Origin of the sequence: Lacticaseibacillus parahuelsenbergensis (assembly GCF_030770265.1) — a bacterium.
Lineage (GTDB): Bacteria > Bacillota > Bacilli > Lactobacillales > Lactobacillaceae > Lacticaseibacillus > Lacticaseibacillus casei.
The window spans coordinates 748,672-864,014 of the sequence record NZ_CP132482.1 but is presented as its reverse complement, the minus strand read 5'-3'; the positions used below and the strand labels follow the sequence as shown (position 1 = coordinate 864,014).

At 48.3% G+C, this 115,343-nt stretch carries 97 protein-coding genes, 28 tRNA genes, 6 rRNA genes, 1 riboswitch and 1 other annotated feature (2 of these 133 only partly in view); of the genes, 32 read left to right on the top strand and 99 right to left on the bottom strand.

The genetic code is table 11. The features are described from left to right. From LACPH_RS04195 to rpsN, 3 genes are all read left to right on the top strand, one after another. A protein-coding gene (locus LACPH_RS04195) for a magnesium transporter CorA family protein (protein ID WP_010489474.1) crosses the window boundary here: on the top strand, positions 1–864 show its 3' portion. The gene continues 84 nt to the left of window position 1, outside the view; the window shows 864 of its 948 coding nt (coding positions 85–948); its start codon lies off the left edge, out of view; its stop codon occupies positions 862–864. 194 nt (positions 865–1,058) lie between these two features. After that, on the top strand, positions 1,059–2,036 hold the full coding sequence (locus LACPH_RS04190) for a GMP reductase (RefSeq protein WP_032958395.1): 978 nt from the start codon (positions 1,059–1,061) through the stop codon (positions 2,034–2,036). Positions 2,037–2,152: 116 nt separating this feature from the next. Next, positions 2,153–2,422 carry a 30S ribosomal protein S14 gene (gene rpsN, locus LACPH_RS04185; RefSeq protein WP_003564153.1) on the top strand — a complete coding sequence of 90 codons (270 nt, stop codon included), beginning with the start codon at positions 2,153–2,155 and terminating at the stop codon, positions 2,420–2,422. A gap of 95 nt (positions 2,423–2,517) precedes the next feature. Here the strand turns inward: rpsN and LACPH_RS04180 are convergent, their stop codons facing one another. Continuing rightward, positions 2,518–2,892: a PTS glucitol/sorbitol transporter subunit IIA gene (locus LACPH_RS04180; protein WP_274784583.1), complete on the bottom strand. Its 375-nt coding sequence runs from the start codon at positions 2,890–2,892 to the stop codon at positions 2,518–2,520. A gap of 267 nt (positions 2,893–3,159) precedes the next feature. Between LACPH_RS04180 and LACPH_RS04175 the strand changes: the two genes are divergently transcribed. Continuing rightward, positions 3,160–4,200: a lactonase family protein gene (locus LACPH_RS04175; protein ID WP_306387268.1), complete on the top strand. Its 1,041-nt coding sequence runs from the start codon at positions 3,160–3,162 to the stop codon at positions 4,198–4,200. A gap of 28 nt (positions 4,201–4,228) precedes the next feature. Here the strand turns inward: LACPH_RS04175 and LACPH_RS04170 are convergent, their stop codons facing one another. Beyond that, on the bottom strand, positions 4,229–4,363 hold the full coding sequence (locus LACPH_RS04170) for a hypothetical protein (RefSeq protein WP_306387267.1): 135 nt from the start codon (positions 4,361–4,363) through the stop codon (positions 4,229–4,231). A 57-nt stretch (positions 4,364–4,420) separates the two neighbouring features. Between LACPH_RS04170 and LACPH_RS04165 the strand changes: the two genes are divergently transcribed. The 3 genes from LACPH_RS04165 (at position 4,421) to LACPH_RS04155 (ending at position 7,171) form a co-directional block, all read left to right on the top strand. Then, a complete protein-coding gene (locus LACPH_RS04165) occupies positions 4,421–5,239 on the top strand; it encodes an undecaprenyl-diphosphate phosphatase (RefSeq protein ID WP_025012504.1) in 819 nt (272 codons plus the stop codon). Between the two features lie 20 nt (positions 5,240–5,259). Beyond that, a complete protein-coding gene (locus tag LACPH_RS04160) occupies positions 5,260–5,895 on the top strand; it encodes a copper homeostasis protein CutC (protein WP_274784581.1) in 636 nt (211 codons plus the stop codon). Positions 5,896–6,112: 217 nt separating this feature from the next. After that, positions 6,113–7,171 (top strand): FAD:protein FMN transferase, encoded by a 1,059-nt coding sequence (locus LACPH_RS04155; protein WP_274784588.1) that lies wholly within the window; start codon positions 6,113–6,115, stop codon positions 7,169–7,171. Positions 7,172–7,275: 104 nt separating this feature from the next. Here LACPH_RS04155 and LACPH_RS04150 read toward each other — a convergent pair whose 3' ends face one another. The 3 genes from LACPH_RS04150 to yjbM are packed head-to-tail and all read right to left on the bottom strand — an operon-like array spanning position 7,276 to position 9,654. Beyond that, the gene (locus LACPH_RS04150; RefSeq protein WP_274784580.1) at positions 7,276–8,178 is read right to left on the bottom strand and encodes an RluA family pseudouridine synthase; all 903 of its coding nucleotides are present in this window, start codon (positions 8,176–8,178) and stop codon (positions 7,276–7,278) included. Next, positions 8,178–8,975 (bottom strand): NAD kinase, encoded by a 798-nt coding sequence (locus LACPH_RS04145; RefSeq protein WP_010489527.1) that lies wholly within the window; start codon positions 8,973–8,975, stop codon positions 8,178–8,180. The genes LACPH_RS04150 and LACPH_RS04145 overlap by 1 nt, the downstream gene beginning before the upstream one ends. A gap of 1 nt (position 8,976) precedes the next feature. Beyond that, positions 8,977–9,654, bottom strand: coding sequence for a GTP diphosphokinase (yjbM, locus tag LACPH_RS04140; protein ID WP_010489529.1), 678 nt, complete (start codon positions 9,652–9,654; stop codon positions 8,977–8,979). 166 nt (positions 9,655–9,820) lie between these two features. On the opposite strand from yjbM, the gene LACPH_RS04135 reads away from it, so the two are divergent. Continuing rightward, complete coding sequence (locus LACPH_RS04135; RefSeq protein ID WP_274784579.1) at positions 9,821–10,414, top strand: CYTH domain-containing protein; 594 nt, start codon at positions 9,821–9,823, stop codon at positions 10,412–10,414. 69 nt (positions 10,415–10,483) lie between these two features. Beyond that, complete coding sequence (locus LACPH_RS04130; protein WP_274784578.1) at positions 10,484–11,119, top strand: DsbA family protein; 636 nt, start codon at positions 10,484–10,486, stop codon at positions 11,117–11,119. A 245-nt stretch (positions 11,120–11,364) separates the two neighbouring features. On the opposite strand, the gene LACPH_RS04125 is transcribed toward LACPH_RS04130, so the two are convergent. The 3 genes from LACPH_RS04125 to LACPH_RS04115 form a co-directional block, all read right to left on the bottom strand. Further along, complete coding sequence (locus LACPH_RS04125; protein ID WP_306387681.1) at positions 11,365–12,432, bottom strand: competence protein CoiA; 1,068 nt, start codon at positions 12,430–12,432, stop codon at positions 11,365–11,367. Positions 12,433–12,568: 136 nt separating this feature from the next. After that, positions 12,569–13,912, bottom strand: a complete 1,344-nt coding sequence (locus LACPH_RS04120) for a PFL family protein (protein ID WP_274784577.1) — start codon at positions 13,910–13,912, stop codon at positions 12,569–12,571. A gap of 32 nt (positions 13,913–13,944) precedes the next feature. Next, positions 13,945–14,211, bottom strand: a complete 267-nt coding sequence (locus tag LACPH_RS04115; protein ID WP_010489536.1) for an ACT domain-containing protein — start codon at positions 14,209–14,211, stop codon at positions 13,945–13,947. A gap of 223 nt (positions 14,212–14,434) precedes the next feature. On the opposite strand from LACPH_RS04115, the gene LACPH_RS04110 reads away from it, so the two are divergent. Beyond that, positions 14,435–15,763 carry a metallophosphoesterase gene (locus LACPH_RS04110; RefSeq protein WP_274784576.1) on the top strand — a complete coding sequence of 443 codons (1,329 nt, stop codon included), beginning with the start codon at positions 14,435–14,437 and terminating at the stop codon, positions 15,761–15,763. Between the two features lie 120 nt (positions 15,764–15,883). On the opposite strand, the gene LACPH_RS04105 is transcribed toward LACPH_RS04110, so the two are convergent. After that, entirely contained in the window at positions 15,884–17,089 is a 1,206-nt protein-coding gene (locus LACPH_RS04105) for a MalY/PatB family protein (RefSeq protein ID WP_306387680.1), read from the bottom strand. A gap of 105 nt (positions 17,090–17,194) precedes the next feature. After that, complete coding sequence (locus tag LACPH_RS04100; protein WP_025012497.1) at positions 17,195–17,668, bottom strand: glutathione peroxidase; 474 nt, start codon at positions 17,666–17,668, stop codon at positions 17,195–17,197. A 133-nt stretch (positions 17,669–17,801) separates the two neighbouring features. Here LACPH_RS04100 and LACPH_RS04095 point away from each other — a divergent pair. From LACPH_RS04095 to LACPH_RS04085, 3 genes are all read left to right on the top strand, one after another. Then, positions 17,802–17,886: transfer RNA gene (locus tag LACPH_RS04095), tRNA-Leu, on the top strand. A gap of 146 nt (positions 17,887–18,032) precedes the next feature. Further along, on the top strand, positions 18,033–18,533 hold the full coding sequence (locus tag LACPH_RS04090) for an NUDIX hydrolase (protein WP_274784574.1): 501 nt from the start codon (positions 18,033–18,035) through the stop codon (positions 18,531–18,533). Beyond that, on the top strand, positions 18,530–19,354 hold the full coding sequence (locus LACPH_RS04085) for an NAD(P)H-hydrate dehydratase (protein ID WP_274784573.1): 825 nt from the start codon (positions 18,530–18,532) through the stop codon (positions 19,352–19,354). The genes LACPH_RS04090 and LACPH_RS04085 overlap by 4 nt, the downstream gene beginning before the upstream one ends. 152 nt (positions 19,355–19,506) lie before the next feature. Here LACPH_RS04085 and LACPH_RS04080 read toward each other — a convergent pair whose 3' ends face one another. The 3 genes from LACPH_RS04080 to leuS all read right to left on the bottom strand — a co-directional run bounded on the left by LACPH_RS04080 (position 19,507) and on the right by leuS (position 24,781). Continuing rightward, a complete protein-coding gene (locus LACPH_RS04080; protein WP_274784572.1) occupies positions 19,507–20,217 on the bottom strand; it encodes a pseudouridine synthase in 711 nt (236 codons plus the stop codon). 4 nt (positions 20,218–20,221) lie between these two features. Next, positions 20,222–21,865: a putative polysaccharide biosynthesis protein gene (locus LACPH_RS04075; RefSeq protein ID WP_025012494.1), complete on the bottom strand. Its 1,644-nt coding sequence runs from the start codon at positions 21,863–21,865 to the stop codon at positions 20,222–20,224. 504 nt (positions 21,866–22,369) lie between these two features. Then, positions 22,370–24,781 carry a leucine--tRNA ligase gene (gene leuS / locus LACPH_RS04070; RefSeq protein WP_274784571.1) on the bottom strand — a complete coding sequence of 804 codons (2,412 nt, stop codon included), beginning with the start codon at positions 24,779–24,781 and terminating at the stop codon, positions 22,370–22,372. 337 nt (positions 24,782–25,118) lie between these two features. Then, positions 25,119–25,312: a binding site (T-box leader), on the bottom strand. A gap of 126 nt (positions 25,313–25,438) precedes the next feature. On the opposite strand from leuS, the gene LACPH_RS04065 reads away from it, so the two are divergent. After that, positions 25,439–26,113, top strand: a complete 675-nt coding sequence (locus LACPH_RS04065; protein WP_274784570.1) for a phosphatase PAP2 family protein — start codon at positions 25,439–25,441, stop codon at positions 26,111–26,113. 81 nt (positions 26,114–26,194) lie between these two features. Here LACPH_RS04065 and LACPH_RS04060 read toward each other — a convergent pair whose 3' ends face one another. Further along, positions 26,195–26,920, bottom strand: coding sequence for a DUF4811 domain-containing protein (locus LACPH_RS04060; protein ID WP_274784569.1), 726 nt, complete (start codon positions 26,918–26,920; stop codon positions 26,195–26,197). Next, positions 26,917–28,395 (bottom strand): MDR family MFS transporter, encoded by a 1,479-nt coding sequence (locus tag LACPH_RS04055; RefSeq protein WP_087911809.1) that lies wholly within the window; start codon positions 28,393–28,395, stop codon positions 26,917–26,919. The genes LACPH_RS04060 and LACPH_RS04055 overlap by 4 nt, the downstream gene beginning before the upstream one ends. Before the next feature lie 120 nt (positions 28,396–28,515). Between LACPH_RS04055 and LACPH_RS04050 the strand changes: the two genes are divergently transcribed. Then, positions 28,516–28,995, top strand: a complete 480-nt coding sequence (locus tag LACPH_RS04050; protein WP_274784567.1) for a MerR family transcriptional regulator — start codon at positions 28,516–28,518, stop codon at positions 28,993–28,995. Between the two features lie 166 nt (positions 28,996–29,161). Here LACPH_RS04050 and LACPH_RS04045 read toward each other — a convergent pair whose 3' ends face one another. Both LACPH_RS04045 and metK read right to left on the bottom strand, forming a co-directional pair. Next, entirely contained in the window at positions 29,162–30,655 is a 1,494-nt protein-coding gene (locus LACPH_RS04045; protein ID WP_274784566.1) for an MDR family MFS transporter, read from the bottom strand. 296 nt (positions 30,656–30,951) lie between these two features. Continuing rightward, positions 30,952–32,136 carry a methionine adenosyltransferase gene (metK, locus tag LACPH_RS04040; protein ID WP_010489553.1) on the bottom strand — a complete coding sequence of 395 codons (1,185 nt, stop codon included), beginning with the start codon at positions 32,134–32,136 and terminating at the stop codon, positions 30,952–30,954. After that, positions 32,134–32,221: riboswitch (SMK box riboswitch) on the bottom strand. It overlaps the preceding gene by 3 nt. A gap of 94 nt (positions 32,222–32,315) precedes the next feature. Here metK and LACPH_RS04035 point away from each other — a divergent pair. After that, a complete protein-coding gene (locus LACPH_RS04035) occupies positions 32,316–32,963 on the top strand; it encodes a hypothetical protein (RefSeq protein ID WP_274784565.1) in 648 nt (215 codons plus the stop codon). Between the two features lie 283 nt (positions 32,964–33,246). On the opposite strand, the gene LACPH_RS04030 is transcribed toward LACPH_RS04035, so the two are convergent. The 5 genes from LACPH_RS04030 to LACPH_RS04010 form a co-directional block, all read right to left on the bottom strand. Then, on the bottom strand, positions 33,247–34,149 hold the full coding sequence (locus LACPH_RS04030; RefSeq protein ID WP_025012484.1) for a WxL domain-containing protein: 903 nt from the start codon (positions 34,147–34,149) through the stop codon (positions 33,247–33,249). A 106-nt stretch (positions 34,150–34,255) separates the two neighbouring features. Then, positions 34,256–34,411: a hypothetical protein gene (locus LACPH_RS04025; RefSeq protein WP_306387266.1), complete on the bottom strand. Its 156-nt coding sequence runs from the start codon at positions 34,409–34,411 to the stop codon at positions 34,256–34,258. Between the two features lie 30 nt (positions 34,412–34,441). After that, a complete protein-coding gene (locus tag LACPH_RS04020) occupies positions 34,442–35,488 on the bottom strand; it encodes a DUF916 domain-containing protein (RefSeq protein ID WP_306387265.1) in 1,047 nt (348 codons plus the stop codon). Next, positions 35,485–36,495 (bottom strand): WxLIP family cell surface protein, encoded by a 1,011-nt coding sequence (locus tag LACPH_RS04015; RefSeq protein WP_274784585.1) that lies wholly within the window; start codon positions 36,493–36,495, stop codon positions 35,485–35,487. The genes LACPH_RS04020 and LACPH_RS04015 overlap by 4 nt, the downstream gene beginning before the upstream one ends. A gap of 86 nt (positions 36,496–36,581) precedes the next feature. Then, the gene (locus LACPH_RS04010) at positions 36,582–39,092 is read right to left on the bottom strand and encodes a lectin-like domain-containing protein (RefSeq protein WP_306387264.1); all 2,511 of its coding nucleotides are present in this window, start codon (positions 39,090–39,092) and stop codon (positions 36,582–36,584) included. A gap of 507 nt (positions 39,093–39,599) precedes the next feature. On the opposite strand from LACPH_RS04010, the gene LACPH_RS04005 reads away from it, so the two are divergent. Beyond that, positions 39,600–41,432, top strand: coding sequence for a SpaA isopeptide-forming pilin-related protein (locus LACPH_RS04005; RefSeq protein ID WP_274784562.1), 1,833 nt, complete (start codon positions 39,600–39,602; stop codon positions 41,430–41,432). A 269-nt stretch (positions 41,433–41,701) separates the two neighbouring features. Here LACPH_RS04005 and LACPH_RS04000 read toward each other — a convergent pair. The 8 genes from LACPH_RS04000 to LACPH_RS03965 form a co-directional block, all read right to left on the bottom strand. Next, positions 41,702–41,791, bottom strand: a tRNA-Ser gene (locus LACPH_RS04000). An 8-nt stretch (positions 41,792–41,799) separates the two neighbouring features. Further along, positions 41,800–41,872: transfer RNA gene (locus LACPH_RS03995), tRNA-Asn, on the bottom strand. 7 nt (positions 41,873–41,879) lie between these two features. Continuing rightward, positions 41,880–41,996, bottom strand: a 5S ribosomal RNA gene (gene rrf, locus LACPH_RS03990). A 199-nt stretch (positions 41,997–42,195) separates the two neighbouring features. Then, positions 42,196–45,113, bottom strand: a 23S ribosomal RNA gene (locus LACPH_RS03985). Between the two features lie 219 nt (positions 45,114–45,332). Then, positions 45,333–46,902 (bottom strand): 16S ribosomal RNA (locus LACPH_RS03980). The 16S, 23S and 5S rRNA genes sit together here with 2 tRNA genes alongside, the layout of an rRNA operon. A gap of 473 nt (positions 46,903–47,375) precedes the next feature. Beyond that, complete coding sequence (locus LACPH_RS03975) at positions 47,376–47,837, bottom strand: Fur family transcriptional regulator (protein ID WP_025013988.1); 462 nt, start codon at positions 47,835–47,837, stop codon at positions 47,376–47,378. A 302-nt stretch (positions 47,838–48,139) separates the two neighbouring features. Further along, complete coding sequence (locus LACPH_RS03970; protein ID WP_010493838.1) at positions 48,140–50,236, bottom strand: LTA synthase family protein; 2,097 nt, start codon at positions 50,234–50,236, stop codon at positions 48,140–48,142. 492 nt (positions 50,237–50,728) lie between these two features. Continuing rightward, positions 50,729–51,004, bottom strand: coding sequence for a YkuJ family protein (locus LACPH_RS03965; protein ID WP_010493839.1), 276 nt, complete (start codon positions 51,002–51,004; stop codon positions 50,729–50,731). 166 nt (positions 51,005–51,170) lie between these two features. On the opposite strand from LACPH_RS03965, the gene LACPH_RS03960 reads away from it, so the two are divergent. Further along, positions 51,171–52,343, top strand: a complete 1,173-nt coding sequence (locus LACPH_RS03960) for a pyridoxal phosphate-dependent aminotransferase (protein WP_274784558.1) — start codon at positions 51,171–51,173, stop codon at positions 52,341–52,343. A 134-nt stretch (positions 52,344–52,477) separates the two neighbouring features. Here the strand turns inward: LACPH_RS03960 and LACPH_RS03955 are convergent, their stop codons facing one another. The 4 genes from LACPH_RS03955 to LACPH_RS03940 form a co-directional block, all read right to left on the bottom strand. Beyond that, on the bottom strand, positions 52,478–53,497 hold the full coding sequence (locus LACPH_RS03955) for a lysylphosphatidylglycerol synthase transmembrane domain-containing protein (RefSeq protein WP_274784557.1): 1,020 nt from the start codon (positions 53,495–53,497) through the stop codon (positions 52,478–52,480). Between the two features lie 12 nt (positions 53,498–53,509). Beyond that, the gene (locus LACPH_RS03950) at positions 53,510–54,538 is read right to left on the bottom strand and encodes a glycosyltransferase family 4 protein (protein ID WP_274784556.1); all 1,029 of its coding nucleotides are present in this window, start codon (positions 54,536–54,538) and stop codon (positions 53,510–53,512) included. Between the two features lie 2 nt (positions 54,539–54,540). Beyond that, positions 54,541–55,749, bottom strand: a complete 1,209-nt coding sequence (locus LACPH_RS03945) for a glycosyltransferase family 4 protein (protein ID WP_087911754.1) — start codon at positions 55,747–55,749, stop codon at positions 54,541–54,543. A gap of 234 nt (positions 55,750–55,983) precedes the next feature. After that, entirely contained in the window at positions 55,984–57,684 is a 1,701-nt protein-coding gene (locus tag LACPH_RS03940) for an APC family permease (RefSeq protein ID WP_370531193.1), read from the bottom strand. A 450-nt stretch (positions 57,685–58,134) separates the two neighbouring features. Here LACPH_RS03940 and LACPH_RS03935 point away from each other — a divergent pair, with 450 nt between their 5' ends. Both LACPH_RS03935 and LACPH_RS03930 read left to right on the top strand, forming a co-directional pair. Further along, positions 58,135–58,677 carry a sigma-70 family RNA polymerase sigma factor gene (locus tag LACPH_RS03935; RefSeq protein WP_010493845.1) on the top strand — a complete coding sequence of 181 codons (543 nt, stop codon included), beginning with the start codon at positions 58,135–58,137 and terminating at the stop codon, positions 58,675–58,677. Positions 58,678–59,462: 785 nt separating this feature from the next. Further along, positions 59,463–59,657 carry a hypothetical protein gene (locus LACPH_RS03930; protein WP_025013782.1) on the top strand — a complete coding sequence of 65 codons (195 nt, stop codon included), beginning with the start codon at positions 59,463–59,465 and terminating at the stop codon, positions 59,655–59,657. A 271-nt stretch (positions 59,658–59,928) separates the two neighbouring features. Here LACPH_RS03930 and LACPH_RS03925 read toward each other — a convergent pair. From LACPH_RS03925 to LACPH_RS03780, 30 genes are all read right to left on the bottom strand, one after another. Beyond that, a tRNA-Leu gene (locus tag LACPH_RS03925) sits at positions 59,929–60,012 on the bottom strand. Between the two features lie 45 nt (positions 60,013–60,057). Continuing rightward, positions 60,058–60,128 (bottom strand) — tRNA-Cys (locus LACPH_RS03920). 46 nt (positions 60,129–60,174) lie between these two features. Beyond that, positions 60,175–60,246 (bottom strand) — tRNA-Gln (locus LACPH_RS03915). A 7-nt stretch (positions 60,247–60,253) separates the two neighbouring features. Continuing rightward, a tRNA-His gene (locus LACPH_RS03910) sits at positions 60,254–60,326 on the bottom strand. Positions 60,327–60,335: 9 nt separating this feature from the next. Beyond that, positions 60,336–60,406 (bottom strand) — tRNA-Trp (locus LACPH_RS03905). 5 nt (positions 60,407–60,411) lie between these two features. Next, a tRNA-Tyr gene (locus tag LACPH_RS03900) sits at positions 60,412–60,492 on the bottom strand. A gap of 4 nt (positions 60,493–60,496) precedes the next feature. Beyond that, a tRNA-Phe gene (locus tag LACPH_RS03895) sits at positions 60,497–60,569 on the bottom strand. A 48-nt stretch (positions 60,570–60,617) separates the two neighbouring features. After that, positions 60,618–60,691: transfer RNA gene (locus LACPH_RS03890), tRNA-Asp, on the bottom strand. A gap of 6 nt (positions 60,692–60,697) precedes the next feature. Beyond that, positions 60,698–60,771: transfer RNA gene (locus LACPH_RS03885), tRNA-Met, on the bottom strand. Positions 60,772–60,781: 10 nt separating this feature from the next. After that, positions 60,782–60,873 (bottom strand) — tRNA-Ser (locus tag LACPH_RS03880). Positions 60,874–60,882: 9 nt separating this feature from the next. Further along, positions 60,883–60,954, bottom strand: a tRNA-Glu gene (locus LACPH_RS03875). Between the two features lie 4 nt (positions 60,955–60,958). Beyond that, positions 60,959–61,046 (bottom strand) — tRNA-Ser (locus LACPH_RS03870). Between the two features lie 27 nt (positions 61,047–61,073). After that, a tRNA-Ile gene (locus LACPH_RS03865) sits at positions 61,074–61,147 on the bottom strand. Between the two features lie 13 nt (positions 61,148–61,160). Next, positions 61,161–61,231 (bottom strand) — tRNA-Gly (locus LACPH_RS03860). Positions 61,232–61,250: 19 nt separating this feature from the next. After that, a tRNA-Phe gene (locus tag LACPH_RS03855) sits at positions 61,251–61,323 on the bottom strand. A gap of 5 nt (positions 61,324–61,328) precedes the next feature. Beyond that, positions 61,329–61,402 (bottom strand) — tRNA-Asp (locus LACPH_RS03850). Positions 61,403–61,408: 6 nt separating this feature from the next. Continuing rightward, positions 61,409–61,482, bottom strand: a tRNA-Met gene (locus LACPH_RS03845). Positions 61,483–61,530: 48 nt separating this feature from the next. Further along, positions 61,531–61,604: transfer RNA gene (locus LACPH_RS03840), tRNA-Ile, on the bottom strand. A gap of 8 nt (positions 61,605–61,612) precedes the next feature. Then, a tRNA-Met gene (locus tag LACPH_RS03835) sits at positions 61,613–61,686 on the bottom strand. Positions 61,687–61,712: 26 nt separating this feature from the next. Continuing rightward, positions 61,713–61,786: transfer RNA gene (locus LACPH_RS03830), tRNA-Pro, on the bottom strand. Between the two features lie 5 nt (positions 61,787–61,791). Next, a tRNA-Arg gene (locus tag LACPH_RS03825) sits at positions 61,792–61,865 on the bottom strand. 60 nt (positions 61,866–61,925) lie between these two features. Next, a tRNA-Gly gene (locus tag LACPH_RS03820) sits at positions 61,926–61,997 on the bottom strand. A gap of 34 nt (positions 61,998–62,031) precedes the next feature. Then, a tRNA-Thr gene (locus LACPH_RS03815) sits at positions 62,032–62,104 on the bottom strand. 42 nt (positions 62,105–62,146) lie between these two features. Continuing rightward, positions 62,147–62,219, bottom strand: a tRNA-Lys gene (locus LACPH_RS03810). A 2-nt stretch (positions 62,220–62,221) separates the two neighbouring features. After that, positions 62,222–62,294: transfer RNA gene (locus LACPH_RS03805), tRNA-Val, on the bottom strand. A gap of 8 nt (positions 62,295–62,302) precedes the next feature. After that, a 5S ribosomal RNA gene (gene rrf, locus LACPH_RS03800) occupies positions 62,303–62,419 on the bottom strand. Positions 62,420–62,618: 199 nt separating this feature from the next. Beyond that, positions 62,619–65,536: ribosomal RNA gene (locus LACPH_RS03795) — 23S ribosomal RNA — on the bottom strand. Positions 65,537–65,755: 219 nt separating this feature from the next. Beyond that, positions 65,756–67,325: ribosomal RNA gene (locus tag LACPH_RS03790) — 16S ribosomal RNA — on the bottom strand. An 828-nt stretch (positions 67,326–68,153) separates the two neighbouring features. Beyond that, positions 68,154–68,537 (bottom strand): CvfD/Ygs/GSP13 family RNA-binding post-transcriptional regulator, encoded by a 384-nt coding sequence (locus LACPH_RS03785; RefSeq protein WP_049171072.1) that lies wholly within the window; start codon positions 68,535–68,537, stop codon positions 68,154–68,156. Positions 68,538–68,600: 63 nt separating this feature from the next. Further along, positions 68,601–69,185, bottom strand: a complete 585-nt coding sequence (locus tag LACPH_RS03780; RefSeq protein WP_274784555.1) for a peptidylprolyl isomerase — start codon at positions 69,183–69,185, stop codon at positions 68,601–68,603. A 293-nt stretch (positions 69,186–69,478) separates the two neighbouring features. Here LACPH_RS03780 and LACPH_RS03775 point away from each other — a divergent pair, with 293 nt between their 5' ends. The 3 genes from LACPH_RS03775 (at position 69,479) to LACPH_RS03765 (ending at position 71,751) form a co-directional block, all read left to right on the top strand. Then, the gene (locus LACPH_RS03775; RefSeq protein ID WP_274784554.1) at positions 69,479–70,465 is read left to right on the top strand and encodes an NAD(P)/FAD-dependent oxidoreductase; all 987 of its coding nucleotides are present in this window, start codon (positions 69,479–69,481) and stop codon (positions 70,463–70,465) included. A gap of 42 nt (positions 70,466–70,507) precedes the next feature. Next, positions 70,508–71,011, top strand: coding sequence for a phosphatidylglycerophosphatase A family protein (locus LACPH_RS03770; protein WP_049171081.1), 504 nt, complete (start codon positions 70,508–70,510; stop codon positions 71,009–71,011). A gap of 86 nt (positions 71,012–71,097) precedes the next feature. After that, positions 71,098–71,751, top strand: a complete 654-nt coding sequence (locus LACPH_RS03765) for a VTT domain-containing protein (protein ID WP_010493822.1) — start codon at positions 71,098–71,100, stop codon at positions 71,749–71,751. Between the two features lie 80 nt (positions 71,752–71,831). Here the strand turns inward: LACPH_RS03765 and LACPH_RS03760 are convergent, their stop codons facing one another. The 8 genes from LACPH_RS03760 to LACPH_RS03725 all read right to left on the bottom strand — a co-directional run bounded on the left by LACPH_RS03760 (position 71,832) and on the right by LACPH_RS03725 (position 78,337). Next, entirely contained in the window at positions 71,832–72,464 is a 633-nt protein-coding gene (locus LACPH_RS03760) for a TIGR01906 family membrane protein (RefSeq protein ID WP_306387263.1), read from the bottom strand. Further along, a complete protein-coding gene (locus LACPH_RS03755; protein WP_049171086.1) occupies positions 72,465–73,241 on the bottom strand; it encodes a TIGR01457 family HAD-type hydrolase in 777 nt (258 codons plus the stop codon). A gap of 8 nt (positions 73,242–73,249) precedes the next feature. Then, positions 73,250–73,876, bottom strand: coding sequence for a YutD family protein (locus LACPH_RS03750; RefSeq protein WP_274784552.1), 627 nt, complete (start codon positions 73,874–73,876; stop codon positions 73,250–73,252). A gap of 59 nt (positions 73,877–73,935) precedes the next feature. Beyond that, positions 73,936–75,312 carry a bifunctional metallophosphatase/5'-nucleotidase gene (locus LACPH_RS03745; RefSeq protein ID WP_274784551.1) on the bottom strand — a complete coding sequence of 459 codons (1,377 nt, stop codon included), beginning with the start codon at positions 75,310–75,312 and terminating at the stop codon, positions 73,936–73,938. Between the two features lie 100 nt (positions 75,313–75,412). Then, the gene (locus tag LACPH_RS03740; protein WP_010493813.1) at positions 75,413–76,015 is read right to left on the bottom strand and encodes a metallophosphoesterase; all 603 of its coding nucleotides are present in this window, start codon (positions 76,013–76,015) and stop codon (positions 75,413–75,415) included. 1 nt (position 76,016) lies between these two features. Continuing rightward, on the bottom strand, positions 76,017–76,757 hold the full coding sequence (locus tag LACPH_RS03735; protein ID WP_049171098.1) for a YibE/F family protein: 741 nt from the start codon (positions 76,755–76,757) through the stop codon (positions 76,017–76,019). Continuing rightward, positions 76,754–77,821: a YibE/F family protein gene (locus LACPH_RS03730; RefSeq protein ID WP_274784550.1), complete on the bottom strand. Its 1,068-nt coding sequence runs from the start codon at positions 77,819–77,821 to the stop codon at positions 76,754–76,756. The genes LACPH_RS03735 and LACPH_RS03730 overlap by 4 nt, the downstream gene beginning before the upstream one ends. A 201-nt stretch (positions 77,822–78,022) precedes the next feature. Continuing rightward, a complete protein-coding gene (locus LACPH_RS03725) occupies positions 78,023–78,337 on the bottom strand; it encodes a hypothetical protein (RefSeq protein ID WP_010493806.1) in 315 nt (104 codons plus the stop codon). Between the two features lie 181 nt (positions 78,338–78,518). On the opposite strand from LACPH_RS03725, the gene LACPH_RS03720 reads away from it, so the two are divergent. The 3 genes from LACPH_RS03720 (at position 78,519) to LACPH_RS03710 (ending at position 82,319) form a co-directional block, all read left to right on the top strand. Next, the gene (locus tag LACPH_RS03720; RefSeq protein WP_047107417.1) at positions 78,519–79,859 is read left to right on the top strand and encodes a glycerophosphodiester phosphodiesterase; all 1,341 of its coding nucleotides are present in this window, start codon (positions 78,519–78,521) and stop codon (positions 79,857–79,859) included. Positions 79,860–80,014: 155 nt separating this feature from the next. Further along, entirely contained in the window at positions 80,015–81,418 is a 1,404-nt protein-coding gene (gene pepV / locus LACPH_RS03715) for a dipeptidase PepV (protein ID WP_274784549.1), read from the top strand. A gap of 154 nt (positions 81,419–81,572) precedes the next feature. After that, positions 81,573–82,319, top strand: coding sequence for a biotin--[acetyl-CoA-carboxylase] ligase (locus LACPH_RS03710; protein ID WP_274784548.1), 747 nt, complete (start codon positions 81,573–81,575; stop codon positions 82,317–82,319). A gap of 12 nt (positions 82,320–82,331) precedes the next feature. Here the strand turns inward: LACPH_RS03710 and LACPH_RS03705 are convergent, their stop codons facing one another. Continuing rightward, positions 82,332–83,015, bottom strand: a complete 684-nt coding sequence (locus LACPH_RS03705; protein ID WP_274784547.1) for a YjjG family noncanonical pyrimidine nucleotidase — start codon at positions 83,013–83,015, stop codon at positions 82,332–82,334. 442 nt (positions 83,016–83,457) lie between these two features. Between LACPH_RS03705 and LACPH_RS03700 the strand changes: the two genes are divergently transcribed. Next, the gene (locus LACPH_RS03700; RefSeq protein WP_306387262.1) at positions 83,458–86,208 is read left to right on the top strand and encodes a transglycosylase domain-containing protein; all 2,751 of its coding nucleotides are present in this window, start codon (positions 83,458–83,460) and stop codon (positions 86,206–86,208) included. A 130-nt stretch (positions 86,209–86,338) separates the two neighbouring features. On the opposite strand, the gene ccpA is transcribed toward LACPH_RS03700, so the two are convergent. Next, positions 86,339–87,340, bottom strand: a complete 1,002-nt coding sequence (gene ccpA, locus LACPH_RS03695; protein ID WP_010493797.1) for a catabolite control protein A — start codon at positions 87,338–87,340, stop codon at positions 86,339–86,341. Between the two features lie 323 nt (positions 87,341–87,663). Between ccpA and LACPH_RS03690 the strand changes: the two genes are divergently transcribed. Beyond that, positions 87,664–88,767 (top strand): M24 family metallopeptidase, encoded by a 1,104-nt coding sequence (locus LACPH_RS03690; protein WP_274784545.1) that lies wholly within the window; start codon positions 87,664–87,666, stop codon positions 88,765–88,767. Positions 88,768–88,905: 138 nt separating this feature from the next. Here the strand turns inward: LACPH_RS03690 and LACPH_RS03685 are convergent, their stop codons facing one another. The 3 genes from LACPH_RS03685 to LACPH_RS03675 form a co-directional block, all read right to left on the bottom strand. Continuing rightward, the gene (locus LACPH_RS03685) at positions 88,906–89,427 is read right to left on the bottom strand and encodes a transcription repressor NadR (RefSeq protein ID WP_087911734.1); all 522 of its coding nucleotides are present in this window, start codon (positions 89,425–89,427) and stop codon (positions 88,906–88,908) included. Between the two features lie 144 nt (positions 89,428–89,571). Then, positions 89,572–90,078, bottom strand: coding sequence for a YtxH domain-containing protein (locus tag LACPH_RS03680; RefSeq protein ID WP_010493791.1), 507 nt, complete (start codon positions 90,076–90,078; stop codon positions 89,572–89,574). Between the two features lie 14 nt (positions 90,079–90,092). Then, complete coding sequence (locus tag LACPH_RS03675) at positions 90,093–90,521, bottom strand: DUF948 domain-containing protein (protein ID WP_087911733.1); 429 nt, start codon at positions 90,519–90,521, stop codon at positions 90,093–90,095. A gap of 677 nt (positions 90,522–91,198) precedes the next feature. Here LACPH_RS03675 and LACPH_RS03670 point away from each other — a divergent pair. Together LACPH_RS03670 and LACPH_RS03665 are read left to right on the top strand one after the other, a co-directional pair. After that, the gene (locus LACPH_RS03670; protein ID WP_032958328.1) at positions 91,199–92,074 is read left to right on the top strand and encodes a mechanosensitive ion channel family protein; all 876 of its coding nucleotides are present in this window, start codon (positions 91,199–91,201) and stop codon (positions 92,072–92,074) included. 54 nt (positions 92,075–92,128) lie between these two features. Then, positions 92,129–93,034 (top strand): DUF368 domain-containing protein, encoded by a 906-nt coding sequence (locus tag LACPH_RS03665; protein WP_274784544.1) that lies wholly within the window; start codon positions 92,129–92,131, stop codon positions 93,032–93,034. Positions 93,035–93,089: 55 nt separating this feature from the next. Here the strand turns inward: LACPH_RS03665 and cbpB are convergent, their stop codons facing one another. Continuing rightward, on the bottom strand, positions 93,090–93,575 hold the full coding sequence (gene cbpB, locus LACPH_RS03660) for a cyclic-di-AMP-binding protein CbpB (protein WP_010493780.1): 486 nt from the start codon (positions 93,573–93,575) through the stop codon (positions 93,090–93,092). Positions 93,576–94,012: 437 nt separating this feature from the next. Here cbpB and LACPH_RS03655 point away from each other — a divergent pair, with 437 nt between their 5' ends. Further along, positions 94,013–94,744: an MIP/aquaporin family protein gene (locus LACPH_RS03655; protein WP_274784543.1), complete on the top strand. Its 732-nt coding sequence runs from the start codon at positions 94,013–94,015 to the stop codon at positions 94,742–94,744. A gap of 78 nt (positions 94,745–94,822) precedes the next feature. Here the strand turns inward: LACPH_RS03655 and LACPH_RS03650 are convergent, their stop codons facing one another. Next, a complete protein-coding gene (locus LACPH_RS03650; protein ID WP_274784542.1) occupies positions 94,823–95,341 on the bottom strand; it encodes a metallophosphoesterase in 519 nt (172 codons plus the stop codon). Beyond that, entirely contained in the window at positions 95,338–96,795 is a 1,458-nt protein-coding gene (racE, locus tag LACPH_RS03645; RefSeq protein ID WP_274784541.1) for a glutamate racemase, read from the bottom strand. The genes LACPH_RS03650 and racE overlap by 4 nt, the downstream gene beginning before the upstream one ends. 259 nt (positions 96,796–97,054) lie before the next feature. Between racE and LACPH_RS03640 the strand changes: the two genes are divergently transcribed. Beyond that, positions 97,055–97,537, top strand: a complete 483-nt coding sequence (locus LACPH_RS03640; protein WP_010493769.1) for a DUF2507 domain-containing protein — start codon at positions 97,055–97,057, stop codon at positions 97,535–97,537. Between the two features lie 147 nt (positions 97,538–97,684). On the opposite strand, the gene dltD is transcribed toward LACPH_RS03640, so the two are convergent. The 19 genes from dltD to LACPH_RS03545 form a co-directional block, all read right to left on the bottom strand. Next, positions 97,685–98,956, bottom strand: coding sequence for a D-alanyl-lipoteichoic acid biosynthesis protein DltD (gene dltD, locus LACPH_RS03635; protein WP_274784540.1), 1,272 nt, complete (start codon positions 98,954–98,956; stop codon positions 97,685–97,687). Beyond that, a complete protein-coding gene (dltC, locus tag LACPH_RS03630; RefSeq protein ID WP_010493765.1) occupies positions 98,953–99,198 on the bottom strand; it encodes a D-alanine--poly(phosphoribitol) ligase subunit 2 in 246 nt (81 codons plus the stop codon). The genes dltD and dltC overlap by 4 nt, the downstream gene beginning before the upstream one ends. Positions 99,199–99,265: 67 nt before the next feature. After that, positions 99,266–100,483, bottom strand: coding sequence for a D-alanyl-lipoteichoic acid biosynthesis protein DltB (gene dltB / locus LACPH_RS03625; protein ID WP_070650573.1), 1,218 nt, complete (start codon positions 100,481–100,483; stop codon positions 99,266–99,268). Then, positions 100,483–102,003, bottom strand: coding sequence for a D-alanine--poly(phosphoribitol) ligase subunit DltA (dltA, locus tag LACPH_RS03620; RefSeq protein WP_274784539.1), 1,521 nt, complete (start codon positions 102,001–102,003; stop codon positions 100,483–100,485). The genes dltB and dltA overlap by 1 nt, the downstream gene beginning before the upstream one ends. A gap of 17 nt (positions 102,004–102,020) precedes the next feature. Further along, positions 102,021–102,170 (bottom strand): teichoic acid D-Ala incorporation-associated protein DltX, encoded by a 150-nt coding sequence (locus LACPH_RS03615; protein ID WP_005714493.1) that lies wholly within the window; start codon positions 102,168–102,170, stop codon positions 102,021–102,023. Positions 102,171–102,351: 181 nt separating this feature from the next. After that, positions 102,352–102,540, bottom strand: coding sequence for a hypothetical protein (locus LACPH_RS03610; protein ID WP_306387261.1), 189 nt, complete (start codon positions 102,538–102,540; stop codon positions 102,352–102,354). Positions 102,541–102,689: 149 nt separating this feature from the next. Then, the gene (gene trxA / locus LACPH_RS03605) at positions 102,690–103,001 is read right to left on the bottom strand and encodes a thioredoxin (protein WP_010493758.1); all 312 of its coding nucleotides are present in this window, start codon (positions 102,999–103,001) and stop codon (positions 102,690–102,692) included. A gap of 66 nt (positions 103,002–103,067) precedes the next feature. After that, positions 103,068–105,428: an endonuclease MutS2 gene (locus LACPH_RS03600; protein ID WP_274784538.1), complete on the bottom strand. Its 2,361-nt coding sequence runs from the start codon at positions 105,426–105,428 to the stop codon at positions 103,068–103,070. A 65-nt stretch (positions 105,429–105,493) separates the two neighbouring features. Further along, positions 105,494–106,027, bottom strand: a complete 534-nt coding sequence (locus LACPH_RS03595; protein WP_274784537.1) for a CvpA family protein — start codon at positions 106,025–106,027, stop codon at positions 105,494–105,496. A 12-nt stretch (positions 106,028–106,039) separates the two neighbouring features. Beyond that, positions 106,040–106,285, bottom strand: coding sequence for a cell division protein ZapA (locus LACPH_RS03590; protein ID WP_049171146.1), 246 nt, complete (start codon positions 106,283–106,285; stop codon positions 106,040–106,042). Between the two features lie 377 nt (positions 106,286–106,662). Continuing rightward, positions 106,663–106,983, bottom strand: a complete 321-nt coding sequence (locus LACPH_RS03585; RefSeq protein WP_010493750.1) for a DUF1292 domain-containing protein — start codon at positions 106,981–106,983, stop codon at positions 106,663–106,665. Positions 106,984–107,032: 49 nt separating this feature from the next. Then, the gene (ruvX, locus tag LACPH_RS03580) at positions 107,033–107,467 is read right to left on the bottom strand and encodes a Holliday junction resolvase RuvX (RefSeq protein ID WP_010493748.1); all 435 of its coding nucleotides are present in this window, start codon (positions 107,465–107,467) and stop codon (positions 107,033–107,035) included. After that, a complete protein-coding gene (locus tag LACPH_RS03575; protein WP_003564007.1) occupies positions 107,467–107,727 on the bottom strand; it encodes an IreB family regulatory phosphoprotein in 261 nt (86 codons plus the stop codon). The genes ruvX and LACPH_RS03575 overlap by 1 nt, the downstream gene beginning before the upstream one ends. Before the next feature lie 104 nt (positions 107,728–107,831). After that, positions 107,832–108,923 (bottom strand): hypothetical protein, encoded by a 1,092-nt coding sequence (locus tag LACPH_RS03570; protein ID WP_274784536.1) that lies wholly within the window; start codon positions 108,921–108,923, stop codon positions 107,832–107,834. A 206-nt stretch (positions 108,924–109,129) separates the two neighbouring features. Then, the gene (gene alaS / locus LACPH_RS03565) at positions 109,130–111,775 is read right to left on the bottom strand and encodes an alanine--tRNA ligase (protein ID WP_274784535.1); all 2,646 of its coding nucleotides are present in this window, start codon (positions 111,773–111,775) and stop codon (positions 109,130–109,132) included. A 294-nt stretch (positions 111,776–112,069) separates the two neighbouring features. After that, positions 112,070–113,005 carry a hypothetical protein gene (locus tag LACPH_RS03560; protein ID WP_274784534.1) on the bottom strand — a complete coding sequence of 312 codons (936 nt, stop codon included), beginning with the start codon at positions 113,003–113,005 and terminating at the stop codon, positions 112,070–112,072. Between the two features lie 4 nt (positions 113,006–113,009). Then, entirely contained in the window at positions 113,010–114,356 is a 1,347-nt protein-coding gene (locus LACPH_RS03555) for a DEAD/DEAH box helicase (RefSeq protein WP_274784533.1), read from the bottom strand. A 5-nt stretch (positions 114,357–114,361) separates the two neighbouring features. Next, a complete protein-coding gene (locus LACPH_RS03550) occupies positions 114,362–115,318 on the bottom strand; it encodes a DHH family phosphoesterase (RefSeq protein ID WP_274784532.1) in 957 nt (318 codons plus the stop codon). Positions 115,319–115,324: 6 nt separating this feature from the next. Next, on the bottom strand, positions 115,325–115,343 hold the end of the coding sequence (locus tag LACPH_RS03545; RefSeq protein WP_274784531.1) for a DRTGG domain-containing protein. Its footprint extends 1,295 nt past the window's final position; 19 of the gene's 1,314 nt are visible here — the last part of the coding sequence; its start codon lies off the right edge, out of view; it ends in the stop codon at positions 115,325–115,327.

The following is a 115,343-nucleotide window of genomic DNA, read 5'->3' as shown; positions in this document are numbered from 1 at the left end:
GTCAATCCCACACCGGAAGAGCGTCAGCAACTTCAGGATAAAGCCAACCTTTCAGAGGCTTTCCTACTGTACGGACTTGATCCCGATGAAGGTGCCCGTTACGAATTTGATGAGGACAATGACAGCCACCTATTTATTTTTGATATGCCCACCGTCACGCGGGATGCACGCAAAAAAGTCGTTTACAAAACGGGCCCGCTAGCCATCATTATCACCAATATCGCGGTGATCACGATCAATGAAGAACCTATTCCGCTGCTAAGCCTTTTTTCTGAAGGCAAGATCAGTAACTTTAACCCTGAACACCAAAGCCGTTCCGTGATTCAAATTCTTTATCAAATTTCCATTAGTTACCTAACTTATCTGCGCGACTTGAACAAAGCTCGCGAAGCCATTGAAAGTAAACTTCAGCACAACCTGCGTAACGAAGAACTTTATGGGTTAATGGGCATCCAGCGTTCCCTAGTTTACTTCATGATGAGTCTTCGGACGGATCGTAATGTTTTGGAACAACTCAAACGAACCAATCCGTTAAATCTCAACGAAGACGATCAGGATTCTTTAGAAGATACCCTTATCGAAAATCAGCAGGCAGTTGAGATGGCGCAAATCAGCAATTCCATCATCAATGAAACCGCTGATACCTACTCGTCAATTATCAACAATAACATGAATGGCGTCATGAAGTTTTTAACTTCCTACTCGATTCTGCTGACAATCCCGACGCTGGTCTTCTCTTTTTACGGCATGAACGTCCATTTACCGCTGGCAGATATGAAAGTCAGTTGGATCATCACCATCGCCATCTCCATCGCGCTCGCCGTTGTTCTGGCCTTTCAATTTTGGCGCAACAAGTACTTTTGAGCGCGTCCTCCCAAGCCGGGATCACCGGCTTTTCTTTTTCTCTAAGTAAAAACCGAACATTAAAAAGAAAATAATCTATTTTGATTGACTTTTACATTTGATTCGCGTATCTTAGCACTTGGTGTTTTGAATAACACCAAAAATGCTTAACAATGTTCGGCTTTTGCGAAAGGATGAATCCGATGAACAACGGCATGCAGATTTTTGATTATGAAGACATTCAAATGATTCCCAACAAATGTGTGGTGCGCTCACGCAAAGAGGTTGATACCAGTGTGAAATTCGGCCCACACACCTTTAAGATTCCGGTTGTTCCTGCCAATATGCAGACCATCATTGATGAACCTTTGGCGATCTGGCTGGCCGAACACGATTACTTCTATATTATGCACCGGTTTCAACCGGAACGGCGCATGGATTTTGTCCGCGACATGAAGAAGCGCGGCCTGATTGCCTCAATCAGTGTCGGCGTCAAAGATGAAGAATTCGATTTTATCGAAGCACTGGCAGCCAATGAATTGAGCCCGGACTATATCACCATCGATATTGCCCATGGTCATGCGCAAATTGTGATTGACATGATTCAACATATCAAACACTACCTGCCAAATGCTTTTGTGATTGCCGGCAACGTGGGTACGCCCGAAGCTGTCCGCGAACTCGAAAACGCCGGTGCCGATGCAACTAAAGTCGGGATTGGCCCCGGTAAAGTCTGCATCACCAAATTAAAAACCGGTTTCGGGACCGGCGGCTGGCAGCTCGCTGCCGTTCGCTGGTGCGCAAAGGCTGCCCGCAAACCGATTATCGCTGACGGCGGCATCCGCAACAATGGCGATATTGCCAAGTCCATTCGGTTTGGTGCGACCATGTGCATGATCGGCTCTCTGTTTGCCGGCCATGAGGAAACACCGGGCAAACACGTCACGATTGATGGCAAAGAATACCAGGAATATTACGGTTCCGCATCGGAATATCAAAAAGGTACCCACCATAACGTTGAAGGTAAGAAGATTCTTTTGCCGGTGAAGGGTAAGATCGGTGACACGTTAAAAGAAATGCAGGAAGATCTGCAGTCTGCTGTTTCCTATGCTGGTGGTCGCGACCTTGAAGCCTTAACCAAAGTTGATTACGTGATCGTTAAAAACTCAATTTTTAATGGTGACCAATACTAAAAAGCTTACCTTTTGTAAGTATTGCGAGTCGACTGCGGCTGTGCTATGCTAAGTGGGTTGAACTGTTCGAATATAACCGTTAAAAAACAAACCACAAACAAGGAGTGATAGCATACATGGCTAAAAAGTCAAAGATTGCCAAAGAAAAAAAGATTGAAGCGACGATTGCCAAATACGCACCGCTGCGTGCCAAGTATAAGGCTGAGCACAATTATGCCGCATTGCAGGCGTTACCGCGAAATGCGTCCCCTGTTCGTGCCCATAGTCGTGATGAGCTTGATGGTCGCCCACATGCTTACATGCGTAAATTCAAGATGTCGCGTTTGAACTTCCGCGATTTGGCCCATAAAGGTCAGATCCCCGGCGTTCGCAAGGCATCATGGTAAAAAAAGACACCTAGCTGGCTTGTCTCCCAAATCTTGGCGGAGCAAGCCGTGCTAGGTGTTTTTTTATGGGTGCGTTATGGCGACCACTGCTTCGGCTAGTCTTGTGTTTCGTACAGCAAGGTCGTGCCAACTTTAAAGGTCGGCCGGTGCGTAGGCTTGAGATAAATCGCGTTTTGCATCGGCTTATCTGCAGGAACATCCCGGAACAATAAGGTCACGTGCCCGATTGCTTTCAGATTGCTAATCGCCAGTTGCCCGACGTAGGTCATCGTAAAGGTTGTCTCGTCAATCGTTATCCGATCACCTGCTTGAATCGAAAACTGCGCGAGTGACGCGGGATCAGCAAATTGCTGAATCACCGCTACATCACGTAATGCGTCTGTTGCTTGCGGTCCAAACAAAATAATCATGGGATCCTTAGAGCTCAATGCATCCTTGCCAATTGCCGTTACTGTTGCCTTAAATTGCATGTTAAAGCCTCCGATTGTTGTTGAGCGCGAACCGGCTCGTTAAGCCAGTCACGGTAAATAACCATAAAATTTTATACGTTCTTGAAGTGTAAAATAATTACTTTGGCATCCTGGAAAAAGCAACGCTTACCAACCAAGTGCGCTAACTAGATCTTGCTGCCACGCCCGGTCGTCCGCTATTTCCATTCAGGTCACGCTTTATATCATAGCATAAGCAAAGTCAAAACATGCTATACTCAACATAAATTCGAAAGGAGCAATCGGTTCATGAAGCAAAGACTCTTATTAGGCGGTTACACGCGCCATGGCGGTGCCGGTATTTACGCAGGTACTTTTGACGATACTCAGGGACAATTGGCTGCGCCTACCCCACTGATTTCCGATTTAGGCTCACCGACCTACTTAGCGGTATCCGATGACAATATTTTATATGCCGTCGATGCAGAAGGTGATGAAGGCGGGGTTGCCAGCTATGATCTGAATACTAATCCTCCCCGCTTGATTAACCGGGTTTTGGCACCCGGCTCATCACCCGCCCATGTTTCCATCGATGAAAATCGCCAGCTCGTTTATGCCAGCAACTACCATGAAGGCCGTATAAATGTTTATAAAATCAACCACGACCACAGTTTAACGGCCACGGATGAGGTCGTTCATTCAGGCAATGGTCCTCGTCCGGAACAGGATAGCGCCCACGTCCACTTTGCGGCAGTCACGCCAGATTTTCAGCGACTCGCAGTTGTGGATCTTGGTAACGACACCTTGACGACCTATGCCGTTAGCGATGCCGGTAAACTCAGCGATCCGGTCGTCTTCCATACCGAACCGGGATTTGGCCCGCGGCATATTGCCTTTAATCACAATCAGCCAATCGCCTATCTGCTTGGTGAGTTATCCAGCAAAGTCAGTGTTTTAAGCTACGACGCCGCTACCGGCAGCTTTGAGCTTATTACAACATTGCCAACCATCCCGGCCGACTATACCGACCACAATGGTGCCGCCGCGATCCGCCTCAGCAGTGACCAACGTTTTCTTTACGTCTCTAACCGCGGTTTCAACAGCTTAACGGTCTTTGCTGTCAGCCCCGACGGCCGCAATTTGACGCAGTTGCAGCAAATCAGCACGGCTGGCGACTTTCCACGCGACTTCAATTTTGATTTGACTGAACATTACATTTTGGCCGTCAATCAAAATACCAGCAACGGAACCTTATACAGCCGCGATCCGAAAACCGGTACACTCACGGAACAGCAACGCGACATCCCGACACCAGAAGCCGTCAATGTCTTGTTCTTGGCGGATAAGTAGCGGATTTTTTAACTCGCGTGGGATTTGCTTAATTACCATATATGATGAAATCGGTCAGCAAATGCTGGCCGATTTTTTGACGAGATCCCCCGTCCCCGTCTTCGACCAGCACAACCACCACTGCTACCGGATTCTGTAAGATCCCAATAAATTGCGGCTTCAATGTGGCAAGCGAGCTAAAACCTTGTATACTGTTAACATTGAGAATTGGAGGGTTATTATGTTTGATATTATTAAAGCCGTGATTATCGGGATCGTCGAAGGGCTGACGGAATTTCTCCCGATAAGTTCCACCGGCCACATTGACCTGGTTGATCAGGTCGTTAAGTTGTCCCAAGGACGCGAATTCATGAACATGTTTGAATACGTCATTCAGTTCGGTGCAATTTTAGCCGTCATTTTATTATATTTCAATAAGCTGAATCCATTTTCCAAGCCAACCGTTAAGGAACAAAACGCAACCTGGCAGTTATGGGCAAAAGTCATCATTGCGGTTTTGCCTTCCGTCGTCGTTGGCCTGCCGCTCAACGATTGGATGGATAAACATTTACATACACCACTTGTCGTTGCCACTACTTTAATCGTCTACGGGGTTTTGTTCATCATCGTTGAAAACTACCTCAAAAATAAACCGTCACACATCACGACATTGGCTGACATCACTTACCAAACAGCGCTGTTGATCGGTCTTTTCCAGGTTCTGTCAATTGTCCCTGGCACTTCCCGCTCCGGTGCAACGATCCTGGGGGCCTTATTAATCGGTACATCCCGTTATGTTGCGACCGAGTTCTCTTTCTTCTTGGCGATTCCGACCATGGTTGGGGTGTCGATTCTAAAAATCGGCAAGTACTTGCTGCAAGGTAACGGCTTCACCGGTGAGCAGTGGATGGTCTTGTTAACCGGCTCCGTCGTTTCATTCCTGGTTGCCATCGTCGCCATCAAGTGGCTGCTTAAATTCGTCCAGACGCATGACTTTAAACCCTTTGGCTGGTACCGAATCGCGCTCGGTGCTATCGTGTTGCTTGTGATGTTCCTTTAAAAATGCCATAGGAGGCTAATATGTTACGAGAAGTTGCTGTTGAAAATTATACGCATATTCCCCAAGCCTTAGCTGCCGGCGCCGATCGTATTGAGCTTAATGATAATCTGGCGGTAGGCGGCACAACGGTTTCGAAAGGCGTTATGGCGGAAAGTGCAAAATATGTCCATGAACACGATCGCAGTCTTGTGACCATGATTCGGCCACGGAGCGGGAACTTTGTTTACAATGACACCGAATTAAAAATAATGGAAGCCGACTTGTTTGAAGCCCAGGCACTCGGTGTTGACGGTGTGGCTTTTGGCGCCTTGACCGCAGATGGCCTGATCGACGAAGACGCGATGACCAGCCTGATTGCAGCGAGTGCCGGCATGAGTGTGGTTTTCCACATGGCCTTTGATGCCATCCCCGAAGACCAGCAACCGGCCGCTATTGACTGGCTGGCGGCTCATCATGTTGACCGCATCTTAACGCATGGCGGACCGCTCACAATCCCGATCGAGTCCACTCTTTCCCATTTACAAACGCTGATCACTCACGCCGCGGATCAAATCACGATTCTTCCCGGCGGCGGGATCACCAGCCAAAACGCCGCGGCGATTGCTGACAAGTTAGGCGTCAAAGAATTGCACGGTACTAAGTTGATTCAATTTTAAACCAAACCCGATCGCTTCTCACCTGTGCTAGACGCGATTGAATAAGGCTACACCAAAATCGGTTCTCGGAACAAAAGGCACACCAACACGCCTTTCGTCTCGGAACCGATTTTTTGATACATTGATAAACTGCTTCGAACTAGCTTAAACCGGTTTTTCTTTTTAGATAACGCGCGGTATGATACTAGAGGGAAAAATGAAACGAGGGTTACGCATGATGCGAAAAATTTTTATCGGTGTACTAGCATTCTTCGGACTTTTGACCTTAGCCGGCTGCCAGAAAAAGGCCCAGCCGACTTACCTCAAAACGCCGTATACACAAAATGAATTCGTGATGGGCACGACTTGTACCTTGACGATTTATGATAAAGGCAAAAAATCGGCGCTCAAAGATGGTTTTGACATGATCCACCATGTTGACGATGAAGCGACGCTGACCCGCGGTGGTTCGGTGCTTGATAAAATCAATGACAATGCCGGCATTAAACCGGTCAAAGTGCCAAAAGACTTCATGCCGCTATTGGAGAAAGCTTATTATTTTTCCAAAAACTCAAATGGCAGTTTTGATATGGCGATCGGTGCAGTGACGAATCTGTGGCAAATCGGCTTACCAGGGGCGCGGGTACCAGCGCAAAGCGAGATCGACCAAGCATTACCGCTGGTTAACTGGCGCGATGTCAAGCTTGATTCAAAGAACAACACCGCCTATCTCACCAAAAAAGGTATGCGTCTTGATTTCGGCGGCATTGCTAAAGGCTGGGTGGCTGATAAAGTCCGCGACGTGTTACGCAAAGACGGCGTCACCGCGGCGATTATCGATCTTGGCGGTAACGTGGTGGTCATGGGCCACTCGCCACTTGGGGCCAAACGCGACTGGCATGTGGGCATCCAAGATCCGACTGCTGCGCGCGGCACTGCTGTCGGCACCATTCCGGAAAGTGACGAGTCGATTGTCACTGCCGGCACTTACGAGCAATATCTGATTTCCCACGGCCATAAATACATTTACCTTTTTGATCCCAAAACCGGCTATCCTTATGACAACAATCTAGCTTCAGTCACCATTGTTTCCAAAAAAAGCGTGGATGGCGATGCGCTGTCAAATGCCGCTTTTGATAAGGGATTGAAAGATGGCTTGCAGTATATGAATGCTAAAAATAGTCAGCACATCCAAGCCATTTTCATCACCAATGACAAAAAAATCTACTTAACCAACGGACTCAAGAAACAATTTAAATTTGACTCTGACTCAGGTTACCACAAAGGCAATTTCTAAAGGTTCGCGTTAAATACAAACACGCCCAAAGTCAGTCACCGCTTGAAACTGACTTTGGGCGTGTTTGTATGCGAAAAAATGAATTTATTAAACGGGATCTCCACTCATCCCCGTAATGGTAAATGCAACCGCTCAGCCAACCCTGCCATATCACTGGGCAATGGCGCCCGCAAATCCAGCCATTGCTTTTTCAGCGGCTGCCAAAAATGCAGATGGGCACAATGCAACGCCTGCCGTTCAAAGCTGACGCGTTGCCGGCTGTACAAATCGTCCCCGAACAACACGTGCCCGATCGCCGCAAAATGCACCCGAATCTGGTGTGTCCGACCGGTGTGCAACGTCACCAACACAGCCGCGGCCTGCGAAGTCTGCGCCAGCGTTCGATATTCGGTCACGGATGGCTTGCCAGTCGTGCTCACGATTCGCCGCATATAAAAGCCTTGGCTCACCCCAATCGGCAACACGATCCACCCATGGGCAGGCAACGGCGACTTAGCAGTGACAATTGCCACATATTGCTTCAGGAACGCCTCACTATGCAGTTGTCGATCCAGCAGACTATGCGCCAGACTGTGCTTGGCAAATACCATTAAACCACTGGTATCCCGATCTAGCCTAGTGACAACGTGGACCGCCTGACTTTCCGCATGGGTTTTAATCAAATACGCCTTGACCATATTGGCCATACTGTCATTCTTGCGACCAATCGCTGGAATCGACGCCACGCCGGCTGGTTTGTTGACGACTAGATAATCATCATCCTCATAACAAATCGTAAGATCATGCGGGTACGGAACAACACTGTCTGCCGCTTGCTCGGGAGCGGTTTGAACCAGGATTCGGTCGCCCGTGCGAATCCCATACGCGGTATTGCGTTGCCGCTTATTGACAAAAATAAAACCGCCTTGATAGTGGAGCTTTTTGAGTTGGGCACGGGAAAAGCCCTGTTGTCTTAAAAAAGCCCCCAACTTAAGCGGCGGCCCTTCGTAATGCCATTCAAAACGCATTAATGTTTCGCTCCAATAAAAGCATCTTCGACCCGATCCCAAAAATGCATGTGCCGATAACGGGCAAAATGAATCCGTTCTTTGGCAATCTTATAACGAATCTGTTTGATCGTTGGCGGATTGATGACGAACTGATCGACTGTCATCACATAATCATCCCGACCAGTCGGCTCCAGCGTCACCCATTCATCAGGCGCCGTAATGATCGGTGAGCTGAGCGTTCGAAACACCCGATTATTAATCGACGCAATTTCGGTCACCTGAAGTGCGTCCAACCGCGGATGCATGACGGCACCGCCGTTTGACTTGCTGTAAGCTGTCGAACCGGTCGGCGTGGAAACACACAGGCCATCGCCTCGAAAACTCTCGAAGAAATCGCCTTTAATATAAACTTCTGTCCGCATCGTACCATTCAACCGCTTCAAAGTTGATTCATTAAGCGCCAGATAATGGGCACTCGTAGCATCCGCATACATGGCACGAACATCCAAAAGCGGATAGCTCACACTCTGTCCGGAATCTTCTTTTAAGGCAATGACAAGGTCTTCAATTTCAAAATCACGCCAATCCGTGTAAAATCCCAGATGACCGGTATGCACGCCAATAAAGCGAATGGTATCCAGTTGGTCAGCGTATCGATGAAAGGCCGACAACAACGTGCCATCACCGCCGATTGTGATGACAACATCGGGGTGCCGCTCATCCAGTTCAAAATGGCCGTTTTTTAACAGTTTAATTAACTTTTGGGCTGCCGTGATGGAGGCAGGTATGCTATTATGAAAAACCGTTACGCGCATCTTATTCATCCTTTTTACTGTCAGGCTTTTTTTCGTCAGTTGTATCGGGATACGGCTGTTGTCCCTTGCCATAAACAAATAAATGTTGGGCTTCCTGAATTTCTTCGCGAATATCGGACATTTCCTTGTCAAGCATGAAGGAAGCTTCCGCCGCTCGCTTAAGCCGGGCTTTTAACGTGTCCGGAAATTCACCATTGTATTTGTAATTCAGGCTGTGCTCGATCGTTGCCCAAAAATTCATCGACATGGTGCGAATCTGGACCTCGGCTAGAATCTTTTTTTCGCCGTGAATCAGCTGCACCGGATACTCAATCACAACATGATAGCTGCGATAGCCGGAAGGTTTCACATTGGTCACGTAATCCCGTTCTTCGACGATCTTCATATCCGTCCGCTGACGAAGCAGATCGACCACCTGATAAATATCTTCCACAAATTGGCACATAATTCGCAGACCAGCAATGTCTTGCATATCCTGTTCCAAAAGCTCATCGCTAATGAACCGACGACTCTGCTTCTCAATAATCGAACTGACCGGTTTAACCCGTCCCGTCACGAATTCAATGGGCGTATGCTCATTGGCCTGTTGAAATTGTTTGCGCATGCCACGAAATTTAATCTTTAATTCCCCGACCGCTTGTTCATACGGCATTAAGAAACTGTCCCAGTCTCTTTGCATTACTGGCCCTCCCATACTAAACTACTAATAATGTGGTATGTGTTTTGTCAGTCAACAAGTCCAAGTTCAATCGGTTGACTTGCCAACAGCTAACGACAGCACTCACGACCACCATTCTATCATATTTTTGGCATGTAACCGGTGCCGTTGTGTTTGGAGGCAACCTATGTCCATTTCCCGCGAACAGGAATTTAAAACTTGTTTAACCAAAACCGCATTTCTGGCGATTTTGAATCATTTTGAGTTTGACCCGGCTTTTTCCCAAATGAACACCTATTATGACACAGCTGACGGCGCTGTCAAAGCGGCACGTCTTGGCTTGCGGATTCGCCAGTTTGCCGACCACGCCGAGCAAACGCTGAAGGTTCCCAACAACAGTCAACATCGCGATCTTCAGGAAATTACCGATCCGCTCACATCGATGGAAGCGCAAAATTTAATTGAGCGGGGTGAGCTTAAGCCCGGCCAGGTCACCCAAGCATTGGCAGCCCGCCACATTGACCCGGCAAGCGTCCATCCGCAAACACAAGCCAAAACAACCAGACGACTCGCACATCTGCCGGCTGGCTTGTTAACACTCGATCAGACCTTTTATATCGACCAAACTTCCGATTTTGAATTGGAAATGGAGTATCAAAACCTAGATGAAGCCAAAAAATTCTACGATAACTTGCTACAGAATTTTCACATAAAAAAACAACCTGTCATCAATAAAGTACAACGTGCATATGAGCATGTGCATGATTCACAAGCTAAATAATTGTTACTTGCGCGATTTCTGATAAAGTAAGTGTAGAAATTTGTTGCCAGCACATTGGAGGCCAAGACCGTGTTAGAAATTTTTCTTTTTTTCAATCCGATTGGCAGTATCTGTCTGAGTACAGAACAAAAGCTGCTACACCAACTGGATAAATTCCAACAAGAGGTAAAAGTTCATTTTGTTCCGGTTCTCAATCTGGACATTATTGAACAATTCATGCAGTACGAACAATTAAACGTTCACAGCCTTGCCAAACGAAATCAATTGTTGCGTGCCGCTTATAACCTTGCATTGGATTATAAAGCGGCCCAGTACCAAGGCAATAAGAAGGCGCGCATGTTGCTGTTGCGATTACAACAACACGCGCCGCTGGTTCAGTATCAATACGATGCCGCCTTCGTTGCCAAAATGCTGACGAAATGTCGTTTAGATCATGAAATGTTTTACGAGGATCGGCAGCGCACCGAAGTCAAAATGGGGTTTGATTCCGATCAGCGTACTGCCAATCAGATGGGTATTACGCAGACCCCTTCCCTTGTCATTGTGGACACGGATCGCGCCGTTGATGACGGTCATGCTGTCTTAATCGAGCAAATCAGTGATGCCGATCTCATTCCGCAACTCTGTGACCTCATCAGAACAGATCCGGCGCGATTCTTCACTGAACAACCGGAAAATATGGGCGGTCATTTTCGATTCTTTTAAACGCCTCTAACATCGTCACCCACCTTCTCGATTAAACGACCTAGCTTGATAACTGGCAGGTTTCTTAGCTGATCGGTTTCATCTGGCAGCAAACAGTTTAGCTGAATAGTTCTATGGTGTACTTGGGGCCTTGCGATCATGCAAGGTCCTTTTTATATGAGCGTGAGCCAGCCCGGTTAGAAGCCGGAGTGTAAGTGTCCTTGAGTGTGATGGCCCGGGTTTAGGCCATTTAAGCGCTAACCCCCTCATCCGCAATCTTTTCCTGATAAGCGCGTTATGTTGGCCAGCTTCCGATCAATATCTGCAAACCATTGTGGCAATTGGCGCCACCGATAACGCGAACCATCAAAACCGATGAGGCCAGCATCTTTGATTAACGCCAACCAATGGTCAGCAAGTATCATGGCAAGCGTTCCGGCTGGCAGTATGGGCGTCCAAATATCTGGTAACGCGCTTACCCAGAAACGCTGGCTTTGCGCTGCTGTGAAGCTCTTGCCTTCAAATGTCAGTAGCCATTGAATCCGCAACCGTAATTCTGGAACGCCAAAATGCCGCAGCGGATGCGGTTGATCATGAACCACCCAGGGGGCACCTTGCAAATTATGCCGCCTTTCATACGCCTGTGCTTGGAGACTCATCCATGGACGTGCGCGCTTCTGCAAGCTTAAAGCGATTTGTCTGGCCTGTCGATAGCCATCAACTGGTTCGGACTGCCACTGTTGGCTTGGCGAGTGGTCATGCGCATAGTGCGTCCAAAGCCGACCTGTTTCTTTTAGCTGTAACCGCGACAAAGTTCCGATCTGTACGTTTAAATACCACAACGTTAACCGTTCATTTTCCAGCGTCAAGAATTTGCGGGCTTGTCTTTTTCCTTGTGAATCGTGGTACCGACGTCCTAAGATCCAACTCACTTGCCAGCCACGGCGATGATACATCGTCGTCCGTTTCTTTAAGTCAGGAATACTCAACGGACTCGCCTGAAATTCCAACACTTTAGGTGGTTGTTGGTGAACCAGAATATCGGCACGCTGGCGGATCGCGGCATCATAATATTCCAGTGTTGCCGATCGCTCATGCTGACGCAGCCAAGTTGCCAACCAGCTTTTCCCGGCCAGATGTTCGGCACTTTCCGGCTCGCCTTCACCAACTGGTCGCTGTCGATGAGCAAAGTGTGCCGGCAGTACGACGCCATTTTTGATGAACACCCGCTGTTGGCAAAGTGGGCAATGAAAACGACCGCCAGCCAATTGACGGGCCTGCTGATGACTGGTTAATGTGATGCGGCGATTATTCTCGTCTAACGCTACAAACATCATTTTCACCTCGTCTACAGATTACGCCAACAATCAAAAATGCCTTGTCCCTCCGCTAATCATCGGTTGGACAAGGCATTTCGGTTACGAGCTATTGAATTAGACACTTTTTGCAAAGTTAAAATGGACACCCAAATTAATTTTTAAAACTGTGAATTGGCGCCGGGATCCGCCCGCCGCGGTTGATGAACTGAGTGGCATCGCCGTCATTGACTGCCATGATCGGAGCGGTACCAAAAAGTCCGCCGAATTCTACCTGCTCACCCACGTGTTTGCCTGGCACGGGAATCACGCGAACGGCCGTGGTTTTATTATTGATCATGCCAATCGCTGCCTCATCGGCAATCATGCCGCTAATCGTGGTATCCGGTGTATCACCCGGAACTGCCACCATATCCAGTCCGACCGAGCAAACAGCCGTCATTGCTTCTAACTTTTCCAAACTGATCTGGCCGTTAGCTGCGGCCGTAATCATGTTTGCGTCCTCGGATACCGGAATAAAGGCGCCTGACAAACCGCCGACCCGTTCTGCTGCCATAATGCCGCCTTTTTTCACGGCATCATTAAGCAAAGCAAGCGCCGCCGTTGTTCCCGGTGTGCCAACATGGCTGAGGCCCATCGTCTCTAAAATCTGAGCCACCGAATCGCCTTTGGCTGGGGTTGGCGCGAGACTTAGATCAACAATATTAAACGGTACATTCAACCGTTCAGCTGCCACCTTACCCACAAATTGTCCCATTCGTGACACTTTAAACGCGGTCTGTTTAATGGTTTCACAGACGCCTTCAAAGCTGGCGTCCGGTTCGGCGGCCAACGCCCGTTGCACGACTCCGGGACCGGAAACACCAGTATTAATCGCCACGTCACCCTCAGAAACACCCCAGAAGGCACCGGCCATAAACGGATTATCTTCAACGGCATTGCAGAAGATCACCAGTTTCATCGCATTCTGTGGCTTACGAGCGGCGACCTGCTTGACCACCGTACCCATTAGCTTCACGGCATCCATGTTCAAGCCACTGCGAGTGCTGCCAATATTAACCGAGGCACAAACCCGCTCGGTCGTTGCCAATACTTCAGGCAAACTTTTCATCAAGGCAATTTCCGCATCCGTGCTGCCATTTTGAACCAAAGCCGAATAGCCGCCGATTAAGTCAACGCCCAGGTCTTTCGCTGCCCGATCCATTGCCTTGGCAACCGGACGAAAATCCAACGTTGGGTCAGCACCTGCCAATAGACTGACCGGTGTCACACTGATACGTTTATTGACAATCGGAATGCCGTACTCATCGCTAATGGCCTCCGCAACCGGAACAAGGTTGGCGGCTTTGCGCATGATTTTGACATAAACGTGATCGGCCGTTGTCTGTAAATCGCCGGTCACACAATCCAGCAAGGAAATTCCCATCGTGATGGTGCGGATATCCAGGTTTTCCTCGCTGATCATTTCAATTGTTTCTTTAATCTGTTGCGTTTCCATGACTACTCCCTCATTGAGCTGATTGATGGTGATTAAAGCCGATGCATGGCATCAAAAATTTCTTGGCGGGAAACTTTAATCTCCACACCGATCTTGTCGCCTAAAGCCGTCAGATGCTGCTTAACGGACTTGAAGCTGGCATCATCCGGGATCTTGGCAAGCAGCATCATGGTAAAAGCCCCTCGCATGATGGTTTGCGATACATCCAAAATATTGACGTTCAAGTCGGCCAATGCCGTTGTCACTTGGGCAATGATCCCGACTTTATCAGTTCCAATAACGGTTACGATGACTTGCATGATTTGTCCTCTCTCTAAAAGCTTCATTTTGATTGGTGCTTAAAACGATGTCTCATTTTACCATAATCTGCTTCGCAACTTTGGGAGATCTTCAAGTACTTAGGCCTTGGCATCGACAAATTATTTTTTCAATCAAACTATCTTAAGATTCAAGGCAGCACTGAACAAATGCCGTGATAAACTAAATCGTGTGCCGTGATAAACTAAATCGTGGAGGCAGAAAATGAAAGTCGTTAAATATTTTGCGGCACTGCTTGGCATGGTGCTGTTCGCATTCGTGTTAAGTCAGGTGCATCCCGATCACAACGCGCCTTTAACCAATGATACTCGCGCCAACATTTGGGTGCTGAGCGATACCCACTTCATCGCGCCTGGCCTGCACGATGAGCGCACCGCTTACACTGAAATCAAGAAATCCGCTGCCGGTAAGGACATGGATTATCAACCGGTAGCCATTCATGCCTTGGTACAAAGTGCGCTTAAGGCGCGGCCAACAGCTTTGATCATCACCGGTGATGTGACATTTAATGGCGAAAAAGCCAGCGCGGAAAGCTTGATGCGGCGCCTGCAACCGCTTGTCGACAATGGCACCAAGGTTTTGATCATTCCGGGTAACCATGACATTTACGACGGCTGGGCACGTGCTTACAAAGGCAAGCAGCAACTGATGACAGAGCAAATCAGTCCCAGCGACTGGCGACAGATTTTTCATGCTAGTTACGTACAGGCGGCGGCTCAGGATCCGAACAGCCTGAGCTATCGTGTGAATCTGAACCATCAATACCAGCTACTGCTTCTCGACAGCAATATTTACACGATAGAGCCATCCAATCGCCCGCCTAACACAGGTGGCAAACTCTCGCCGCAAACATTGAGTTGGGTCCGTCAGCAGCTTGCCATTGGCGCTCATGCCCATCGCAAGTCAATCGTTTTCATGCACCACAACCTTTATAACCACAATGAGGCTGTGAATGAGGGCTATGTTTTAGACAATAGTGATGCGTTAAAGAAGTTACTGACCAAATATCATGTTCCGCTGCTGTTTTCCGGTCATATCCACGCCCAGGACATCAGTCGTGATCCGACTGGTCAGTGCCCAACGATTGAAGTCGTCAGCGGGGCTTTTTCAATCAGTCCGGCAAGTTATGGCATTGTTAGTTTCAGTCCGAATAAAATTACTTATCAGAAAAAAGCTACGGATCTAACGCCTTACCTGACGTCTGCGCAACGAAAAAATCCTGATTTATTGCATTATCAACGATACTTAAAACGTCTCTTCCTTCAAGATGGTGAAGGTTTGGCATATGGTGATTTGATGGACAACGGTGTGACCAATGAACACGATTTAGATGCGGCGGCCAGACTGATGGGGATCCTTAACTGGCGCTTTTTCACAGGTGATGATCACCCAAGCAAAGCTGAACTCAATCGCCTCCATGCCGACCCGGGCTGGGCTGTCCTCGAACGCTCGCCGATGTTGCGTCGCTATCTTAAAACCATTGTGCAGGACCACAATCTGAATGATCAACATCTTGTCATCAAGCATCCCTAATACTGTTCATCGGCAATGTTTTATTTTCTAAAAAGCAGGCCTTAGCGTCAACGCCAAAAGCGTTACTCTAAGGCCTGCTTTTATCAGTATTGATGAACGAATGGCTTCTTGAGACTAGGATCACAACTGCGGCTGGCTTAAATGCTCCGTTAATCGAGTGATCGCTTTGGTAACAAGTTTCGGATCAGTAGCTAAGTTCAAGCGAACATACGTCGCCGTTTTGGGCGAGAACCATGCACCGTAGTCAACTGCCAAACCACAGATGCCCTCAACAAAGGCTTTGATGTGGTCAGGTGCCACGTATGCGCCAATATCAACATAGGCTAAATAAGTCCCTTGAAGATCGGCAACGGTCGCTTTGGGGGCCGCCTGCGCTAAGCCATCCAACAATTGCCGGTAGTTAAACCGAACCACCTGAAGGACCTGATCCAGCCACGCAGCGCCATGCCGATAAGCAGCCTCGCCTGCGACCTGCCCCATCAAGCTGGTATCAACCGGATGCAGCTGCTTGATAAAATCGGCATACTTGGCGCGCAGTTCTTCATCCGGAATGATGATATGGGAATTCAGCAACGCAGCAAGATTGAACGTTTTCGAAGGGGCATTCAACACCACGAGATTTTGGCGGGCTTTGCCTTCCGCCACCTGCAAGGCTGACGTAAATTTAGGGCCGCTGACTTCAAGGTCGCCATGGATTTCATCGGAAACCACCGTGATATCATGCTGACTGGTAATCGCAAACAGCCGAGTTAATTCGTCCCGGGTCCAAATCCGGCCGACCGGATTATGCGGCGAACACAGAATCATCGCTTTAATGTGGGTTGTTGCCAGCGTCTTTTCCAGTTGATCGAAATCCATTCGCCAGCCATCGGCAGTTAATTGCAGATCAACCGAAACCACGCGGCGTCCGAGGTCTTTGATCGCATTCATGAATGGATAATAAACCGGCTGCATGATTAAAACTGGATCGCCGGGGTCGGTCAGCCAGTTGACCATGGCATATAACGACTTCACCACGCCGACGCCAAACCGCATCCATTCCGGTTCGACTATCACGCCATGTCGCTCTTTTTGCCAATTAATGAACGCATCATAATACGATTGTGGGCGGATAGAGTAGCCAAACGTCCCTTCCTGCACGCGGGCGGTGAGCGCATCGAGGACCGCTTGCGGCGCCTTGAACTCTGTATCGGCAATCCACATTGGCAACAAATCATCCCGGCCAAATTCTTCTTTTAATCCATCCCACTTGACGGCGTTACTATTTCGCCGATCAACCAAGTGCGCATCAACAAAGGCTGCAACGTCAGCTGGCAATTCTTCCATCAACGATCCCTGCTTTCTTGCTTTTGTTGTCATTGTACGCATCCTGTCAGGGTGTGTCCACCACGGTCAGACCGAATTCTTGCTATCGTCTTACAGCTAATGCACTTAAGCAAGAACCTGTTTCAACGCCGGCTCAATCGCTTCAGGCGTTGTTTTCGGTGCAAAACGTTTTACAACTCGGCCATCGCGATCCACAAGAAACTTCGTGAAGTTCCATTTGATCGACTTCCCCAATTCACCAGGCGCTTCGGTTTTAAGATATTTGAAAAGTGGGGCCGTGTGCGCACCGTTAACTTTGATAAGCTGATGCATCGGGAAACTAACCCCATACTTCATTCGGCACGCCTCCGCCGCTGCATGACCGTCCGCCAACTCCTGTTTGAATTGATCAGAAGGGAAACCCAAGATGACTAATCCTTGATCTTTGTATTTTTTATACAGTTTTTCCAAACCGTCAAATTGTGGCGCAAACCCGCATTTAGTCGCCGTATTCACGATCAGCAACGGTTGCCCCTTATATTTGCTTAATGAGTACGCTGCGCCATCTTCCAAAGTTGCATCGAAATCATAAATTGACATAGTTGGTCCGCCTTTCTTAATCAAAGTTGATGCCTTATACTAACACTTTTGGCGAAACAAACGGTACCGAAAAAATTCTTAAAACTTTTGCTTGCGTGGCCTACGCGCTTCCGCTATAATCATTTATGTTGTTGCCGCGATGGCGGAACTGGCAGACGCGCAGTGTTCAGGTCGCTGTGGGATTTATTCCCGTGCAGGTTCGATTCCTGTTCGCGGCATTATAAATACTCACTTTCTTGAGTATTCAATGTCCGGGCAACATACAATTGGTCTTCCCAAGATGATTGGGAGGGCTTTTTTTATTTTAACACCGCATTGCCCCTGCACAACCCCCGTGCTAACCTTAAAAGATGGAGGCGAACCAATGACACATAAGACGCACCGCGCATTTGGCTGCTACGGGATTGCAACCATTGATCAACGCTTGATCGTCATTCGTAAAAATGGCGGCCCTTACATCCACCGCTTTGACCTTCCCGGCGGCAGCTTAGACGGACCCGAGCCGCTCGAGCATGATGTCCTGCGGGAGTTCAACGAAGAAACGGGGCTCACCACCACAATTGATCGTCAGTTGGGCGCTACCAGTTTTGTTTATCCTTGGCAGTATGAGCACTGGACCATTAATCAACATATCTGTGTTTTCTACACACTCACGATCACCGGTGGTCAATTAGCTAAAACCGTACCGCAATTCATCGGTCAGGATTCACTTGGCGCACAGGCCGTCCCACTGGAAAAATTAACTTGGGATAATGCTTCGCCACTGGTCATGTTTGCAAAAAGCTTTTTACAAACCGGTCAGGCGGATTTAACCACTAAAACATTTAGTGAATGGACTGTCTTGAAGGAGGGCTCTGATTCATGAAGCAATTAACGGAACAGTTAGCGCAGGCAATCGTGCGGCCGCGGCAACGCAATACTTACAAAGGTAGTTTTGGCAAAATCCTTATTGTCGGTGGCAACGCTCAATTCGGGGGTGCCGCAATCATGAGTGCCAGTGCGGCGGTTTATGCCGGCGCCGGATTAGTCAGTGTAGCGACCGATCCGGTCAACCGCAGCGCCTTGCACGCCCGCTTGCCTGAAGCCATGATTCTCAATGCTGCCTCATCTGCCCTAGAAACGGCTATTCGTCAAGCCACGGTAATTGTCGTCGGTCCGGGATTGGGAACCGATAACGCTGCCTTGGCGATTTTAAAGCGAGTCTTTGCGGCAGTTGAACAGACGCAGGTTCTAATCATTGATGGTTCTGCCATTACCCTTGTGGCTGCGCATCATCTCGACTACCCGAACGCGCAGCTCATTTGGACGCCTCACCAGGTTGAATGGCAGCGATTGTCTGGCCTCGCACTCCCCGACCAAACTGTCACCGCCAGTCAACAGGCAGCCAGACGCATTCCTGGCATCGTTGTGGCCAAAAGTTCCCAGACGCATGTTTTTGTTGGCGATGACGTTTACGAAAATATGGCCGGTGGTCCGGCAATGGCCACAGGCGGCTCTGGCGACACGCTAACCGGCATCATTGCTGCGTTTGCGGGTCAATTTCAGCCACTGAAGCAAGCGGTGTTGGCAGCCGTATTCGTCCACTCACACGTCGCTGATATTGTCGCTATGAATAGCTACGTGGCATTACCCACGATGGTGATTCGGGAGCTGCCTGCCTATCTGAAACAATTGTCTGAATCTTAAAAAGGTTGCCAACCAGTTCAGAGCATTTCCTTCATATAAGTGGGCAAGTCAGATTAAAAGCGGCGGCAAGAGCAGATTTTTCCACTCTTGCCGCCGCTTTTTATTAACGCAAGCCTATTTGGTACGCAGAACGCACCAAAACAATCTAGCCGCTATTGGGATATCTGTGCCAACTGTGCCCGTTCTTCATCCGTCAACGCGCGATAGTCGCCAGCTGCCATATTTTCCGGTAAACGCAGCGGTCCCATCGCGATGCGGGTCAAAGCCAGCACCTCATTATCGACCGCCAGCAGCATCCGCTTGATTTGATGATACTTACCTTCTGTGATCGTCATTTGGATCACTTTATTATCAGTTGCCGGCACCACCGTTACTTCTGCCGGGGCTGTCGTAAAATCCTCTAAAACAATGCCTTGTTCTAGCTGGCGCTTCATGTCATCAGTGAGCGCTTTTGCCAGTGTAGCCGTATAGGTTTTGGCAACGTGATGATTCGGCGCCAAGAGTCGATGCCCTAAATTGCCGTCGGTGGTCAGTAATAATAGTCCCGTCGTGTCTTTATCCAACCGGCCAACCGGGTATAAACCAGGCCGGTAATCATGCGGCCGAATCAAATCAAGAACAGTCGGTTGTACCGGATCCTCGGTTGCTGTAATGACCCCTGCCGGCTTATTCATCAAATAATCGACTTCAAGTGGCCCATCGGCTTGAGCATCGTTCACTTCCACTGCAACGCCCGGTAAAATATTGTAGCCCGGATCCGTTACGAGTTCCCCGGCAACCCGAACGCGTTTATCACGAATGAGCGCCTTGACTTCTTTTCGACTGCCAAATTGCAAATGACTTAAATACTTATCTAATCGCATAACATCACCGAATGTGTAAAATTTCGCGTAACCGACTGACTCGTTCGCCAATAATCATATCTGCCAAGCGCGTTTTTAAAATTAAATAACCATAAATCAGTACCCCGACACCAACCGCTACCAACAAAACCAAAGCAGCGCCAAACTGACTTTGCGGGTTGATGATCATGCCGGAAAGGTTCACGATCAGGTAGCAAACGGCGCACATGATCAATGAAAACGCCAGAATACCGATACCGCGACGAATCGTTTGACGCACGTGAATATTGTACATCCGATTCGTCGAATACAGCATCAACAGGCTTGATACCGTCATGCCAAGCATCGTTGCGATAATCGGCCCATAGACATCGAAAAAGAAAATCATCGGCCACTGCGCGATGACTTTGACCGCCATCCCCACTAACATTTCCTGAATTGCCAGACGATTGTTGAATAGGCCCTGAAGAATCGCAGCTAACACCGTAAATAGGCCCAGTAAAATTGCTAAAATTGATGACCACTGTAATAGCCTGATGCCCAACCAATCCATATCACGATAAAACAAAACATATAAGGGACGCGCAACCGCCACCATCCCAAAGGCTGAAGGAATCATCACAATAAAGAACAGCTGTAAGGTGTTCGTGATTTGCCGCGCCAACCCCGCAACATCACCACGCGTTTTGGCACCGGCCAGCAAGGGCACAACGGTAATGGCCATGGCAACCGCCAAGCTAACAATAATCATAATCAACTTATTCGCATTACCGGCAAATAAGGCATAGAACCGATCCAGCTGATCCTCACTTACGCGATAAAAAGCCTTCATCATCGGGTTAAACGTATATTGATCGATGATGTAGTAAATGTTAATCGTCGAATCCATGATGATGAATGGAATTGCCTGACGCACCACATCCAACAAAATCTCGTTGACGCTGATGTTCAGAGCCTGTTTACTTTGCGCCTCTAACGCATCTAAGCGCGGCTTTTGCTGAACGAAATACACAACCAATAGACCGAGTCCAAAAACTGCGCCAATAAACGCCGCAAATGTTGAATGAACCACCGCATCTAAGTAATGATGATTGCCGGCAACCATAATCGCATACGTCATCACCAGCATGTACAAAATTCGGGCGACCTGTTCAACAAACTGGCTGATCGCGCTTGGTGCCATTTCATTGTACCCTTGGAAAAAGCCGCGAATCAGACTCAATGATGGGATTAGCAACAACGGCCACGCCAACGACCGGAAAACCGGGATCATCCGCGCATCCCCTGCCGCTAATAACGGTGCCAAAAGCCACATCGCACCGCAAGACAAAACACCCATAAGCAGCATGGCGATTGTTCCATGATAAAAGAGCCGCATGCCCGTTTTATACTCGCCCATCGCGTTGTACCGGGCAACTTGCTTGGAAACCGCCCCTGGAACACCCGCGGTTGAAATAATCAAAAACAGACTATAAATCTGATAGCCCTTGGTAAATAAGGCATTTGCCGTTAGAAAAGCTGCACCGAGCCAAATACGCCACGGAATGACATAGATGGCTCCTAAAATCCGTGAAAAAACACTGCCGGCAGTCATCCACGCCGAACCGCGGATCATTTTTTCCTTGTCTGAACGTGGCGGCTGATTGCCGCTGCCCAGCAAATTTTCCATGATAAGCTCCTGTCGTGTTGCGTAATCCTTTATATTTTAGGCAATCCACGCCTCACTTGCAATCTTTCCCGGATTTCTTTGGTGAATCAAAAGAAAACTTTGATAATTCTGGATAAGGCAATTATTAATATGATACCACGCCAAAGGAGGTTTAAAGACCGACTTGGCGTAATAGTATGGGATAGTCTGGAATGACGGGCTTTGCTTGGGGGGTTAACTTGTGTTTATAGTTGTTAGGGGGCTGGTTGATGCTCGCCATAACACGCTCGCCAGCGCAGAAGCCTTGCGTGTAAGGGCCTTGGACGTAATGGCCTAAGCCCGGGCCATCACGCCCAAGGCCACTTACACTCCGGCTTCTAACCGCGCTGACTCGCGCTCAAAAAAATCAGTACCATCGACCCTCTCAGTCTTTGGCACCGATTTTGTTTCGCTGGAACCTAACGTTGAATGGTTGTCGTAAGATCTTGACGTCACGGATCTTCAATAACTCGCAATATCATCTCATTACTTGGCCACGATGTTGATGATTTTTCTTGGAACCACGATGATCTTTTTAATATCCTTACCGGCCGTGAACTTCTGAACGTTTTCATTGGCCAGTGCAGCTTGCTTGATATCGTCGTCGGATTCGTCGACATTGGCAGTAATGGAGCCGCGGAGCTTGCCGTTGACTTGGACCATCATGTCGTACGTATCGGTCTTGAGCTTGCTTTCATCGTAAGTCGGCCATGGCGCGTATGTCAGGCTGTGATCGTGACCGAGCCGCGACCAGATTTCTTCCATCAAGTGCGGGGCAATCGGCGCGAGCATTTTGACAAAACCTTCGACATATTCAAGCGGCAAATCATCGTCTTTACGTGCCGAATTGATGAAGACCATCATTTGAGAAATCGCGGTGTTAAAATGCAAGGCTTCGTAGTCTTCGGTTACCTTTTTAACGGTTTCGTTGTAAACCTTGTCCAAACGGCCGTCATTGATGGTTGTGATGCGATCACGCAGTTTGCCTTCGTCATCGATAAAGGCACTCCAGACACGATCCAGGAACTTGCGCGCACCGGCCAAGCCCTTTGTGGACCACGCGATGCCTGCATCCAGCGGGCCCATGAACATCTCATAGAGGCGCAGCGTGTCGGCACCATATTCGTCGACCACATCGTCAGGGTTGACGACATTGCCTTTGGATTTACTCATTTTTTCATGATTGTCGCCCAGAATCATGCCTTGGTTATACAGGCGCTGGAATGGCTCTTTATTCGGAATCGCGCCAATATCATAAAGGAACAGGTTCCAGAAGCGCGCGTACAAAAGATGCAGGACGGCGTGTTCAGCGCCGCCAATATAAAGATCAACCGGCATCCACTGCTTGAGCTTGTCGTAATCGGCAAGTGCTTCTTTATTGTGCGGATCGACAAAGCGCAGGAAATACCATGAAGAACCAGCCCATTGCGGCATCGTGTTGGTTTCCCGCTTGCCTTTGCGCCCGTTTTTGTCGACAACATTGACCCAATCTGTCAAATTGGCCAATGGACTTTCACCAGTCCCGCTTGGCTTGATATCGACTTCTTCAGGCAATACCAGTGGCAGTTCATCTTCCGGTACCAGTGTGGTTTCGCCGTCTTCCCAATGAATCACCGGAATCGGCTCGCCCCAATACCGCTGACGGGAAAAGACCCAATCGCGCAACTTATAATTAACTTTGGCGTGACCAATACCCTTGTCTTCCAACCAGCTAATCATTCGATCAATGGCATCCTGTTCGTTTAAGCCATCCAAAAATTCGGAATTGATGTGGACCCCATCGCCAGTGTAGGCTGCCTCATCAATATTGCCACCTTCGATAACCGGCTTGATTTCGATCCCAAACTTTTTGGCGAAGGCATAGTCACGATCATCATGCGCCGGTACCGCCATGATTGCCCCAGTACCATACGTCGCCAGGACATAATCCGAGATCCAAATTGGCAGTTTCTCGCCATTAACCGGATTCGTAGCATAAGCGCCGGTCCAGACACCGGTTTTCTCTTTATCCAGCGCGGTCCGATCCAGATCGGATTTACGTGCGGCTTCTTCAACATAGGCATCGACAACTGCCTGCTGCTCCGGTGTTGTAATTTTTTCAACCAATTCGTGTTCAGGTGCCATCACCACATAGGTAGCGCCAAAAAGGGTGTCCGGACGCGTTGTGAACACGTCGAATTTTTCCTGACTGTCGGTGACTGCAAAGGTAATCTGCGCACCGGTAGATTTGCCGATCCAGTTGCGTTGCATCTGTTTGATCGATTCCGGCCAGTCTAGGTCATCGAGATCAGCAAGCAGCTTATCCGCATACGCCGTAATCTTCAGCATCCACTGCCGCATTGGTTTGCGAATGACTGGAAATCCGCCGCGTTCGGTTTTGCCATCGATAACTTCCTCATTGGCCACAACGGTTCCTAAGTCCGGACTCCAGTTAACCGGCACTTCGGCTTCATAGGCCAACCCATGTTTATACAGTTGTTCAAAAATCCATTGCGTCCACTTATAATAATTTGGATCCGTCGTATTAATTTCGCGATTCCAGTCGTATGAAAAGCCAAGACTATTAATTTGACGCTTGAACGTTTCAATGTTTTGCTTGGTGAAGGTACGCGGATTGTGTCCGGTATTCAAGGCATATTGCTCAGCCGGCAAACCGAATGCGTCCCAGCCCATTGGATGCAACACGTTGAACCCCTGCATCCGTTTCATTCGCGCAACAATATCGGTTGCCGTATACCCTTCCGGATGCCCAACATGCAGGCCTTGGCCTGACGGATATGGAAACATGTCCAATGCATAAAAATTCGGTTTTTTCGGATCAGTCGTGGTATTAAACTCGTTATGCTCTGCCCAATAACGTTGCCACTTCTTATCGATCTCATGATGATCGTATGCCATTTTTTTACCTCCCAATTTTTTGTGAGCGTGAACCGGCGCGCTTAGGAGCTGAAGTATAAGTGGCCTTGGGCGTGATGGCCCGGGTTTAGGCCATTGCGACCAAGGTCCTTATACGCAAGCTCCTGCGCCGGTGAACGCGTTAATGTGAGCGTGAACCGGCGCGTTTAGGGGTCGGAGTGTAAGCGGCCTTGGGCGTGATGGCCCGAACTTAGGCCATTGCGACCAAGGTCCTTACACGCAGACCCTGCGCCGGTGAACGCGTTAATGTGAGCGTGAACCGGCGCGCTATAACGTGAACTAGTTCACTAATCTTTCAAACAAAAAACCGCCCTATTTTCATTAGGACGGCTCAGCCGCGGTACCACCTAAGTTCTGTTTGCACAGCGCTCAAAGGAGATAACGGTCCGACCGGCTGCGATTACTGGCTTCACCGCAGCAACTTCAAAGGCCAGTTCAGTCTTAGCATCGTCAGGCTCGCACCACCGCCTGCTCTCTGATCCCCGCATCGACTTACTACTCCTTTGTTCGTTTGATTATTGCATCAATCATAGCAAAAACCTTAGATGTGTTCAATGGTCATTATGCTATTCTATTTATATTAGGCATTTTCTTAGCGCATTCGTTACAGTCGATTGTGCTTATTTTGGGAGGTTTGTTTTGGCACAACGTCGTTCACTACCACTTTATCTATCAGGATCTGCATTAATCATTTTCATTACCTTACTAGTCGGCATTGTTAACAACGCAAACTGGATTCATACGGTCGATCAGCGCGTTATCGCCTTTGTGACCCACTTTCACGCAGCAACGCTTAAACCGCTGCTTCTCGTCATTACCGAATTAGGAAACCCCAGCATTTTAATTGTTTTAACCATGGTCTTGGCGGCAGGGCTTTTACTTTGCCGTTATCGGAGTGCAGCCGTGTTTGCAGCCAGCGTTGGCGCCATCATGGGGGTGCTCAATGTCAGCATCAAATATCTGATCCAACGGCCGCGGCCGTTCATCGCCGATCCGCAAATTCGCGCCTTAGTCAAAGCCAGCGGATTCAGTTTCCCCAGCGGGCATTCCAGTGGCACCATGATGTTTTATGGCACGATTATTCTTTTGGCATGGACATTGCTCAAACATCCGACTGGCAAATGGCTGATCACGATCCTGGCAGTCTTGATGATCGGCTTGACCGGCTATTCACGCATCTTTGTCCGTGTCCACTATCCGACCGATGTCTTTGCCGGCTTTTCGTTGGGATTCGCCTTGTTAATGCTGAGTTGGTGGTTTTTCAATCCCTACTTATCTCGCCAGCATCAACGTAAGCAAAAAGCAGATCGCTGAGAGAAAACTCGCCATCTGCTTTTTTAATGCCTTGAGTTGACTATTGTGCGTGCGTCACTGCACCACATACATTGTCATTAACTATTTATGTGCCTGCACATCCTGCACGGCTTGCTGGATCAGCTCTTGTTGCACGGCTTTTTGAGCCTGCTTCATTAGCGTGGTCTGATCCGTCGCCAACTTCGGATCGGCTTTGACCAATTCTGCTGCTTTGGCTTTCACCTTTGTCGCCAAGGCGGCTTTTTGCTGCGCAGTTGGGTGCTGCAACGCTTTTAACTTGGTGCTCAGCTGCTTGGCCTGCGTCGTGGTCAAAACGAACCAGCTTTTGGGAATGGCGAGCTGGTTATGCTGAGAGACGAACTGGTCGGCACCTTCATGATTGAATAGTGCACCATAAAAGCCATTTTGATATTCCCACTGTGTCGTCTTACTCGTTAATGAAGCGGTCGTATCAGACGTTCTGGAAACTTTATTATGCACGGCTAGGTCGGCTTTGGTATGCACGGCCTTTTTCTTAGGATCCGTTTTGTAAATATAAACGGCGTGTTTGCCGGCAGTTCCCACGGTTTGCTTCAAAAGCATCGGCATTTGCGCATTAGGCGATGCGGTATAAATGGTCTGCTCGTCGGTCGTTGTCCGCTTAACCATCCCAAAATGGGCATTATCATTCAGCGTGATGAGCAACAAACTGCCCACGACGCCGATACCAAACACAATGATCAATGCGGTGCGTTTAAGCGAACGGTGCATCATGATGAAACTAAGATAAAGGCCAACGACCATCAACCCTAAAAACCAAAGAATCATGCCTTCACCTTCTTTTCATCTTTAATCGTCACTTCTTGCGACATGGCGTGACTATTCAGGAAGAATGTCAGAATCCAGCCGACAAGACTAAACCCGACTGCCAGTAAAAAGGCCGCGTGATAACCGTTGAGTGTAGCATTGAAAAAGTCTTGCTTATACTGCAGCGGATTACTTTTTACCAGGCTGGCTGCCGGTTTAGTGAGATTGGTGACGTTTGACAGGACTGAGATCAAAACCGCCGTCGTCATCGAAGTCGCAACCTGTCGTACCGTGTTGTTCACCGCCGTGCCATGGCGAATCATGTCAGGCGTCAACGCATTCATCCCATTGGTCGTCAATGGCATCATGACCATTGAAATCCCAAACATCCGTACCGCATAAATCACTGTAATGAAGATTGACGGGGTGTTTGTCGTCAAGAAGAAATATGGCAGTGTCGCAATCGTGAGGAGAAAAAGCCCCAATTGCGCCAACCGTTTGGCACCGATACGGTCGAACACTTGGCCAGTAACAGGGCTCATGACCGCAATCAAAAGTGCCCCCGGCAGCAGTGTCAAGCCAGATTCTAGCGCACTTTTACCGTGAATAATCTGTAAATATAGTGGAAGAATCATTTCAACACCGACCATCGCCATGTTGGCAATCGTCCCCAAAACAGTTGACAGCGCAAAGATTTTACTCTTAAACACCCGCAGCTCGACAAAGGGCTCTTTTAAATGCAGCTGCCGATAGCCAAAAATCACGATGAAAATCAGCCCCACGGCAATTGAACCAAGCACCATCGGATCACCCCAGCCATCGTTCCCGACTTCGGAGAATCCGTATAGCAAGGCACCAAAGCCAATGGACGATTCAATCAGTGACGGCACGTCCAATTTGGGATTCGACAGCGGCAAAACGTTTTTGAAGAAGAACAACGCCGCGATGATGACCAAACCGGCAATCGGGAGAATCATCCCGAACAAGACCCGCCAGCCGAAATTATCAATGATATATCCGGAAAGGGTCGGTCCAATCGCTGGCGCAACCCCGATCGCGATGCCGGCCATCCCCATGGCGGCGCCACGTCGGTTTGGCGGAAAAATCGACATCATAATATTTTGTAATAATGGCATCGTGATCCCAACACCGACAGCCTGAATCAACCGGCCGGCCAATAAAATCGCAAAACTATTGGCAACAAAAGCGACCAGTGTGCCAACAAAGAAAGTTCCCATGGCACTCATATATAACCATTTGGAAGGCACCTTCGCGCTCAAGTATGCCGAAACCGGGATCATAATCCCATTGACCAACATAAAGCCAGTCGACAACCACTGCACCGTTGCGGTCGAAATATCGAAGGCTTTCATCAACGTCGGAAACGCAGTGGAAAGGATCGTCTGGTTCAGTACTGTAATAAACGTCCCGACAATGAGCGTGATGACCATCATAGGGACGTTAACCTGCTTCCCGTTGATATCTTTAACGTCCATAACTTCGCCTGATTTCTTTATAATGTTTCGTGCTTTCTATATTACATAATGTAATATTGACAAGATAAAATATTACAATTAAACTGATTAGATGTCAAGGCAAAGGAGGCAGACTAGGCCATGGGACTCTTCAATGAACGATTACGCTCACTCGATATTTCGCTAGGTATCGGCGAAACCAGCCGGGTTACCGGGGCCACCCCGACTCAAATCCGCTACTGGGAAAAAAAGCACCTGATCCACTCACTGCGACACGAAGCAAACGGTAACAAGCGTTATTCGCTGTCTAATATTGCGCTGATCGTTATGATCAAAACCATGCTGGATGAAGGCTACACATTAGCCAAGGCCAGTGAAGAAATCGAAAAGTCACACCAAAAAGCCGATATGCTGCACGTCCTCATGAGCACCCGTTTGCAAGGCATTCAGTATGACGACCAGAAAACTTTTTTAAATTTCGGTCCGCTGGAAAATGACCCTGGTTTTGATGTCGTTGCCGTGGTTCAGGAAAACACTGCCAAGCTTTATAAGAAAGCCATCCAGCCACCGCATCACGACCCGCTTTCCAAAAATAAAGATAATACGAGTAAGCCAACTTGATAAGTCCGCGGTGGCAGAACTGGCACTAGTAACCACTTTCAGGCAAAAACGATCCTCGATAGCAACGCAAAATTTGCTTGCTCTCGAGGATCGTTTTTCTGTCCAGTCATAAAGCGCATTGGCCGGCCTTTACCGTCTCGCAAACTCAGATCCTTTTACCAAGGATTCAAGCTTCCTCGTCAGTTTCCTGAGTTGCTTCTTTTGACAGAACCTTTTTTGCTTCGAAGTGGTTCGCTATCAGCGCCAGCGCAACGATCACAATGGAAAAGAAATAGATGTTGTGCAATCCTTCGTAGAGAATCTGACGAAGTGTCGGCAAAACAGCCGCTGGTAAATTCCGAGCCGTGTGCGGATTGATGAGTTCATTAAGCATGTTGCTATTTAAGCGGCCATCAGCAGCAACGCCTTGTGTCAGCCGCAAGTTGAGAACAATGCCATAAATCGAGACCATCAGCGTTTGCCCCAACGTCCGCGACAACGTATTGAAGCTTGTTGCCACCCCGACCTGATCAGGCGCAACAATGGCCTGGGCAGTCACGGTCGTAATCGTAATCACCAAACCAAAACCCAAGCCTAAACTGCCGGCCACCAGCAAGAAGACAAAATAAGGCGTTGACTGCGGTACAAGCGCCAAGACAAGACTACCGCCAAGTAACCAAATCATGGCACCGGTCAGAATCGGCTTAGGCTGGAAGCGACCGAGCAGCTTGCCGGCAACAAAGGAACCGACGACCCACATTAACGAACTTGGGGTAACGGCAAATCCACCGAGCGAGGCGTCCATCCCGAGAATACCCTGAATCCACATCGGCATATAGACTTCAAAACCAATCACGAATCCTGAAATCAGCGCTGCAATCAAATTGTGAACGACAAACGTCTGGTTCTCGAATAACTTAAGATCAATGATTGGATCAATCGCATGCTTTTCCGCTTGCCAGAACCGCCAAAATCCAAAAGCTGCCACAATGGCCATGCCAGCAATTTGCCAAAGTGCGTTTGGTTCTGCAAGGGCTTGAAATCCGTACATCAACGCCAGCAACGCAATTAGTAACCAGGCAGTTCCGCGAACATCCAGCGGCTGACGCACCTGCCGTCGATCTTCTTGCAAAAAGAACCAAACAATGCCGAACGTCAGCAAGCCCAGTGGCACATTGATGAAGAAAATCCAATGCCAACTCAATTGGTCAACAATAAACCCGCCAAGCAACGGGGCAATCACCGAGGCAATCCCCCACATCGACCCGTTAAAGCCCAGCATTTTGGCCCGCTTTTCAAATGGATAAATGTCCGCAATGATCGTGAAGGTCACCGGCATAATGGCCCCGGCACCAATGCCCTGGATCGCCCGGAAGATGATCAACATGATCATTGACTGCGATAAGCCGGATAATAACGAGCCAATGACAAAAATAGTCAGACCAATTAAGAAGACCGGTTTACGGCCGATTTTGTCACTTAATTTGCCATAAATCGGCGTCGCCATGGCGTTGGTCAACAGGAAAATCGAAAAGACCCAGTTCATGAGATGCACACCATGCAGGCTGCCGATAATCGTTGGCATTGCGGTCGAGACGATCGTGCCTTCAATGGCGGTCATAAAAGTGCCAATAAAGATGGCGGTGGTGACAAGTGCAACATTTGTTTTTCTTTGCTTCATAACTACCTCTCTAAAGTGGTGATGCGATGTTGATGGTCGAGCAGCAGCGGTGAAGTGTGGGGAGCGTTTGCTAGCGGGAAGCCTGTAGGTTAAAGAATCACCCCCTTACTTTCGCTCGCCATAACGCGTTCGCCGGCGCAGAAGCTGGAGTGTAAGGACCTTGGTCGCGATGGCCTAAACCCGGGCCATCACGACCAAGGCCACTTACACTCCAGCTTCTAAACGCGCCGGCTCACGCTCACACACAAAAAGACGACCCAACCGGTTTTTCCCGGCTGTGGCCGCCTCTTTTCTCGCTAATCTCGGTACTTGAGAAGTGCTTGCACCTTGTCGAGGTGTTCCCAAGGAAGATCAACATCTGTACGTCCAAAATGACCATAAGCTGCCGTTTGTTCGTAAATCGGCCGCTTGAGGTCTAACATTTTAATAATTCCGGCGGGCCGTAAGTCAAAGTTCTCACGGATCGCCTGTTCAATCAGTTGTTCGGAAATAGCATTGGTGCCAAAGGTATTGACTGACACGGAAACCGGTTTGGCAACGCCGATCGCGTAAGCAAGTTGGACTTCAACGCGCTTGGCTAAACCAGCTGCTACAATGTTCTTAGCAATATAGCGGGCGGCATAACTGGCGGAGCGATCAACCTTAGTCGCATCTTTACCGGAAAAGGCGCCGCCACCATGTCGGGCAAAGCCGCCATAGGTATCGACAATAATCTTGCGCCCAGTCAAACCGGAGTCGGCCTGGGGACCACCTAAGACAAACCGGCCAGTCGGATTGACATAGATTTTCGTATCATCATCCATCATGTCAGCCGGAATGATTTTGCGAATAATTTTGGCTTCCACATCACGCCGAATTTCTTCAAGGGTGACGTCAGGGTCATGTTGAACGGACACGACCACCGAATCAACGCGAATCGGTTGTTCGTTGTCATCATATTCGACCGTGACTTGCGCCTTCGCGTCCGGGCGTAAATAACTGATTTCACCATTATGCCGCAACTTATCGGTCCGCCGCATTAACGCATGGGCTAACGAAATTGGCAAAGGCATATAAGTATCGGTTTCATCAATCGCAAATCCGAACATCATCCCTTGATCACCGGCACCGATCTTGTCTAAAGGATCGGTATCCGATTCACGCGCTTCAAGACTTTCATCCACGCCTTGGGCAATGTCAGGGCTTTGCTCGTCCAATGCCACTAAAACACCGACACTGTCAGGATCAAAACCGGATTCTTTCGTATACCCGATTTTCTTGATTGTGCCACGGACAACGGATTGAATGTCGACATAGGCATTCGTCGAAATCTCGCCAACAACCAAAACTAAGCCAGTCGTCACGGTTGTTTCACACGCGACTCGGGAATCGGGATCTTTTTCTAGCATCGCATCCAGGATGGCATCGCTAATCTGGTCAGCAATTTTATCCGGATGCCCTTCTGAAACAGATTCAGAAGTAAATAAATGGCGTTCTTGCATCGTTTGTTTCCCCCTCATGATTTTCGGTTACAAGGCATGTTCGCTAACGGATAACGAACCCCATCGGGAATGTTTTGCAACTCTAGTAGCATAACATAATTTTTGTAAAATTTCCGAAAATCTTTGTCTATGTCACGAGGGTTCTGTAAAATGAAATTGTTACGGAAAGGACATTCATATTGAAAAAGTTCAATCAAAATGCCTATGCAGCAGCTTTTATTGGCCAGGTACTTGCTTACCCGTTCTTAATTGCCACCGGATTGCAAATCAGTTGGAACTTCCAGCTGATCGCACTTTTACTTATGACACTCTGTCTCGCCGGCACGGGGTTTGTGAAACGCTACGACCTGATGCTGCTGTTAGCTGCCATCATGGGGATTCTCGGTGCCATCAACCAATGGCTGTTACTACCGCTAATTGCGGTGCAACTCGTGATCGCGTTACTTTTACGAACGCAGAAAATGCCCTCCCAATGGATGAATACCGTGATCTTCGGCCAAGCACTTTTAGCGCAGGTCATCATCATATATGCCTGCCTACACTTCTTCAATCGGACGATGTTATTGGATTTAGCGCTTCTTTATTTACCTGCGCTCATTGGATTGTGGGCCGACCACCTGCCAAAATGGGCTGACTTAATCCTGCTACTGGTCGTCGGAGCTATCGGTTATTTCCAACAGCGCATGAACCTAATTGCGATTGCTGGTATGTTGGGTGTAGCGCTCGCCATCAGCAGTCGTCGATCCTTTAAGTTACCGGCTTACAGCTATCAATTCAGTCCTCTTGTATTGGCGTTACTGCTTTACTTAACGCGGTTGCATGGGTAGTAGCACTTCGGTTGTCCATCTCTAAATATGTCAACTTATTCAAGCCCGCGACGGTGGTTGTTGCGGGCTTTTGTGTCGAAATTCAGCCAAAATTTACGCTTTCCCCAGTTAAAATACTGGGCATCATCTCGTTTTTCTATAGTACGCTCCCAATCGCAGAAAAAGCGTCAGCTCCGTTTTGTCGGACTGACGCTTCACTTAATTGAATGTTGCAGGCATTTTTTAGATTAACAACTGATATTGATTCAGCAAATCCTTGTTGGCATTAGCCCATAGCTTTTGATTAGTTCAGGCCGTATGCCAGCGTCCATGTCAGACTTGCTTCATAGATACCGTTTTGAACAACCGCGGTCTTAGGTAGCACCAGCTTGATATTTTTCTTGTCCCAAGCAAAGACGTTCGCGCCTTCACCTTGTTCAGGTGCGGCATAGGCAACTTGATGACTTGTATCGTTGGTACCCAGATTCAACGTTGTGGTCTTGGCAATGTCAGCCACCGGTGTCAGCGGGCCTACAGGGGTGAAGCCGTCATCCTGCACTTCGTTGGTCAAGGCATAGACGCTGCCGGTTTGGCCATAAGCCGTGTTGGTGAAGGTCAAAGTTGCATCATCAATGGTTTTACCGGTGTCCCCACCGTTATCGTTTTTCAGTGTCAACGGAGAATCAGCTTTGACATTAAGCGTCCAGGAACCGGCCTTGCTGTCAGTTTTACCACTTGCATCCAGCTTATTTTCTGCATCGGTCCGCGTGGTTTGCTTGTCAACAACGGTGGTCCAAACTTTTCCTTTAACGGCAGACAGAGCCTTATCATCGGTGTTTAAAATCGCGGTGAGGTTTGTGTCGCCACTCTTGTAGTTAGGATACCGGTTGTTCGTTGCATTTCCGGCGTTGATCCCGTCGGCAGTGAAGACCGGATATTCAGAAACAAATGATTCGTGATTCCCGAAGTCAAGAATCTTTGGCACCATCTGTAGTCGCAGATAACCCGTGTTCCCAGATGGTGCCGTTTGCCCAAAGGAAATCCCTGCAGTTGTTTTACCTTCCTGCGGTAACGCCTGGCCACCGTTAACATTCGCGTTACCGTCAACCGTTGCTGCTTGAACCGCAGCCGGTGTTGCAATCGCCAGTCCCGAAAGAAGCAACGCCCCAGTAGCAAGTGCACTGGTCATTTTTGTCACTTTAAACATGAAAACCCTCCTTAGTTATTCAATCCCATCATCGTTGCGAACGCCTTAGTGAATGCGTGATGATGAGATAAAATCATCCAAAACCTGTGTCCCCCAGCTAAATCAGCTAAAATAGATTAACTGTTTTCCACGTATTGAAATCGTTGTAAGTCTTAATCGTTAAACTCAGACAAATCACAAAAGCAATCAATAAGACGATCGTCAAGCAGATTAAGAACCATTTGACACGACGATACGAAAAACGCGTGATCAATGCCTGCACCTGCATCACCTCCTTTGTTGCATATTACGATCAGATCTCAGCCGATTTTTTGGCTTTCCGGTGTTGACGCCAGCGGAAAAAGACAAAACTGATGATGCCCAACACCACGATGACGATCGCAACCTTCAGCAAATTCCATTTTTGTTGCGCTAGGCGAAATGCGGTGCGTGAGCCGGCGATTAGTTTGCCATCACCGGTAATGCGCACATACTGGGTGATGGTCTTTAAATGGCGTCCCTGTTTAATTTCCGCAACCAATCGATATTGACCGGAGACAGGTTTTTGCCCTTGAATATCGTGCGTCATCACAAACTGAGTCTGAGGCGCGATCCGTGACAACGGCTGCTGCATTTTAAGCGAGAAAAAGCGACTGGAGGCATTGGTCAGTTGCACGGATGCCGTTGCATCTTTTAAAAAATGGCGCTCTGGATTCAGAAACTGGTAACGCAACTGAAATCCGGATGACCTTTTGACTAAACTCGTCTGCTTTAGGCGCAGCGCCTTTAGACTTTGGGAATCACGTCCTTGATGCAAAACCAGCCCGATGGTGTACGCAATGCGCTGACGAACGTTGGCCGTGTCGGTAGGTGTCAATGCGATTAGATGAATTGCAGACAGGTAAGTGCCTTTTGGTCGGGCCTTACTCGCTTTTAGGACAACCGGTACATCCTTTGTCTCGCCAGGTGCAAGTGTGATCTGCGCTGGCGTTTTGACTAGGTCACTGCCGGCAATGGTTAAATACTGCCGATTCACTTGTTTGGGTTTGACATACTGCACAACCCCGTTAGTTCCGGTTTGGGCGTCGAGAATCGATACCCCGACAGTTAAAGCTTTTGCACTGGCGTTATAGGCTTGTACGGTAATCGTTCGATCTTCGATTTTCGGCAATTGAAGCTCATAGTATCCTGCCGCTTTTTTAACCTGATTATCGTTGGGAATAACAGGCGCCACCATAAGCGTCTGTTGAGGGTTATTGACAGCTGCAACCGCTGTTTTTATCTGATAACCGCTAAATAACAAACACGCAAGTAACATCGCAATGAATGCCAATTGCTGGCAGCGTAATCGCCTTTTCATGACTTTGGCCTCAGTTTAAGCACCCATAACAGCGCCCCTGAACTCGCTAGCAACAGCACGCCGCTGCCGATGGTGGCATAGAGCCAGTGATTAACCGGCTTTTTTATTGCCCGTTCATTAACGGTTTTGGCCTGCGAAGTCGTCACCTTCATGGTTTTCTTAAATGTCCAATTCACTGGAAAACGATTGTAAGTACTCAGGCCCTTTATCGTTGCTTTAATGTGATAAGTCCCCGGCTTCATCTCGTCGTAACTCCAAGAGACAGGGAAAACCATTTTTGAATTTGGCGCAATCATGACGTTGCTGGCCTGGTAAGTGCGAACCTCGCCTTGATCGGCACCGATACTAACGTTGACTTTTGCCTGTGAGATCGCCATCGGTTCAACATTGCGCAGGGTCACCCCTAACGCCGGATGCTTTTGAAACAAGATCGGTTTGGTTTCGTCGTATTTAACATCCGGGAAAACTTCATAGTTCTGTCCGCGCAAGACGACACCGACTGAATAAGCATAGTTCGAGCCGATCGCCGTACTGCCTGATTTGCCTTTATCCACCCGCTCAATGAAATGCCAATCACCGTAAATCATCCCGTCATAATTGGTCTTAGGCATGGTAATCGTGGCAGTGATAACCTTCATCTGCTTAGGCGCCAGTTTAATCGTGGCACTGCCGCGGTCTAACGTTGCTACTGTTGTGAATGGATGTTTCAGGCTCGGATCCAAGTCATTGGTCTTAGGCGTAAATTCAATCCCGCCACCATCTTGCGTATAGGCATTGCGCAAGTCGCTGGCAACCGTAATATTTTTATCTGAAAAATTCTGAACCCGCATTTGAATGGTATGGGTGGAATCTTTTGGATAAACCAAGTCAAAATAATTTAACTGGGTATTGGTTTGGGCATCCGGCAAAACCGGTTGCACTTCAAAATCAGTCTTTTCACTTTCGTTTTCTGCTAACACGCGTTGTGGTACGGTTCCAAAAAACACAAGCCCCAAAATAAGCAGCATGCCGCACCACGACTTTTTCCATTTCAAACCTCATTCCCCCTCGCTTGCCGCTTTAACCAAATGCGGCAGGTTGGCCAACTTGACCCTCACGGCAACATCGACAGATTCCAGGTCAACGTTGTTTTGTAGTGTGCCTGGTAACGCTTGGTGCTTGCTGGTACATGCAGGCCGACACTTGTTGGGGCACTGTCAGCATCCCCGAAATTCAATCGCCACGTGCTTGCTCCGCTATTGTCATACTGGGTGCCGGTTGCTTCGGCTTGTTCAGCATCGTCCTTGAGATAATGACCTCGCTTATCAATTGCAGCCAAGACAGTGGATTTTGTAGCTGTTGGATCCAAAGCAAAGTCATCAGGTGCTTTATAAATCAAATTGTCTTGTTGCGCCCAGGCCGGTCCGGAAACCATCGTGTGTTGCAGCCGCGGATTCAGAAAATGCAATGTGGCATTATCTAATGTATGCGACACGTGCAAATCAGGATTTTGGCTGTCAGGTTTTACCTCCGAAGTGAATTGTCCATTTTGCTGAACACTAAGTTGCCATTGGGAAACCCCGTAATAATCTTCAATCGTGACCCCAAACGGCAATTTCTGTTTGGTTTTTGCCTGATTCTCGCCAATGTAATAGGTCCGATCAACACTGTTGGTGTCAAAATCACCAAAATCCAACGACGGGTCAACCGTCAATTTCAGCATCGGTTTCTCATACCGATAAGTGATCACAGTTTCCTCCTTATTGAAAACCGGATCGACAACTGCAGCTTGATCAAACGTTGCCTGGGTAAGGTCGGAGCTGCTGGCCTGATCAATGACGGTCCAGTCCTTAATCGCTTTAGGCCGAATTGCGCTAGCATCAACGTCTGAAACTTTCTGCCCGATTTTGCCCGTGACTGTCACTTCAGGTGCGATCACTTCCGGCTTAGCCATATCGCTAGCCCGATTCACATAGCGGAAAGTAACTTTACCGGTTGTGGCCGGTAAATGAATCGTGGTCTGATTTGAGGTGATTTGATCACTCCCGGAACCGCCAACCGACGCTTGATTAAGAATCGTTTCAGCAGTATCTTGGCGGGCAATTTTGGCAGTAAACCGAATCTTAAAACTGTCGCCGTCTTTAATGGTGTAAGGGAACGGAATCGTATGATTGGTTTTAAAATTTTCTTCAGCCGCAGTGTATGGTTTAAACGCGCCGCCTGTGTCAGCGTTGGCCATCTGTAAGGAGCCATTTTGGTAAGTGTGGTTGGCGTCAAGTTGGTCTTTAATGCTACCGGTGGTGCCGCCAAGCAAATTGGTGTAAGTCAGCTCATAAGTGACCAGATCACCGTCTTTTGCGTTAGTTGATGTTTTGAAATCCGTTTCCCCAGCCGTATCGTTACGAACCGCCTTTTTCAAGACATAACTCAATGGTGGTCGCCGTGCTTCATACTGATAGGTCACGGTATACGGAACAGTTGGCGAAAACGTTCCGGCATCCTTTTGGTCTGGCGTATTCGCCGTATATTTGCCTGTGTACTGATACCAGTCATCGCCTTTGTGAATCCACTCCGGCCGCCGCTTAGCCGCATCCCACTGATTCCCCGGATCGCCGGGAATCGTGAGCGGATCTTGGATTGCATTGCCTGCCGTGTCCACGAAATTAACCGTCACTGGCTGGGCATTTTGTGGCATCTTAAGCAACGCTACTGCTTGGAAAGTCGGGTGCGTGCCGCTGGAACCGGTATAGCCAAAAAGCACCTTGTCTGACTTGAAGTAATCCAATACGTTGTTAATTCTAAAAATGCTTCCTTCTGCCGGATTGCCATCCATATAGTATTGAAGATCGCCACCCAGAATTCGCACCCCATCTTTGTAAGTTACCGATGGGGTCCATTTAACTGTAAACGGGCGAAACTTACCATTCGACAGTTTGGTTGCGTCCGTTAAAGGAATGTATTGAAGATGCCCGATATCTTTAGATACTTTGGTGGTCAACGGGGTTTCGCCCGGCCGAACCACCCCTAGATGACCGGTCATTTTGGTATTGGGATAATTAATGTCATATTGATCGTCAAACTGTTTAGGATCGCCGCTCCAGTAACTATCCATCTCAATAGACAATGCATTTTGAATATAGTGGCTGATCAACTCCTGCTTCGGCGGACCACTTCTAGACCATGGATACGCGCCTAAGCCCCCGCCCGGCGCACCATAAGCGGCAATACCTTCAGGATCATTTTGCAAAGTAAACGTCATCCCGTCTGCATCATAACCAGGCCGCGAACCAAAGTAATGAGCAGTCTCGTAGGTAAAGGCGCTGTTAAGATCAATCCGCTGTTTACTCCACATACCACCAATTTGCCAATTTTGATAATTCGCTGACCCAGTCACAATCAATGCTTGCGGATAAGTTGTACTAAAAGACGAACGGTTCTGGTTATATTCCGGCTTTGCCGTGCTCTTGAAAAAGTAATCCGGCGCCTTTAATGCAGAATCTGGAATACCCGAATCAGGTGGAATATCATCATCCGCCGCTACGGCCTTTTGAATCGGAAACAATAACATAAAAAGCATCGCAACGAAAATCCCAGCAATCGTCAGTACACGTTTCACCCACTTCACCCCCAACTTTCCAACAATTCCTAAAAGCGTTTTCTTTTATCGAATCTTACCGTACGATAACTATAACAAGACAGTTAAACATCGACAACATAATATTATGTATATTTCATAACTTATAAGTTAATATAATACCCGTTTTTATATTCTGGTTTCCTAAATAAACTATTAAGGCCATAAACTTTTATGAAAATACCGTGTTTTTAATTTTTATGTGAATATTGCAAGCTCCAAATTGCTTTTTTATTGGTTTTGATTCGTTATGTTCATTTTTTGAGTTTTAGACAAATAGTAACGGTCACCGTACTCGCCTAAATTTCGGTTATTCATAATTACCGGCTGTCAGTTAAGCTTCTTGTGAGTAGTTGATTGCTAAATAAACAAATTTATAAAACTGATCCGTTTGACGCCTTTATCTGGAGGTTAGCGATACATTGTGCGAATGCAATCAATCAAACAGATGTCATCATGTTATAATTTATTTAATAGAAATTGACTGGAGGTATTCCCGTGCAAAGTCAAAGTCGTGAAGGTAACCGCGTTTCACGTCGGTTCTTTGTTATCTTGTTTGTTTTTTCGTTGTTGGTTTCGGCTTTGGCATTCACGTCAAGCAAAGCTGCAACCACGAGTGCTGACAAAAGTATTCCGATGATTGGATTGAATAGCAACGATGCGACGATTACCGATATGAATGGCCATGATGTCACCAGTGAGCCTAAACTTTCCAAAGACTTCATCTACACCCTTAATTACCATTGGCGCGTGCCCGACCAAACTGTCATTGCGGCTGGCGATATGGCAAAAGTTAACTTACCGGCCACGGTCGTCATTCAAACCGATCTTAGTTTTCCAGTGAAAGATCCCAAAACAGGCGCCGTTATCGGCAAGTTTTCCGCTAAAGCAGGCAGCCAAACAGCTCTTTTGACGTTCACCGACTTCTTCAGTCATTCCACTGTAGGGCGAACTGGTACTTTAACCTTTACTGCCCAAGGTACATATGATGACCATGAGCATCATCAAGTCGGCTGGTATATTGCTAAATCAGGATGGGCAGTCCTGCCACCCGCTAATGCTTCAGCAGCTGAAAAAGCTCAGTATGTCGATAGCCTTGGCCGACCTAAAATTCTCCAGTGGGAAATCACCGTCAATCCCCAAATGGTCCAAGTTAACCAACTAGTTCTCAATGACATCCTTGGCAGTGGCCAAACTTTTGACGCCACTCGAAAAATCCAAGTTGAAACTGGCAGCTATTCCCAAGGAGTGTTCCACCAAAGCGGCACTATGAATCCGAATTATCAAATTAACGGAAACCAAATTAAAATTGAACTAGGTAATATCGATCAAGCCATTAAGATTGATTTATGGACAAATCCAAACCCAGCCAGTTTTGCTCAAACGACAACGTGGACAAACCAAGTATCTGCAGAAGCTCAGAATCAAGGCAGTGGCTTGCCGACAGATGCAAAAGGCAAAATCGTGTGGACAGATAATGGCAGCGGTAACGGTAAAGTTGGCCAAGTCACACTAACCAAACGTGATCAAGACCAACCCAACAAGGTATTAACGGGCGCGGTTTTTGCTCTTTACCGCGCCAACCACACCTTGGTTCGCGCAAACCTAACAACCGATGCCCAAGGTCAGCTAACGGTTCGTCAATTATTGGCTGGTAGCTATTACTTTGTTGAGACAAAAGCACCTAATGGCTACGAACGCAACCAAACGCCGTTACCCTTTACAATTAATATCCAACACCCGCAAGTCACCATTCAAGCAAACGACCAAGCTTCCGTGACCCCGCCACCGGTCAAACCTTCGACATCATCGATGCCTTCTGCGTCTGCAAGCAAGCCGTCTGAATCAGGTTCCAGCCTCCCATCCCCATCATCAAAACCTTCCACATCGGTAAGTATCCCCTCTGCCTCAACACCTAAGCGCCCTTCAACATCGTCAGAGCCTTCTACATCAGTAAGTAGTTCCTCTGCTTCAAGACCCAAGGGCCCATCCACTTCGTCAGAACCTTCCACATCTGTAAGTGATTCTTCTAATTCAAGTTCCAAGCTGCCCGCTACCTCGTCAGAGTCCTCTACATCGGTAAGCAGTTCTTCTACCTTAAGACCGAAGCACCCGTCAAAATCCTCAGAGCCTCCTACATCCATAAGTGATTCTTCCAATTCAAGCGCCGAACTGCTATCCAAATCTAACAACCAGCCCGGAGGCATGAATCATTCTCAAAATCAGCGTCATCTGCCGGACACTGGCGAACGCCTGGAAATCGCCGCCGCCATGTTAGGTAGCTTTCTAACATTAATTGGCGTTGTCCTGTTCGTTAAAGTTCGCAAGTAGATTGAACTAATCAGTAAATTGCCATGATGACATAATGAGGCTGTTATCATTGATCTTGGACTAAAGTAACGTTTAAAACGTAGCCACTTTACACAAAATTGATATAATAATCAGTAAACTAGCTGTTGCAAATACCTGAAGGATCTCGATTTGTGCACAGCTTGTGCACCGAAAGTTTAAAACAATCAAAATAGGGCAAAAAAAAGAACCCGAAATGCTATCGAATCAGCATTTCGGGTTCTTTTGGAAAGTATGTAGAGACAACAAAACGGAGAGTAAGGGATTCGAACCCTTGATACAGGTAAAACCCGTATACATGGTTTCCAACCATGCTCCTTCAGCCTCTCGGACAACTCTCCATAAAAAACTCCGGTTGTCAGGCTCGAACTGACGACAACCTGATTAACAGTCAGGTGCTCTACCAACTGAGCTAAACCGGAATAAACAGCGTGGCAGCTTCCTACCCTCGCAGGCAGTTTCCCACCAACTACTCTCGGCGTGAAGAAGCTTAACTTCTGTGTTCGGCATGGGAACAGGTGTATCCTTCTTGCTATCGCCACCACACTTATGAGAACTTTGCGCTCTCAAAACTGGCTATCATTGTTGGTTGTTTGCTTTGCTGAGAATCGGCGTATTTCATCGAAACGCGTTCGCAGTCGCAGAAACCTCCACATAAGGACCCTGAGTCCATTGGCCAAAACCCGGCCAACGAACTCAGGCCCGCTTATGCTCCGGTTTCTAAGCGCTCCTGCTCACGCTCTACTTGGTTAAGTCCTCGACCGATTAGTACTGGTCCGCTCCATGCATCGCTGCACTTCCACTTCCAGCCTATCTACCTGATCATCTCTCAGGGGTCTTACTTCCATATAGGAATGGGAAATCTCATCTCGAGGGGGGCTTCACACTTAGATGCTTTCAGCGTTTATCCCTTCCGTTCATAGCTACCCAGCGATGCGCCTGGCGGCACAACTGGTACACCAGCGGAACGTCCATCCCGGTCCTCTCGTACTAAGGACAGCTCCTCTCAAATTTCCTGCGCCCGCGACGGATAGGGACCGAACTGTCTCACGACGTTCTGAACCCAGCTCGCGTACCGCTTTAATGGGCGAACAGCCCAACCCTTGGGACCGACTACAGCCCCAGGATGCGATGAGCCGACATCGAGGTGCCAAACCTCCCCGTCGATGTGGACTCTTGGGGGAGATAAGCCTGTTATCCCCAGGGTAGCTTTTATCCGTTGAGCGATGGCCCTTCCATACGGAACCACCGGATCACTAAGCCCGACTTTCGTCCCTGCTCGACTTGTCAGTCTCGCAGTCAAGCTCCCTTCTACCTTTACACTCTGCGAATGATTTCCAACCATTCTGAGGGAACCTTTGGGCGCCTCCGTTACATTTTAGGAGGCGACCGCCCCAGTCAAACTGCCTACCTGACACTGTCTCCCGCCACGATTAGTGGCGCGGGTTAGAGTGTTCATACAGCTAGGGTAGTATCCCACCAACGCCTCCATCGAAACTAGCGTTCCGATCTCTACGGCTCCTACCTATCCTGTACAAGCGGTACCAACACTCAATATCAAGCTACAGTAAAGCTCCATGGGGTCTTTCCGTCCTGTCGCGGGTAACCCGCATCTTCACGGGTACTATAATTTCACCGAGTCTCTCGTTGAGACAGTGCCCAAATCATTACGCCTTTCGTGCGGGTCGGAACTTACCCGACAAGGAATTTCGCTACCTTAGGACCGTTATAGTTACGGCCGCCGTTTACTGGGGCTTCAATTCTGGGCTTCGCTTGCGCTAACTCATCCTCTTAACCTTCCAGCACCGGGCAGGCGTCAGCCCCTATACATCATCTTTCGATTTAGCAGAGACCTGTGTTTTTGATAAACAGTTGTTTGGGCCTATTCACTGCGGCTGACCTTGCGGTCAGCACCCCTTCTTCCGAAGTTACGGGGTCATTTTGCCGAGTTCCTTAACGAGAGTTCGCTCGCTCACCTGAGGATACTCTCCTCGACTACCTGTGTCGGTTTGCGGTACGGGTAGTTTATTTCTCACTAGAAGCTTTTCTTGGCAGTGTGACATCAGGAACTTCGCTACTTTAATTTCGCTCCCCATCACCGCTTGTCCTTATGGTCGCAAGCATTTCACTCGCCACCAGACTTGCGGCTTGGACGCACTTTTCCAGCCGTGCGCTTTCCTTAGCCTCCTGCGTCCCTCCATCGCTTAAACAAAATAAACTAGTGCAGGAATCTCAACCTGCTTGTCATCGACTACGCCTTGCGGCCTCGCCTTAGATCCCGACTAACCCTGGGAGGACGAGCCTTCCCCAGGAAACCTTAGTCATACGGTGGATCAGATTCTCACTGATCTTTCGCTACTCATGCCGGCATTCTCACTTCTAAGCGCTCCAGCCGTCCTCACGATCGACCTTCAACGCCCTTAGAACGCTCTCCTACCGCGCACCCTGACGGGTGCACCCACAGTTTCGGTATTATGCTTAGCCCCGGTATATTTTCGGCGCAGTGTCACTCGACTAGTGAGCTATTACGCACTCTTTAAATGGTGGCTGCTTCTGAGCCAACATCCTAGTTGTCTGTGCAACGCCACATCCTTTTCCACTTAGCATAAATTTAGGGACCTTAACTGGTGATCTGGGCTGTTCCCCTTTCGACAATGGACCTTATCGCTCACTGTCTGACTCCCGGAGTAAGATCGATGGTATTCGGAGTTTATCTGAATTCAGTAACCCTTGATGGGCCCCTAGTTCAAACAGTGCTCTACCTCCATGATCCATCCTCCGAGGCTAACCCTAAAGCTATTTCGGAGAGAACCAGCTATCTCCAAGTTCGTTTGGAATTTCACCGCTACCCACAACTCATCCCAGCATTTTTCAACATACATGGGTTCGGTCCTCCAGTGTGTTTCACCACACCTTCAACCTGGTCATGGGTAGGTCACTTGGTTTCGGGTCTACATCTGCCTACTCATTCGCCCTGTTCAGACTCGCTTTCGCTCCGGCTCCGACTTTTCATCTTAACCTCGCAGGCAAACGTAACTCGCCGGTTCATTCTACAAAAGGCACGCCATTACCCCTTAACGGGCTTTGACTAATTGTAGGCACACGGTTTCAGGAACTGTTTCACTCCCCTTCCGGGGTGCTTTTCACCTTTCCCTCACGGTACTGGTTCACTATCGGTCACTAGGGAGTATTTAGCCTTGGGAGATGGTCCTCCCGGATTCCGACGGAATTTCACGTGTTCCGCCGTACTCAGGATCCTGGACGGAGGATCCGCCGTTTCGTTTACAGGGCTTTCACCTTCTATGGCGTAGCTTTCCAGCTGACTTCGACTACGTCGAACTTTGGTAACTCCAATGTCCAGTCCTACAACCCCGAGAAGCAAGCTTCTCGGTTTGGGCTCTTCCCACTTCGCTCGCCGCTACTATGGGAATCGAGTTTTCTTTCTCTTCCTGCGGGTACTGAGATGTTTCAGTTCCCCGCGTCTGCCGCCGACAAGCTATGAATTCACTTGCAGGCAATACACTGCTGTGTACTGGGTTCCCCCATTCGGAAATCTCCGGATCAAAGCTTACTTATAGCTCCCCGAAGCATATCGGTATTAGTTCCGTCCTTCATCGGCTCCTAGTGCCAAGGCATCCACCGTGCGCCCTTTGTAACTTAACCTGTACTGACTTGCGTCAGCGGTTATGCGATGCGAATTTCTATATTAGAAACTCATACAAATACGCTGTGTTCTCGGCAATTTAAAACATTTACAACAATGATATCCAGTTTTCAAAGAACAAAGTCGCACCCGCTAGGGTGCTTGAGGGTCGTCCCCTCAAAACTAAACAAAGTTTCGTGTGTGCAGGTTTCCGTCAGACTTAATGTCTGTTTCCTTAGAAAGGAGGTGATCCAGCCGCAGGTTCTCCTACGGCTACCTTGTTACGACTTCACCCTAATCATTTGTCCCACCTTAGACGGCTCGCTCCCTAAAAGGGTTACGCCACCGGCTTCGGGTGTTACAAACTCTCATGGTGTGACGGGCGGTGTGTACAAGGCCCGGGAACGTATTCACCGCGGCGTGCTGATCCGCGATTACTAGCGATTCCGACTTCGTGTAGGCGAGTTGCAGCCTACAGTCCGAACTGAGAATGGCTTTAAGAGATTAGCTTGACCTCGCGGTCTCGCAACTCGTTGTACCATCCATTGTAGCACGTGTGTAGCCCAGGTCATAAGGGGCATGATGATTTGACGTCATCCCCACCTTCCTCCGGTTTGTCACCGGCAGTCTTACTAGAGTGCCCAACTGAATGCTGGCAACTAGTCATAAGGGTTGCGCTCGTTGCGGGACTTAACCCAACATCTCACGACACGAGCTGACGACAACCATGCACCACCTGTCATTTTGCCCCCGAAGGGGAAACCTGATCTCTCAGGTGATCAAAAGATGTCAAGACCTGGTAAGGTTCTTCGCGTTGCTTCGAATTAAACCACATGCTCCACCGCTTGTGCGGGCCCCCGTCAATTCCTTTGAGTTTCAACCTTGCGGTCGTACTCCCCAGGCGGAATGCTTAATGCGTTAGCTGCGGCACTGAAGGGCGGAAACCCTCCAACACCTAGCATTCATCGTTTACGGCATGGACTACCAGGGTATCTAATCCTGTTCGCTACCCATGCTTTCGAGCCTCAGCGTCAGTTACAGACCAGACAGCCGCCTTCGCCACTGGTGTTCTTCCATATATCTACGCATTTCACCGCTACACATGGAGTTCCACTGTCCTCTTCTGCACTCAAGTTTCCCAGTTTCCGATGCGCTTCCTCGGTTAAGCCGAGGGCTTTCACATCAGACTTAAAAAACCGCCTGCGCTCGCTTTACGCCCAATAAATCCGGATAACGCTTGCCACCTACGTATTACCGCGGCTGCTGGCACGTAGTTAGCCGTGGCTTTCTGGTTGGATACCGTCACGCCGACAACAGTTACTCTGCCGACCATTCTTCTCCAACAACAGAGTTTTACGACCCGAAAGCCTTCTTCACTCACGCGGCGTTGCTCCATCAGACTTGCGTCCATTGTGGAAGATTCCCTACTGCTGCCTCCCGTAGGAGTTTGGGCCGTGTCTCAGTCCCAATGTGGCCGATCAACCTCTCAGTTCGGCTACGTATCATCGCCTTGGTGAGCCGTTACCTCACCAACTAGCTAATACGCCGCGGGTCCATCCAAAAGCGATAGCTTGCGCCATCTTTCAGCCAAGAACCATGCGGTTCTTGGATTTATGCGGTATTAGCATCTGTTTCCAAATGTTATCCCCCACTTAAGGGCAGGTTACCCACGTGTTACTCACCCGTCCGCCACTCGTTTTAAGTCGAATCACGATGCAAGCACCGTTCATCGACCAAAACTCGTTCGACTTGCATGTATTAGGCACGCCGCCAGCGTTCATCCTGAGCCAGGATCAAACTCTCATATAAATATGAGCTGTTCGAATAGCTCGATTTGTTGTTCTAGCGAATTGACTTCGCAAATGTTACTTTTTGCCTCGATACCGAAGTATCAAGGACCCTGCACATTTAAACGAAACTTTGTTCAGTTTTCAAAGGACGATCTTGCCAAAAGACAACTTCGATAGATTATCATGCCAACAAACGAGTGTCAACACTTTTTATTAATCAGCTTCACAACAAGATTATGAAGCGCCTTCTATCACTTTCTAAAAAGAAAGTTCGGTTTTTGACAGCAATAATATAATACCAGTAACCTCGTCGGCGCGCAAGCATTTTTCTCAAAATATCTGCACGATTCATGGTCGTAAAATGCTTGTCACAAAGGAAAAGTATCCACTCACTCACAACTTTTCTTGCAAAATCAAAAAGTGCGGCAATCAGGCTAGGCCTGAAAACCGCATAAACTGAAATAACTTAACTTTTTCGACGCAAATTATTGTTCACTTTGTATGCTGCTTTGCTGGCTTCATACCCAATTTAACCTGGCAATCAGGACAAATACCGTAGACTTCAAGGTGATGACCGCTCACCTTAAATCCGGTTTCTTTGGCAGCAACGGCTTCAACGTCTGTCACTCCTGGGTAGGTAAAGTCAAAAATCTTACCACAATTTGTGCAGATCGCATGGTAGTGCGGTTCAATTGGAAAATCAAAATGTGTTGCCGCATCATTGGAAGACATTTCTTCAACTAGATTAAGATCCACCAACAGACGCAAATTGTTATACACCGTGGCAACACTCATATGCGGAAATTGCGGTGAAAGCTTTGCATAAATCATCTCGGCTGTCGGATGTGCGGTGCTGTCGATCATATATGAAATGATCGCCTCACGCTGTGGTGTGACCCGAATCTGCTTTGCTTTGAGCAAGTTAATTGTCTTGTTATAAACCGCCTGATTCATCGCCAACCTCCTAATTTATAAACATTATCATCTAGTAAAATTGTACGCCTTTTTCTAATGTAGCACAACCTTTACTTACAAAAGTTTAGAATTTCTCAGTACTGGGCACTCAAGAATGACGCATGAGCTTGTGTGCACCAAAACGGACTTATCCCTCAGCGACAGCCCTGATACATCTAATTTGGCCAAGGGCTTTGATCATATTGTCACCTTTACACATTACAAAGCGCCCCTATGAAGACAGGCTGTCAATTGAAAAAAGCAGCGCCTCAGTGGGCACTGCTAAACCATAATCATCATGACTACTTTGAGTCATCGCTGCTATCGTCATCACTACTGCTTTTAAGTTCGGGCGCATCGGTTTTGTATTCATCCACCGTAGACTTACCCTTATTTTGCGCCTTCAGACTCGTACCGTCTTTTTGGGCAGCTTTGAGCTTCTTCTTCGTATCGGTTAACTTATACGAAAAGTCACTGCGATCGACTTTTTTAAAGCCGCTTGGCGTATAGAATCGGAGAAGGTCGCCGTTAATCACGCGATCTGACAAGGAAAGTTCAGTCGTCACGCGGTTGGTAGCCGCGTCAACTGTCTTTTTCTGACTGGCTGATAGTTTGCTGATCTTCTTGCCAGTGCTGGTGTTAAAGTACTGACTTCCCACCTTGGTAAAGTCAGGCGTCACAAAATCCCCGTTTCTGAATGCAACTGTTTGTGGATGGTTGGGCGACAGCAAATCAGAACCAAATTGAACAGTGTTGTTATCCTTGACACCAAGTAAATTCAAAATGGTCGGCAACGCATCGATTTCCCCACCGTACGTGTGATTAATGCCGCCTTTGAGTCCTGGCATATGGATCATAAACGGCACTCGTTGATACATGGCGTTGTTATAGTCATTAAAGCCGGAGATGTTGGTTAACTTAGCCATCGCCTTTTTATGGTTGTTGGAAATCCCATAGTGGTCGCCGTATAACACAATCATCGACTTATCATACAACCCGGTTTCTTTTAACCAATTGAAAAATTCACCCATGGCTTCGTCAAGATAGCGCGCCGTCTGCACATACCCGTCTACCGTGTCATCGCCTGTATCGGTTTTACTGATCGTTTGGTTGGCCTTATCTAGAGTATACGGATAATGGTTGGTAACCGTGATCATTTTGGCATAAAACGGCTGAGGTAGCTGTTCAATGTATTGAGCCGAATCTTTAAGGAAGATCTTGTCTTTCAGACCATAGCCCACGTCATAATTCTTACCGCTTGAGAAGTAATTCTTCGAGAAGAAGTAATCATACCCCCAAGACTTATACGTATTATCGCGATTCCAAAAGCTTGGTACATCCCCGTGGAATGAAGCGGTCGTGTAGCCATGCTGATCCAAAATAGCCGGAGCTGCCTGGAACGTGTTGGTCGTGCCATCTGTCACCATAGCTGCGCCTTCAGGTAAGCCAAATAATGAGTTCTCCATCATCATTTCGGCATCCGCGGTTTTACCTTGGCCAACTTGATTAAAGAAGTTATCAAACGATAAAGTGTCAGATTCGTGATACAGCTTATTCAAGTTTGGCGTGACTTCCTGGCCATCCCATTTGAAGTCGATCATAAACTGCTGCAGGCTCTCCAGGTGGATGATGAAAACATTTTTACCTTTTGCCACACCCGTGTATTCCGCATTTGGGGCGACGCGATTTTTGTTTAAGTAATTCAGTACTGACTTAACATCGCTCGAATCGGCATTAGCTTTGGTGGCGCTGTTTTTAGCTGTCTTAACGCCATCGACAACCGTGTAAGCATTCAGGCCGAGATACTTGACGATATAGTTGTTATCAAAAGTCCGGGTCAGCAAACCAGAACGATCGCTGTAGGCCATCGCCAAGTTGGCGCCAAACATCAATACCGCCAGCAACGAAACACCGAGAGCAAACCGTTTTTTGATCGGGCGAATATCCATGCGAATCACTTTAAACGCCAGCAACAAAATCAAAACCACAACGTCAACAAAAACCAGGAAATCCGTTGGTTGAACAATCCCCATGATCCCTTTGTTTAAGTTATTGGAAACTGCTCCCGATCCTTTGATCAACGCAAACGTCAAGAAGTCTGAGAATTCCCGATAATAAAGCACATTGGCAAAAAGCCAAACAGACGTCAATGCATCAATTACCAGCATCGTGACATACGATTTTCGTCCGGACATATATAAAGCAATGCCAAAAAGAAAAAGCGTTGTCGGGATGGGATTAATCGCCAAAATCAGATGTTGAAAGCTGCCGGTGACTCCCAAGTTAAATTTGGCTTGATATGCCCAGTACGTCTTTGCCCAGAATAAGACAATGGCAAGGGCCAAAAAGCCGAGTCTTGTATTGAAAAAACCTCGAAGTTTAGTGCCGATCTGGTTCATTTGGAGCCTCCAAGTCATTGTTTAATGTCAAAAGTATAGCACATTCGCTAGGATAACCGCTCGTTTCTCAAAAGACAAATGTTCACCGTTGATTAAGGCTTAATTATGGGCAATCTTAAAGAAGCCTTAAAATAGGACGCCCGGATATCGTGGAGAACGAGCGTTGTATTATTTACGGTGCGTGTCATGCGAAGCTCTGCTTTCCATAGAGCGTTTACCGGCGCAGGAGTCTGCATTGTAAGGGTTTTGGCGCAACGGTCAATGATTTCTTACTGGGGATTGTTCTATTAGAGGCAAAAAGCTAATTGATTTTCGCTTTCTATAACGCGTTCGCAGTCGCAGAAATCTACGTGTAAGGACCTCAAGCCTAAATGGCAAAACCCAGCCATTTAGGCTTGAGGCCACTTACACTCCGATTTCTAAGCGCTCCTGCTCACGCTCACATAAAAAAGAGGCCAACCCTTTCAAGTCCGCCTCGTTCAGCACTCAGACTTAAGCCTGGTCACTGTCGTTAGTATCATTAGTGTCCTCGTCTTCATCAAAATCCATCAGATCATAGATTTCCATGGCCGCAAGATCGATGTTGTCAAACTGGAAAGTCTGGTGCGTTCCTAGTTCTTCAAGTTCATAAGTTTCGGTCTTGGGATCGTATGTCACGAGGCCCTTTTCATCACCATTTTTTTCGAAGCGGCGTGACTGCGTCTCGCCGTCGCCTGTCTGCATGGCTTCGAGGCGTTTGATGATGGCCACGAGCTGTGATTGTTTCATAAAATGGCCTCCTAATTTTCCTATTTCAAGAAATAGCTTAGCATAAACCGCCGCCTCTGTGGGAGAAATATCACTTCAAATTGCAGTTTTATCCGCTTTGATAACGTTGCGCGACGACGGGTAAATGGACTATGCTATTTGCAACCTACATATAAGGAGCGCGCGTATGACATTGCAACCACTAAATGAACAATTACCGGCGATTGAGGTCAGTGAAATCCGGCAATTTGACGAAAGCGTCAGTAAAATTCCCGGCATTTTGAAATTGACCTTGGGTGAGCCTGATTTTAACACACCAGAACACGTTAAACAGGCGGGGATCAAAGCCATTCAGGAAAACTATTCCCATTACACCGGCATGGTTGGTGACCCTGAATTACGGGCAGCGGCCCAGCATTTTTTCAAAACTAAGTATGGAACGGATTATGATGCCGCGGATGAAATCCTGGTGACCGTGGGCGCGACAGAAGCCTTGGCAACGGCGATTACCACGATTAGCGATCCTGGTGATGCGATCCTGGTTCCTTCCCCCATCTACCCTGGCTACATCCCGCTTTTAACCTTGAATCATGTAACGCCGATTTATATCGACACCAGCAAAACCGATTTTGTATTGACACCGGAACTCATCGAGGCCACCATTACTGCCAACCCTGATGCCAAAATTAAGGGTATCATCCTGAATTATCCTAGCAATCCCACCGGCGTGACCTACCACGCTGCCGAAATTAAGGCCATCGCTTCAATTGCTGAAGCACATGATCTTTATATGATCTGTGACGAAATTTATTCCGAGCTGACTTATGGTGCTACCCATATTTCGATGGGGCGTTATGCATACGATCGGACATTTGTCGTCAATGGCCTATCTAAATCCCACGCCATGACCGGCTGGCGCATCGGTTTCCTGATGGGTCCGCGTCACTTAATCGCTGAAGCCAAAAAGGTGCACCAGTATCTTGTTACTGCCGCAACTACCATTGCGCAACGTGCCGGCATCGAAGCCTTAACGAATGGTACCGACGATGCCCAGGTCATGAAGGCAGCCTATATCAAACGGCGCGATTTTGTTTATGCTGCCCTTATTCAAATGGGCTTTGAAGTGGCCCGCCCTGATGGTGCTTTTTACCTTTTTGCCAAAATTCCCGAACGGCTTCATATGCATTCGCGTGAATTTACCCAAGCGCTAGCCAATGAACAGAAGCTGGCCCTGATTTCCGGAACTGCATTCGGCCCTGGTGGTGAAGGCTACATCCGGATCAGTTATGCCGCCTCAATGGACGACCTTAAAGAAGCGGTCAAACGGCTGCGCGCTTTCATCGCCAGTCGCACTGCCTGATTGCTGCCAAAAATGTACTGACTGAGCACAGCACCTAAAAAAGTGACGTTAGAGACAATCTTGATTCATGTCTCTAACGTCACTTTTGATTTGTCTGAGTCTCTGAACACAAACCGCAGCGCAACACCTGATGTTCAGGAAACCTTATCCGACTTTTTGGGTGGTAAGGCCATCGCGATGATGCCGCAAATCATGCCGAGATAATAAGTTAAAAAACGCCACAATAACATCCCTAACACCAACTTGGATGGCGAGGCAACATACGTCGCAAACAGCGTCTTAAAGCTGTATTCCGCACCGCCAGCACCGCCAGGAATCGGGAACAGGCTCACGATCATGACGATCATGACGTGCAGAACAATCACCTCAACAATGCTGACGTGATTAACCCCGAGTGCCAGAAGAACAAAATACGGCACCGCATAATAAAGCAACAGCTGCACCAGCGTCAGTAAACAAGCCTTGATCACGCGTACTTTTTCCCGCTTTAAATGCAGACTTTCCGCATAAAACGTATCGATTTTATGATCAAGATCGGTCTGCATCGCCAGTTTTCTTTCCGGCTTCACAAACCAGCCAACCGGCACCATGATGAGTCTAACCAAGCGCTTGGTAAATTTGTAATAGTACATCACCATCAGCAAGCCAGCAATCACGATCACGTGAATCACAAACCCAAACACAATGAAGATAGCAAGCGCACCAAAATGTCTGGAAACCTGATCAAAACCGATGACCAACGTCAGGATGAAGTTAATCAGCACCATAAACTGATACACGACAAACTTCATCAAAAGTACCGAACTCGCACGACCGGCCTCAACGCCGCTTTGCATCAGCGCAAATAACTGAGCCGGCTGACCACCGGAAGCCATTGGCGTAATCGCGTTGAATAGCTGCTCGACCAGTGGTACCCGGAGCGCCGTCTTAAAATCGAGTGTATCCGTCCCGTTCTTGATAAAAATCTGGACGACAAACGTTTCGACAATCCATGAGCCGAACATGAGCAAAAAGGCCACCAGCAACCACTTTAGATCAAGTGATAATAACTCGTGCACCAGCTTGGCGCCATTCAAATCACGCGCTTCGTAAATAAAAATGCCGGCGCCAATCAGAACCATGATTAGGACGGCCAGTTTGTTCTTCCGTGTCATATAACTCCTCGGCTATTGCTTCCCTAACGCGGCTTGCTTTACGTAGAAATCGTGCCAGATCTTTTCAAGGCGGCTTTCCGCATAAACCTGCGCTGCCTGATGACTTTTAGTCGCATAAGTTGCCAACAACTCCCGGTCATCCGCCAAGGCCCGAATCCGCGCCTGCATATCATCGACATCAGCCGCGGTAATGGCATAAGGGGTGATGATCTGCTGGTAAAGCTCAAGATCACGTACCATAACCGGCGTACCGGTTGCAAAAGCTTCAAGCACCGACATCGGAAACAGCTCTTCAAAAGACGGCAAAAGAAACAGGTCCGCCATGTTATAGTAGTCAATCATGGTTTCCCGCGGCATAATACCGGTAAAGTCCAGGTTTGCCGGCGCATTTGCTACTGCCTGCTTAAGCCGTTCATAGCCTTCAGTGATCCGGCCAAATGAAAATCCGCCAGCCCATACAAACCGAAAGTCAGGATTCTGTTGGGCCAATTTGATAAAATCACCGACGCCTTTCCGATCTTGCACCTGACCGGCACCGAAGATCACAAAGTCATCGGGTTTGAATCCGTTTGCATGGCGTAATGCCTGCCGTTTCTCGGCTGACACTGGATGAAACGTCCGTTGCGAAACAAAATTCGGAATATACGTCACTTTGTCGGGACTGATCCCATAAGCTTCCAATTTCGGAATGAAATTGGGATTGACCACGACCAATTCATCCATCCGCTTATAAAAGGCAAGCGTATATTTATCAAGCGTCCACCGCGCAACTCGCGGCAACTTTAAGCTGGCATCCAACGTGCTGGGAACAAAATGAACAAATCCGATTTTTCGACCTCGTTTTTTGGAAAAGGTTGAGGCGTAAAACTTAGGATCAATTGTATGATAATGGCTAATGTCACTGCGCGTATAACGATTCACATTGATTTGAAACTCATTGGCAAAGTCATGCTTGAGCAGCCCCATTAATTCTGTGTAAACTGCCCCCACGCCTTGCCCCGCCACTTTATTAGCGGACGAAAACATGTTAATAACGATCATAGTTAGCCTTTCATGGTCCGTTTACTCGTACTTTCATCGGTCCATGGCGCAGATTCATCAGCTTCATTAGGCGAATAATGACTGATAACATCACGATAGAAATCAAGCACGCGATCCCCGAAACGATCCGCAGAAATGGCAGCTAGTTTTTCAGCACGCGGTTTAGGGTCATCATAAGCGTTAGGATGACGCAGATAATTCACAACTTGATGAACCATTTCCGCTTCCGTTGAAAAAGTGGTTCCAAGTGCCGGATCATCAAGTAAATGATCGGTGTAATCGCCTGACAAAGCCACCACTTTTCGATCTGCCGCCATGGCTTCAATGTAGGTTAACCCCTGGGACTCCGAATCACTTGCCGACACAAAAACATCGCCAACCCGGTAATAATCACCCACATCATCATGATTGATTTCACCGGTGAATCGCACATGATCGGCAATTTCTAACTCGGCGGCCTGTGTCTCCAGATCTTCTCGCGCTGGACCGTCACCAACAATTAAAAGCACGGCGTTAGGAATCTGCGCCAAAATGGCCGGCATCGCACTGATCACCTTGTCGATCCGCTTCTCATAAGCAACCCGACTGAGTGAGATCAAGACCGGTACATCAGCTAGGCCCAGCTTTTCACGAAGATGCGGATCTTTTTGCTCGGCAAATTGGGTTAAGTCAACTCCGGTCGGTATGATCTTAATCTGCGTTTTGACACCATAGCGCCGTAACGTATCGTAAACCCGTTCAGACGGCGCAATCACGCCACTGACATGATAAAGAAAGGCACGCGTAAATTGCTTCACATGATACGGCTTTAGCAGATGGCCATTTAAAACATAGTGCAGGTAATCTTCATACATCGTGTGATAAGTATGGATGGTTGGAATCTTTAATTGCTTCGCCACAAACTTGCCGATGTAACCCATTGAAAACTCGGTTTGTGTGTGGACAATATCCAGGTTCAGTTCCTTTGCTACGGCATAGGCATGGAACAATCCGCGCACCGCAATTCGCCGATCGGTAAAGGACACGAATGGCACACTCGTAAAACGGAATAAGTTGGGCTCGACAGCATCATCCGGCACATGTGGGTCAGTGGTCGTAAAAATATAAACCTGATGACCTTTGCGCTCTAGATCGTCCTTCAAGGTCTTGATGGACGTCGCGACACCGCTGACTTGCGGAAAGTAGCTATCTGTAAAAATCCCGATATTCACCTGATCCCCTCCAGACGTCATTTGTTTAGTATAAGTATAAAGATAGGCTTAGCTAAATGCAATTTTCTCACAAACCTTTAGAATTATCTTACCTTGCCGTCAAATTAACCTCATCAGGCAAAAGTCGTAAGTTTTTTCCCAGTCGTTTTGTAAGCATTGTTGAAGCCAAGCCTTTTATAAACTATCTTCTCCATTCGCTATCCATAACATTTTTAATAATAGCCAACAAAGCAATCATCTTTTAGCCGTCTTCTCGGCATGGGTGCTATCATCAGATGGCGGCATTTTAACTTTGGCATTGACCCGCCGTGCTCTGCGGAAATACTTGGAAAAAATGTGGCTGTTGATTCCCCAGAAGTAGAAAACAATCGCACCTATCACAATCACCACAAAGTCCATGGGATAGTGAATCCAGTTTAAACCATTAAACTCACGACTGCCAATTAAGGAAATGACCGACAGGAAGATCAGGTAGCCGATCATCCACGCGGACGCTTTCAGCTGTTGCCATGTCGAACGCCAGCCCGAACGCCATTCATAAAATAAATACAGTGGAATGCCTAAGAAGATGACGCCGATGACTTCCACTGTCGTTGGCCACTTCGCCCAATATGCTGCCAGTGAAGTTAACACAAACGCCAAGGGTGCCATGAAACGCAATCTGGCTGACTTAACCGGTCGCTTAAAGTCAGGTGCCATGTCGCGTAATGAGATAACCGTAACCGGACCAGTCAGATAAGCGATCAGCGTAGCCGTCGAAATGACGCTTGCCAGTGTTCCCCAAGACGGGAAAATCGAGACCATGACCATACTCAAGACTGCATTGACTACCATTGCGACTCGCGGCGTTCCGTATTTTTCGTCAATTTTACCGATGAATTTAGGAATATGGTTGTTCCCGACCATGGCCTGAAGTGCGCGCCCTGATGAAGCGACAAACGAGACGCCGGTACCAAATGGCGACACAAAGGCATCCATATAAAGTAAAACGGATAACCAGTGAATTCCTAATAAAATGGCCAGATCAGCAAATGGTGAATTGAGATTCAATCCTTTCCACCCGTGCGTTGCCAACATGTTCGGCGAGATCGTCGTAATGAAGACACTTTGCAGCAAAATATAGATCACCCCGCTGATTAACAGCGAGATGCCGATGCCACGTCCGATGTTTTTCTGCGGGCGTTTAACATCGCTGCCCATATTGATCACGGTCTGGAACGCATTAAACGAGAAAATAATCCCTGATACCGATGTTGCCGCAAAAATCGGTGCGCTCCCATATGGCATCAAGGTGGCCAACGAGTGTCCATAATTTTCGGGATGGAAGCTCGACATTGCCAGCAAAATAATCGTCAGCAGCGGCACCCCGATTTTAAAAATCGAAATGAAGCTGGTAAACCGCGTCAACAGCGTGACTGACCAGTAATTAAGCAATGTGAAAATAATAATAAACGCAAAGACGACTAGCAAGCCCTCCGGCGTTATCTTGCCTGCCTTTAAAAAGCCGCGAGTAAAGCCCGCCCATTGCCACGGCCACGACGCCATATACTGCACGGCCGCCACAGCTTCGATCGGCAGCAAGGTGACCAACGAAATCCAGTTGGCCCACGATGCGATGAAACCGACCAGCGAACCATGTGAATACTGGGCAAATTTGCTCATCCCGCCAGACTCAGGAAACATGGTCCCCAGTTCGACATAGTTATAAGCGATGACCCCAATGATGACGCCACCAATGATCCAGGAAAAAATCGCAGCTGGTCCGGCAACTGCGGCTGCTTCCCATGATCCAAAAAGCCAGCCGGAACCGATCAACGAACCAAGCGCCAGCATGACTAATTGAAATAGACCAATTTTATTATCTTTTCCTTTAGAAGCGATAATATGAACCCTCCTTATAAAATGACTTTTATAATTTAACGCAGATTTCTCCATATGTAAAATAACCTGACTCGTAGGATGGCGCCACAAACAAAGTCATGGGACTGGTGGCGCGTGCCTGAGATTTTTTGGGGTCTTTGCAGAAATCAATCATCCTTGTCACCTGAAACGAAAAATAGAACGATCTGTCCTCACATACCGATTTTATTTTGGCAATCGTTAATGTGGAATTTAGTTGAAGCTTCAATTGCGGGATCTCATTTAAAAAAGTTGTCGCTTCAGCATTAAATACGCACGCTCTCATTTTTTCGCGAAAAAAATAAGAAAATAATGTTATTAATTTTGCATTTTCAAAAGTGCTATCTGTTCTCCTTTTCGCGAGCATACAAGTGATTAAATGGTATAACTGAACAATTGTTCGCTATTCAATTGCAAACGTTTTATTGTAGAATAATCTTGTCATTACAGGGTAATACTGTTAGTTAATCGGAGGGAGGAGGCGATATGAAACAAGTAGAAATAGAACTCATACGTGAAGCTGTAAACGATTCGGCAGCATTTGGCAAATTGTTCGCTCAGTATCGGCCATTGGTGTTGACGGTTTTAAAACCTTACCATCTCAGAGACTTTTCATACGACGATTGGATGCAGGAGGCCCGGATTGCGATGCTTAAAGCCGTTGTTCGCTATGACGGCAGCAGCGGCTCACAGTTTGGCCCCTACTATCGGATGGTTTTAAAATCCCACCTGCGCTCGGTGTTGCGCAAACACTTTGCCCATAAACGGCGCATTGACGCCAACGCTATTCCGGTCAATGACACGTCACTCGAGTCCTTGCATGATCGACTGGCAATTCGCTCAGTTGAAGACGGACTGCTAATGCGCGTTGAATTCTTACAGTTTTTGGAAAGTCTATCACCCCTGGAATATGAGGCATTTGAGGCGGCCATTCTATACCCGTCCAAAAAGCCCATGCTTGATCGGCATCGACGCGCGTTGGAACGCGCTCGCGCGAAGATTCTGAAGTTCTCGCGGGAAGACGAGTAACAAGAACTCTAAAAAGCTTCCCGGGATTGCTGAAACGCCACAACTGCCTTACCATGGCCGTTAACGACGGACACGGTAAGGCAGTTTTGCGTGATATGAATTTATTTAGCTAAAAACCGGGTTACAAACCGGCATTTAGCTTAGGAGTGCTTTTATCTTCAACTTTCTGGAATCCTGAGAGTGGCCATAGTCTCATTCCGTTAAAGCGACCACCCGTTTAGGGATTTGGGACAGCAAACACAAAAAACTAACCCACAACTTTTAAGCAAGCAATACGCATCAATCCAGCCAAGTTGGAGTGTCAAATCCTTGTAAAACTTGCCACTTTAAAAAACTTTATCTATTCAGTATTGAAACAGTCCAGCTCACGCCGAAATCTCTTCAAATCAGCCTACCAAGCCAGTTGGACACACGTAGAGATCGATCGATTCCGAAGAGTCGATTTTTGGCGTCATTATTGATATGATCAATAGAAGGCAACAAGTTATGGAAAAGCAACAGCGACAGACCTCAAGATGTGTGCTGCAAAAGACAGCGCGTCTCACATGCACTCAGAAAACCTGGTGACACAAAAAACACTAACCTGAGCGCATGTCCATCACATCTACAGAAGGTACCTGTTAATTAGATGACATTGAAAAAGCCTGAGGCCGCATTCACACGTCCACAGTGATGAATGACTAACGCTGCCATACACTTATTTATGACTGCTTGGCATTCCTCTTTTCAAAACAGAACCAAAATATTGAGCAGTCAATTTCCACGCAGAAATGGAGGAAATCAAAATGGATATCGTTATTGTTATCGGTGGTGCGCTATTTGTCTTAGGCATGTTGATCGCAGCCGTAAACACGCGCATTGATTATGGATTCTTCACCCACTATCGAAGTGTCAACCGCGGCGTTAATCTGATCGCGATACTGCTCATCATCATCGGTTTAGGGATCGTCATTCTTAAATTCATGGCAAATGGACAGTAAGCCTGTTTCAGACCCAATAAATCGGAAAATAAAGCCCAAAGTTCCTTATGCGCACCGAAAAGTACCACTCAGACCACACCATGAGCCTATTCACCAGAAAAAGCTGGCGGCAAATGACAAAAATCAAACAGCGAACAGTAAATTCGAAAACGGTTCATGAATGAAAGATGATCGGCATTTGGCACAGAAATTACCAGATAGCCGATCATTTTTTCTTTAGACCCCTCACCTATTTCAAGGTACAAAAAAAGCCCCACTATAGGGGCAAGTCTACCGGTGATCGGGGTCGAACCGATACTCCATTGCTGGAACGGGATTTTGAATCCCGCGCGTCTGCCAATTCCGCCACACCGGCATAATGTAAAATGGCACTCTCTTGCTGGGCGTTAACCGCAAGATAAGGCGGTGATCGGAATCGAACCGACGATCAAGGTTTTGCAGACCCATGCCTTACCGCTTGGCTACACCGCCATATTCATCAAGTTAAGCGCGTTTCTCCTATGGCAGTTGGAGAAAATTGGGGTAGCTGGATTCGAACCAGCGCATGACGGAGTCAAAGTCCGTTGCCTTACCGCTTGGCTATACCCCAGTAAAAGGGCGGTATGTGGGGATCGAACCCACGTATGCCGGTGCCACAAACCGGTGTGTTAACCGCTTCACCAATACCGCCATGATAAGCAGGGATAGTAGGAGTTGAACCCACACTGACGGTTTTGGAGACCGTAGTTCTACCATTAAACTATATCCCTATAAATGGAGGAGATAGGATTCGAACCTATGAACCCGAAGGAGCGGATTTACAGTCCGCCGCGTTTAGCCTCTTCGCTACTCCTCCATAATGGCGCGGGACGGAATCGAACCGCCGACACATGCAGCTTCAATGCATTGCTCTACCGACTGAGCTACCGAGCCATTTAGATCGCTTTTATGAAGTTGATGTTCCCCTCAATTAGAGGGGGACGGTTCCAACGGGACTCGAACCCGTGATCTCCTGCGTGACAGGCAGGCGTCCTAACCAACTAGACCATGGAACCATGTAATTGCGGGAGCAGGATTTGAACCTGCGACCTTCGGGTTATGAGCCCGACGAGCTACCGAACTGCTCCATCCCGCGATAATAATAAAGGAGAATGAGGGATTCGAACCCTCGCGTGGACTTACGCCCACCTGACGGTTTTCAAGACCGTTCCCTTCAGCCAGACTTGGGTAATTCTCCATCTAACCATGACCCGTACGGGATTTGAACCCATGTTACCGCCGTGAAAGGGCGGTGTCTTAACCACTTGACCAACGGGCCACAACGGAGAAGGAGGGATTTGAACCCTCGCACCAGTTTCCCGGTCTACACCCTTAGCAGGGGCGCCTCTTCAGCCACTTGAGTACTTCTCCATGTGCAATATAAAATTAATGGAACAATGGGCCTAGGTGGACTTGAACCACCGACCTCACGCTTATCAAGCGTGCGCTCTAACCAACTGAGCTATAGGCCCATATCATAATCGCAGCGGGTGACGAGAATCGAACTCGCGACAACAGCTTGGAAGGCTGTGGTTTTACCACTAAACTACACCCGCATAAGGGTGATTATGAAAATGGCGCGGGACAGAATCGAACTGCCGACACATGCAGCTTCAATGCATTGCTCTACCGACTGAGCTACCGAGCCGCAAACGGTCCCAACGGGACTCGAACCCGTGATCTCCTGCGTGACAGGCAGGCGTCCTAACCAACTAGACCATGGAACCATGTAATTGCGGGAGCAGGATTTGAACCTGCGACCTTCGGGTTATGAGCCCGACGAGCTACCGAACTGCTCCATCCCGCGATAACAGTAACAAATCGATTATACCGAACAGTGACCACCCTGTAAAGATGGACCTTGTAGGGCTCGAACCTACGACCGGACGGTTATGAGCCGTCTGCTCTAACCAACTGAGCTAAAGGTCCAAGCTCAATCGCGGCGGGGGGGATCGAACCCTCGACCTCCCGGGTATGAACCGGACGCTCTAGCCAGCTGAGCTACACCGCGAAAAAACCATATGGACTAGCGTCCAATCGGGAAAACAGGATTCGAACCTGCGACCCCCTGGTCCCAAACCAGGTGCTCTACCAAGCTGAGCTATTTCCCGTCAAATGCACCCAGTAGGAGTCGAACCTACAACCTTCTGATTCGTAGTCAGACACTCTATCCAATTGCGCTATGGGTGCAAATCATGATAATACCGAGGAATCTTTCGACCAAACGCACCCTCGGCACTGCGTTTGGAAAGCGGAAGACGGGATTCGAACCCGCGACCCCCACCATGGCAAGGTGATGTTCTACCACTGAACTACTTCCGCATGAAACAAAAAGCTTATCAAATTATTGGTGCCATGCCGACTAAAGGATTCGAACCTTCGACCCCCTGTTTACAAGACAGATGCTCTACCAACTGAGCTAAGTCGGCAAAAATATCGACTTGAGCCGCCATTTAAAACCAATAATTCTCTGAGCCGTGACAGGCTCGAACTGTCGACCCACTGATTAAAAGTCAGTTGCTCTACCAACTGAGCTAACGGCTCAATGGAGGATACAGGGCTCGAACCTGTGACCCTCTGCTTGTAAGGCAGACGCTCTCCCAACTGAGCTAATCCTCCATATGTAAGCGTGGCAGCTTCCTACCCTCGCAGGCAGTTTCCCACCAACTACTCTCGGCGTGAAGAAGCTTAACTTCTGTGTTCGGCATGGGAACAGGTGTATCCTTCTTGCTATCGCCACCACACTTATGAGAACTTTGCGCTCTCAAAACTGGCTATCATTGTTGCTGGTTTGCTTTGCTGAGAATCGGCGTATTTCATCGAAACGCGTTCGCAGTCGCAGAAACCTCCTCATAAGGACCCTGAGTCCATTGGCCAAAACCCGGCCAACGAACTCAGGCCCGCTTATGCTCCGGTTTCTAAGCGCTCCTGCTCACGCTCTACTTGGTTAAGTCCTCGACCGATTAGTACTGGTCCGCTCCATGCATCGCTGCACTTCCACTTCCAGCCTATCTACCTGATCATCTCTCAGGGGTCTTACTTCCATATAGGAATGGGAAATCTCATCTCGAGGGGGGCTTCACACTTAGATGCTTTCAGCGTTTATCCCTTCCGTTCATAGCTACCCAGCGATGCGCCTGGCGGCACAACTGGTACACCAGCGGAACGTCCATCCCGGTCCTCTCGTACTAAGGACAGCTCCTCTCAAATTTCCTGCGCCCGCGACGGATAGGGACCGAACTGTCTCACGACGTTCTGAACCCAGCTCGCGTACCGCTTTAATGGGCGAACAGCCCAACCCTTGGGACCGACTACAGCCCCAGGATGCGATGAGCCGACATCGAGGTGCCAAACCTCCCCGTCGATGTGGACTCTTGGGGGAGATAAGCCTGTTATCCCCAGGGTAGCTTTTATCCGTTGAGCGATGGCCCTTCCATACGGAACCACCGGATCACTAAGCCCGACTTTCGTCCCTGCTCGACTTGTCAGTCTCGCAGTCAAGCTCCCTTCTACCTTTACACTCTGCGAATGATTTCCAACCATTCTGAGGGAACCTTTGGGCGCCTCCGTTACATTTTAGGAGGCGACCGCCCCAGTCAAACTGCCTACCTGACACTGTCTCCCGCCACGATTAGTGGCGCGGGTTAGAGTGTTCATACAGCTAGGGTAGTATCCCACCAACGCCTCCATCGAAACTAGCGTTCCGATCTCTACGGCTCCTACCTATCCTGTACAAGCGGTACCAACACTCAATATCAAGCTACAGTAAAGCTCCATGGGGTCTTTCCGTCCTGTCGCGGGTAACCCGCATCTTCACGGGTACTATAATTTCACCGAGTCTCTCGTTGAGACAGTGCCCAAATCATTACGCCTTTCGTGCGGGTCGGAACTTACCCGACAAGGAATTTCGCTACCTTAGGACCGTTATAGTTACGGCCGCCGTTTACTGGGGCTTCAATTCTGGGCTTCGCTTGCGCTAACTCATCCTCTTAACCTTCCAGCACCGGGCAGGCGTCAGCCCCTATACATCATCTTTCGATTTAGCAGAGACCTGTGTTTTTGATAAACAGTTGTTTGGGCCTATTCACTGCGGCTGACCTTGCGGTCAGCACCCCTTCTTCCGAAGTTACGGGGTCATTTTGCCGAGTTCCTTAACGAGAGTTCGCTCGCTCACCTGAGGATACTCTCCTCGACTACCTGTGTCGGTTTGCGGTACGGGTAGTTTATTTCTCACTAGAAGCTTTTCTTGGCAGTGTGACATCAGGAACTTCGCTACTTTAATTTCGCTCCCCATCACCGCTTGTCCTTATGGTCGCAAGCATTTCACTCGCCACCAGACTTGCGGCTTGGACGCACTTTTCCAGCCGTGCGCTTTCCTTAGCCTCCTGCGTCCCTCCATCGCTTAAACAAAATAAACTAGTGCAGGAATCTCAACCTGCTTGTCATCGACTACGCCTTGCGGCCTCGCCTTAGATCCCGACTAACCCTGGGAGGACGAGCCTTCCCCAGGAAACCTTAGTCATACGGTGGATCAGATTCTCACTGATCTTTCGCTACTCATGCCGGCATTCTCACTTCTAAGCGCTCCAGCCGTCCTCACGATCGACCTTCAACGCCCTTAGAACGCTCTCCTACCGCGCACCCTGACGGGTGCACCCACAGTTTCGGTATTATGCTTAGCCCCGGTATATTTTCGGCGCAGTGCCACTCGACTAGTGAGCTATTACGCACTCTTTAAATGGTGGCTGCTTCTGAGCCAACATCCTAGTTGTCTGTGCAACGCCACATCCTTTTCCACTTAGCATAAATTTAGGGACCTTAACTGGTGATCTGGGCTGTTCCCCTTTCGACAATGGACCTTATCGCTCACTGTCTGACTCCCGGAGTAAGATCGATGGTATTCGGAGTTTATCTGAATTCAGTAACCCTTGATGGGCCCCTAGTTCAAACAGTGCTCTACCTCCATGATCCATCCTCCGAGGCTAACCCTAAAGCTATTTCGGAGAGAACCAGCTATCTCCAAGTTCGTTTGGAATTTCACCGCTACCCACAACTCATCCCAGCATTTTTCAACATACATGGGTTCGGTCCTCCAGTGTGTTTCACCACACCTTCAACCTGGTCATGGGTAGGTCACTTGGTTTCGGGTCTACATCTGCCTACTCATTCGCCCTGTTCAGACTCGCTTTCGCTCCGGCTCCGACTTTTCATCTTAACCTCGCAGGCAAACGTAACTCGCCGGTTCATTCTACAAAAGGCACGCCATTACCCCTTAACGGGCTTTGACTAATTGTAGGCACACGGTTTCAGGAACTATTTCACTCCCCTTCCGGGGTGCTTTTCACCTTTCCCTCACGGTACTGGTTCACTATCGGTCACTAGGGAGTATTTAGCCTTGGGAGATGGTCCTCCCGGATTCCGACGGAATTTCACGTGTTCCGCCGTACTCAGGATCCTGGACGGAGGGTTCGCCGTTTCGTTTACAGGGCTTTCACCTTCTATGGCGCAGCTTTCCAACTGACTTCGACTACGTCGAACTTTGGTAACTCCAATGTCCAGTCCTACAACCCCGAGAAGCAAGCTTCTCGGTTTGGGCTCTTCCCACTTCGCTCGCCGCTACTATGGGAATCGAGTTTTCTTTCTCTTCCTGCGGGTACTGAGATGTTTCAGTTCCCCGCGTCTGCCGCCGACAAGCTATGAATTCACTTGCAGGCAATACACTGATGTGTACTGGGTTCCCCCATTCGGAAATCTCCGGATCAAAGCTTACTTATAGCTCCCCGAAGCATATCGGTATTAGTTCCGTCCTTCATCGGCTCCTAGTGCCAAGGCATCCACCGTGCGCCCTTTGTAACTTAACCTGTACTGACTTGCGTCAGCGGTTATGCGATGCGAATTTCTATATTAGAAACTCATACAAATACGCTGTGTTCTCGGCAATTTAAAACATTTACAACAATGATATCCAGTTTTCAAAGAACAAAGTCGCACCCGCTAGGGTGCTTGAGGGTCGTCCCCTCAAAACTAAACAAAGTTTCGTGTGTGCAGGTTTCCGTCAGACTTAATGTCTGTTTCCTTAGAAAGGAGGTGATCCAGCCGCAGGTTCTCCTACGGCTACCTTGTTACGACTTCACCCTAATCATTTGTCCCACCTTAGACGGCTCGCTCCCTAAAAGGGTTACGCCACCGGCTTCGGGTGTTACAAACTCTCATGGTGTGACGGGCGGTGTGTACAAGGCCCGGGAACGTATTCACCGCGGCGTGCTGATCCGCGATTACTAGCGATTCCGACTTCGTGTAGGCGAGTTGCAGCCTACAGTCCGAACTGAGAATGGCTTTAAGAGATTAGCTTGACCTCGCGGTCTCGCAACTCGTTGTACCATCCATTGTAGCACGTGTGTAGCCCAGGTCATAAGGGGCATGATGATTTGACGTCATCCCCACCTTCCTCCGGTTTGTCACCGGCAGTCTTACTAGAGTGCCCAACTCAATGCTGGCAACTAGTCATAAGGGTTGCGCTCGTTGCGGGACTTAACCCAACATCTCACGACACGAGCTGACGACAACCATGCACCACCTGTCATTTTGCCCCCGAAGGGGAAACCTGATCTCTCAGGTGATCAAAAGATGTCAAGACCTGGTAAGGTTCTTCGCGTTGCTTCGAATTAAACCACATGCTCCACCGCTTGTGCGGGCCCCCGTCAATTCCTTTGAGTTTCAACCTTGCGGTCGTACTCCCCAGGCGGAATGCTTAATGCGTTAGCTGCGGCACTGAAGGGCGGAAACCCTCCAACACCTAGCATTCATCGTTTACGGCATGGACTACCAGGGTATCTAATCCTGTTCGCTACCCATGCTTTCGAGCCTCAGCGTCAGTTACAGACCAGACAGCCGCCTTCGCCACTGGTGTTCTTCCATATATCTACGCATTTCACCGCTACACATGGAGTTCCACTGTCCTCTTCTGCACTCAAGTTTCCCAGTTTCCGATGCGCTTCCTCGGTTAAGCCGAGGGCTTTCACATCAGACTTAAAAAACCGCCTGCGCTCGCTTTACGCCCAATAAATCCGGATAACGCTTGCCACCTACGTATTACCGCGGCTGCTGGCACGTAGTTAGCCGTGGCTTTCTGGTTGGATACCGTCACGCCGACAACAGTTACTCTGCCGACCATTCTTCTCCAACAACAGAGTTTTACGACCCAAAAGCCTTCTTCACTCACGCGGCGTTGCTCCATCAGACTTGCGTCCATTGTGGAAGATTCCCTACTGCTGCCTCCCGTAGGAGTTTGGGCCGTGTCTCAGTCCCAATGTGGCCGATCAACCTCTCAGTTCGGCTACGTATCATCGCCTTGGTGAGCCGTTACCTCACCAACTAGCTAATACGCCGCGGGTCCATCCAAAAGCGATAGCTTGCGCCATCTTTCAGCCAAGAACCATGCGGTTCTTGGATTTATGCGGTATTAGCATCTGTTTCCAAATGTTATCCCCCACTTAAGGGCAGGTTACCCACGTGTTACTCACCCGTCCGCCACTCGTTTTAAGTCGAATCACGATGCAAGCACCGTTCATCGACCAAAACTCGTTCGACTTGCATGTATTAGGCACGCCGCCAGCGTTCATCCTGAGCCAGGATCAAACTCTCATATAAATATGAGCTGTTCGAATAGCTCGATTTGTTGTTCTAGCGAATTGACTTCGCAAATGTTACTTTTTGCCTCGATACCGAAGTATCAAGGACCCTGCACATTTAAACGAAACTTTGTTCAGTTTTCAAAGGACGATCTTGCCAAAAGACAACTTTGATAGATTATCATGACCAACGTATCATGTCAACAACTTTTTAGAGTGAATATTTATTCAATCTGTTTCAATTGTGGCTTCATCATACGAGTGGTTTATTTCATCCGTCATGAATCGACGTCTTTGTTTTGACAACAACAAGTATCATACCAGCACTTCAACAATCTAGTCAACAAAAAAATTGCAGAAATTCAAAGAATTGTCAGTTCCGATAAATAGCGAACATTTTAATCCAAATTGTATAAATATTCGCATTGATCGCGAACAATATTCAGCAAAACACATTTAAAGTTCACTAAACTCATAGCACTTATAGCCGTGTATGCTGCAGTTTGCCCTAACTACTGAGCAAAACGGTCACTGGACGCACTTCGCTCACATGTATTTGCCAATCATCTAAAATAATAAACGCCATTTCAGCTAAACTTCAAATCTTGAAAATCGCTTAGCTAACCGATTCTAATCGTTGATACCCAGTCATCCCAATAATGTGCAGTGCCCGCGTTTATATCAGTTTTACAAATCAGCCACCGATCGTTATTGCATCGTTACTTCTCAATGAAAGTCTACTAGTTTCCGCAAACCAGCCATGCAAGGCCCGTACCCTCCCGTTCTTACTTGCCATGCTCTCACGCTTTCACAACTGCCTATCGCATCAACGGAAGAAAAAAGCCACTCATTTTTGAGTGGTTTCTTCGTTTAAATGTTCAAGTGCTTCAGCGACCCACCCATCTAAGTGAGCGGCAATCGGCGCAAAGCCGGTGTGAAATTTACGACTGGTCCAATAGTGCTTGCGGCGGCGTTTCTTGCTTAATCTAGGCGGCGCCTGTAAAGCACGTAAGGATAAACTGATTTTATGGGTATATTCGTCGATGTCCAAAATCACAACTTCAACTCGCTGGCCGACGGTAAAAATATCGCTGGTGTCCTTGACGTAACCATGCTGGCATTCTGAGATGTGCACTAATCCTTGCGTGTGCTCATCCAGCATCACAAACGCCCCGTATGGTTGGACGCCGGTGACTTTGCCAGTCAAGATATCTCCTATGCGATATTCCATTCTGACACTTCATTTCATTGGATTTCTCTTTGAGTATACCCTAAAAATCACTTGCAACCAATATCAGTCTTGAATCGTCAACTCATCAATCGTCACAGGCTCAACTGGCTTATCATTGGCACCCGTTTTGACTTTACTGATCTTCTCAACCACTGACATTCCAGACAATACCTGCCCGAAAACTGTATGGCGATGATCAAGCCATGGTGTCCCGCCTTGTTGGTAAGCGTCAATGATCGGTTCCGGGAACCCCGCTTCACTTAACTGAGCCTTCATGCTTGGATCCAAATGCGTATTTGTCACGATGAAAAATTGACTGCCGTTCGTATTGGGTCCAGCGTTGGCCATTGACAACGCACCTTTCAAATTGAAAAGCTGATTCGAAAATTCATCCGCAAACGGCTTTCCCCAGAGGCTTTCACCACCCATGCCAGTGCCAGTCGGATCACCGCCTTGAATCATGAAGTCTTCAATGACCCGGTGAAAAATGACGCCATCATAATAGTTCTTTTTGGCCAAGCCGATGAAGTTTTCAACGGTTTTAGGGGCTTGTTCCGGAAATAGTGCAATTTCAAATTGTCCTTCACTGGTTTTAAAGATCGCTTTTGGGCCTTTGAAATCGGCCAGTTCTAATTGTGGATAGTCCATGTTCGTTCTCCTTCTTTAATCAAATAACGTGCATCGTTCTAGGCGTAGTATACCAGCATCGGCAACTCGCGCCAATCAAATGAATAGATGGAACCCTTCTACAACCTTAACGTTGGCATTAAAAATCAGTTGCTGCGCTTTCTACACTTTTCCCCAATTAACGCAACGCCCGCGCTTTATGGCACTTTAATCTCCCTAAATTGCCGGCACTCTCCGCCTTCGTCAACTTGGTAACTATTCGCAAAATATGGTAGGGTATGAACGTCATACTATATAGAAACGGAGCATTGCAAATGTCAGTGCAGCACGTATATGAAATCACCGTGATTGGTGGCGGGCCTGTTGGTATGTTCGCCGCCTTTTATGCTGGCTTGCGTCAGGCAGACGTCTTATTGCTTGAGAGTCTGGACGAACTTGGTGGCCAAACCGGTAATTTATACCCAGCCAAAATTCTTTACGATATTGGCGGCTTTCCCCACGTCAGCGGAAAAGATCTGGTTTCACAGTTGAAAACGCAGCTGATGCATTTTCACCCAGATGTCAAAACCGTTACGGAAGTGCAAACGATTGATGAAGCAGAAGACGGGACGTTTACTCTGCATACAAGTCAGGGCGACTTCCGGAGTAAAACCGTCATCGTTGCGACAGGTGGCGGGGCTTTTACGCCGCGTAAATTGGCCGTTGATTACGATCCGGCATTAGAAGGCAGGCAATTGTTTTACTTTGTTCAGGATCTGGAGACCTTTCGCGATCAGGACGTGGCAATTGCCGGTGGTGGCGATTCGGCCATTGACTGGGCTTTGGCGCTGGAACCGGTGGCCAAGCATGTCAGTCTGATTCACCGGCGTGCTAAATTCCGTGGCCTCGAGGCAAGTGTGGCAGCACTGGAAAAAAGCAGCGTTGCCATTCATACACCTTATTTGATTGAGGCGGTTAAACAGGAAAATGGCAAGCTCGCCTTGCAGTTAAAGGAAGTTCGCGGTGACAACGAGCCGGTTTTAACAGTCGATAAGTTGCTGGTTAATTATGGTTTTGTCACCGACAAGCGCCATCTCCAGGCTTGGCACTTTAAGACCGATCGTAACGGCATTCTGGTTGATTCACAGATGCAAACCAGTCGCCCAGGAATTTTTGCTATTGGCGATGCCGTCAGTTATGCGGGAAAACTACCGCTGATTGCCAGTGGCTTCGGTGAGGCACCAACGGCTATTAACGAAGCACTTAGCCGGCTTTATCCGGAACGGCGGCAAGCGTTGCACAGTACCCAGCTTTATCGATAAAAGTCAGCCTTACCCACTCAGCCAAAAGGAAAGCGTGAGATTATGACCAATGAAGAGAAGCTTTATGAACGGACGATCCAACTGTTGCATGAGCGCGGCGTCAGCTTGAGCGACATCGGCGAGCTTGTCATGTTTCTGCAGGAACGTTTCATTCCTAACTTAACCATTGAAGAAGCAACGCAAAATGTTCGGATCGTTTTACGCAAACGTGAAGTGCAAAACGCGGTTATGACCGGCATTGCACTGGATAAGGCAGCCGAAGCCAACCAGCTTGAGGAGCCTTTGCAGAAAATTATTGCCGAAGATGAAGGACTTTACGGTGTCGATGAAGTCTTGGCCTTTTCTATTGTCAATGTTTATGGTTCAATTGGTTTTACCAATTACGGCTACATCGATCGGATTAAGCCAGGCATACTGGCCAAGCTCAATGCCCACGAGCCCGGGATTATCCACACCTTCCTTGATGACATCGTGGGAGCCATGGCGGCAGCAGCGGCTAGTCGACTGGCCCATTCGCATCCGGAAATCGAAGACGACATTTATTGACGTTTTTCTAAAATTTGCCTTTGTTTCATGAAATTTTCATATTATCCCGTATAATGAAATGTAAATTCATTAAAGGAGCTTACTCAATGACCCAACTGTTTGATTTCATCCTGCATATCGATGAGCATCTGATCACCATCGTTAATAGCTTCGGCCCTTGGACCTATGTCATCCTCTTTGCGATGGTCTTCATCGAAACAGGGGTTGTTGTCTTTCCGTTCCTACCGGGAGATTCACTGCTGTTCGCTGCCAGTGCTTTGGCCGCCAACGCTGCTTATAACTTAAACGTTTGGATCCTTTTCGCAGTCTTTTTGGCCGCAGCTGTTCTAGGCGATACCGTGAATTATGAAATCGGTAAACGCGTGGGGTCTGCCGCTTCTACCGGTAAAGGCTGGTTTGGCCGCCTGATCAACCGCGACAAGCTGCTGCAAGCCGAAGCTTTTTTTGACAAGCATGGTGGCAAAACCATTGCGATTGCCCGATTCATGCCACTCATTCGGACATTTGCACCGTTCGTGTCAGGTGGCTCGCGTATGCATTATGGCAAGTTCATCCACTACAACTTATTAGGCGGCTTCCTCTGGGTTACCTTGTGTGTACTCGGTGGCTTCTACTTCGGCAACGTAACGTTCGTCAAAGAGCATTTTTCGTTAGTAGCGCTTGGCATCGTTTTGATTTCACTCTTGCCAATGGTCATTGCTGCCGTTAAAACTCGCACTGCTAAAGTCGTGGATCGTTAATCTAACCATCGCATTTTCCAGGTATGCAAAAACGCATGTCCCAACGTCACAACGATATTGGGAACATGCGTTTTTTATTTTTAAAATGGTGACTGACGCCGGGCATCTTGGCGACCGCGCCAGGTACCCCATATCATGATAGCCTCAAATAAAGCAAATGCTGTGAGAAAGCAAAGCATGAAGAAGCCTTCAGGTAAGACATTGATGATTGGATCAGTGGCTGGGTCAAACAGCCAGTCACGATTGCGAAACAGAACCTCGTGGAAAATGATGAAGAACCGATCAAAGTTAATGCTTAGCAACCCAGTTAAGATGATCGGCACCACCGCCCCGATCATAAACGGCCGGACCAGCAAATATCGCTTTCTGGCTTCTTTAAGCTGATGCACCCATCGGATGGCAAACGGCATCGTCACGATGGCAATCACAATATCCAAAATAAATAAATGGCGCACGTCGGCAAAATGAAGCGCGCCATGCAGGCTTGTCGGAAAATCCTGCATGTGCAACGTGCCAATCCATGGCAAGTCTAAGTATGCCATGAGCTGCAAGTAATTATGATACAACCGTCCCAGCGACATGGCAGCAATTTGCGGCAGGTTATCCATATGTGCATAAATCGGGAACGTCAGCAGCGTGCTGAAAATCGTCACGAAAATGACGCCACTGACAATCGCTAGCCAAAGCGTCAGCCAATGAACGATGCGTTTCATCTAGACCTCCCAGTCCGTCAAGGCATCAATCTGATGCGTTGGTTGGTGGACCTGCTTGGAAACATAATCCCGAGTAGAAACGCCGGTATAGACTAAAATCGTATCGATCCCCGCATTCAACCCTGCCTTAATGTCGGTGTTGTAATTATCGCCAACCATGGCCACTGCGTCTTTTGGCAGTCCCATCTTCTTCAGCGCTTTTTCCATAATCGTCGGTTCAGGTTTGCCAATGTAAAACGCCCGTTGCTGCGTACTGCGTTCCACTAAAGCAATCAGCGATCCCGCCCCCGGTACCAAGCCGCGTTCATTGGGCAGATTGGTATCCGCATTGGTTCCGATAAATTTGGCGCCGCGTTTAATTGCCAATGTGGCCAACTCAAACTTATGGTACGTCACGTCATAATCCAGCCCGACTACCACATAATCCGGATCCACTTCATTCAACCGCAATCCCGTATCCAAAAGCGCCTGCTTCAGCCCCAGCTCACCGATGATATATACCGACTTTCCGGAAACGTCGCCATGATTGAGATCAGTCAAATAAGCCGCGGTCGCAAGTGAAGGCGTGTAAATTTGCGCCGGTGACACATGAATATCGTGATTCTCCGCCAGATTTTTCACCACATCTTCAGGACTTTTCGTCGTATTGTTCGTCAAAAATAAAAACGGTAATTGCGCCGCTTGTAACCGTTCGACAAAATCCTTAGCTGCCGGAATGCGTTCTTTGCCACGATAAATCGTCCCGTCAAGATCGATCATATAACCTTTATACTTCAAGTCTGTCCCTACTTCTTGTTAGTCTCACGTTGACGGATCGTAAAATGCCGCTTGCGTGGTTGTGTTTGATTGACTGTTTTAGCCTGTTCGCCATGAAAATGCGCCGATCGTGTCGTTTTTTCCGTATATGGCTTGTTTGCCTTAGCATAAGGCTTACGTTTGCCATGATGTTGCCGCTGTGTCGTCTTGGATTGTTGCCGGTGAGCGGTTTTGCCTGTCGCCGATTTCCGCTCCCGATCGTGCCGCCGATCAACTAACTTAGTTGCCGGTTTATCCAAACGGGCCAGCACAAAATGAGCACAGCCAAAATTACAATATTCATAGAGATAGTCTTCTAATGTGCTGATCTGCTGATCCTTACTCGCACCGCGGCGATCATCTTTGTAAAAACCGCGCAACCGTAACTGATCGTAACCCCAGTCGCCAACAATAAAATCATACTTGTCGAGAATATCGTTGTATCGTTCATTTAACCGTTCAAGGTCAAAAGCATCACGGTGGTCTTTGACAATGCGATAGCGGCGGCCATCAATCGTTATCAGATCATGGTCGACTTTGACAACCCGCATCTCTTTGGCTATGTCCGGAGTCAAGGCGACATCAATTTGTTCGGATAATGCTTCTCGTTCACCCAAGTCGCGCCCTCCTTTTAAAAAAATCATTCGACTTGTAATTGTAAAAGTATAGCATGAATTTATAAAGGAAAAACCTTTGCCATATAATCGCCGACAACCTGCCGTATCAGTTTTGGAAAAAGGAATTCATTGCTGCCCATAATTTCGATGGTTGGGAAGAACGGAATGAACAGAAAGTTGTCGACGGTTGCAAATGTATATTGCCGTTCCGGAACCAGCGGCTGGCCATGCCACAAAACCGTTCGCTTTTCTCGATCAACCGAAATGCCGCGATAACCGATGTCACCAAAAATTTTGCCGCGGAAGCTCATGCCGATCATGTGGAAGTGGCGGAGAAACATGCGGTTCTTTTCCATTTCCATGATCAGACGCCAGAGTTCCTTGCCACTTAAAGTTACTTTCAACAAGTGCATGGGATGGGGCAAACATGTCAGGAGATCAGCCTGTGTGACAATCCCGGGGCCAAGCGGTGTCAGGAAAAGGCCGGCATTCAGGATCGCCGCATCGGTTTTAGCAGCATCAGCGACCGCCGCCAAGCCAAAATCAAGTAATGGTGATGGCCGATCATACTGAATCGCCAGGTGTTTAGGCAAGCGAGCAACTTTTTGCTGCTTTAACAAGGCAATGCCTTTACTTTCATAGCCTTGAATTTCTCGCGGATCTGCTGCTGCTCCTTGCAACAAAGCAGTTTGAAAGGTTTCGGCACGACGCGTCTGAATTTTGTGGTCATCATCCAGCGTTAGCGTAATCTTCCCAACATAATGGCCATACTTTTCGGCGGCAGTTAACAACGTTGTCCCGTGTAATTCGCCTTCTGCAAGCAAGTGATGCGTATGCCCGCCAATCACAACATCAATCTGCGGATATTGCTGGGCTAAATGACGATCAGCCTCAATGCCTAAATGTGATAGCACAATCAAAACATCATAGGTGCCCTCAAGCTGTTTGAGAATCGCCGGAAAAACGTCTGCCACTGTCTTAACCCGCCACCCATTTGGCTGATACGTCAGGAAAAACGGTGCCGTAAAGCCGACGATGGCAACTCGCGTCCCTGCCGGCGTCTGCTTCATGACAACGGACTTGGCCCAATGCGGACGCGTGCCATCCGGCTCAAACAGATTAGCCAAAGCCACGGGGAAATTAGCATGATCGTATAAATGTTCCAAGACCTGATGCGGATTGCCGACCCCTTCATTGTTGCCAATGGTCACTGCGTCATACCCGATTTCATTCAACAATTGAATATTAATCTGCCCGTCCGTTGCTTCGGTTAGCGGTACCGAACGATCCATCGCATCGCCATCGTCAAAAGCTAAAACGCTCGCCCCTTCTGCCTGTTCTGCAGCGCGGGTTCCCAACATAAACCGGCGAATTTTCGGCCAGTTTTCAAAGTGGGAATGCAGATCATTCGTGTGCAGAATCACTAACTTTTCCACAAGGCACCTCCCTAATCGGTCTTTCAGGTGACATTTCTAAACTAATACCCTAGTTTTATCCTATGCCCTGCAAGACAACGGGTCAAACATCACATTGTGCTCAGCGTTCCTTAGCCAACACCGCAGCTTTAAGCCGATAAATCTTGTGTACTTCAGCCGCCGTCAGCGGGGTGCCAAATGGCAAATGCGGCACTAACAAATCCCGTTCCGGAGCGTCCACGCCTACATTGATATTCTCCGCAATATTGACGCTATTGTGGTGAATGTGGCCGTGTAAATTCAGCGTCTGCTTCACAATACCCATCATCAACGGATAATGCGTCATGATAAACTGCGTATGGTCATCCTTGATAATCGTGCCAACCGAATGGAAGGTGAACTTAGGCAAGCCGTTCACGCCCGGATCATGGCGATGAAGAAATTTAAACAGTGATTCGTAGTCGTGATTTCCTTTTATAAAAACAATCCGGCCGTGCAGCTGCAATAGGATCGCCAACACTTCCGGTGGTTGGGGAAAATGCTCCGGATTCATGGCAATGTCACCTAAATGATAAACGATATCGCGATCATCAACGCGCGCATTCCATGCCTGAATCATCGCCGCGTCCATTGCCTCAACGGTTGGAAACAGGCGCGGAGCAAAATCGTTGTTTCCTAAAAGATCCGCGTGGAAAAAATGCGTATCTGCAATAAAATATTGCATGCTACTGCTCCTTTCGGCGATGTGCATGTCTGGTCGTGACCACCCAAGTCGTCATCGGCACGGTCAAAATGACGGCAATAACCGAAATCAAGACCTGCAAGAGTTCGCCAACAAAAATCTTGTTATTAATCACTTGTGAAAATGGATAGCGCAGTGACGCAAACCAGATAAACAAAGAGGAAAAGCCGCCAAAGAAACCAAAGAACAGCGTATTTAAAGCAGTTCCGATAATCTCGTGCCCCATTTGTTTAATCCCGGTAGCGCTTGCCTGATCCTTAATCTCATCCATTCCGGCTGCAACGGCAATCGCTGCTTCGGCGATCGCTCCAAGCGTACCTAGCAAGGTCGTCGCAATCAAAATGTGCGGAAAACTGACGCCGATGTACACGGAAAAGCCTTCCAGTGCCTCGGAATCTTCCGGTCCAAACCCCGCTGTCTGGCTCAACGTCATCGTCAAAAGAATCAGTCCGACTAACAATGTCATAATTAATAAAGACGAGACAAACGCCGGGCCGGCCACGGAAAGCTGGCTAGTGCTGAGGAAAATCGTGCTGGCCAAAATAATCAGCCCAAAAATAATGGCTACGATAATCGGATTAAACCCGCTGGCCATTAAAATGACGACCAGGATCATTAACAAAGCGTTGACGGCTAAAGCAAAGAAATTTGACAGGCCTTGCTTGCCGCCGACAATAAACATCATGACAAGCAGAACCAAGGCTAATGCAAGAATGGCGTTCATGCTGTCACCTTCTTAATTTTAGCCATCATCGCTGCTATTCCGCTAGTCACCGGCACCGCCAGTACAATGCCAAACGCACTGATGAGGCTCTGGGCAAATCCCAGCCCCATCACCCAGATAACCGTTTGCGCAATCGAATTATTGTTGCGGATCCACAAAACCGATTCCATGAATGTATCGGCAATGAAAATCATAAACAGAACCGAAATCAGCGGTCCCATAACATTGCGGCCAATAGCCATCCCTGCCCGAAACCGCTCCTTGGCCGTGTCATGAAGCTGAAAGATCGCAACCGAAATGTCACTCGCCTCGTCTAGCACAGCGCCCAAAGAGCCGATCACAATTTGACCGAAAAATAAAAGCTGTGGCGTCTGGGTAGCGTATTTGACCTCTTCAAAGTGAATACCGTTGTAATTGGTCAGGGCCATTATGCCATAGCCAAGTGCCACTGCAGCCGCGGTGGCTAACAACGTCCCCAGTGAAATAGTTGCCGCAATCGGCTTGAACCCGACAATGAACACTGCCGTCAAAACAGTGAAAATCACCGCCAAAATAACAAATAGCCACCACGCCTGCCACTGTTTACTGCCGATCTCCCATTCAACCGCGACAAAGAAAATTATCGTGTTAAGTAAAATGCTAATACTCGTTAACCACGCACGCCGCCCCATCACCAAAAAAATCAAGCCAAAGGTCAAGACCAACAACGCCGCCAGAATCGCATCCCGCTTCACGTTGTTCAAGGTATAGGCGCCTTTATCAACATCCAGGAAAACCTGCTCGCCCACGCGAAGTTCATTGTCCAGCGCACCGCTAAACGAGTATGTATTATGCATGGTGATGCGTTTGCCGCGTTTGGCGGTATTCAGGAGACGCACACAAACCTGCTGTTTGATCAGCCGGTCATGGTTTTGATCTTCGTCTTGGTGGTTGGTGGTTTTGACCACTTTAACTGCTTCAACCTGACCCACTGGCTTGGTATAAAAGCCGCTGTCAAATTGCATGCCAATAAAAACCGCGATCGCCGCGACGAACGGGATAAGCCATTTACCTAAATACTTCACGCGGATCCCTCGCTTTCATATGCCTTACATTATATAAGCAGCATCAATGTGACGCAAAGCGCGTGTTCGACCTATCCGCGAAAATTGTCACGCTGACAAGCCCGGTTATGCGATAATCACGGAAATTATTCAAAAAATTGAGGTTTTTATTAAAATCTATCTCTCGAGTGCCGAGCCGGCAGAAACCCTCATCGTCCTATTTTACCCGACATGATTTTGCCGGAGAATCTCATGGTAAGCATCGCGAATCGGGCCTTCCGGTTTGTCCCATTCTTCCCAACTGGTTAAATCAGCCGGCGGAAATTCATAATGCTCGTTGATATATTTTTCATAAGTTGCCACAGCGGTTGAGTGGGCAATGTTCAGCTGAACAATCCGCACCCGCTTAATAAAGCCCTTCATAGAAGCCTTTTCGGCACGGCCATTCAGCATGACGTTCCCCAGTTCAAAATAGCGACTCCCGTCCAGCCGGGTAATTTCCTGAATCAAATCAAAAACCTGATATTTTTCTGCCATCTTTGACGCTCCTTATTTGTTTGCTGATTTCGGTTTGAGTTTATCGTCACGCGGTTGGTGTCTGTCGCTCTGTCGGCAGCGAATGGTTTGTGTTTTGGCATTTCCTTCTATAACGCGCCGGTTCGCGCTCACTGTGCTATGTTTGTGGTATGATGTTTTTTTCTGGAAAGGAGCAGCCTGCATGGGCAAACGATTCACTGTGGCAGTTTTGCTGCTGCCATTATTTCTTCTGCTTTCAGGGTTTACGCTGGTTGGCCACCGTGGCGATCCGCTGAACTATCCGGAAGAAACTTTTCAAAGTTTCGATAGTGCTTTTAACAACGGTGCTGATTATGTTGAACTCGATGTACATGAAAGTGCTGACGGCGTGGTCGTGATCCAGCATGATTCAACGATTCAACGCATGACCGGCGCCAATTTGACCATTGCCAAGAGCACTTTTGCGCAACTTCAGCAATATCATACCAAAAATGGCGAACCGGTTCACAGCCTCGAGGAGCTTTTCGCCCACGAGCAACAGACAAACCATAAATTCTTGATTGAAACCAAAATCGTTAAAGGCGAACCGCATCCCCACCTTGAAGACAAAATTACAGCTTTGATTAAACAGTATCACATGGAAAACCGCGTCATGTTCCATTCATTTTCGGCTGCCAGTCTCAAGCGCTTGCAGGCGGATTTGCCTTCTGTGCCGCGGATTTTAATTGTTGGTTCGCTTAAACGGATCAATTTTGATGTATTGACTTATGTAGACGGCATTAATTTAAGTTCGGATCTGGTGACGCCGCAGCTGGTCAATCAGCTACATGACCTTGGCAAAAAAGTGTACGTCTGGGATGAGATGAACGAGGATCGGGATCGGTGGACTTGGCTGGTTAACCTCAACATTGATGGTGTCGTGACCAATTATACGAGTCTTGGACATGAATTTCAGGCGCTGAAAGCCGCTTCCGTTACCACCAGTATCAACGATCTTGGCGCTAACTCCAGTGTCTCGGCGCTTCCGGTTTACGAAAACCCTTATCAACCGCTGTTACGTCCTGAACAGTTAGCACCGCAAACCCCAATTGCGATTTCTGCAATGGTCACCATTGCCGGCAACACCTATTATCAAATCGGCGATAACGCGTTCGTGCCGGCTACAACGATCAACCTCGCACCCCAAGCTGGCTGGGCCAGCCTGTTTCTCCACCAAAAAATCGTCGTCACTAGTCGCGGCTTCCATGCCCCGATTTATGCTAACCCGCTGCATCAGCAAAATGTTACTGGGCATGTTGCTGACAACACGCGCGCCCGGGTTCTGGCCGCACGCTACGAAAATAGCCGGCTCTACTTAAAAACCAAAGCAGGCTGGTTAAAAGCCAAAGATGTGCAAGTGTTGCCATCTGCCGAAAACATGGCAACCTGGCTCATGCTCTATCGCAGCATTCCCTTAAAAGAAAAGCCGCTCATCCACTGGGCATTAGGCAATTCGGCATTTGACACCCCCTTGCTTAATGCTCGGGTCACTGAAATCGGTTGAGAAGGGTTACGACATGGGTGTGCTTACAATCGCGTCATGACAAGCTTTTCACCGGATCTTGACCACTTTTCTATTTTCTCTGAATGATTCAGTCGTTTCTGTGGAACAAACATGCTATTCTAAAGACAACGATAGAAAGAAAGTAGGTTAACCTCATGGCAATTAATTGGCAGCAGGAAGCAGAAAAATTAGAACCCCAGCTTCTTTCTGATCTCACAACACTGTTGAAGATCAATTCCGAACGCGACACCGAGCATAAAACCGCAGAATATCCACTCGGACCAGGTCCGGCAAAAGCGCTGGATGCCTTTTTGGCAATTGGCGAGCGGGATGGTTTTAAGACGCTCAATGTGGACCATGTTGCCGGTCGGATCGAGTTAGGCAGCGGTCCTGAAACTTTAGGACTATTTGGGCATGTCGATGTTGTTCCCGCCGGACCCGGTTGGCAAACCGATCCATTTGACCCGGTGATTCGCGATGGTAAGATTTACGGTCGTGGCACCAGCGACGACAAAGGACCGAGCATTGCTGCTTACTATGCATTGAAACTCGTCCGCGATCTGGGCCTGCCAATCAATAAAAAGATTCACTTTATCCTTGGAACCGATGAAGAATCCGATTGGGTTGGCATGCATCGGTATCTCGAAAGCGAACCGGCACCGGATTTTGGCTTTTCTCCTGATGCCGAATTTCCAATTATCAACGGTGAAAAAGGCATTGCCAGCTTCAAAATCGTGCAAAAACCGGTTGCTGCAGCAGAAGCCCAACTGACTTTGAATGAATTTTCGGCGGGTATTCGACCAAATATGGTTCCGCAAGAAGCAAAAGCAACCATCACCGGCGACTTGCCTGAAAGCTTTGCGACCCAAGTCAACGACTGGGCCGATCAGCAAGGTGTCAAACTCACCTTGACGCTGGGCAATCCTACGACGATCGAAATCGTGGGTAAAGGCGCCCATGCCCAAGAACCAAAAGATGGCAAGAATGCGGCCACTTATCTGGCAAGCCTGTTAGCTGATTTGCCTTTTGATCCGGCAGGCAAAGCCTATCTGACCATGATCGCCAAATATCTGCACTTAGATTCACGCGGCCACCACTTGGGTATCAATTACACGGACAAACTGATGGGCGAGTTAACCGCTAGCCCGGATATCTTCACGTTTACCCAGGATGGCGAACAAAGTGTATTGGTCAATGTCCGTTATCCGCAAGGCACCGATGCTGATAAAATCCGTGATCAAATTGAAAGCGCGGTCGGTGCCGACCAATTCGACGTATCCTTGAGTGGCCATGCACAGGAACCGCATTACGTTCCTGGTGACGATCCGCTGGTTAAAACCCTATTGCAAACTTTCACGGACCACACTGGTATTGCCGGACACGAACAAGTCATCGGTGGCGGCACCTATGGCCGAATTATCAAACGGGGTGTCGCTTTCGGCGCCCAGATGCCGGGACAGGAAAATGTCATGCATCAGGCGAATGAGTACATGCCAATTAAAGATATCATCACAGCGGTGGCCATTTACGCCGACGCCATCAGCCGCTTAGTCAAATAAGCTAAGTCTCTGTATTTTTAAAATGTTATCAGTATTCACATTACTGATAACAGTTCTTGGCAAATTTTAAAATTCATGCTCGTGCCTGTGCGCCAGAAGTCTGTCACCTGACTTCTGGCGCACTTGCGATTGATCCCAGAAAGGAAGCTTTCTTATGTTAACGCCTGATAGCTTAAATCCATGGTTAGATGATCCACATTTGCGTGCAGCCGTCACAACGCAGGCAACGGTGACATCAACTAACACGGTTTTAAAACAAACCGTCCAAAATGGTGCTACGTTACCGCAAATTCTGATTGCCGGTGAACAGACTGCCGGTGTGGGTCGACACGGCAAACACTTTGCCAGTCCGGCCGATGCCGGTCTCTATCTGAGTTACGCCTTCCACCCGCAAATCAGCCGTGCCTTAATCACGCCAGCTGCCGGCGTCGCTTTGCAGCAAGCGATTGAAACCCAATTTGGTATTGTCACCGCGATCAAATGGGTCAATGATTTGCAAAAAAACGGCAAAAAGGTTGCCGGTATTTTGGCAGAAGCATTGCTCGAACAAAATGCCGTGGTGCTGGGCGTCGGCGTTGATATTTTTCCGACCCTGACAGCGCCGTTACCGACCGATCAGCCAATCACTACCCTTCTTACTGAAAAGCCCGGTAGCGATCCGCGTCCGGAGCTTGCCGGCCGTTTCTTGACGAATCTCATGCGGTTGTTTGCGAATCCTGACACCATTATGCCGATTTATCGGAAAAAGGCTGCCTGGATCGGTCGGCAAATCACGGTTAGCGGCACACAAAACTCGCTGACCGGAATCATCAGCGGGTTCGATGACAATGGTGCCTTGCTGTTAAAAACGGCCCAAGGAACAATGGTCGTCACAACTGGCACCATTCGCTTAGTCGATTAAGCCACACATCGTCTAGTTGGCAAGCAGTAATTTAGTCAAATCACTGAATTCATTCAGCTGATAAGTCGGCGTTATCTGCTCGCGATTAGGTTGGAATTGCGGATTGAACCAGATTGAATCAATCTTGCCGTTGATGCCGCCTTGAATGTCCGACGTCAACGAATCGCCCATAATCAATGTTTCGTGCCGATTGAACCGGGGAATGCGTTTGGCAACATAATCAAAAAACGCCACGGTCGGCTTCGGGCTCCCGACACTATCGGAAACAAAAATGTCCTCAAAATAATCAATTAAGCCACTGGTTGCCAGGCGCTCACGTTGGACCGGCTCAATGCCATTGCTGACGATAAACAGCCGATAGTCTTTTAAAGCATCCAGAGTTTCCGTCACGCGCGGCAGCAAAATCGCTTCCTGATCCAGAAAATGGTGATACGTCCGCTCTGCCAAATGGGGATCGGCGTTCAAATGATGATGGCGAAACAGCTTGGCAAATCGCACATCAAACAATTCCGGTCGCGTAATCCGGCCTGCTTCGTAATCACGCCACAGATCAGTATTGATTTTCAAATAACTTGCCTCAATCCGCGGCGTATATGGTAATTTAAGCCTGGCAAACATCTTAGCCAGGCTTTTTAGTTCCCCTGCTTTAAAATCCAACAAGGTATCGTCTACATCAAACAAAATAACTCGGTACATAACTGACTCCTGTTCTCGCTCGCTTATTTTATATAGTTATCAGTTTTGCACAACACAACGCGGGTCGCAAGTGAAGCCGCTTGAACTTATGAATGGTGAGGACAAACAGACAAGTTGGTTTTGAAGTGCATTCTCGCAAACAGAAACTGGCGCTTTCCACAAACGCATTCTCTGGCGCAGAAGTCTGCGTATAAGAACCTTGGTCGCAATGGTCAAAGACCGGCCCGTTTACCGATGCTCTCCGAAACGCGCTCACTGGCGCAGAAGTCTGCGTATAAGGGCCTTGGTCGCGATGGCCTAAGCCCGGGCCATCACGCCCAAGGCCACTTATACTCCGACTTCTAACCGCGCCAGTTCGCGCTCTGCCAACAGTATTAGAATCCGCTTTATTTTTACGGTATACTAAGGAGTATTAGACCAAAATTTAAGGTGGGACAAGCACTTGAAAAAGTTCGTCGATCGGGTCAAGACGCTTGGGACTCGATTTCGCCGCTGGTTCACGGCATTCGTGACGCGGCGTCCTGATTCCAAAGCTGATTCCAAACATTTAACGGGTAAGACTGCCATTGTTTTTTACGGTAATGTCACGCTTCAAAGTATCAAAAGTATTGTCTATTACTTATTAGGCGTTTTAGGCATTGCGGCTGTTTTCGGGCTCGGCTTATTTGGCGGCTATTTTGTGTCGATTATCGATGCAACGCCGATTCCGACCGAAGCAGCGATGAAGGCAACGCTATCCAACACCAGCCGCACTTCCAGTATGTATTTTGCACATAACGTCAAGCTCAGTGACGTCAAAAGCGACTTGTATTCCACAAAAGTCAGCCTTAACGATATGTCGCCATGGCTGACCAAGGCGATCATTGCCACTGAAGACGAGGACTTTTACCGTCATGACGGGGTTGTGCCCAAGGCGGTGATTCGGGCTTTCTTTTCCGATTTAACCGGCATGGGTAACCAAACTGGCGGCTCGACTTTGACGCAGCAGGTTGTCAAAATGATGTTTTTGAACTCAGAGACAACCTTCAAACGTAAAGCTGCGGAGATCATGTTGGCGCGGCGCCTAAACAACCACTTCAGCAAGAACGAAATCCTGGAAACTTATCTGAATGTCGCCACGCTGGGTCGGAACAACAAGGGGCAAAACATTGCCGGCGTCGAAGCGGCTGCGCAAGGACTTTTTGGCGTCTCTGCCAGTCAGGTGAACCTGCCGGAAGCCGCCTTTATTGCTGGCTTGCCGCAGAGTCCGTTTGTTTACACGCCGTATACTGCCAACGGTCAACTAAAAGCCAGTCTTAAATCCGGCATTAATCGGCAACAGACCGTGCTGTTTCGGATGTATCGAGCTGGCGTCATCAGTCACAAGCAGTATGTTGCAGCCAAGTCATTCGATCTAAAAGGCGCGTTCCTCAAGCCGGAAAATGCCGAACAGGATGACAATGAGTATGGGTATGTCTACAACATGGTGCTCAGTGAAGCTAAATCATTATTAGCTGAGAAATTAGCCCAAAATGATGGTCACTCTGCTGCCGACCTTGCCAAAGACAACGCCTTAAACAACGACTATTTGAGGCAAGCAGGCGATCTTTTCGCTTCCAAAAATTATCAAATCAAAAGTACCATCAACAAAGACGTGTACGATCGAATGCAATTTGTGATGCGCGCCACGCGAAATACATTCGGTCAAACTTACACCAGCACTCAGATCAATCCTAAAACCGGCGAAACCGAAACCGTTAAACATCCAGTGCAAAACGGCTCCGTCGTGTTAGACAACCAAACCGGTGCCGTTCTCGGATTTGTCGGCGGGGTCTCTGGTGAACTCAATCACATTTACACCTTACGTTCTCCCGGCTCCACGATTAAGCCGCTTTTGGTGTATGCACCAGCGATCGATCAAAAAGTCATCGGTTCGCAGACGGCTTTGGCTGATTTCAAAACCAACCTTGGCAACAATTACAGTGTGACCGATTACGGCGACCAGATTCAAAATCGGTTCATCCCTGCCACCGAAGCGCTTGCCCAATCCTACAACATTCCGGCAGTTAATCTGTATAAACACATCAAGCCGAACGTCAATGTCAAAAGCTACATGGAAAAAATGGGCATCAATACCCTCACTGACAATGATTACAGCCAGCTCGGTCTAGCCTTGGGCGGTACCGATTATGGCGTCGACGTCAAGGAACAAGCCAGCGCTTTTTCCACTTTTGCTAATGAAGGCGAACACGTTCCGGCTTATGTCATTTCTGAAATCGTTGACCCTTCAGGACACGCGGTCTACCGGCATCAGGTTAAAAAGACCAAGGTTTTCTCCAAAGGTACGAACTACATCATGAATCAAATGTTGAAAAACGTGGTTGAATCAGGGACAGCCGAGAGCCTAAACTATCAGCTGCGCTTCAATACCGATAACCTGATCGGGAAAACCGGGACCAGCAACGATTTCCGTGATATTTGGTTTATCGGTTCAACGCCTGGTGTGACAATTGCCAGTTGGATGGGCTATGACAACAGCAACGGCACCAACTACACACTTGATGAAAATAGCTCCATGACCAACGAAGCTTACTGGTCGAAGTTGGCAAATGCGGTTTATCACACCATCCCTAAGCAATTTAAAGTTGACAAAAAACTAGCTCGACCAAGTACCGTCAAGTCCGTCACTGTCGATAAGCAAACCGGACAACCGGCTGGTACCCTTACTTTTAACGGGCGGACTTATCATACAGGCGGATCAACTGTTACCAGCCTCTACAATGATTGGCAGCCAACTGCGAAAGCCGAATTTGGCATCGGCGGCAGCAAAGACAATTATCAGTTGTTCTATGACCATCTCAACGGCAAAAGTAACGGCTATGGCCAGGTCTCTGACGCTAACGGCCGCTCGACCGAAGCCAAAAAAGAACATCAGGAAACGCCGATCACGCCTGAAACCACGACACCGGCCACGACGGAAAGCAGCCAAACGCCTAGCGTCACGGTGCCTTCCAGTCAGAAAAACCAGCAGGGAACTTCCGAAAGCCAGCCAAGTGAACCGCAAACCACAGGTACTGGCGGGACAAACGGCGCAACTGGCACTGGCGGCGAAACAACCGGCACTGGCACGACAACGACTGGCGGTAACATGACCGGTGGCACAACAACCAATAATCAGCAAACCACACCTGCTACAACTGGCAGCGGTCAGTAAGTTCATGCGTCATCTTGAAGGCCAATCAATCCAGTAACGCAAAAATCGGTTCTAAAGACACACATCATCTGTCTTTAGAACCGATTTTTTATTGCTCACGAGGTGCCAAAGCCGACTTCGCGCAACAACTTTATTTGGTTGAGCCGCGTTTCAAAATATCGAACCCTAACATCACGGTTTTTTCTTCGATCTCTTCTTTGTTCATCATCTTGGTCAGCAACCGCATTGCCACAGCACCAATATCATAAAGCGGCTGATCAATTGATGTCAGTTGTGGCCGGGTCATTTCGGTTAACTTAGTATTGTTGCTGGTAATGATTTCGAAATCATCCGGTACCTTCACACCCTTGTCCAGCGCGCCGTCCAAAATGCCGACTGCCAGTTCATCATCGCCGGCAATGACAGCCGTTGCGCCGACTTTCTGCAGCTTACCAAACAATGCCAACCCTGCTTGATAACTTGGCTCATTTTCAAAGATCAGGCTTTCGTCATAGGCAACGCCGGCTTTTTCAAGTGCCTGTTTATAGCCCTTCAGGCGGAACTGGCCGTTAATTGGATGGGTGAGCGAGCCAGTCGCCAATGCCACCCGCTTATTGCCGCTCTCCAGTAATTGGTGCGTCGCTTCTTCAACCGCGGCCACGTAGTCAATATTGACACTGCCAACCTGTTCATCTGGATCAATCGAACCTGCCAGTACAACCGGCGTTTTGCTCCGGGAAAATTCAGCGCGAATCGAATCGGTCAATTCATGACCCATGAAAATCAACCCGTCAACCTGCTTGGCTAACAAGGTGTTAAGTACGGAAACTTCCTTTTGGTTATTTTCATCCGAGTTCGCCAAAATAATGTTGTATTTGTACATGGTCGCCACATCATCAATCCCGCGCGCCAGGCTTGAGAAGAACATGTTAGTAACGTCAGGAATGATAACGCCGACAGTTGTCGTTTTCTTGCTGGCTAAGCCACGGGCTACCGCATTCGGCCGGTAGTCGAGGCGTTCGATAACCTCTAGAACTTTCTTGCGGGTAGCCGGCTTCACATTCGGGTTACCATTAACCACTCGGGACACCGTCGCCATCGATACATTTGCCTCGCGGGCAACATCATAAATTGTTATTGTTTGTTTTTCCACTTTATTTTCTCCTTAGTCGTGAGTATGAAAATCACGAAACATCTATTTACATTCCAAAATAGCAGAATGAGAAAGGCAATGCAAGCGTTTTACTGAATTTTCCATGAAATTTTCACAAACGGGCTTTTCAGAAAGTTCGGCGTATTGCTCGTGATATACTGTTAGAGAAAGTTGCATCAGGCATTGAGATTGGTCCCCTTATTGTGCGGGTCATTTTCGGTGCCTGAGCAACTGGCGCGTTAATATCACGGTGCATCACAAAATGCGGTCAAAGAATCGTTTTGCATGATATTTTGTGCTGTGCCCTTTTGAGGAGGACCACGATGAACGAGCATTTAGCAGCATTACAAACCTGGGTTGGCGAAGAAGGCCTCGACCTTGCCTATATCAGCGACCCGGTCAATATCAATTATTACACGGGTTTCTTCCAGGATCCCGAAGAACGGATCACCGCCTTAATCGTCACCCCGAACAAGGATCCGTTCCTGTTCACCCCGCAACTAACCATTGAGGAAGTTAAAAAAGCTGGCTGGCCTTATCAGGTATTTGGCTATCTTGATCACGAAGATCCGTTTGCCGTCATGGCGACCCATATCAAGGACGTGAACCCTAATCCGACCAAGTGGGCTATCGAAAAGGATAACCTCGCTGTTTTCAAATTTGAAGCCATTATGAAGCAGTTTCCTGATGCGACTTTTCCGATCGATGCTTCCCGTTTCATTGAAAAGCAACGGTTAATCAAAACACCTGCCGAAATTAAACAAATGGAAATTGCCGGTGCTCAGGCTGACCGCGCGTTCCAAGCAGGTTTTAAGGCGATCAAGGCAGGTGCCACTGAACAGGAAGTTGCGGCTGAAATTGACTATGCGATGATGAAGGAAGGCGTCATGCACATGAGTTTTAGCACCATCGTCCAAGCTGGCGTAGATGCGGCCAATCCGCATGGCGAACCGATGGGAACAAAGCTCGCTCCAAATGAACTGGTCTTGTTTGATCTTGGTACGGACAACCATGGTTACATGTCTGACGCCACGCGCACCGTCGCTTTTGGTCAGGTCACCGGTAAGCCGCGTGAAATTTTTGATATTTGTCTAGAAGCGAACCTGACTGCTATGGATGCCGTTAAGCCGGGATTAAAAGCATCCGAACTCGACAAGATTGCCCGCGACATTATTACCAAAGCGGGTTACGGCGAGTATTTTAATCACCGTTTGGGACACGGAATCGGCATGTCCACCCATGAATTCCCATCCATCATGGAAGGCAACGATATGATTCTACAGCCAGGCATGTGCTTCTCGATCGAACCTGGTATTTACGTTCCTGGTGTCGCTGGTGTTCGAATCGAAGACTGTGTCCACGTCACGGAAACCGGCTGCGAACCTTTTACCCACACATCAAAAGAATTCACTGTCATCAATGGCTGATGACGCCGGGTCGCTCGTCGGTAAAAAATGAACAGTGCGCTAAATATCGAAAATGGTCCCAAAGAGGTAACGCTGTCTCCTCGGGACCATTTTTATGTTGTTGACTGCTGCTGTTTTTGCCTCTACCACCGAAATTGTCTAGTCTGCTTCCGACTGTTCATATAAAATGCCAGCCTTGCGCAGTGCTTCTTTAATTTTGGCGATATTCCGTTCATTTTTAACGCTAATCGTGTGTAAATGAATGCCACCGGTTAACTCGGACAAGAGGCGGCCTTGATAACGCGCTAGACGACTCAAAAACAGCTTCATATCGGCAACGGTGCGAATATTCAGCTGACCGCGTAACTGACCATATAGCGGATGCTCGACCAAAACATCTTCAATCCAACCGCCGTTGTCGAGGATCAGCTGCAGCTCTTCCTCTGTTTGCTCCGGCGTGTGTTTGCAAGGAATCAAAAACTCATGAGCCGCTGGATGTGACAACGTATAACCACGCGGCGTTGCAATGATCGGTTCGCCTTGGGCCCGCAAAAGCGCAATATCACCGACGATGGTCTGCCGACTGACGGTAAACCGCCGCGCAAAACTCGACGCACTGAGCGGTTCGGCAGCAGTACTCAAAGTGGCTTTGATGTGTGCCTGACGTTCGCTATTTAGCATAGTATTCTCCCTCATTCATGATCAAAATGCTTCAAACAAATTCAGCTACGATGCTAAAAGCGACAAACGAAAGGCGCTCACGTCGGGGTGTCTTTCGTTTGTCGCCATTTTTAATATTCAAAATCTTGTGGTTACTAGTGCTGATTAATCGGTAGCTTCAGATTCAGAACTTGCCGGTTTGGCCTCAGATGCGGCGGCCCCACTAACTGGCTTTGGTTCGGTCGGTTCCGGCACTTCATCGGTGCGGGTTTCACTGCCTTCATCGTCATCCTTGGCTTGGGCAAACGCACTCTTACCGTCCAGCACAATGTCATCAAAATCAGCTGAAGTATCCGTATCCGCTGCAGTATTCAATTGGTCGCGCAATTGCTCAGTCGCAGCATCATAATTAGCCAACGCTTCTGACCCATCGGCATCATTCCCACGCGCCTTCAAGTCATCGACAAAATCCGTCGCGCTTTGCTTCCAGTCGGCACTAGCCTCTTTGGCGTAATCATAGTAATCAACCGCACGATCGGCTAAATTCGCGGAAGCATGTTTGACGCGCCGTTTCAACTCGTCACTGGTTTGCGGTGTCAATAAATAAGTCGTTGCTAAGGCACTGGCAGCTCCGAATACAAATCCAAGCAAAAAATGTCCTTTTTTAGCCATGATGATTCCCCCTGCTATTCATTATGATGTTTCTTTTTGGTCAACATTGAAAATGCTTTGGCACCCATACGTGTCGCAACCGTCGCCTTGGCCCCGTTCTTGGCACCATGAGCAACGCGTTCGGTCAAATTGCGCGTTGACTGATTCAAATCAGAAACGCTTTCACCAAGCTCACCAATTGCGGTAAAGACAGGATCAATCGCCGCCACCTTGCCATTTACATCTTCAAGAAGGGTATTGCTCTTCGCAAGAAGGCCTTCGACTTCCTTCGTCAAAATGCCAAGCTCCCCGTTGACCGTGTTCAACGTCTTATTCGTCTCGGCAACCGTTTCCTTAACTTCCTTGGTCACACCCGAAACCCGAATCGCAATGACGGCAATCGCCAAAGCAATAATCAAAAAAGCAACCGCAGCAATGATCCAAGCAATCTCTCCACCTGACATGCAACACCCTCCATTTCAAACCAGTTGGTTACACCAATCATAACATCGAGGGGAGAGTGGTGCAAAAGATTTAAAGAGCGTGCGCAGGAGCGCTTAGAAATCGGAGTGTAAGTGGCCTCAAGCCTAAATGGCTGGGTTTTGGCCATTTAGGCTTGAGGTCCTTACACGTAGATTTCTGCGACTGCAAACGCGTTTCGGAACCGGATTGCCCTACAAAATTTATTCCCCCAATACCTAGGCTTTGGCCATTTAGGTTCGAGGTCCTTATGTGTAGGTTTCTGGGACTGTGAGCGCGTTTCGGAACCGGATTGCCTTCCTATCCTTATTTTCCCCCCATGGCTGGTCTTTGGCCATTTGGGTTTGAGGTCCTTACACGCAGATTTCTGCGCCAGGGAGCGCATTTCAGAGCCGGATTGCCTTCCTATCCTTATTTTCCCCCCATGGCTGGTCTTTGGCCATTGCGCCCAAGGTCCTTACACTCCGACTTCTGCGCCAGCGAGCGCGTTTCGGAACCGGATTGCCTTCCTATCCTTATTTCCCCCCTGCCACACAATCACACCCACCCCTTCTCCCACCAAAAGTTAAAACTTATCCGCATCATGACAAATCTCCAGCAGATCCGCCCCGGTTCTGGTAAAATAAAGCCAACACCAAGAGGAGGTCGTCACGTGACAGGCATGATGTTCACGGCAACGACCGTAACTGAACAACCCAATGTGTGGTTACGGTATTTTAAAACCATCAACTGGGATAAAATTGCCGGAACCCTGATTGATAAGGTTCTGTCGTTGCTATTCTTTTCGATTTTATTTCTTGCACTTTATCGTTTAGGTCAGTTCGCCATCAATCGGGCTTTTAAAAGCTATCAGCGTCGCGCACATTTATCAGGCACGCGCGTCAAAACCATCCACACCCTTTCGCGAAATCTATTTTTCTATTTTGTGCTCTTCTTCTATTTTTACGCGATCCTATCAACGTTAGGCGTTCCGGTGGGGACACTGCTTGCTGGTGCGGGCGTGGCCGGCTTGGCAATCGGCTTTGGTGCTCAAGGCTTCGTCAATGACGTTGTGACTGGTTTCTTTATTCTACTGGAGGCGCAGTTTGACGTTGGTGATGTTGTCCAATTAGGCAAGATTTCCGGAACAGTCACTAGCCTTGGCTTACGCACCACGGTGGTTAAGAGTTACGACGGTACGGTTAACTTCATCCCTAATCGCAACATTACAATCGTCAGCAACCTTTCCCGCAGCAATATGCAGGTACTCATTAAGTTGCCACTTGAGCCGACTGCTGATCTCGATTTGGTCCGCAAAACTATTGAACGCGTCAATCACGACTTAGTTCCAAAGTTCACGACCATCACTGAGGGTCCGGATATTCTGGGTCTGACAGAGGAAAAAAATGGCACGTTTACCTACCAAGTTCTTTTTTACGCTGAAAACGGTGAGCAGCTCAGTTTACAGCGAACATTTCTCGCTGCTTACATTGCTGCATTAAACTCCGCCGGCATTCATGTGATCACGCCGCCGATCAATTTACAGTCTGGCTCATAAAGAGTTTGGCGTTTTACCAATATTCACACCAAAATCCATTTATAAGGAGATGCTATGCTCAACTTCATCAAAGGTGCCATCATCGGCATTGCACTTGTCATTCCCGGTCTTTCCGGCAGTATTTTTGCCGTCGTCGTCGGGTTGTATGACCGCCTCTTACAAGCAGTGAATCACTTCCGCGCCAATCCCAAGAAAAATTTGCGTTTCTTGGCACCGATTGGCTTAGGAGCTGTCGTTGGTATCTTGGTTTCCACTAAAGCCGTCCTAGTCGTCACCACGCATTGGCCGCTACCTAGTTATGGTTTCTTTATCGGGTTAGTACTTGGCATCGGCCCGTTTATTTATCGCAAATTGGTGCTCAAACCCTTCACTTGGTGGTACCTCTTACTAGTGGCTGGAGGATTTGCGGGTATTTACGGACTAGCCAAGCTTGGCGGGACCCAGCCGGAGAACCTCACTGCCATTCAGCGCCTGAGCAGTGTTAGTGACGCCGGTGTGATGGCTTTTGCCGGCATCTTTGCGGTATCGTTAATGGCCATCCCTGGTATTTCCGGCTCCGTCATGCTGATGGTCATTGATCAATACGGAACCGTCTACAATGCCGTCAGCCAGCTAGGCGATGCAGCCCGGGCATTCGCTTCCGGTAACTGGTCGGCATTTAACGCAGCGATGGGCTCGGTGGCGTTGCTGCTGCCCTTCATGCTTGGCGCCATTGCCGGTCTGATTGCGGTGGCCAAATTGATGGCGTATTTGCTCGAGCATTTCGAAACCCAGGTTTATTATGCTGTATGCGGTATTGTTGCCGCAGCAGTGGTCATTCTGCTCGAAACTGGCATCGCGCCTTATTGGCCGGCTACTGGCATGGTTATTCCGGCACTTTTGGTTGTGGTTAGCCTCATCATCGGCGTTTTAGCGACCATTTTCCTAGATAAACCGGAATCCAACGCAGACGCTAACTAATGTGGCCAACAAAAAACCAGCATACAGGTTTGTCCGTATGCCGGTTTTTAAGGGGTTAAGATTCTTTTTCAACGACTGACGCTAAAGGTTCCAACTGGAAATGCTTGTCGATATTGTGACCAATATTGTTGATGCCTTTCATCACCTCACGCCGGGTCACAATACCAGTGAAGTATCCATCCTGAACGACCGGAATGAACGGGTTGTCGACAAGCAAATGTAAAACGTTCTCCAAGTCATAGGGGTCACTAATTGTCGCCACATCAGTCTCCATGACATCTTTGACGGTCATGGTATCTAGTGACTGAAAACTGATATGGTCCAGACCCAGCATCGTTTCGGTAATCATCGGCAGTGAAATGAGCCCTTTAAACTTCGAGTCGTGATCCAAAACCGGAATTTTCGCATAGCGCACCTTGGTAAGAACAAGAAACGCATGACTTAATGGGTTATCTTCGGAGACCGTTGCAACCATATCTGCAGAAATCATAAAGTGATGACGATTTTCAATCAGCATATTGGCAATGGCTTGATTTAACATTTGGGTAGCTCCTTTTTAACATTCTTGGTTTAAGTACATCGATCAAAAAGTTAGATTAGTTAACTTTATTGGTTCAGTTTACCGCTTATCCATGCCGGTGCCATCCGTCAAAAGGCGGAAACACCATATGGTTATTTTACCATGAACGGCTTCAGGGAATTTCTATCGGCGTTATTCATAAGAAATACGACAACTTTTTAGTGAGCGTGAGCAGGAGCGTTTAGAAATCGGAGTGTAAGCGGCCTTGGGCGTGATGGCGCTCTTTGCCATTGCGACCGAGGTCCTTACACGCAGATTTCTGCGACTGCGAACGCGTTATGGTGGAGCGTGAGCCAGCCCGCTTAGAGCCGGGAGAACACGTTATCGAAGCAACAAAGCAAATCAAAGTAAGCACCATGCACATGCTAGCAATGAACGAATCATTTGGAGGGGTAAAAATGACATATGATCTAGGCGTGCGTTTGGCCGCCGAATTTATTGGCACTGCCATTATGGTTTTGTTAGGAAATGGCTCCGTTGCCAACGTCGATTTGAAGGGTACCAAAGGAAATGGCTCAGACTGGCTACTGATCGCGGTCGGCTATGGCGCCGGAGTCATGATTCCCGCCATGATGTTTGGCGCCATTTCCGGTAACCACATCAATCCTGCATTTACGTTAGGTTTAGCTGCCTCTGGCATGTTCCCGTGGTCAGAAGTGTTACCGTATATTGTGGTCCAGATAGCCGGGGCCATGGTCGGACAGCTGTTTGTCGTTGCAGCTTACAAACCGCATTATGATCTCACGACCAATACCCAACACATTCTTGGGACATTTAGTACGATCAGTGCGACGAAGAGCAAACTAAACGGTTTCGTCAACGAATTTATCGGTTCGTATATTCTTTTCATCGGCGCCCTTGGTATTACCAAAGCACCGTTCTTCCAAGACAATCTTGGAACGGCACACATGGGCTTAGGCTTCCTTGTGGCGACATTAGTGGCATCACTGGGTGGCCCAACCGGACCGGCGTTAAACCCGGCCCGTGACCTCGGCCCGCGAATTCTGCACGCGCTTTTGCCATTAAAACACAAAGGCAGTTCCGACTGGGGATACGCCTGGGTGCCTGTGATTGCACCAATCGTCGCGGCCATTCTCGCGGTTTTCACCTACAAACAACTCTTTATGTAACAACGGTCTGATTCTTCAAAAAAATCGGCTCTAGCAATTACCGCTAGAACCGATTTTTAATTTTCTCAAACATAACGATCATGCCTGCAAAAAGTCGCGGCTTAATGGTGCAACGATGCCGCCGTCCCGCTTCAAAAAGTCAACGTGCACTTTGTCGTCTGTCCAGGAAACTGTAGCGTAAGTACCGCCTAAATTGGCGAACTGACCGCGGGGCTGACTAATCGAGCCTGGATTCAAAATCACCATACCGGCGCGCTCTTCCACGCCAAGTTGATGCGTATGCCCGAAAATCACCAGCTGAGCATGGGCAGCTTCGCCGGCAGCCATAAGCTTGTCCAGCCCAAAGTTCACCCCAAACCGATGGCCGTGTGTCATAAAAATCGTGATGCCTTTAATCGTCGTTGTCACACTCATGGGAAAATTAGGATCAAAGTCCATGTTCCCTTCAACTGCATGATACGTTTGAAAAAGCGAATCATCGGCAGGTAACTCCGAGTCACCAGCATAGAAATAACCGTCCAGATCCGGCTGCTGTTTCAAGATTGTCGCAAGAATTTCACGATCGCCGTGCGTGTCGCTTACTGCCAGAATTTTCATATCTCTTCCTCCAACCATGCCTGCCAGACTTTCTCCAGTGACCGCATGGCATTGCCCCGATGACTGATCTGATTTTTTTCTTCGGCAGTCAGTTCTGCCAGTGTTTTGCCTAGTGATGGCACCAAGAAAAATGGATCGTAACCAAAGCCATCAGTTCCGCGCGGGATGGCCGTGATTTGTCCGGAAAGATCACCATGAACCACCAGATCGGCTTCCGGGTGATCCGGTTTTGCCAGCACCAAGGTTGTATGGAACGTGGCGGTTCGCGCATCGTCAGGAACATCAGCTAAGTTCGCCAAAAGTTTGGCATTGTTCGCCGCATCGTTATGCCCATCGCCGGCATAACGGGCTGAACGAATGCCCGGTTGACCATCCAGCGCATCAACCATCAAGCCAGAATCATCGGCAATCACCGGTAACTGGAGATCTTTGGCGTACTGGTCGGCTTTTTGCCGCGCATTTTCTTCAAAAGTCGTGCCAGTCTCGTCGACAGTCGGGACGCTGGGAAAATCAGCCAGGCTTTTAACCGTGTAGCCAGCAGGCTCAAACATCGCCTTAAATTCTTTTACTTTACCGGGATTTTTGCTGGCAACCACGATGGTTTTACCAGTTGGCATATCTGCCGCGTCAACAAAGTGGGTCGGCTCTGATTCAATATTAACATGCTGGGCGTGCATGGGAGCCTTCAATTCAAGCCATGCTTCACCTAACTCATCAAACATGGAAGGGGCGCCTGTCGTATAATAATCGTGCGTGGGCGTTTCATGGCTGTCATTGGCCAAATCAAAATAATCAAGCAGCATCGAAACATCATTAACGGTTTCTGCACCTGAGTCAATTAAGGTGACGCCGCTACCCATCACGTTTTGAATAATCGGCCGTAAAATCGGGTAATGCGTGCACCCTAAAACCAGCGTATCAATGTCGGTGTGCAAAAGCGGCTGCAAGGTATCTGCCACCACCCGCTTGGCAATTGGCGAATGAGCCTCGTTACTTTCGACCAGTGACACAAACTTGGGCGCGGCCAGACTGGTTAGCCGAATGTCCGGCGCTTTCGTCCGCAAAGCTTGGGTATAGGCACCACTTTTAACCGTTCCTTCTGTTGCGATAATGCCGATGTGGCCGGTGCGCGTTGCTTTTAAGGCCGCACGACTGCCCGGCTTGATGACGCCGATCACCGGGATCGATAGCTTGGCTTTAATCAACGGTAAAGCCGCCGCTGTCGCCGTGTTGCACGCAATGACCAACATCTTGATGTGCTTGGTGAGTAAAAAGTTGACCATCTGCCAGGTAAACGCTTGAACCTGTTCAGCCGGGCGCGGTCCATATGGCAAACGCGCCTGGTCGCCCAGATAAACCGTGTTTTCGGCTGGTAGCTGATGCAAGGCTTCTTTCACAACGGTCAAGCCGCCGACACCTGAGTCAATAAATCCGATTGGTTGCTTGTTCTTCATGGTGGTTCTCCTTTTGAAACTTCAATTTAAGGTATAGCCGTTGGTTAACATCGATTACCACGCTAGCCTGTTAATAAATCGCAAAATCTAGCGTGACACCCGGCTGAAAACACGTGACGGCCCCTGATACTTATCTGTCGCGATAAAACTCTGAAACTTCATTGTGAGTTTAAATCTTAAAAAAAGCAAGCGTTCAGAAAAGCATGTTTTTAAACCCATTTTTCGGCTATACTAGACGAATAGAAACAGGAGGCACAACATGGCAAAATCTGATTATACCACCCTGCTGAACCTTCCCGGCTCGGTCTCATTCTTTGCAGTAACGGCAATGCGCGATCTAATGTTGCCGAACATGCTGGGTGAAGAACAGCACCATATTCTCTATTGGTCAGGGCGTGATTTGGCAACCAAATTACCAGTCGATGAAACCGCCTTACCGCAACTCTTTACCCAGGTTGGTTTCGGTACATTAACGCCGCTCAAACAAAAGCGCCAGGAGCGCCAATATTTGCTGGCTGGAGACGTCGTGGCAACCCGTATTCGTACATACGATGACCCAGACTTTCAACTTGAAGCCGGGTTTTTAGCCCAATCATTGCAACAGGTCTTGGGCTTTGCCGTTGAAGGCGGCAGTGCGATTCAACGGCGCGACCAAAACGTTGTCCTAACCGTTGTCATGGACAATCAAGATTCGCAACCTACTGCCGATCATCTCATTGATCTGGCGCCCGATGATCAGTAACTCCCCTTCAGGTCGACCATCAACTTAAGGGATGACCGAACAACTTGAATTAGACGCAATCATGCAAAAGCGACCCCGAAGACGCCATTCGTCTTCGGGGCCGCTTTTTGTCAGGCACGAATATTAACTATCGCTATTTTCAGAACCTCAGTCTAGGCCATTGGCTGACCGCTGTTGCCAACTCTTCGTGTAAAACTGGTCGTTAAGTTTGTAATGAACTCCAGTTGCCTTATTCGTTTTAAGGAACGGCCGAACTGTCTGGTCCATTTTAAGCCAGCCGCGCCAGCCAATATGAATCGTATCTTCCATGAAGTACGGTTGCGCGCCATCTTGGCTTAAGTCCAGGACATGATTAAAGCCTTGTGTTTTCAGCTGATAATTCAACTTCGTCACGGTATCTTGGATCATGTTCATATCCAAGCCGGTATATGCTGCCCACTTGGCATTGATTGGCGGAATGACAAACAAAACTTCCATGTGCTTTTTCGCAAAGGTATTCAAAACCAGTTGCAGATCAGAATATTCCGGCGATTTCACATAACTCCAGTGCGCTTGTGACCCCTCCAGCTTAGGCAAATTCTTTTTAACTCTTTTCGAATAAAAGTCATTCTTGAGTCCAAAAGGATTGTTCGTCGTGTCCTTCATGCCTATCTGTGTCGCCACACCGTCTAAGTCGTCAACATCATACTTGGCAGGCAGCTGTTTAGCCGCTTTGTCCAACTTCGGCTGATTATTATTTAAAAACAGCTGTGAGAACAAGGCATCCTGATGATCAGCCATCGGACTTTTAACTTGCTTCAAATACCAATACTGGGCATCCGACAGCTTCTGTCCGGCAGCGATGTTCTTCAACGCCCCATTAGACATCCGATCCGAGTTAGTCGAAGGAAATTGTAATAGTCGACGCGCTGCATAGCGATCCGCTTCTGAATTCGGATTAGCATGTAGCAGGAACGTCGTCAGTTGCGCCGGTGAAAAGAAGAAGTCAAACTGTGCCTTCCTCACGCCGCCAGGAACAAACCATTGCGGCGACAGCACCATCACAGCCTTTTTCCCATTCACATGCGTCAACGCGTTGACCGACAGGAAATGTGTCAGCGATTGGGTACCGGCCATCCCCATCAAAAACGGGCGATAGCTGCGATGGTACTTTTGCGCCAATACGGAAGGGTGCAAAGCATCCATCCGCGACAATTCGGATGACCCAATGAACGGGACATAGTTCTCGGCCATGGCTTCATTTTTAATATTTTCGCCTTTAAGCACGTTGGCCGACATTGAACTGGCTGCCTGCCTGATCGTCGCTTGGCTGCTGCTGCCAAACTTAAATGGCACGAGCATCAAGGCGGCGACCAGGATCACAGCGATCAGCAGCGGGCCAAGTCCGCGCCAAAGGATCTTCCCGATCGGTTTTTTCATTGTGCTTGTTCGACCTTTGCAATGATTTTGTTAGGAGTATCCCACTCCTTACGATCAAATTCGGATACCGGTGCGTTCACACCATACTGGCTTTGCAGTTCCAACAGCAGCTGTACGGTTCCCATTGAATCCAACAGCCCGGTTTCAAACAAGTTCATATCCAAATCCTTTTTCACATCGTCAGAACCGGTTAAATCAGCCAAAATATCCAAAACACCATTTTTAATTGATTCGTCTGCCATTATCAACTACCTCTTTCTTTTCAACTCCAGTCGGTCATTGAACGACCGGCCATTTACCACAACATTTTTAATGGAACCACAGTGTGTCCAAGAACCCGGAAAAAATCAAGAACGAAAGGCAGACTGCATTTGCTGTCATGAAAATAGCAAAGTAATGCGTTGCCTTATTGTGCGGGAAGAAGTCTTTGTGCTTCTTCTTAAAGCGCAGCCAAGCATCGGTCAGATTGATGAGCATGGCGTGGAATAGCCCATAGACAATGTAATACCAGGTTTCCCCGTGCCAGATACCCATAATCAGGAATAACACCAGATACCCGACAAACGCCGTCGAGACCCGTGATTTCAACCACTTATGTTTCATCACGAAGAACACAAACCGCATGTAGATGTAATCACGGAACCAGAAACTCAGGCTCATGTGCCAACGATTCCAGAAGTCCTTAATGTTATAAGACATCCATGGCTTGTTGAAGTTCATTGGCGTCTCGATGCCCATCAGATACGAAATGGCTACTGCGAACAAACTGTAACCGGCAAAGTCGAAGAACAAATACCCGGAATAAGCGTACATGACGCCGACAACTGGCCAACTGAGTCCCAAGAATGCCCCACCGCGACTTGCCATCGCCATATGCTCGACGGAAGGTAGCCACAGCGTTCCAAAGATGTAACCCAAAATGAACTTGTAAAGGAACCCGAGCATCAAATAATGCATCGCTTTTGTGACTAGCTGGGCATAATGTTCAGGATCAGGGACCCGATCATAATCTTTAACGAAGCGGCGATAACGGTCAATCGGGCCGCTTGAGATCGTTGGGAAGAACAATAGAAATTGGACAAACTTCCACATATTCAGGTCTTTGATCGAACCATCCCGGATTTCCATGATCGTTCCGACGACACGGAAGGTCAGATAACTAATTCCCAGAAAGCCCAGAATCGAGCCGTGATGTTGGAACAACGGGGTAAACTTGACAACCGCTAACTGGGCAATGCCTAACGCAACACTGAGATAAAACACGGCCGTCGAGTTTTTCGACCCTTCTCGCGTACGATACTTGAAATAGGCATACACGAGCAATAGGTTGAAGACCACGTAGCCCAGTAGTGCCTTACCTTGTGGCCACTTATCAGCGTCAAAAATCAGAACCAGGAACACCAGTGAAAAGATGCTTTCATACCAATGCATCCTGAAGCCTTTAAACATCCCGATGATGACCGGCAGCAAGGCGATGATCAAATAGAGAAAATACTGTGGATTTTCATAAGGTTGTAAATTCAGCATTAGTGATTTACCTCTGCAATCAGTGCTTTGCGATCAACCTTGCCATTCGCTGTCAATGGTAATTGATCCCGATAAATAATGCGTTGCGGAATCATATATTCCATCACCATCTTGCCAAGTTCGGCTTTGACCGCCTGCGTTAACTTCATATCACTATCGAAGTCGTTAGGCTTGGCAACCGCAAAAGCGATTAATTGTGCTACTTTATGATCCTTATCGTAGCGCGGCACCGTTGACGCCTGCTTGATGTAAGAAACCTGATTCAGGTTGTGGTCAACATCTTCCAGCTCAATGCGGTAACCGTGCAGTTTGACTTGAAAATCGGTACGACCACGATAAAAGATCATGCCATCTGCCGTCATCGTTGCTAAGTCACCGGAACGATACCCCCGCTTACTGCCAACTTTAAAGAAAGCTTTCGCGGTTTTATCCGGATTATTGAGATAACCCTTAGAAACACTTGGCCCGACAATCATTAACTCGCCTTCCGTATCAGGCGGTACTTGATTGCCTTGCTCATCAACAATGAAAATGTCGGTGTCAGGCTTGGCATACCCAATTGGCAACCGCGGATATTGATCGACAATTTCCTGCGTGATCGCCATACCGGTCACGGCAACCGTTGCTTCTGTCGGACCATAAGTGTTATAGACCGTTGCTTTAGGGAAGCGCGTAATCAGTTCTTGTGCGGTCTTATTGACAAGTTCCTCACCGCAGAATAGAAAATGCGTCAGGTTCGGATAGTTTTCCTGTTTAAAGTTCGGATCCAGCAAGGCAATTTCAACAAACGACGGGGTTGAAACCCATTCATTCAAACCGAGCTTTGGCAGCGTTGCAAATAAGTCTTTGAAGTTGTCAGTCACTTCTTTTGGCAAAGCTTTTAACGTACCGCCGAGCACCAACGTTGGATATAGATCCATGACACTTAAGTCAAACGAATATGGCGGTTGGGACATCGAAACAACGCCTTCCTGAAGACCAAAATCGGAGATATTCCAATTAACATAGCTCAACAGATTCTCATGGCTGATCTGAACGCCTTTTGGTTTGCCGGTTGTGCCGCTTGTGAAAATGATGTAGTAGTTATCGTTTCCGGCGACGGCATGTTGCAAGGAACGAATCGGTTCATGCGTCTTTTCGGCGTCATGGAGTTCCGGCACCTTAATAATCTGAACGTCTGGAACCGTAATCGGCAGCGGCGCGACTTCAATGACGGCCGGGGCATGAGCAACATCCTGGACTTGAGTGATCCGTTCATTCGGACTGTGCGTATCAATCGGAATGTAGGCATGCCCTGATTTTGAAAGCCCAAGGAAAACCTCAACCATATCAAAGGTTTGTCCGCCATACACAATGATCGGCTGGCCATCCGGCAATGTTTCCGCAAAGAAACCAGCGAGGCGATCACTGCCGTCTTTTAGCTGCGCGTACGTGTACTGTTTACCTTCATAATCATAAGCCACGCGCGTTGGATGCTCTGCGGCGACCCGATCAATCGCTGTGATGACATTATCGATCATCTCGGTTTTCCCCCTTTTTAGAACTCGTTATAGATGAATTTACTGTTATTGATGCCACTGTATCCGTATAGATAAACCAGAACCAGCAGAATCACGAAATACGTGACGGTCCAAAAGATGAACCGAAATGTAGGATTCTCCCACACCGCTTTTAATTTTGCGAACATCTTGTCACCCCACGTTCTTAATTACACGTCTATTATAGTTTTACAGAAAACGCCTCGCCAACGAAAAGCGTAACAATCACCTAACAGTTTCGTAATGTGAACCAGACAACTATCTGTCGGGCTTCAACCCAGACAATTGTTTAACGTCTCAAAGTTCCTGTTATATCAACGTCGGACGCGTTTATGCGTATTCAATACAGGTCGTTCCCCAGGCTAAACCACCACGATCAAATAACCCTAATATAGCGATTACATCTGAAAAATCCCACTGATTTTCCTCGATTTGGATTAAGATTCGTCTTTTTATCATGTTTTTTATATCCACAGTGAACGGTATTTGCTTTAACCCCAAATTTTCAAGTCTTGCCAATCTGGTTATGAAAAAGAAAAGACGCCTAACTTTCGCACAAACCTGCTTGTGTGCTAAAAAGTTACGCGTCTTATTTGTCACTTTTAAAAAAGGCCACAATCTTATTCAGATTGCAGTCTATGACCAGAATGTTGGTCCTCTTGCTTCAATTAAGCAGTGTACTTGTTCAGTGTTGCGTCAAGCTGATCTTTGGTTTGATAGCCAACCAGCTTCTCGACAACCTTGCCATCCTTCTTGATGACAAGCGTCGGGATCGCCATAATGCCAAAGGACTTTGGCGTCTCCGGGTTAGCGTCGACATCCATCTTGACGAACTTAACGTCATCGCGGCTTTCGGCTAACTTTTCGATCACTGGGCTCTGCATACGACAAGGGCCGCACCATGTCGCCCAAAAATCGGTTAGGGTGACGCCAGTGTCGGTCTCCGTCTTGTAGTTTGAATCTGTGACTGCTTGAACCATGAACGGATTCCTCCTCTTACTTTTTGTAACTAAATCATAGCACATTCCCTGGTAAAATACTACCAGCTACTTGAAATTAACAATCGTTGCCCCGGATCCACCAGCATTCTGCGGGGCAAACCCAAAGCTTTTCACTTGCCGATGACGCTTCAGATATTGGGTCACACCATTGCGAATCGCGCCAGTGCCCAAACCATGAATGATCGTCACGGACGGATAGCCTGCCAACAACGCCGCATCAATATATTGATCCAAATCAGCCATTGCCTGCTCATAACGTTCGCCGCGCAAATCCAGCGTGGTGGACGGGCCGCTCATGCCACCACCACTAACTTTAACCACTGGCCGCTGGACGGAGGCCTGTTTGGTTGGTTTGACTTTTTCCAGTTCTGACGTCGGCACCTTCATTTTCAAAATGCCCATCTGAACCTGCCAATGATCCTTGTCGAACTGTTCCAATAAAGTGCCAGTCTGGTCATAACTGGCGACCTTCACCTCATCGCCGACATGCAAGGCCTGCTTTTCCCGTTCACGCCGAAGCACCCGATTTTTTTGCAGTGGCTCGTCTTGGTGCAGACGCTTCAGAGCGGTTTTGGCCGCAATCAATTGATTTTCTTTGACGGATCCCGGATTGGTCAGCTGCATTTGCCGCAGCTGCTTAATAATTTTATCCGCTTTTGCCTGCGCCTTGTCAACCATTGCATTGGCTTTTTCCTTCGCCTGTTGCAACTGAGCGTCCCGTTCAGTGGTAAATGTCTTATACGCGTCAGCCAATTCGTCATGAAGCGCTTGGGCATCCGCCAGTTGCCGTCGCGCAGCTGCCCGGGCATTTTCTGCTGCCTTACGTTGCCTTTCTAAATCGCTGATCATGTTGTTGAGTTCGTGACTGTCAGAGCTAATCATCGACTTGGCCCGATCGACAATCGGCTGCGGTAGGCCTAATCGCATCGAAATATCGAAGGCGTTTGATCGACCGGGAACTCCGACCAACAGGCGATAGGTTGGCTGCAGTGTTTTGCTGTCGAACTCCATCGACGCGTTGATGGTTTTGGGGGTGTTGTAGCCATACAATTTCAGCTCCGGATAATGCGTCGTGGCCACAACATAGGCACCAATTTCGCCGACCGCATCCAAAATTGCAATCGCCAGCGCCGCCCCTTCCTGTGGATCCGTGCCTGCGCCCAATTCATCAAACAGCACCAGACTATTGTGAGAAAGCTGTTTAAGAATGTGCACGATATTATCCATGTGGGCGGAAAAAGTCGACAGATTCTGCTCAATCGACTGCTCATCGCCAATGTCGGCAAAAACCTCATCAAAAATGCCGATGCGGCTTTCATCGTCAGCCGGAATAAACAGGCCGGATTGACCCATGAGCTGCAATAGCCCTAACGTTTTTAAGGTGATCGTTTTCCCACCGGTGTTGGGGCCTGTGATCACCATTGCCTGATAATCTGCTCCCAGTGGGATATCATTACCAACCACCTGATGCCGGTCGATTAACGGATGGCGTGCCTGCCGCAACAAGACATCATTATCAGATGAAACAAGTGGTTCGGTTGCCTTTTGGTTCTTAGCCAACTTGGCTTTAGCGTTAATAAAGTCAAAATGCCCCAAAACCGCCGCGTTGGCTTTGATCTGCCCTGTATAGGGTGCCAACTCATTTGATAGCTCAGCCAACACCCGATTGATTTCGGCTGTTTCTGCCATCTGCGCCTCACGCAGACGGTTATTCAACGCGACGATAGCTTGTGGTTCAACAAAAAGGGTTTGCCCCGTGGCACTTTGATCGTGCACAACACCACCGAATTTGCTGCGATACGCTGCTTTCACCGGGATGACATAGCGATCATCACGAATCGTTACAATTGGATCACTCAAATATTTTGACTGGGCGCCACGCGTATATTCAGACATTTTGTTACGAATATCGCTTTCAATACGTTTAATTTGCTCACGAATCCCGTGCAGCTCGGGACTGGCTTCATCAGTTAAAGTGCCATCTGGATCAACGGCAGTCTTCAAACGCCGAGATAATTGCGGCAATGCTGTCAGTTCCTCTTGCAACGTATATAACTGCCGAAAGTCAATCTGATCCTGTAAGTCGGTCAAAAATTTATCGATGGCACTCACTGTTTGCAGCACCCGACTGATGCTGGCCAACTCCTGGCCATTCAAAACGGCCCCAATATCGACGCGCTTTAATGCCGGATCAATATTTTCCAGCTGGGGAACCGGAATGCCGCCCTTGAGCCGCAGTGCTGAGGCTCCGTCAGCGGTTTCATCAAGCGCCCGTTGTACGGCCACCGGATCCGTTAACGGCACCATATCCTGAACCAGCTGTCGCCCTTTCGCCGTTACGACTTGACGCAACAGTGCTTGCTGAATCTTGTCGTATTCAAGTGTTTTTAAAATCTTTTTATTCATGTTCCGCTCCTATAACCACGAAGCGCCCAAAGACATCCGTTCTCCGTCCTTGAGCGTCACTGTGTTCACAACCAAAGGGCATTCACAAATTGTGTTAACCCCGGTGAATATTTAATCATGACTTTGGCAACAATTGAATGGTCGAGGCCCTGCTGAATACCGGCAATCGGAATCAAAGCCAGCAGCGCCAAAATGAGAAACAAAAAAATATACCCGATTACCAAATTGGCAATGCCGCCAATGACAGCACTTTTGCGGTGACCCATTGCCTTATAAGTCAAATCATGGAACCACAACGAGATAATTCGAGTCATTAACCAGCCGATCGTCAGTACCAGTAAAAAAGCAAAGCCGCGATAAAACGCGGTATCTAATGTCAAACCGATTTTATCGGAATAAAACGCAAATTGACCGGCATTAGTCGCCGACGGATAAGGAATTAATAACGTGAAGTGTTCCCCTAATGGCTGTGCCAAGGCAGTTGCTGCCAAAAAACTCAGGGCATATCCGCCCACGTGTAGCCACTGCAACGCAGCCCCGCGACGTGCCCCACTGTAATAAAAATATGCCAACACTAAAATAATCGCAATCGAAATCAAGTCGTTCCCCCACTATGCCTTTTGATCCGGCTCATCCTGTTGGGCCGCTAACAGTTTAACCTGATCAGAAACAGCATTGAAGGCAACTAAAACGGCCTGCTCTTCGGCGGTCAGATCCGGTGCGAGCGTTTTAACTTGATCCAGCCGTTCGTTCAGCAGCTTTGTCACGGTCAAAAAGTGCTGCTCGGATCCGGGTCCGATAATCGTATACGCTTTACCGCCAATAACGGCTTTAAAGCGGCGCTTCTCCTCAGTCATGACGCGAATGCCTCCACTCTTTTAAGGTGTATTTTACCATAGTTAAACGGTCGCGAGCAGGTGCGGGTAAACGCGACTGAAATTGGGAGTTATCTGCTCGAAATGTGCTCGGTTGCCATAACGCGCTCCCCCAGCGCAGAAACCTCCATGTAAGGAACTTGGTCGCAATGGCAAAGACCGCCTTGAAAACATACGTCCTCACTCCATAACGCGCTCCCCGGCGCAGAAACCTGCACATAAGGACCTTGAGATTAAATGGCCAAAGCCCAGCCATTTAATCTCAAGGCCACTTATGCTCCGGTTTCTAACCGCGCCGGCTCGCGCTCACACAAAAAGCAGACCACCAATTCCGGTGGCCTGCTAGGGGGATGACTTGGTTAATCTTGTAGATTTGAATCGTCATCGGCCAAGAAGGTGTTTAGGACTTCTTCGACCATATCCCATTCCTCATCGTCTTCGATAGGAAAAAGATCTCCCGAGCTGGCATCCCCGTTTGCATCCGGCGTGAATGAGAAAGCCTGGATTTCAACTTCCTGATTATCGCTTTCGCTGGCAGGGTATAAAAGCACGTAGCTTTTGCCGTAATCTTCGGAATCAAACGTGAATAAAACCTGATAGAGCTCTTCGTTGCCCTTTTCATCGATCAGCGTAATCTGCTGATTGTCATCGCCGGGCGTTACATGTTCGTTATTCGCCATCTTGCTTCTCCTTAAATACAGGCGGAACCTGTGTTGCCACCTGCCATGATTATTGCTTCGTCAAGGGACCTTTTGCATCCAGATAATTTTGTAGAATCATCTGAGCAGCCACTTTATCAATGACCTGCTTTTGCCGCTTACGGCTGGCGTCTGCTTCTTCAATCAGCATGCGCGAAGCCTCAACGGTTGTGAGCCGCTCATCAATAAAGTCAACTGGCAAACCAAACGTCTCTTTAAGTAAATCACCATAAGCCTGTGACTTTTCTGCGCGTGGTCCAATTGAATTGTTCATATTTTTGGGTAAACCCAAAACAAAGGCGGTCACTTCATATTGCTTGACCAACTCTTTGAGGCGTGCAATCCCAAACTGTTGTTTATCTTCATTGATCCGAATAATCTCCAGACCTTGTGCCGTCCAGCCTAAAGGATCACTGATCGCTACCCCGACAGTCCGAGAACCGACGTCCAACCCCATTAAGCGCATTAAGCTTGCTCCTTGCCAAGATAGTTTCGAACAAGCTCTTCAATGATCTCGTCGCGCTCATGTTTCCGGATCAGGTTACGCGCATCATTGTACCGAGGAATATAGGCTGGATCCCCAGAAATCAGATACCCCACTATCTGGTTGATCGGGTTATAGCCTTTTTCCTCAAGCGCCTTATACACAGTTTCCAACGTTTCGTGAACATTTTTCGGATTGTTATCTCGAAAATCAAAGTGAACGGTTTGATCTAATGTGCTCATTCTTACACCTCTATTCTATCCGCTTCACAGACCATTTTACTTGAAAGCCAGGCAAATGTACAATTCCTGAGCAAAAGTAAGTAAAAAGTCAATGAAAGCGTCTGTTACACCCAATCATCATCCTCGTCATCCCAATCAGCCAAGCCGATCACCTGTTTAATCTTATCAGGATGCACTGGAAAATGAATCGGCGGCATAACCTGCGCATCGACAACCTCACCATGCAGCGTACGCCCTTCATTTCCCACCGGAACGATGACCACGTCGCCTTCCTGCAGTCCAGGCAAATCGGTTTTATACAAATAATCCTTGGACCCTTGCCGGAAGTTGACTTTAATGTAATGCATCAACTGCGGACCGAGTTGATAAGCTTCCTGCAGATCACGTCGTTCACCGATCCGCCGAAAATTCTGAATGGCCGCAGTGACTGTCTGCCATAACTTCTTCATCTTCAAGTCGGTTTCAGCATTCACTTGAAGTTGCGTTGGCTCGCCGTGCGGATACTTTACCGTCAATACCAGAATCGCTCGCGGCCGCTGAGCAGGATCGACAGTGATGGCGGTTAAATCGCCTAAACCAGCCACAGCATCGGTCACCTTTTTAGCTAAGGATGCTACCAGCTCAGGGTCATGATAGACAACATCATGATCGGAAAGCGGCTCGGCGTAGGCAGTTTTCAGAACCACTTGATTATGTTCCGCATCAATCAAGTAGGTTCGCCGATAGCGTAATTGCCGATTTAAAAAGCGGCCCGGCCCATCGAACTTCGGCAACTGGATGGTGCCAAAGCGGACATAATCCAACTGCCATGCTGTGGCTGGCAAAAAGTGGCCGCCCGGAACGGTAACGGCATACTTCAATAAACTAAGCAAGGTTTCAAAATTCTCAGGAAGTGGTTGACCGCCTTCGTAGCGATCCTTCTGACCACCATCGTCAGTGATCGTCAATTCCCAGTGCGTGTCAGCCAGCATCGGTGACTTTTCAGCTGACGGTTTGCGCCAGGCATTGAAGTCGAACGCGGATAGTTTGGCAATAAACGCCGCAGCATCCGCTCCTGTCAATTCATTCTCGGCCGCTCCTTCCAGCGTTGTCGGATCAACAATATAATCTATGTTAACCAGGTTATCGCGACAGACGACTTGATAAACCTCCCGCGTCCCCAAGAAATCGGTTAAGGTCAACCGCAACGCTCTCATGCTACTCACCTCCAATGGAATCGTTTTCTTCATTCTACCATGAATCATCGCGCTCATAACGCCAAAAATAAAATGCGTCAGGATTCGACTAACAAAATAACTGTTAGCGAATTCTGACGCACGGTACAACTATTTAAATGGCATTCAAGAGGATCAATTTAGGCACTGAAGCTGACCATGATTACCAGTAAAACGGCTTCAGTTTACTAAGCTTGTTGTCCAATAACCTGCTTGGCTTCGCTTAAGGCTGCTGCAATACCGGCCGGATTCTTGCCGCCTGCCTGAGCCATGTCCGGACGACCGCCACCACCACCGCCAACTTTTGGCGCGATGGCTTTGATCAGGTCACCTGCTTTGATGCCGGCTTTATTCGCGGTTGCATTGGCTGCTACCAGCAAGTTTGCCTTGCCATTGACTTCCGTTCCCAGCACCAGCACATCCGAAGCGTTCTTGGTTTTCCATTCATCGGCCAATTGTCGCAACTCGTTCATCCCGGCAACTTGAACCTGTTTGGTAATGATCTTGAAGTCGCCAACCGTTTCGGCATGGTCAAAAATACCAGCTGCAGCTTGGGCAGCAAGTTTTGCCTGCAACCCATCCACTGTTTTCTGCTCGGTTTTAAGATCAACCTGCAGTTGGGCAACCTTGCTTGGTACGTTCTTCACCTGATCAATCTTCAGATGATCTGCGGTTTCTCTTAGCCAATCCTGTTGTTGCGTCAGATATTCATAAGCTTCTTTAGAGGTCACAGCTTCAACCCGGCGAATACCGGCACCGATACCGGATTCACTGGTGATCTTGAATAATCCTAATGCATTGGTATTGGTTGGGTGCGTGCCGCCGTCAAATTCCTTGTTATAATCGCCAATCGACACAATCCGCACGACATCGCCGTATTTGTCCCCAAACATAGCAATCGCGCCAAGTTTCTTGGCCTCTTCAATCGGCATCTCTTTCCAGGTAATCGGCAAAGCATCCCAGATTTTCTGGTTAACAATCGTTTCGACTTCACGGAGTTGTTTCGGCGTTACCTGTCCAAAGTTCGTAAAATCAAATCGCAAGTAGTCCGGTTCGACTAATGAACCTGCTTGGTGAGTGTGCTCGCCCAAAACGTCGCGCAGTGCCTGATCAAGCAAATGAGTCGCCGTATGGTTAAGCGATACTTTCTTCCGCCGCAGCCGATCAACACTCAGCCAGTATGCTTGGCCTTTTTCCAACTTACCGTTAACCGTCACCGTATGCAGATTCTGGCCATTGGGTGCGTGTTGGACATCGGTCACTTCTGCCAATACCGTTCCGTCTTGCGCCTTAATTTGTCCGTGATCGGCTACCTGGCCGCCCATTTCCGCATAAAACGGGGTTTCGTCAAAAATCAACTGCGCCGTGCCATCACTGACATCATTCTGCAGCTGATCATCAACGATAATGTCCTGCAAGGTCGCATGCTTATGATCCAATTCGGTCCAGCCGGTAAATTTACTTGGGGTTGTAATGTTCATTAAAACCGTATCCTGACTGCCCATCGACTGGCGATCGCCGCGCGCTTTACGAGCCCGATCACGTTGCGCGGCCATGTTCTTTTTGAAGCCGGCCATATCGACTTGTAAACCCTCGTCTTGCGCATACTCATTGGTCATTTCAACCGGGAAACCGTATGTGTCAAACAACTTGAAGGCATCGGCGCCGGAAATTTCTTTCTTGCCGGTTTTCTTCAATTCGGCAATGATCTGGTTCAACAGATTGACACCGGCATCCAACGTCTGACGGAATCGCGTTTCCTCGGATTTGATCACCTTTTGGATAAACGGTTGGTTAGCCAGAATCTGCGGGTAATAACTCTTCATAATTTCGCCGACAACCGGTACCAATTGATACAGAAAATCGTGATCAATGCCTAGCTTTTTGCCATTCAGAACCGCCCGCCGGATCAGTCGCCGCAACACGTAACCGCGACCTTCGTTACTTGGCAAGGCGCCATCACCGATGGCAAATGTCACCGTCCGCGCGTGGTCCGCGATGATTTTGAATGAAACATCATCCTGCGCATTGGCACCGTACTTCTTACCGGCGCTCATCTTTTCGGTTGCCTTGATAATCGGCATAAACAGGTCGGTTTCAAAAATCGTTGGCGTTCCCTGAATCACGGCAACCAAACGTTCCAGTCCCATGCCGGTATCAATATTTTTATGTGGTTGCTCGACAAAACGCCCGTCCGGTAAATGATTCAGTTCTGAAAAGACAATATTCCAGATTTCAACATATCGCGAATTTTCACCACCGGGATAGTTCTCCGGATCATCTTCAGCGACATTGTTGAACGATTGGCCGCGGTCGTAAAAAATTTCGGAATCGGGACCGGATGGGCCTTCACCAATGTCCCAGAAATTATCTTCCGCTTCAACGATGTGATCGTCCGCAACGCCGACTTTTCGCCATAATTCCTTGGTTACCTTATCTTTTGGATAAACCGTCACGTACAGACGCTTAGGATCAAATCCGAACCATTTAGGGCTCGTCAGTAACTCCCACGCCCACGGAATCACTTCTTTTTTGAAATAATCACCAACCGAAAAATTGCCTAGCATTTCAAAAAAGGTTAAATGCCGCGCGGTTTTCCCGACATTCTCAATATCATTGGTTCGAATCGACTTTTGGGCATTTGTAATCCGCGGATTATCCGGCACCACCGAGCCATCAAAATACTTCTTCAACGTCGCAACACCGGAGTTGATCCATAACAAAGTCGGATCGTCGACCGGAATCAACGAAGCACTTGGTTCAACAGCATGACCTTTACTCTTAAAAAAATCCAGAAACATTTGGCGAATCTCGCCACTTGACATCTTTTTCACTTTGGCACTTCCTCCTCTGGGCTGGTAAGCACGTTAACACAAAAAGCACCATTGCTGCCAAGGGCGCTTACACGCGGTACCACCTTGGTTGCAATGATGCGACTCATTACCACTTCATTAATATTCGTTCAACTGATATCAGGGAGCACATCTTAGCCTGGCGCAACCGTTCTCAACTAACGCGGTTGTTTCTGTCTCACACAGGGGTCGACGCATGTCCTAACGGTTGTTCATTATAGCTTTTCTGAAAAGTGGGGTCAACTCACTTTGTTAAGGGGCATGAAGGCTTGGCGTCTAATTCACCGTAATCGTCGCAACCCGGCGATAAACGGCGGATGACATATCGACCTCTCCTGACACCTGATAAAACGGCGACAGTGCCAGCGCCTCTTTAGCTGTTGGCTGTGCCGTTAACGCCGTGCTTTTTTGCAAGTCTTCGACAATCAGCTCACTACCGGTTCGTTTAACCGGAATGGTCAGGCCGAATCGGTTAGGCAAGTACCGCGGCATTTCCAGTGGCAGTGTATTGCCGAATGGAAACAGGCTAGGGTTACCGCCACTTTGCAGATATTCATATTGATCCTGGGTTGGCAGACGGAAGCCGAAATAGCTCAATGACTTGCTCAAATCAGCCTTACGCCACGATTTAACGATACTGACCTGATAATGATGGGCACTGGCCAGTCGCAATTTGACGCTGCCGCTCGTCAGGGTTGCCGGCCAGCCGGTTTGCGAAAACGGATCAAGGCTGCCATGGCGATCTAGTAATGCCAGTACTTGCGCACGGATTGCCGCATATGCCATATGGTTGCCCTTGAAAATTCGGGTGGTCAAACTAACCCGGCCCAAGATTTCTTCATTGGCCGGCGTTGCTCTTGTTGCGACCAACATAGCAGGCATATCGGCCTTTCTAACCGGCGAAAGCATCTGTTGGATGTCAGCCAGGGTCAAACCACTTTGCGCCAAGTAAGGAGCCAACTCTTCTTGTTGATTCGTGGCGAATCCCAGACTGACATTCGTCATCCCCGGAACCAACCGCACCCATTCGCCACCAATCATCGCTTCAAAAGTGTGAAGCGTCTGACCATAAAACGTGGCCGTCACCGGGCGAATCACGTCAACTGTCAACAATGGACTTAAGAAATAGCGAGTCAGCTGTTGAAAAATAAAGCGCTGCCGTTTTTCATTCAGTGTATTCCATGTCGGCAGCGTCAACTCGTTTACGGCCATATTTTTATCCTCGTTTGCGGTTTTTACGTTTTTCGGCTAATAAGGCTTCGCGACGGGCAACTTTGGCATTCCGTTTACGTTCCAGTAACGCAGCAGTGCGAATCTTCTTACGATAGTTTGGCATATGCTTTTGCTTGGCTTTTTTGACCAAGCCGCGCATCGCCAGACTCGTTTCTTCCTGCTTAGGCTTACGGTGAACGCGCCGATTCCGATCATACGTGTCAACCAGTTCGCCTTTGTGGAGGGTCTTAGGTTCAAACTTGATGCCCATATGCTCTAACTCGGCAACCTGATCTTCTTGTCCCGGTTCATAAAGCGTGATCGCCGTACCAGCCAAGCCGTTTCGTCCAGTCCGCCCTACTCGATGAATAAAGAACTCCAGGTCTCGCGGAATCTCAGCATTAATCACCATCGAAACCCCTTTGATATCAATGCCACGCGCAGCCAAATCGGTTGCAACCACGTATTGATATTTTAGATCGGCCACTTCTTTCATAATGCGCCGACGTTCACGCGGTTGGATGCCGCCATGAATCTTGGCAACTTTCAACCCTTGATGTTTCAGGTAATCATGAATCGCATCCACACTGGTTTTGGTATTGGCGAAAATTAACACCAGAAACGGATGGCCCATCGTGACAAGCTGGTAAATCAGTTCGTTTTTATCCTGTCCTTTAGCAGCAATCAGAATATTCTCAACGGTGTCAGCGATGACGGACTGTGGTTTGAGTTCAATCATTGTGGGGTGATGCATGTATTTACGCAGGAACGGTTCGAGTTTTTGCGGAATGGTGGCAGAAAAAACGGCCATCTGCAAATTCTCCGGAAAACTAGACGCAATCGCATCGACAGTCTCCAGAAAACCCATGTCCAACGTCATATCGGCTTCATCAACGACAAAATGCCGAACCGAAGCCGGCACTAAATCATAACGTTTTATCATGTCTAAGATCCGCCCTGGTGTGCCAATGGCAACATGTGGCTGATGATGCTGCAGTTTGTCAATCTGCTTTTGCTTATCCATCCCGCCGACTAACCGACTGATCCGAATCGCTGGCTCCGTTTGGGTCAGTTGTTGGGCAACCGCATAAATCTGATTGGCCAGCTCGCGGGACGGTGCCGTGATGACCACCTGAGTTGCATCCTGTTCAGGATCGACCATGCTAAGCAACGGTACCAAAAAGGCGTGGGTTTTCCCGCTGCCTGTCTGACTCTGACCCACAAGATTCTCCCCGCGCAATAAGGCCGGAATCACCTTTTTTTGAATCGGCGTCGGTTGCGTGATCCCCATAGCATCAAGGCCGGCGATCACGAACGGCTTGATTTGGTATTGTTTAAATTGATTCTCCATAATGCCTACTTTCCTGAAGTTGAATAGTCTTTGACCAATTGATCAAGTTGCGTTTCGATTTGAATCACTTCGTCAAAATTAGCGGCTTTGGCACCGCTGGCCAAGGGATGACCCCCGCCATTGTGCGCTTTTGCCAGTGAATTGATGATGGGTCCCTTAGAGCGTAAATGAACCCGGTACCCGCCTTCTGCCTGTTCGATAAATTCGGCCCAGGCCACAACGATGTCGAGCCGGCCGGGTGTTCCGACCACGGCACTCACCTGATCGTCAGCCAATTTCAAGTCCTCAATGGCAGTGCGGGGCACGGTGACACTCGCCGCGCCGGCAGGACTGATCTTCAAATGGTCAATCACATACCCTTGCAGTCGGGCTTGCGCCAACGTGACTGTGTTCATCCGATTGTTAATCGCGGTCGGGTCAAAATCTTTTTTAATGAGCTCGGCGGCTACCTGCAGCGTATGCGGTGTCGTGTTGTTAAAAAGAAAGCGGCCGGTATCACCGACAATGCCGGCATAAAGCATTCGTGCCGCTTGATCCGATAATTTTAACGTGCCGTCGCTGGCAGCGATAAGATCGTAAATCAGCTCGGATGCCGAACTAGCATCGTTATCGACCCAGGTAAGATCGCCGTAAGCATCATCATTAGGGTGGTGGTCGATTTTAATCAGCATTTTTCCTTGATTAAAGCGCGTATCCGAAATCCGCGGTGTGTCAGCTGTATCAGTCACAATCACCAGTGCATCTTGATAAACATCATCGCTGATGGTTTGTTCCTGCGCTAACCAACTTAAATTCCCGGTATCGCTGCCGACTTGATAAACCTGCTTGTTCGGAAAACCCGCGCGAATGGCTTCGGCCAAGCCAACCTGGGATCCCAACGCATCCGGATCCGGGTTCACGTGCCGGTGAATAATAATGGGATTATTGGCCTTAATGGCGTTGATAATATCGGTTTGAATCATGTTTGCTCAATTCCTTTCTAGTAAC

Bases quoted from the DNA above. Each gene is read 5' to 3' on its own strand.
- LACPH_RS03555 (WP_274784533.1), bottom strand. From the start codon at position 114,356: ATGGAGAATCAATTTAAACAATACCAAATCAAGCCGTTCGTGATCGCC.
- LACPH_RS03585 (WP_010493750.1), bottom strand. From the start codon at position 106,983: ATGGCGAATAACGAACATGTAACGCCCGGCGATGACAATCAGCAGATT.
- metK (WP_010489553.1), bottom strand. From the start codon at position 32,136: ATGCAAGAACGCCATTTATTTACTTCTGAATCTGTTTCAGAAGGGCAT.
- LACPH_RS04015 (WP_274784585.1), bottom strand. From the start codon at position 36,495: ATGCTGCTTATTTTGGGGCTTGTGTTTTTTGGAACCGTACCACAACGC.
- LACPH_RS04030 (WP_025012484.1), bottom strand. From the start codon at position 34,149: ATGTTTAAAGTGACAAAAATGACCAGTGCACTTGCTACTGGGGCGTTG.
- LACPH_RS04155 (WP_274784588.1), top strand. From the start codon at position 6,113: ATGCGAAAAATTTTTATCGGTGTACTAGCATTCTTCGGACTTTTGACC.
- LACPH_RS04045 (WP_274784566.1), bottom strand. From the start codon at position 30,655: ATGAAGCAAAGAAAAACAAATGTTGCACTTGTCACCACCGCCATCTTT.
- LACPH_RS04055 (WP_087911809.1), bottom strand. From the start codon at position 28,395: ATGGACGTTAAAGATATCAACGGGAAGCAGGTTAACGTCCCTATGATG.
- leuS (WP_274784571.1), bottom strand. From the start codon at position 24,781: ATGGCATACGATCATCATGAGATCGATAAGAAGTGGCAACGTTATTGG.
- LACPH_RS03575 (WP_003564007.1), bottom strand. From the start codon at position 107,727: ATGAGCACATTAGATCAAACCGTTCACTTTGATTTTCGAGATAACAAT.
- LACPH_RS04135 (WP_274784579.1), top strand. From the start codon at position 9,821: ATGTCCATTTCCCGCGAACAGGAATTTAAAACTTGTTTAACCAAAACC.
- LACPH_RS03740 (WP_010493813.1), bottom strand. From the start codon at position 76,015: ATGCAATATTTTATTGCAGATACGCATTTTTTCCACGCGGATCTTTTA.
- LACPH_RS03570 (WP_274784536.1), bottom strand. From the start codon at position 108,923: ATGAGAGCGTTGCGGTTGACCTTAACCGATTTCTTGGGGACGCGGGAG.
- LACPH_RS03785 (WP_049171072.1), bottom strand. From the start codon at position 68,537: ATGGAATATCGCATAGGAGATATCTTGACTGGCAAAGTCACCGGCGTC.
- LACPH_RS03590 (WP_049171146.1), bottom strand. From the start codon at position 106,285: ATGACTGAGGAGAAGCGCCGCTTTAAAGCCGTTATTGGCGGTAAAGCG.
- dltC (WP_010493765.1), bottom strand. From the start codon at position 99,198: ATGGCAGACGAATCAATTAAAAATGGTGTTTTGGATATTTTGGCTGAT.
- dltD (WP_274784540.1), bottom strand. From the start codon at position 98,956: ATGAAAAAACCGATCGGGAAGATCCTTTGGCGCGGACTTGGCCCGCTG.
- LACPH_RS03690 (WP_274784545.1), top strand. From the start codon at position 87,664: ATGAACGAGCATTTAGCAGCATTACAAACCTGGGTTGGCGAAGAAGGC.
- LACPH_RS03665 (WP_274784544.1), top strand. From the start codon at position 92,129: ATGCTCAACTTCATCAAAGGTGCCATCATCGGCATTGCACTTGTCATT.
- ruvX (WP_010493748.1), bottom strand. From the start codon at position 107,467: ATGCGCTTAATGGGGTTGGACGTCGGTTCTCGGACTGTCGGGGTAGCG.
- LACPH_RS04020 (WP_306387265.1), bottom strand. From the start codon at position 35,488: ATGAAAAGGCGATTACGCTGCCAGCAATTGGCATTCATTGCGATGTTA.
- LACPH_RS03655 (WP_274784543.1), top strand. From the start codon at position 94,013: ATGACATATGATCTAGGCGTGCGTTTGGCCGCCGAATTTATTGGCACT.
- LACPH_RS03775 (WP_274784554.1), top strand. From the start codon at position 69,479: ATGTCAGTGCAGCACGTATATGAAATCACCGTGATTGGTGGCGGGCCT.
- LACPH_RS03930 (WP_025013782.1), top strand. From the start codon at position 59,463: ATGGATATCGTTATTGTTATCGGTGGTGCGCTATTTGTCTTAGGCATG.
- LACPH_RS03705 (WP_274784547.1), bottom strand. From the start codon at position 83,015: ATGTACCGAGTTATTTTGTTTGATGTAGACGATACCTTGTTGGATTTT.
- LACPH_RS03780 (WP_274784555.1), bottom strand. From the start codon at position 69,185: ATGGACTATCCACAATTAGAACTGGCCGATTTCAAAGGCCCAAAAGCG.
- LACPH_RS03960 (WP_274784558.1), top strand. From the start codon at position 51,171: ATGACATTGCAACCACTAAATGAACAATTACCGGCGATTGAGGTCAGT.
- LACPH_RS03955 (WP_274784557.1), bottom strand. From the start codon at position 53,497: ATGACACGGAAGAACAAACTGGCCGTCCTAATCATGGTTCTGATTGGC.
- LACPH_RS04175 (WP_306387268.1), top strand. From the start codon at position 3,160: ATGAAGCAAAGACTCTTATTAGGCGGTTACACGCGCCATGGCGGTGCC.
- LACPH_RS03765 (WP_010493822.1), top strand. From the start codon at position 71,098: ATGACCCAACTGTTTGATTTCATCCTGCATATCGATGAGCATCTGATC.
- LACPH_RS03935 (WP_010493845.1), top strand. From the start codon at position 58,135: ATGAAACAAGTAGAAATAGAACTCATACGTGAAGCTGTAAACGATTCG.
- LACPH_RS04085 (WP_274784573.1), top strand. From the start codon at position 18,530: ATGAAGCAATTAACGGAACAGTTAGCGCAGGCAATCGTGCGGCCGCGG.
- LACPH_RS03975 (WP_025013988.1), bottom strand. From the start codon at position 47,837: ATGAATCAGGCGGTTTATAACAAGACAATTAACTTGCTCAAAGCAAAG.
- LACPH_RS03550 (WP_274784532.1), bottom strand. From the start codon at position 115,318: ATGATTCAAACCGATATTATCAACGCCATTAAGGCCAATAATCCCATT.
- LACPH_RS03725 (WP_010493806.1), bottom strand. From the start codon at position 78,337: ATGGCAGAAAAATATCAGGTTTTTGATTTGATTCAGGAAATTACCCGG.
- LACPH_RS04145 (WP_010489527.1), bottom strand. From the start codon at position 8,975: ATGCGCGTAACGGTTTTTCATAATAGCATACCTGCCTCCATCACGGCA.
- LACPH_RS04150 (WP_274784580.1), bottom strand. From the start codon at position 8,178: ATGCGTTTTGAATGGCATTACGAAGGGCCGCCGCTTAAGTTGGGGGCT.
- LACPH_RS03965 (WP_010493839.1), bottom strand. From the start codon at position 51,004: ATGAAACAATCACAGCTCGTGGCCATCATCAAACGCCTCGAAGCCATG.
- trxA (WP_010493758.1), bottom strand. From the start codon at position 103,001: ATGGTTCAAGCAGTCACAGATTCAAACTACAAGACGGAGACCGACACT.
- LACPH_RS03615 (WP_005714493.1), bottom strand. From the start codon at position 102,170: ATGTTCGCAAAATTAAAAGCGGTGTGGGAGAATCCTACATTTCGGTTC.
- LACPH_RS04165 (WP_025012504.1), top strand. From the start codon at position 4,421: ATGTTTGATATTATTAAAGCCGTGATTATCGGGATCGTCGAAGGGCTG.
- LACPH_RS04180 (WP_274784583.1), bottom strand. From the start codon at position 2,892: ATGCAATTTAAGGCAACAGTAACGGCAATTGGCAAGGATGCATTGAGC.
- LACPH_RS04080 (WP_274784572.1), bottom strand. From the start codon at position 20,217: ATGCGATTAGATAAGTATTTAAGTCATTTGCAATTTGGCAGTCGAAAA.
- LACPH_RS03680 (WP_010493791.1), bottom strand. From the start codon at position 90,078: ATGGCTAAAAAAGGACATTTTTTGCTTGGATTTGTATTCGGAGCTGCC.
- racE (WP_274784541.1), bottom strand. From the start codon at position 96,795: ATGAAGAACAAGCAACCAATCGGATTTATTGACTCAGGTGTCGGCGGC.
- LACPH_RS03685 (WP_087911734.1), bottom strand. From the start codon at position 89,427: ATGCTAAATAGCGAACGTCAGGCACACATCAAAGCCACTTTGAGTACT.
- LACPH_RS03940 (WP_370531193.1), bottom strand. From the start codon at position 57,684: ATGGAGAAATCTGCGTTAAATTATAAAAGTCATTTTATAAGGAGGGTT.
- dltB (WP_070650573.1), bottom strand. From the start codon at position 100,483: ATGCTGAATTTACAACCTTATGAAAATCCACAGTATTTTCTCTATTTG.
- LACPH_RS04105 (WP_306387680.1), bottom strand. From the start codon at position 17,089: ATGGAAGAATTGCCAGCTGACGTTGCAGCCTTTGTTGATGCGCACTTG.
- LACPH_RS04090 (WP_274784574.1), top strand. From the start codon at position 18,033: ATGACACATAAGACGCACCGCGCATTTGGCTGCTACGGGATTGCAACC.
- rpsN (WP_003564153.1), top strand. From the start codon at position 2,153: ATGGCTAAAAAGTCAAAGATTGCCAAAGAAAAAAAGATTGAAGCGACG.
- LACPH_RS04075 (WP_025012494.1), bottom strand. From the start codon at position 21,865: ATGGAAAATTTGCTGGGCAGCGGCAATCAGCCGCCACGTTCAGACAAG.
- LACPH_RS03720 (WP_047107417.1), top strand. From the start codon at position 78,519: ATGGGCAAACGATTCACTGTGGCAGTTTTGCTGCTGCCATTATTTCTT.
- LACPH_RS04050 (WP_274784567.1), top strand. From the start codon at position 28,516: ATGGGACTCTTCAATGAACGATTACGCTCACTCGATATTTCGCTAGGT.
- LACPH_RS03770 (WP_049171081.1), top strand. From the start codon at position 70,508: ATGACCAATGAAGAGAAGCTTTATGAACGGACGATCCAACTGTTGCAT.
- yjbM (WP_010489529.1), bottom strand. From the start codon at position 9,654: ATGCAAAGAGACTGGGACAGTTTCTTAATGCCGTATGAACAAGCGGTC.
- LACPH_RS03675 (WP_087911733.1), bottom strand. From the start codon at position 90,521: ATGTCAGGTGGAGAGATTGCTTGGATCATTGCTGCGGTTGCTTTTTTG.
- cbpB (WP_010493780.1), bottom strand. From the start codon at position 93,575: ATGTTAAATCAAGCCATTGCCAATATGCTGATTGAAAATCGTCATCAC.
- LACPH_RS04100 (WP_025012497.1), bottom strand. From the start codon at position 17,668: ATGTCAATTTATGATTTCGATGCAACTTTGGAAGATGGCGCAGCGTAC.
- LACPH_RS04115 (WP_010489536.1), bottom strand. From the start codon at position 14,211: ATGCAAGTCATCGTAACCGTTATTGGAACTGATAAAGTCGGGATCATT.
- LACPH_RS03735 (WP_049171098.1), bottom strand. From the start codon at position 76,757: ATGAACGCCATTCTTGCATTAGCCTTGGTTCTGCTTGTCATGATGTTT.
- LACPH_RS04110 (WP_274784576.1), top strand. From the start codon at position 14,435: ATGAAAGTCGTTAAATATTTTGCGGCACTGCTTGGCATGGTGCTGTTC.
- LACPH_RS03710 (WP_274784548.1), top strand. From the start codon at position 81,573: ATGTTAACGCCTGATAGCTTAAATCCATGGTTAGATGATCCACATTTG.
- LACPH_RS03670 (WP_032958328.1), top strand. From the start codon at position 91,199: ATGATGTTCACGGCAACGACCGTAACTGAACAACCCAATGTGTGGTTA.
- LACPH_RS03560 (WP_274784534.1), bottom strand. From the start codon at position 113,005: ATGGCCGTAAACGAGTTGACGCTGCCGACATGGAATACACTGAATGAA.
- LACPH_RS03970 (WP_010493838.1), bottom strand. From the start codon at position 50,236: ATGAACCAGATCGGCACTAAACTTCGAGGTTTTTTCAATACAAGACTC.
- LACPH_RS03640 (WP_010493769.1), top strand. From the start codon at position 97,055: ATGGCAAAATCTGATTATACCACCCTGCTGAACCTTCCCGGCTCGGTC.
- LACPH_RS03950 (WP_274784556.1), bottom strand. From the start codon at position 54,538: ATGATCGTTATTAACATGTTTTCGTCCGCTAATAAAGTGGCGGGGCAA.
- dltA (WP_274784539.1), bottom strand. From the start codon at position 102,003: ATGATCGATAATGTCATCACAGCGATTGATCGGGTCGCCGCAGAGCAT.
- LACPH_RS04160 (WP_274784581.1), top strand. From the start codon at position 5,260: ATGTTACGAGAAGTTGCTGTTGAAAATTATACGCATATTCCCCAAGCC.
- LACPH_RS04190 (WP_032958395.1), top strand. From the start codon at position 1,059: ATGCAGATTTTTGATTATGAAGACATTCAAATGATTCCCAACAAATGT.
- LACPH_RS04060 (WP_274784569.1), bottom strand. From the start codon at position 26,920: ATGATTCTTTGGTTTTTAGGGTTGATGGTCGTTGGCCTTTATCTTAGT.
- LACPH_RS03760 (WP_306387263.1), bottom strand. From the start codon at position 72,464: ATGAAACGCATCGTTCATTGGCTGACGCTTTGGCTAGCGATTGTCAGT.
- LACPH_RS03650 (WP_274784542.1), bottom strand. From the start codon at position 95,341: ATGAAAATTCTGGCAGTAAGCGACACGCACGGCGATCGTGAAATTCTT.
- LACPH_RS03600 (WP_274784538.1), bottom strand. From the start codon at position 105,428: ATGAATAAAAAGATTTTAAAAACACTTGAATACGACAAGATTCAGCAA.
- LACPH_RS04125 (WP_306387681.1), bottom strand. From the start codon at position 12,432: ATGTTTGTAGCGTTAGACGAGAATAATCGCCGCATCACATTAACCAGT.
- LACPH_RS04120 (WP_274784577.1), bottom strand. From the start codon at position 13,912: ATGGAAACGCAACAGATTAAAGAAACAATTGAAATGATCAGCGAGGAA.
- pepV (WP_274784549.1), top strand. From the start codon at position 80,015: ATGGCAATTAATTGGCAGCAGGAAGCAGAAAAATTAGAACCCCAGCTT.